Raw genomic sequence first — 115,343 nt, 5'->3', positions numbered from 1 at the left:
CGAAGGATATCTGGATGAGAAACTTTATATTAAAGCGCAAGATTCTACTTTCAGTAAGGGTAAAATAGGTTTATGGACCAGAAAAAATTCCATTGTCCAATTTGACGATCTGACGGTTAGCCTTTTAGGAGCCAAAACCTAGCCGACGGAGAATGGTAGGAGGAAGATAGAGATTCCCTACCATGACGGCGGGGAGGACCTTATTATTTGTTCTTATTGCTATATAATCCGGTTTCTTCGAGGTAGCGTTGAACTTCTGGAGGGACTAATTTTTCTATGGAAAGTCCCTGCTTCCTACGGTTTCGTACCTCTGTAGCCCGAGGATAAGAATCGGGCAACTCAAGGTAATGAATTTTAGCCAGTAGACCGGGGTCCATTTCTTTTGTCAGTAATTCTCTCAACGCTATTAAGCTGGCTTTTCCACCCCCTACAATAAAATAGCCGGTAGCAAATAAATCTTTGAGCGGCTCTTCTCGGTTTGTGTATTTCTTATAATAACGGGGGTAGTATTTACCCTCTCTGTCTAAGATTCGCTCCAGGGTATCATATCCCACGATAAAATAAATTTCGGTTCTTTCAGGATAATCAGCCTGAATAGCCTGGAGCATATCAATAAAATAAGGATGGCTGCAGACCCCGACAGAAACTTTGGAATGGGATGAGAAGACCTGGAGCAGCATCTTTAAACGGTCTTCCAGAGAAGCTTCATAGTTTGTCTTATCGGCGTTTCTAGGGCTGGCTAAAAGTAAGACTTCATTCAGGTTAAAGATTTGCCGGGCTTTTCTAATCAATTCTACATGGGTGATGGTAGGAGGATTAAAAGAAGCTGAGAAAACGCCTAATTTCTGACCCGGCGATAGAACCCCAAAACTTGCCTTCAGAATGAAATATAGGTTGGGATACGTCTGGTTAGAAATAGTCTGTATAATTTTTTTGAACTCCTGATGGGGTAAATTTTTTTGCTCCATACATCTCTCCTAAAATTTCCAGTTGACAGGTCCTTGTTCTACTTACAATATATGTTATAATTCCCAATGGTTCTCAGGGGGAGTTCAAAAATTTTTCCCATCAACTCCTGAACCCTTTAAGGAGGTGGATAATGTCAAAACAAGCTATCACGCAATGGGTGATTTTAAACGTATTTTTATCCCTGTGGATTTTATTTGTTAATCCACAGAATGTTGAAGCTGTAGAAGCCCAAGGGGTGAGTCGGCAGGTTTTATTGGAAGCCGTTGTGGACGGCTTAACCGAGGGAAAGTATAAAATGCGTGCGGTAGAAATGACCGTTGAACCGGGTGGTTCCATGAGTGAACATACCCATGGAGGTCCGGGAGCCCGTTATATAATCTCCGGAACCCTTACCTCCAAAGAAGATGGACAGACTAAAACCTATACAGCTGGTCAATCCTTTGCCGAAACCCCTCAAGTTCATCACAGTTATAAAAATGAAGGCAAAGATCCTGTAAAAATTTTAGTTTTTGAGATACTCCCTATGGGAGAGACTAAAGCCCAGGCCGCTCAAGAAAAAAAAGGAATTACCTCCAAGACCACGCTAGAACAGGAGGTCGATGGGCTGACTGCCGGAAAGTATAAAATGATACTGGTCAGCTTAAAAATAGCACCTGGGGGATTTATCGGAGAACATACCCATCAAGGCCCCGGTATAAGATGGGTTGCCTCCGGAAGCCTGACAATCACCACAGATAAAGCCGACACTTATAAGGAAGGCCAATATTACTTCGAACCGGCCGGAACCCACATGGCCAGAGTCGAAGGTGATAAGAACAAAGAAACCCAACTGATCCTCTTCGAGGTTCGACCGGCAGACAAGTAAATTAAGAACCGCTGAAGGGGTGAATGGGAGAATAGACATTCAATCAATTCCCCCCCCCATGCGGGGGGATAGAGGAAAGGGGGCTTCCTTGGTAGAGGCAATCCTTCATTCTCCCATTTCCCCTCTTTTGAGACTTTTTACTCAAAAATTTTCTTCCCCCCCGGAGTCGATTTTTTATCGATGGGATCTGCTATTTCCATCTTTTTCCGAATCTCCTGGATATCTTCTCCGGTAAGATGGGCCAGGATTTGCGCCTGCTGCCCGTAACGTTCCGATAAAGATTTCTGATAACTTAATCCTTTTGCACACTTCATCTCTCCTGTGAAGGGATGGCAGAAGATATATCGGCCCTGAAAAGTTTGTTGATTCGGAGTCTCTTGAAATACAAGATCTTCTGGAAATTTATCCCGGGTGTATCGAACACGCAGCCGACTGATATAAACGTTGGAGTCTTTGGATTCATCAGCCAAAATACCCCGGCCTTTTTTAATTCTTCAGGTGTTAACGGATTGGTAGCGCTATAAAGACCAAATTTTCCGTTTAGAGTTTCCTGACCAATAGAAAATAAACCGCTCCCCAGGTTACCCAGGCTGAATCGTTAAAATTTCGCAACTGTAACTTGACGGAATACCTCCTCCCTGGTAAATTGACCCTCATGATGAAAGCTTCTCAACGGACCCGATTCGTTGCTCTACAATATCGTGATTTCCGTCTTCTGTGGTTGGGTCAGCTTATCTCGTGGATCGGGTCTCAGATGCAAGCGGCGGCTATCTTGTGGCATATTTCTGAACTCACCGAATCCCCGCTGGCCCTTGGAGGGGTTGGTGCCTCCCGATTAATCCCCGTTTTACTTTTCTCTTTGATGGGTGGTGTTGTTGCAGATGTTGTAGATCGACGGCGATTGATGCTCCTGACCCAGAGCATTATGGCCTTATTGGCCGGTATTTTGGCCATATTGACCTTCTCAGGCTGGGATAGGGTTTGGCTTATTTATTTGATCTCCGCTTTATTGGCTTCAGCAGTTGCTTTTGATAACCCGGCACGTCAGGCGCTGATACCTGCTCTGGTTCCCAGAGAACATCTATCCAATGCCATCAGTTTAAATTCTATCGTGCTTCAGATAGCCTCTATTGTAGGGCCTTCCCTGACCGGAGTCGTATTGTCGGTTAGCCATGTTGCCGTTATTTATTTGATCAACGCAATCTCGTTTTTCACGGTTATTATTGCCCTGGTACGCATGAATTTACCGGCATATACCACCCACAGTCTGCGCGGGGAGATTAGCTTCCAGGCCATGCTGGAGGGGCTACGATTTGTTCGTCGCTCTCCGATGATCCTATCTACCATGCTGTTGGACTTCTTTGCAACCTTCTTTGCATCGGCAGAAGCCCTGCTTCCTTTATTTGCCAAGGAAATTCTCCATATAGGCCCGAAGGGTTACGGTTTGCTATATACCGCTCCGGCTATTGGGGCTGTTACTATGGGAGCCATTCTTTCTTTATTCGGTCGGATTAGGAAGCAAGGGCCTCTCATTTTAGGAAGTGTGGCCATCTATGGATTAGCAACGGTGGCTTTTGGCCTTTCCAGGACATTTGTCTTATCCTTCATCTTCCTGTTTCTGACCGGAGCCGCCGATACTGTCAGCATGGTCATCCGGGGGACTATTCGCCAACTCCATACCCCTGACCACCTGCGGGGGCGAATGATCTCCGTAAATATGATCTTTTTTATGGGTGGACCTCAATTGGGGGAGTTAGAAGCGGGAGTTGTAGCCCAGTGGTTTGGGGTAGTATTTTCCATTGTAAGTGGGGGCATCGGCGCTATCCTGGCCGTCATAGGTATTATGATCTTCTTTCCGGCCTTGCGACACTATGATTATGAACCAGAACCTGTGATACCCACTTCTTTAGACTCTCAACAGAAAGATAAGGAACCCAAGGTAGATAAAAATTAAAGGGAGATCCGTGAAAAAATAACTTACTTCAAAGACCAGGCCGTTGAAGGGGGTCGGTTTATAGAGCGGAAGATTCGAAAGAGGGTATCATCCCCCCATACGGGGAGTAAGAAAGGGGATGGGCTTTTTGCACAGGCCTGATGATAGAAAGAGATAGGGATAAAATGGCAAACGGAATCTAAAAACCTCCAAGCTCCGTCACCTGTTGGAACTTTTTTACTCACCCTTAAGTCTATTACATGGAGGTTGAGTCCTGGAAACGAGAAAAATTTGCTTGCCAGTTAAAACTTTTTTTGGTACGGTTTATTTACCGAATTTTTTCCCCGTTTGATCTTTTCTATAAAAACCCAGGAGTTAATTATTTAATGGAGGGTTAAGGAGCCTTTTATGAAAAAGACCCACATTATTGTTAAAGCAAAAGATCTTGAAAAGTTTCTCACTCAGCTAGATTCTTCTCCTCAAGACCAAAAAGAGTGGGAGAAGCTCCGGGATAAGTTTGATCTGAAAATCTTGGAAAAAGAGGTGAAGAATCTGAGCGAGGAGAATTTAAGGGATCTGTTTGCGAAGCTTCATGTTTTACCCGATGATGAATTGCAAGAAGCCTTAAGAAGTTGTCCTGAGATTCGAGAACTTTGGTATGATCATTTTGCCAGATGGGCTTTTGGTGGAGAGCCAGATCCCTTTTAATCCCAAGTGGAATAGTTATGGCGATCTTCAACTATAAAACCAAAGAGGTTATAGGTAAAATTGTTTATTACGGGCCCGGATTGGGAGGAAAAACGACTTCTTTGCAATATATTCATGAACATGTCATTCCGGAGCGGAGGGGTGAGCTATTTTTTCTGGCTACAGAGGATGATCAAACGATTTACTTTGAACTTCTTCCCCTTCAAGTGGGAAAGGTTCAGGATTTTAACCTTCGATTTCAGGTTTATACAGTTCCCGGTCAGGTGAAGTATAATAACACACGAAAAGCGGTCCTTCAAGGAGTGGATGCCATTGTTTTTGTGGCCGATTCACAAAGAGCCCGTCGAAAGACGAATATTCTGGGTCTTGAGAATTTGAAGTTTAACTTAGCCGGATATAACCGACGGTTAGAGGATATTCCCTTAGTGTTTCAATACAACAAAAGAGACCTGGACGGCATTCTTACCCTGGAAGAGCTGAACCGGGATTTGAATCCGGGTAACTTACCTTACTTCGAATCTGTAGCCCGAGAAGGTAAAGGGGTTTTAGAAGCCTTCGAGGTTATATCGTCCTTAGCCGTCCAAAATATCGAGACACGGCTCCGGCAGACTCAAGGGAAATCCCCCCTATCTACCTCCACCACTTCCCAGGGGACCCTTGCACCTTCCCAACAAGAATTTTCAGATTATATTTTAGGAGATGACAAAGAAGGCCTGTGGGGAAGTACGAAAGGTATCGATCTTCTTCTTTCCTCAGATAGTGATCCACTTCCTTGTGCCTATTATCAGGACGGCGATATTATCTTTGAAAAGGGAGACCCTGGAGATAAGATGTATTATATTGAATCAGGGAAGGTGGAGATTGTTCAATGGGGTGAGTTGGAGAAGGAAGTTCTCGCTGTTTATCAAAAGGGGGATTTTTTTGGAGAGATGGCCCTGTTCGCTGATAAACCCAGATCGATAACCGCAATAGCCAGAGGCTTTACCCAGGTCCAGGTAATGACCAAGGAAACTTTGTCCGATTATATTCATAAAAAACCTGAAATAGCCCTTGCGCTCATCAAAACCTTATCCAATCGGATTCAGGGAAGTAATCAAACTATTGGTAAATTAACAGATAAAAATAAAGAACTCTCTCAGCGATTGAATCAGGCTTATAAAATTATTAAGCAGCTTACCCAGGAAAACAAAATACTCAAAGGCCTCTTGTAAAGCTTGCAGGATATAGTGCGAAGGTTTATTTCGTAAGGTAAATCACGAAATAGTACCTGGCACTATTCCTTAAATATTCCTTAGAACAGGGAGGAGATGGATTGAAATGGAGGATCGAGATAGAGCCATGGAACTCTTCGAAATAGCCTATGAGTACCAGATGAGAGGAGAGCTAGAAATGGCTATCGATTACTACAAGCAGTCCATCGAAGTTTATCCGACTGCGGAAGCTTATACCTTTCTGGGATGGACCTACAGCTTTATGAGGCGGTACGAAGAGGCTATTGAGGAGTGCGAAAAGGCTATTGAAACAGACCCAGATTTTGGAAATCCTTACAATGATATTGGTGCTTACTTAATTGAATTAGGGCGTTATGACGAGGCCATCCCCTATCTAAAAAAAGCCATGGTGGCAAAGCGATACGAAGCCTACCACTATCCCCACTACAATTTAGGACGAGTCTGGGAGAAAAAGGGTAAATGGTATGAAGCCATCGAAGAATATACCAAAGCCCTCGAGATACGACCGGATTATAGTTTAGCCCATCGAGCTAAAGTCCGATTACAGGCATTAATGAACTAAAAAAGATGGAAGACCGGGGGAGGGCCGAAGATCTTTCTTCTCCCGGTCTTCCATTCTCCTATTTAAGGGGGGTTCGAAGTTTATAAACTATCGTACCTTCCTCTGTTACCTCCATATCCAAAACTCCTTGAACATAGAGATGGCCTACCTTCTCTTCTACCTCTTGTAAGGTGAATGGGCTATTGGCGGCAAACTCCCCGGTGGCCAATCCCTGGGGGTTAGACTTTGCCATCTGAAGGATTCTGTTTTCAAGTTCTGCATTGCGTTTTGCTTTCTCAGTCTGTTTGGTCCGGATAATCTGATAAACCCCATATCCCATTCCCAACAGACCGATTCCCAGAGGAGCCAATCCGAAAGCAAGGAACCCGATCAAGTCAACGGCAAAAGGTCCCTGGGATCTATCAAACTGGAAGAAAAGACCGATCGTATAAAAGGCTCCGATGATGGCCAGGAGGGCTCCCACGCCTATACAAATTACCGGGAAAGCTCGACCCATGTTTAGGACTCCTTTTTATCTATTAAAATTAATCTGAGGAGCAGTTTGAGCCCCTTCAACTGCCTTAAAATAAGGCTTCTCCTTATCAAATCCAAAAATTTTGACCGTGTAAATCACGGGGATTTTTCGGGCATAACTGTTATAGGCCTCTACCGCCTGATTGTATCGCATTCGCTCCACAGCAATACGATTCTCCGTTCCTGCAACTTCATCCATAAGTCTGGCAAAGGTGGCATCCGCTTTAAGTTGAGGATAGTTTTCCACGACGGCAAAGAGTTGCCGGAGGCTTGTTTCCATTTGATTGGAGGCATCTATTTTCTCCGGAATACTTTTTGCGTTCATCATGGCAGCTCGGGCGTTGGCAATATTTTGAAAAATCTCCTTTTCATGACCGGCATAACCTTTAACAATATTAACCAGATTCGGAATCAGATCGGACCGACGCTGCAATTGATTTTCTACCTGGGCCCAGGCAGAATTAACCCGCTGATCTAATTCCACCAGGGTATTGTAACCACATCCCGAGGTTGATAAAATGAGCAAGAGCATCAAGAGAGTTTTTTTATAGAAAGTGTAAGGCCGTCGAAGCATAACCTCCTCCTGTCGTTATTAAAAACTCGACCCGGCACCCCCGCCCCCACTGGAGCCTCCTCCAAAACCTCCAAAAGAACCGCCAGAACTTCGGCCAGATCCTCCAAATCCGCCAAAAGAGCCTCCACCGTATGGTCCGTAGTAAGAGGTGCGAGTCAGCCTGGGTGTCGTTTCCATTTTTACCTCATGATATCCACATACCGGGCACGTATAAACAACCTCACGAAGTCCCATACTTGAATAAGATGCAGGTCGGAGCGTATTCTTCTGGACCAACATCCGATTCCCACATCGAGGGCATCGATTTCTCAAATTCTGAACGGATGCCCATGCACCTGGAATAAAAGGAATAATGAAAGGAAAAAAAGCAAAAAACAAATAGAAAAGCCCGGGCAGGGTAAGCAAGGCTAAAAGACCCAAGGGCAAAGCTCGATTTCGTAAATTCTGAATCCCCAGGTAGAAGATCCAAAAGATAAAGTAAATCCAACCGCTCAGGTAAAGAAATCCGCCCGTTGGTAACCGGCGTTCGACTTTTTTTGAGGAAGTAGGGGAAGTTTGGGTGTCTTCCAGAATAACCCGGGCGATCTGTTGGGTTCCGGCTATCAATCCCTCTCCCCATCGATTATTCTTAAAATAAGGAACCATGTACGTGCGGATAATCTCCCCTACCTTTCCATCTGGAAGGATTCCTTCCACCCCATACCCGGTCTCAATCTCAATTCGTCGGTCTTTTACGGCCAATAAAATCAGAACGCCGTTATCCTTCCCTTTCTTGCCAACTTTCCATCGGTTCAAAAGCTCCGTTGCATACTGTTTGGGAGTTAAAGGAGCAGTACTCTCCACCGTAACCACCGCAATCTCAGCCGTGGTTTGCTTTTCCACATCTGTAATAAGGTTGTTGAGTTCTTCTCGAATTTGGGGGGTTAAAACGTTGGCAAAATCACTGACCCAGCCTTGAGGTTCAGGATATTGAATCTGAGCCTGGATCGGTAAAATAAGAACCCAGCCGAGTAAGCAGAGGAAGCTTAAAACAGTTTTTTCCACCAGTTAAGTTCTCGTGCTTTTTGAGTCCCTTCAATAATCTGACCCAAAATATTCACTGCCTGGTAGAGCCCTTCACCGTAATTCCCCTTCTGTAAAAAAGGAACCACATGCCTTTGCAAGATCTGAAAAGATTCTTCATCGGTGATTACAGGCTCCAGGGAATAACCTACTTCGCTCTCAATCCGACGCTCTTCCAAAGCGAGAAGGATCATGATCCCCCGATTCTCTGTCCCTCCCATATCCCATCGATTGGCAAGCCAGAAAACATATTCCGAAGGCTTAACGGGTTTTGTCCTGGGAACTGTAACCACTATCAACTCGGCTTGGGTCTTTAAGAATATCTCATGGCAACGCTGCTCAATTCGAAGGACCTCTTCCTTGGAAAGAACCTTTGCAAAGTCATTAACATAACCAGATCGAACCGGCGGAGGAGGAAGTCGAGAATCCAGAAGGACCAAAGTAAAATGGCAATCAGGACAAGCCTCTACACGATCTGAAATTTCTGTACCGCAACTGGGGCATTTCATAACTTTATGGCCTTTGCTTTAGTAAATGGCCGATATTATCGCTTATCTGGTCTCATCCAGGACACTTATAAGAAAGATACCTGCCCTGGATTTTTCTGTCAAGAACAACGGATTTCATTGCGTTTCGGCTTGGGCTAAATTGAAATAAATCCTCATAGGCAACTTGACTCTCTTTGAACGCACCTTCAGGTAAACCCTTGCAGTGCGCATTCAGATGAATCAGGATACTCTGAACGATAATTCAATGGGGTTTCATGTTTAATTCTCCCTATTTTATAGATCTCTTATAGATCGATTGAGAAAATCTTCCTGTTTGCCGGGTGACCCGGATGCTATACAAGGTAAAGTCGTTATGCAAGATCTTTTTGAAGATTTAAGGTTGTTGTCCCCTTAAAGGGGCAACTATATTTGAATTAGACAAGAATAAAATCTCTACCCCCATGAACAGGTTCCCCTTCTTAAAGACAGGGTTGTGATTTAAGTTCAAATTTAATCTGAAATATATAGACGGCCCTCCAGATCTGGAGGCTTCTATAAGATAAACCTGATAAACCAGTTAAGCCGGGGTATTTGGAAGACGGTTGATCGGTTGGGGTGTAAATTTAACGGATCGGGAGGTTTAATTATGAATCAACTTAAATTTCTGCTTCTGTTTCCCGTTTTAGTAGCTCAAATTTATGGGTTAGGAAACCAGTCGATTATTGTCAATAAACCGGGCGGTGGAGCGATATGGTCTAAAGGCTTACCCTGTCAGGCTGCTACTACTATCGAATGGTCCTTAGATCCCAGGATTATACGACGCTTGCGTAATCCTGCCTTTTTTAAATACGATATAGAGCTTTATAAACCGGATGGGAGCTTAGTTTCCCAGGTTGCTACCCATGTATCGGGGTTTAATTACTGCTGGCATATTCCCGAAAATCTACCCGAAGGGAACTATCGAATAAAAATTTTAACTCCCGACAGAGTTTTGAGCGGGGAGAGCCAGGTCTTCCAGATTACGGAAAAGTAAGAAAAAGTATATAGTTCGCCCTGGGTTTGTTGAGGTTTATGGTGGGTTTATTAAGCTGAGGAACTCTTCGGGATTAGCTAGAGATGATAGTAAAGGACTTGCCTTTCGACAAACCCAGGGCGAACAGGGTGTGGCTTTTCTTTCAAGCCACAATTCTTACACGTTGGGTGTTTTAATAAAGACCCCTTTTAACCTTTTTTAACCTTTCAGGGAGTATACCTCACCTTCTTTGAAATGTTTAAAAACAGGTCCCAGGTAACTTCTTATTCAGGAAAGTTACCCAGGCGCTATTAAATCTAGGAGGTTCTTTTTTTAGTCTTACAAACTTGATGCCAGAGGCGGATTATTAAGGTCTTGAGCGCGAAATCAAAATCTTCTGATCCCTTTAAGGCGATAACCCCCCTAAGCCTGGGCGAATCTGTCGTAGAAAAATGACGTTTGGAAGAAAGAGCATGGTTTTAAAACCTGTTTATATAGCGGTTTCGAAGCCTTTTAGAGTCTTTAAGGTATTGTGTCATAAAATTATGACATGTTGTCCCAAAAATTGAGTAATCTTTGAATATACTTTCCTTAGATGTCTTTGTCCGGAGTTGACAGGCAGCTCGTGCGACTGAAACACGTCCGGTACCGGCCATTGAAAAATGTATCCTTCAGGCTACAAGAACGAAAAAGACTTTTGACGCATTTCGCTAAATAGAAAAGATGGCTCATTAGACCAATTCCTCTACGAGAATTCCTAATCCTTTCCTAGGCATTGCGACGTGGAAATTTCCTTTCATATGCCTATTTTCTTCTTGACATTGACCTTTAGCCGGGTTAATTTCTAACAGCGTGAAAAGAAGATAGCCTGGGGTTAGAAGGAAGTTTTTAACCAGATAGCCGGACAAAAAGCTCCTTTGAACAACTCTTCTACGTGAGCCTAAAGCCTATGAAGATTCTCATGGTTGCACCAGAGCCCTTTTTTCAACCGAGAGGGACCCCTTTTAGTGTGTACCACCGTTTAGAAGCCCTTTCTAAACTGGGTCATCAGATAGACCTGGTTACTTACCCCTTGGGTAAGGATGTTTTCATAGATCAAGTTGAGATTTATCGCTCCTGGAAGCCCCCCTTTGTAAAACGGGTAAAAATCGGCCCCTCCTTCCTAAAGCCGATTTTAGATATTTTCTTGTTTATCAAAGCAACGGTTCTGCTGATGAAGAAGAAGTACGACTGTATTCATACCCACGAGGAAGGAACTTTTTTGGGAGCCGCTTTAAACAGGATTTTTAGATATCCCCACGTCTATGATATGCATTCCAGCTTACCGGAGCAATTTTTTAATTTTGGGATCATCCGTTCGCATCGGATTATTCGGTATCTGGAATTATTCGAGCGCTGGGCTCTAAAATACTCCAGTATTGTCATTGCCATCTGCCCCTATTTACAGGAAAAAATAAGACGGATCATGCCGGATAAGAAGACGGTCCTCATTGAAAACATTCCTAACTTAACGGAAGATGCTTTCTTGGGAAAGGATGAGGAAGTTAAAAGATTAAAGAAAGAGTTAAATCTGGAACATCAACTGGTTATCCTTTATACAGGAACTCTGGAGACCTATCAAGGAATTGAGCTTCTCTTAGAAAGTGCCCGATATGTTACCCGACATGTTAAAGATGTTAAGTTTCTTTTGGTAGGAGGGACCGAAGATCAAATGAAAACGTTACTGGAGTTGGCCGACTCTCTCGGTGTGCGAGAATCGGTCCTGTTCATAGGACAGAGACCTGTTGAAGAAATGCCCAGTTTTATCCAGTTAGCAGATATTTTGGTGTCACCTCGAAAAACGGGAACAAATACGCCCCTTAAAATTTATACCTATCTCAGTTCTGGTAAACCCATTGTTGCCACAAATCTTCTAACCCATACTCAGGCTCTTAATCCAGATGTAGCCGTATTGACGGAACCCAATCCGGAGGATTTTGCCCGGGGAATTCTTAAACTCATTCAGGATCCTTCCCTCAGAGCTAGATTAGGTCAAAATGCCCTCAAATTAAGTAAGACAAAATATAGCTACGAAGTCTACCTCTCCCGAACGGCCGAAGTATATGACTATATCCTGATGAATTCAAAGCGATGAATGAGCTGTAAATGGACCCCTCATTCACCGCTTCATTACCCTACTAAATTGTGCGGAATTGCAGGCATAGTAAGTTTAAATCCTCGATATAAGATTGAGAACAGAGATCTTCAGAGGATGTGTGAGGTCATTCGCCACCGTGGCCCAGATGATGAGGGCTTTTACCTGGAATACCCCATAGGACTCGGAATGCGCCGTTTGAGTATTATTGACCTCGAAGGTGGACATCAGCCCATGTCCGATGAAGATAAATCCCTATGGATAGTGTTCAACGGGGAAATCTACAATTTTCAAGAAATCCGAAGAGAATTAGAAAAAAAAGGCTATCGCTTTCGTACTCGAAGCGATACCGAAGTTATCCTGTACAGCTACAAGGCATATGGAGAGGAATGTGTAAGACTCTTTCGGGGGATGTTCGGCTTTGCCCTCTGGGATAAAAAGGAAAAAAAACTGATCCTCGCACGAGACCCCTTGGGAATTAAGCCTCTTCATTACTATCTGGATGCCGAAAAGCTGATTTTTAGCTCTGAAATAAAATCCATTTTAACCTGTAAAGGAGTTTCTCGTGAGCTTAATTTTAAAGCCTTAGATCGCTATCTAACTTTTGAATACATTTTTGCTCCTGAGACCATTTTTCAGAAAATCTACAAACTTCCTCCGGCGCATATATTGGTCTGGTCGGATAAGGGGTTGAAGATTAAGCCGTATTGGGATATAGAGTGGGAGAGTGAGGATATGGAAGCCGGGAATGGGATCACCCAGGGGGAGGGTCTTGAGGGTGTTTCTCCATCTTATCCCCTTGCCTCTGCACTTTCCAGAAAAGAGGAGGAGTATGCCGAACAACTTTATGCGGTATTAAAAGAGTCGGTGAAACTGGAACTGATCAGTGACGTTCCTCTGGGAGCTTTCCTCAGTGGAGGGATTGACTCGAGCTCTGTGGTAGCTCTGATGAGCCAGATGTCAGATCGCCCGGTAAAAACTTTCTCCATTGGATTTGAAGATCAATCCTATAACGAGCTTGATTACGCCAGAAAAGTAGCCAGGCATTTTGGGACGGATCATCACGAATTTATTTTAAAACCGAATATTGAGGATCTGGCCATGACGCTGATGGATTATCTGGATGAACCTTTGGGCGATTTCTCCATTTTTCCCACCTATTTGGTTTCTAAAATGGCCCGGGAGCAGGTAACCGTTGCCCTCTCTGGAGATGGGGGGGATGAGCTTTTTGCCGGTTACGATACGTATATTGCAAACCGTATAGGAGAATATTACGAAAAAATTCCGGGTTTTCTCCGTAACCACCTTATAGCCAGGTGGCTTCACCTTATTCCCCCATCCCAAAAAAAGAAAGGGATCCTTAACCTGGTCAAACGTTTTGTAGAAGGAGCTGAACTTCCTCGCTCTTTAATGCATGCCCGCTGGATGACCTTTCTAAAGCAAGAAGAAAAATCCCGGCTTTATACCGACTTCTTTAAAAAAGAACTGGCAGACGAGACTCCCGATAAGTCCCTTCAATATTATTTTGATCAAACTCGACCCCGGAATCCCCAGACTCCGGGATTTCCGGATCCTTTAGCCCGTCAGCAATACGTAGATTTAAAAACCTATCTACCCGATGATATCCTCACCAAAGTAGATCGGATGAGCATGGCTACGTCTCTAGAAGCCAGAGTACCTTTGTTGGATCATAAGGTGGTAGAATTTGCATTTAAAATTCCCAGCGAGCTAAAATTAAGGGGTTTTACAACCAAATATATCCTTAAGAAAACCATGGCAAAATTCCTTCCCAGGGAAGTTATTTACAAGAAGAAGCAGGGTTTTAGTATTCCCATCAAAAACTGGTTACGGGCTGAACTAAAACCCCTTCTTTTGGACCTCCTGTCCGAGACACGGATCCAAAAAAGGGGCTATTTTAACTGGAAACATGTAGACCGGTGGATTCAAGAACATCTCCACGGGAAAGAAAATCATAGTCATCGGTTGTGGGCTTTGATGGTTTTTGAAATGTGGCATCAGCGATATCTGTAGGTTGCCCGTTCCCCGTTGTCTGTTGTTCTTTGCCACAGAAATACAGAGAGGGTACAGGGTAAAATAAAACGAAGGTTTGTCTCCGGATTCTCTGCATTTGTGTGGCTACCCTGGACAACAAACAAGGGACCCATTTATGACTAAATTCACTCGCTATGTTACCTTAGGTCGTATGGCCTGGAACTACTGGATTCGGAAGGTGAAACCGGATTATCTTCCTATGCGTCTTTGGGTAGAACCCACCAGCGTCTGTAATCTGCGTTGTGTAATGTGTCCTCAAAGTTTTGGGAGGCGCTTTGCCAAAGGGTATATGGAGTTTTCCCTGTTTAAGAAAATCATCGATGAAGCGAAAACCTTCGTTTATGATGTGAATCTTCACCATACCGGCGAACCTACCCTTCACCCCCGGCTCCCCGAGATGATTCGGTATGCCAAGGAAAGCGGTATTTATACCCGCCTCCATACCAATGCCACCTTGCTCAATGAAGAGCGTGCCCGAGCTTTACTGACCTCAGGGTTAGATCTTATTTCTTTTTCTTTTGACGGTTATGAAAAAGAAGAATACGAGAAAATTAGGGTACGATCGGATTTTGATGAGACCTTAGGGAATATTCTCAATTTTTTGCATTTGAAAAAAAAGTTAGGTCAGACTACGCCGTATACGATCTTTGAGGTCATTGATTTTTCCGGTGAAGCCAGGGACGCAGAAAGACAGAAGAAATTCCGGGCGCAGTTTGCAGGTCTTCCCTTAGATCAACTCATTATTAAAGAACCCCACAACTGGGCTGGAAGCTACGAGATAAAAGACCATGTTCCAAGTTATTATACAGATTATTATTCCCCGTGCACTTTTCCCTGGTACGCTTTGGTTATTTTTTGGAACGGGAAAGTAGCTCCCTGTCCCCAGGATTTTTACGGTGACTTAGATATGGGAGATGTCAACAAATCTTCGATCAAGGAAATCTGGAATTCGGCTCCCATGATGGAACTTAGAAGACTCATGAAAGAAGGTCGGGGCCATGACCTTTCTCCCTGCTCTGGTTGTGATATGATTAAAAGAAAAACCTTTTTAGGCGTTCCGACTTTAAACCTGAAAACCTTTCTCAAAGAAAGCGTGTTAGGATACAAGGGATAAGAAGAGTCTGGCGCATTCTCCTGACCCTCTGGTTCATCCAATGGAAATGGAAAAAGTCTGGCAATTGGAAGTTGCAAAAAAATCTCTAAAGAAGCAAAGTAAACTTAGAGCGATGGATACGTTTCTTGAATCGACTTCAGGAAAAAAATGCCTGGAGATTGGATGTGATACCGGGGTAACCAGTTTTTTTCTTAGAAAGCGGGGAGGTGACTGGATAAGTGTAGATGGAGATAAGGAAAAAATAGAAATTGCTCGAAAGCTGGTTGGAGATACGGTCTTTTTAACAGATGGAAGAAGCTTAAATTTTGCGGACGCAACCTTTGATTGTGTGGCGGTCATAGACTTTCTGGAGCACATCGAAACAGATCAGGAATTTATTAGGGAAATTTATCGGGTTCTTAAGCCTTCTGGAAGCCTGTATGTAACCGTACCCCACACCCGAGGGGGAAAAGACCTGATCCTGAATCGGCTCCGATGGTGGCTCGGCTTCAAACCTTCGGACTATGGGCATGTACGAAAGGGATATTCCCTGGAAGATTTATGCACAAAGCTGGAAAAAGGAGGCTTTAAAGTAACGGGGTATACCACCTTCTCAAGGTTTTTTTCGGAATTGATCGAACTGGTGGTCAACTACAGTTATATGTTTATTCTCAACAAGGGCCAGCATAAGGGAAGCCTGAAAGGAGGTATAGCGCCCTCCTCTCCAGAAGATCTGAAGCAACATCAGAAGTCCTTCAAGCTCTACTCTTTAGTTTATCCGGTCTTGTGGGTTATTTCACGGCTAGATGAATTCATTTCCTTTACACCCGGCTATATTTTAATGGTTTCGGCAAAGAAAGCTTAAGATACCAGGAGTCAGGATTCAGAATTCAGAATTTCTTACTCCAGTTCCCGGTTTCTGACTTCTGAATTCTTGCCATATGAAAATTCTGGTTACAGGTGCATCAGGTTTTCTAGGTAAACATCTCGTGCGGAGTTTACTGGCCGATAGGCATGAAGTTATTTCCTTTGTTCGACCGACCAGTAACATGGAAGAACTTCGAAAAATGGACACCGAAGTGGTTTACGGTGATATTCGGGATAAAGGATCTATTGAGAGGGCTTTAAAGATCGGACGTAATGTAGAAGTGGTTTTTCATCTTGCCAGTATACTGACGCCGGTGAACGTTTCAAACTCCCTGTATTGGGATATTAATTATCAGGGGACTCAGAACTTACTGGAAGCCTGTCGTTATGCCGGTTTAAGGGCCCTTGTCCATTGCAGTAGCGTAGGAGTTATGGGAACTCTCTCTGAAATTCCATCCCGTGAGACTTCTCCCTGTGCAGCGGATAACGTCTACGGGAAAAGCAAATACCAGGCGGAACTCCTCGCCTTAGAGTATGCAGAGAAATATGAATTACCGGTCTCAGTTATAAGACCTGCCTGGATCTACGGACCTGGAGACCGACGCACCTATAAGCTTTTTCATGCCATTGCAAAACATGTCTTTCTCATGATCGGAACCGGAGAAACCCTCGTTCATCCCGTGTTTGTAGAGGACGTGGTTCAGGGGCTTAAACTCTGTGCCCAGCATCCGGCTGCAGTAGGGGAGGTTTTTATCATAGCCGGGGCTCAATCCGTCACACTCCGTCAACTCGTGGATACCATCGCCGAAGAGTTAAATGTGAAAATCCCCAGACTCAAAATTCCCGTCTGGTCGGCTCGATTTGTAGCGTCGGTTTGTGAAAAAGTATTTAAATGGATCCATTTACAACCTCCTCTCCATCACCGACGACTTGACTTCTTTTTAAAGAACCAATCCTTCGATATCTCAAAAGCCAGAGAATTTCTAGGGTTTGAGCCCAAGGTAGACTTAAGAACCGGGATCCGAATTACCCTGAATTGGTATAAGGCTCAGGGATGGCTTTGAGGTAAAAAAAGCCTGGGAGAATAGGAGAATGGAAGAGATACGCTCCCATTACCTCAGACTCCTACCCTCCTACTTTTGTGTTAATACTCAAATGTATCGTCAGCTTCCTGCTTCTTTCCTTCCTGTTATATAAAACAGATTTAACTCTCATTGGATCCGCCCTTAAGGCGGCGAATCCATTTTGGGTCATAGCCGCCTTTTTACTGCATATCATCGGTTTCCTGCTCAGTGCCTACCGCTGGCAAATTCTCCTTGAAGCTCAAGGCGCTAAAGTTCCCTTGGGATTTCTAATAAAATCTTACCTGGTTGGCATCTTTTTTAATAATTTCTTGCCCTCCACCATAGGTGGGGACGTAGTTCGGGCTTATGATACCATTCCCTACACCTACTCCGGAACCAAATCCTTAACCATCGTCATGGTCGAACGTCTGACAGGAATGTTTGCCCTGGGACTTTTTGCCCTGGTTGCTCTGTTCTTCGGCTTTTCGGTCTTTACGCAAATCCCCATGGTCTGGCTGGCTCTCAGTGCTTTACTTGTTTTATTTGTAATATTTATTGCAGCCCTTCATCCCCGTGTCCATAAGTTTATCAATGCCTTTCTAGAACCTGAGAATGGAGGGGCTTTACAACCTTTTTTTACCCGGTACCCTTTTTTAAATAAAATCACAGAGAAATTAAAAAAACTGTTAGGAACCCTCTCCATTTATCAACAGAACAAACGAGTTTTGATCATAGCATTCTTTTTGGCCATTCTTCTCCAGGTTAATGTTATTTTCCACTTTTACTTCCTTTCGTTTGCTTTGAACCTCCCGGTTCCCCTGCTATATTACTTCCTTATTATCCCGGTTATTACGGTAGTTCTTTTACTACCTATTTTTATTAATGGAATAGGCGCCCGGGAGGCTGTCTATATATTTTTCCTGGGACAGTTTCAGGTAACCCCAGCTCAGGCTATTGCATTTACCTGGATTACCTTTGGTATGGTACTTTTTCAGGGAGTTATAGGTGGGATTATCTATGCCTTGAGACGATAAAAAACTCTTCCTATTCTAAAAAACTTATGAAACCCTGAAACGCAGAAGAAGTGGAATAAGTCGGAAGAAATTTTTATTGACAGAACTCCTCCTACCTGCATAAGCTGGATATTGGCTGGTATCTTACCAGTCGGACATTTAATTCTTCAGTTTAGTCTATCGACCACTAACCCTTTTAGATAAATCTGAAGGAGGTTTTCCTATGAATCGAAAAAAATTTCTCGCAAGCTTAATCGGTCTCATGATGGTTTTAAGTTTTTCCCTGATCAATTCATCCTCTTTTGCTGCAGAGATGTCTGCAGGTGAAGCCATTGCGGCGGCTATTGCCAACGGTGAAATTGTAGATTTGACCGTTCTTATCGCAGAGAATTACCCTGCACACTGGCCGACCCATAACCAGTTCCAAAGATGGACCTTCAACTGGTTCCAACCTATCAAGGGGAAGTATGAAAACAACTTAGCCCAAAGCGTGTTTCCTTACTACGGCCAAAGAATGATCATCGATGAGCATACGGGAACTCAAATTGACTTCCCGGCACACTTCATTCCACCCAAGGGAAGCGGTCTCCCCTTTGAGGGAGAAGCAGGTTCCCTGACTGGTTCAAACTATCCTCTGGAGCGCCAGATGGGGCCTGTGGATGTTATCGATGTTCGAAGCATTCTGGATAAAGCTGAAAATGGAAAAAGCCCTGCCATCACTGTGGATATGATTAAAGACTGGGAGAAGAAGAATGGAGAGATTAAACCGGGTGAAGTGGTCGCCTTTTACAGCAGTTATAGCGATAAGTATTATAAACCTTTCCCTGAAGGAAACCGATTGGCCTTTGATCCTTTAATCACCAAAACTGCTCCGGGTTGGCCTGCACCAACTCCAGAAGTTATGGAATATCTCCATAGCAAAGGAGTATGGCATGTGGCAACAGATGGACCCAGCATGGGACCGGTAGAAGCCGGCCAACCTACCCATGTTGCCGGTTTGAAATATGGAATGAGCTGGACCGAACTCTGCACCAACCTGGGAAAACTTCCGGCCCGGGGCGCTTACTTTATCAGCCTCCATGCTAAAATTGTGGATGGAAGCGGAGGAATTGCACGGGCCATCGCCATTAAAAGCAAAGGGGTTAAAGGGGTAGGTGAACAGTAGAAACCCACTAAATTTATCCTGCTTCGCTTGCCCTTGCAAGGAGTTACAAGAAAAAGTTTTCTGCTTTTCTACCTGTCCCCTTTGACGAAGCCAGATAGTTTAGATTAGAGTCCTTACAGAGGTAAAGCCCGACTATCGGGGAAAATCCCCTTCTGTAAAGGGGATTGTGAATTCAAGCACGGGGATAGTCCAGAAAAGTAACCCTGGACTCATCTCCGTGCTTGAGTATATTATTAAAATAAAGAGTTTTATTTGTTCTCTATTTTATTAATAAGAGAGTTTTTATCTCTCATTCGATACACATGAGAGCTTATTCTGGCCTTCCTGTGTTTAGGTCATCATGATTGCTTCCAGCTCCTCTATACAAAGAAGTCATACTTTTCTGAAAGTACTTTTATCCCTTATCATACCCCTCCTCGGCATCCGACTCCTCGGTTTTATAAATATTCTTCCAACCCAGGGTTGGACCAGAGAGATACTTCTAAGGGCCCAGGATGGAGTAACCATCTTTCTGGGGATTATGATCGAAGCCGTTCCTTTTCTTCTTCTCGGTGTTGTGGTCTCAGCTCTGATGGGGGTTTATGTAAAAGAAGAGGTGCTTCTTAAGTATTTACCCAAAAATCGATTTCTCTTGCTTATCCTGCTGAGTTTCATGGGAGCTGTTTTTCCGGTTTGTGAATGCGGCAATATCCCGGTAGCCCGAAGGCTTATTCTTAAAGGTCTCCCGGTCGCCGGAGCAATTACATTCCTCCTGGCAGCACCGGTTATCAATCCGGTGGTACTTCTATCCACCTGGGCAGCCTTTAGTTTTGATACCCGGATTGTATTCTATCGCTTTGGTTTTACCCTGCTGATTGCCGTAACGATCGGATTTTTATTTAGCTTCAATCGTAAACAGGAAGAGTTTCTTCAGGAAGAAACCCTCTTGCTTTGTGAGCACTCTGGAAATTTTACTTCCTCTAAGGGTTTTAAGGAGAAAATGAGTCGGGTGCTCCACATTATTTACACAGAATTTTTTGAGATGGGTCAGATTCTTGTTTTGGGAGCTGCCATCGCAGCGCTTACCCAGACCCTGGTTCCCAGAGAAGTTCTTCTTAAACTCGGTCAGGGCCCGATACTCTCCATTATTTCCTTGATGATCTTAGCCTTTGTTATTTCGATTTGCTCTACCGTAGATGCCTTTTTTGCACTTTCCTATGCAAATACGTTTACCAATGGCTCTCTACTTGCCTTCTTAGTTTTCGGACCGATGATGGATATCAAAAGTACTCTGATGATGTTGACAACCTTTAAGGTAAAAACCGTGGTATGGATCATAATTTTAAGCGCCCAACTGACCCTTCTCTTGACTTTGTTTTTAAATCTCAGGATCGGGTAATTCCTCTCTGGTGTCCGTTGTTTTTTATGATCCGTTAGATAATGGACACCAGGTAATGGATGATCATGAAACCGTTTTTTACCAAACGCCGAATTGATTTCTTGATTTTGGGAGGATATGGTGTTTATTTAATCTATGGGTATTTCACGCAAATCCTACAGTTTTACATTCATCCTTCATACTTTACTTTAACCCTTTGGGCAGGGATCTTTCTGGTAGGGGTAGCAATCCTGGGGTTCACCTGGAATCATCCCGGTGCGGCAGATGAACTCGATCCTCATCACCGGGAATCAGAAGATTCTTTACATGCTAGCGTGGCTTATCTGTTGATTTTACTTCCGTTGGCGGTAGGTTTTCTCCTGCCCCCGCAGCCTCTCAGTCTGGCTACGGCTAATCAGCGGGGCGTTGATTTTAACAATCTGACCATTTCCCGTGATGAAGGCAAAACGGTTCAATTCTATCGAAATACTGAAGAATTTACCATTAAAGACTGGATTAAGTTATTTAATACGGACCCGGAACCCCAGCACCACGTTGGAAAAAAGGTTAAAGTCATCGGATTTGTCTTCCGTCGAGATGATAACCTCCCCAAAGATTCGTTTTTACTTTCTCGATTCGTTGTAACCTGTTGTGCCGTAGATGCCAGACCCATCGGCCTTCTGGTACGCTATAACGCCCATCAAGAACTGGAAGAAGGGAGTTGGGTGGAGGTTCAGGGTACCTGGGATGTAGGAGAAATTGCCGGTAAACGGACGAATTTTATTCGCCCTGTTCAAGTCGTTAAAACCCAACGTCCGGCCCAACCATATCTTTATTAATTCCCATATGGGTCCCTGTCTGGGTCCCTCCTTTTTTCCTCCCCAACGGACCCCGGACTCCGGACCCTAGATCCTATCTTGAATTTTGATCGGTTCATTTTAGCCACCATGGGACTCTTAGCACTTCTCATCCTTCTTCTGATCGCTTCAGGCGATCAGACCAACCTGGAGATTCTGGAAGTAAGCCCTCCCAATGGAAGCCAGGAAGTTCCCATTGGTAGTCAGATTACAATCCTCTTTAATCGTCCGGTTGATGCCAAAAGTATTGAGCGTAGTTTTAACCTGAATCCACCGGTAGACGGCTATTATAGTGCAGTCGGGCGAAGATTTGCCTTCACACCTAAATATAGTCTTACTTCTGAGACGACTTATACCCTGACCCTCCAAAAAACTGCTAAAGATTTGGGAGGAAGGGAAATGGAGAAAGATTTTACACTCCAGTTTCGTACCAAAAAACAATACCTGGCTTATTTAAGCAGGGAGGGAGGAGAGACCGGGCGGATTTACCGTATTCATCCGGATAGTGGGGAAAAATGGCCTTTGACCGAGCCAGATGAGCCTGTCAAGGCCTTTGATATATCATCCGATGGAAAAATCCTGGCCTATATCGTAAAAGCCCAGGATCCCTCTCAATCGGATAAACTTTATTTAAAAAATCTGGAAAGTGGGAAAAAGCAGGAAATTTCGGTTATCTTAAATAGCTCTGATTCCATTAAATCCTCCGATGGTACTCAACATCCAGGTTCAAAAATCCTTGAAATTTCCACCCCACAATTTTCACCCGATGCCCGATATTCCCATAACCTTGAACGTTCCAATGGTACTGAAAGTTCCTGGGGGAGAGGTTTCCTTGGATTTACCGGGATGATCACTCAAGACGGGTCCACATATTCAAATTGGGAGGTTTATCTGGCTAACTTAGGAGAATCCCCTCCGCAAGCTGTCAAATTTGACGTGGGTCGAGAAATAAACCAGGCTGCGGCCTCCGGTTTGATCATAGAGGCTTTGATAAAATCCATTGTTACCGTCCATTTGAAACAAGACACCTTTCGATTCTCCCCGGATGGGAATGCCCTGGTTTTACGGGATAAGGTCGGTGATTTCAGTCTGGTGACGCTTACCAAAGACAATATAACCATTTTAGGGCCCTATCTGGAAGTGGGTAACTTTAATGCGAGGGGAGATCAAATCGCTTTTGTAGATGTAAAACCGGAGGATCCAGAATTAAAAGGGAAAATCCTCATTCATCCCTCTACAGGGGAGGTTAAAGAAATTTCAGATTCTTCCTTCGATAACATGGATCCCCGCTTTGCCAACCGATACCCTACCAAAATTGTTTATGCAGCGGGAATTAAAGTTTCCAATGGAGTTAAAATATATCATCTGGAATTGTTGGATTTAGAGAATAAAAACCGGCAGAACCTATCAGCTCTTCTACCTTCTGGAGAACCCTTCTCCTTTAGTGACGAACACCCTGCCTGGTCACCTGACGATCAATGGATTGCCTTTGAGCGTTTTTCCAGAGAAGAACTTGAAAAAACCTCCAATCCTTTCCTCATCAAGAAGGTCCATAAGGGAGGTGAGATATGGATGATAAAGACCGATGGAAGCCAATTTCAAACCCTGGGAGTCCGAGGAACCAATCTGGTCTGGTTTCCCTGATTTGCCGCCTTCATTAGATTTCAACCGGAAGGATCGAGATGAGATCGATGACCTTAACTACATCTTCAATTTTTTCAACTAATTTGATGGCTATTTCTTTTTCCTTTTCAGATCTGACCTTACCCACCACCACTACAACACCGTTACACGTATCCACGTTAATAACCGATAAAGTTCTCAAGCTTTCAATCTTATCAACTGTCAGGATAGTTCTGACCTTAGCCGTGATCAGAGCATCTTTCAAATGATCTGAATAGCGAAGATGAGAACAATCCTCTCCCAACTCTTTATAAGTAAGTAAGATATCTCGAACGCCTGTTACCCCTTTAATGGAAATCACTGTGCTTAAAATAAGATCTTTTTCCTCTTGAGATTTAACGGCTCCACTGAGGGTGACAACTCCTTCTTCGGTATGGATACCGATATACCTGGACATAATCCTTTTGTCATTCCATAAAGCTGCTTTTACTTTAGCCGTGATCCAGGCATCGCTTACCTTTTCCTTGATCATTTCTTTTTTATCTCCGGCAAAACCTGGAATTTGCAAGATTAGTAAAAAAATCAGAAGCACAAGCACAAGTATCCATCTCACCTTCAAGAACCTTCTCAGTTCATATCTGACCATAGAAACTGTAAGGTACCTAAAATTTTCCACGCAGGGTTACTAAAAGTATGGGAGTATGGGAGTATAGGGGGGCGGGAGTATGGGAGTGTGGGAGATAAAACCCCCATACTTCCATACTCCCATACTCCCACACTTCTATACTTCTACACCCTCATACTCCCATACTTTTAGTGATCCTTCGTAAGTAGTGTTTTCTTTGTGTCTTTATACCTCCAGGGGTTAATCTTTCTCCTCGAGCACGGTCACCAGGGTTGGTTTTCCTCCCTCGATTCTGGCTACGTAAAACCGATGGACCCCGTTATTTTTCTCGTCGAAGGTATAATCGGCCATAACTCCTGGGAAGCCTTTCAGTTGTTTTAATCCGGTTTTGATTCCTTCTCTACTAGCCCCACCTTTTTTTGCAGCTTCAGCCAAAAGAAGGACTGCGTCGAAATATTGAGCTGCAATGACATTGGGTTCAGTCCCATAACGTTTTTGATAGTCCACCGTCCAGGCCTGACGTTGCGGTTCTTGAAGTGCCGGAATGTACTCGGTCACAATTAAAACGCCATTGGCAGCTTCTCCGGCTTCTTCGAGAACTCTTTTTACACCAAAGTCTCTGTGGGCAACAATGGGAACTTGAATGCCTAAAGCTTTTACCTGCTTGAGGAAGGGCCCTCCTTCGGCAGTCTCACCCAGTGCGATAATGGCCTGTACAGGATTGGATTTGACTTTTTCCAGTTGAGGCTTGAAATCTTTATCACCCGGCTTCCAGGATTCGCGAACCAGGGGGGTAATTCCATACTTTTCCTGGAGAATCTTGACGACCATCTCGGCCCTTGTATTATGAATACCCGTACTATCATGAAGGACCGCCAGGTTCTTTAACTTTAAATCCTCTACCACATATTGAGCTATAAGGTTGGTAAGCAGGTTATCGCTGGCTCCTACCCGGAAGATCCAATTTGCATTCTCTGTGGTTCTGGGACTGGTCCCTCCTGTAAGATAGGGAATTCCCTGCTGTTCCACAACATCTTTACTGGCCATAACGAAACGGCTGAAGAGTTCTCCGATTACTGCGACCACTTGAGGGTCCTGGACAAGCTTCTTTATAGCTTCAACGGCTCCCTGTTCTGTATCCTGGTCATCTTCGTAAACAACCTCTAAAGAAGCCCCATTAATTCCACCCTCTTTATTCAAATCCTCAACGGCCATCTCAACACTGTTTTTGATAATCCGTCCAATGGGAGCCCGCTCCCCACTCAAAGGAGCCAGAACCCCTATCTTTATAGATTTTTGCTCCGCCCAAAGCCAGGTTCCAAAGACCATGAGAAAACAAGTTAAAAGAGAAAAGATTACCAATCGATTCGGTTTCATCATTTAATCTCCCTGTTGTCAAATTGTCCTGAAGTTGTAAAAATCATAACCGTCAATTCTAGGTTTTACAGTTGATCTGTCTGCTTGTCAATACCTTTTCCGTGAGATCTAAAGTACAAATTTAATCTTTGGATGAAAGTTGAAGATTTTTTCCTTTTGAACTCCCAGGAGGTCTACCAGGTTTTGACGTAATATGGCTTTAAGATGGTAAAATACGAAGACTAACGGATCATCCCAAAGCTTGAAACCCCTGCCGGTGATCTTTTCCCCGTTGTCCGGACTCATCCAACATCCGGGTTTACCGGTTAAGGAGTGAAAGGCTTCGATTAAAGATTCCCTGGGAATCCCCAATATCTGTAGAATTTCGGGGGCAACCGGACAGTAGAACCTATCGGCATGGACAGTATCCCTTGCCAGTGGAATGTCATCAAGCATAATTAGATAAGTTCCAGGCGGCATATCTGTATCATTCTGCGCATTTGTACATTGGGTACTTGAGCCCCCATTATATCCCCCTGCATGTGGGAGGAATTAACAAGGCTTTTTTCGATTTTTTCTTTATCCACATAGGGGGAAACCGATAGATAGCTACTTATAGACAGGGCATCTACCCAGCACCAATAAGTAAGGATATGGGCAGGATTTCATCTGTTGGCACGTCCGAATAAATCGGCAGCAATTTGGAACTCGTTCTGCCAGTACCACTTAAAGTAAGCCTCGGCAACCTTCTCAGGGTTTTCAAGTGTTAAATCCTGTTTCAAGGTGGGGAAGTTGAACGGATCGTAAAAAGGCAGCACTCTCCTCTGGGAAAGTCGTATTAATATACATGCCGGAGCCAAGCTCAAACCCTGCGGCTTTGGTTAATCTGGGTACAATACTGATATACCAGTGGTAATACTCAACGGCTTTTTCTTTATATGGAACGGACCGAATGACATAATTAAAATCGGGATTTTCTAATCCATGGTACAGCTTTGCTAATACAAGTTTTAGCACCCTCGATAAATCTGGAATTTCCTCATCTTGGAGCTCTCCGAAGCTGGCCTGATGATTTTTCGGAAATATCCAGGTATGGAAAGGTGAGAGGGCTGCGTAGGGAATAAAGGCTAAAAAATGAGGGTTCTCTGCGATAACTCTCACCTGATCCTGACGTTCATCCTGGAGAGTTCTGCAAAAGACGCATTCACCGGTATCATCAAAATATCGAGCCGCTTCCTCCAGTCGGTTACGGACTTGATAGGGTGTAAGTGGGGTCCCAACAAGCTGGGAATGAGAATGTTCCAGGGAAGTTCCTGCACTTTCCCCATGATTCTTGAAGAGAATCACCTGCTCAACCCGGGGGTCTTCACATACTTCCCGGTAACGGCGCTTATAAGCCTGTAAAATTTTCTCCACGTGTGTTTCTGGAAGTAAAGCTGTGGTAAGATTATGGGAGGGGGTTTCAATGATAACGTCGTGAATTCCAACACCGGATACAGAGCGTTTAATCCCGTTTACCTTTCTTTCACAGATTCCCTCCCGGGAAAGAGCAGCAAATTTATTAGGAATGACCCGAATCAACCAGGATTCTTTTTCCTCTAATCTAAATACCTCTGGTGGTGTCTGGTCTTCATTTCCTGGACAAAACGGACAGGAGGGGCTAAACTCGGGAAGTACTTTCTTAGTCGGTTCTTTTTTGGCAAAATCCTCAGGTCTTTTAGCCCTTTCCGTTGCTATAATAACCCATTCCCGGGTGACGATGTTTTGTCGAATTTCCGGCATAATCCAGTTCTTCGTCCATTGCTCGCGGTTAGGATCATTATCCCTTACGACAGATACCATCACGGGCAATGAACGAAGAGCCAGGGTAGGTCTTTAGGATTCCAGGGGCAGAGTAATTCGCTGTCCCGTTTCACCGGCTCGAGCCACAGCCTCAACAAATTCCATGTATCGAAGTCCTTCATAAAAATCCGGAGATACCGGCTTTCCCTCTCGAACCGCATCTATGAAGTCTTGCTCAACGGTCCAGGATTTTTCCAATTCTTTGGGAATATCCATAGTTTTGAGCTCTTTATCCCCCTTTCGGGCTCCCAGGATCGTATCCCCTTGAATATGATAAACCAGAGTCCCTTCGCTTCCATAAAGCTCGATGGTATCCGACGGAGCGAATCGGGCCACTCCACTGAGATGATAGACCCCCTGGGCACCGTTTTCCAATTCGGCCAGGATGGTTACAGAATCGGGGATCCGGACGGTATAAGGTTTGCCTGTTTCCGGGTGGGTCCGGGTAGGAATAAAAACTTTGTTGTTCGCCTGAACACTTCGGGTGTATCCGACCCAGCGATTCAAAACCTCGTTGTAAATCCCGAGAGCCAGCACATTATAGCCGGATACCTCGATTTCCTGTCGCCAGTGGACCGGTTGATCGGGATCTGCAAATTGAGCGGACAGGCTTGTCAACCGAACATGATAAAGCTTTCCCAGGAATCCCTCAGAAATTAGCTTCCGGATAAAGCGATCTCCTTTCATTCCGTGGGGTGGTGGACACAGCATGGTTACCCGATCGGTTTGCCTGGATTTTTGGTACATGTTTTTGGCCTGCTGATAGTTCATGGCCATCCTCGCCTGGCAAAATACATGCTTCCCGGCTTCCAAAGCCGCCAAAGTGATCGGCTCGTGCATATAGGGGGTGGTACCAATCCAGATAATATCCAACTCGGGCATTTTGATAACTTCTTGCCAGTTATCCATCACCCTTGGAATATTAAAATCTCGAGCAACTTTCTCGGCAGTTTCCCGTCGTCGATTGGAGACAACCACAACCTCAACTCCCTCTATTTTCTTTAAATTGGGAAGATGACGTTGCCGAACAATATTACCTGCTCCAATTATTCCGATCTTGAGCGTTTTTGAAGGCATAAGAATCAGAAATCAGAAGTCAGAAGTTAGAAGTCACAAGATTGAGTCTTTCACCCCCCCTTCGGGTTATCGACTTCCAAGTCCGGACTTCTGTTCTTTGTGAAGATTTTCTCTCTATATTCTGCATGAAATGGAAAGTCGGAAGGTTATTTTAGGGACCCTCCTGGGGTAGAAAAAAGTGACCCCGGTTAAAAATCCTTTTCCCTTGAATCGGTGGCACTTTTGATGAATGGATACTCCGTGAGGTTAAGCCGTACAATACGATCCAGTCTAAAAGTCCTTATTTCCCGGCGAAGATGACAATAAGCCCGAAGGTAAACATATGGACCTCTCTGTGCAAGGAAGTAAGGATCGATCTTTCGGATACCGGGTCTTTTCTGACCTTCTGGAACATACTCTATAAAGAGAGATCTTCGTTCTTGTAAAGCAATTTCCAGGGCCTCCAGGAGTTCTGGAGGGTAGGAGATTAAATCCGAATTTATCTGAGCCGGAAAGAGATAAGGGGGGCCGTGATATCTCAGAAGATATTCAAAATCTTCCCCATGCCGTCTTTTTATTTCATCTAAAAAAATCCAGAGTACATCCCGCGTAGTCAGAGAATCTCCAAGTCCCCGATGAGCTCCCGGGTAGAAGATTTGAAATCGTTGGCGTAATTCATCCAGGCTATGGCGTGAGTATTGTGGGTAGAGTTTTCTGGAAAGAATAAGGGTATCAATCAGAAGATTGGGAAGAGGGGCCAACCCCTGTTCATACACAGCCGCGGCTAAAAAACTCAAGTCAAACGGAACGTTATGGGCAACCAATATGGCCCCCTCAATAAACTTTAAGAAAGCAGGAAGAACTTCCCGGATCAAAGGGGCATGGGCTACCATTTCATCGGTGATTCCATTTACTGCGGTAGCCCCTGGAGAGATCGGATGTTGGGGATTAATCAGGGTGCTAACCTGGCCTAACGTCGTATTCCCTTTAACCTTAACGGCCCCTATTTCGCAGATATGGTCCCCGTAAATCGGACTCATTCCCGTGGTTTCAAAATCAAAAATCACAAAGGTGATTTCATCGAATTTCATGGAAGCCAGCGTAGCGTTGTTTGATTTAAAAGTCAATAAAAATTACAGTGTATCTTATTTATCTGTTAATGCAGCAACCCCCGGTAAGACTTTTCCTTCTAAAAATTCCAGAGAGGCTCCCCCACCCGTGGAAATATGGGACATTTTATGGGTTAAACCGGCCTTTGCTACAGCCGCTGCAGAATCTCCTCCCCCTACAATGGAGATAGCCCCCTTCTCCGTTGCTTCAGCCATGGCCCTGGCAATGGCCTCCGTTCCTCTGGCAAATTTATCAATCTCGAATACTCCCATGGGTCCATTCCATAGCAGGGTTTTTCCTTGATGGATAATCTCGGTAAATTTAGCAATCGTTTGAGGCCCGATATCCACACCAATCATATCTTGAGGAATTTCATGGATGGGAACGACCCGGGTAACTGCAGTCTCGGATAATTCGTCGGCTACCACACAATCAATGGGAAGTAGCCACTGGGCTCCTCCCTTTTTATCCTGATTCAAGAGTTCTCTGGCCAGTGGAATCTTATCACTCTCCAGTAAAGATTTTCCGATTTCAAATCCTTGGGCTTTAAGGAAGGTAAACATCATCCCACCGCCTATAAGGAGATAATCCACTTTGGGCAAAAGGTTTCGAATGACGTCGATCTTCCCGGAGATTTTTGCACCACCCAGGATGGTTACAAAAGGTTTTTCCGGATTTTCTAAAGCTTTCCCGAGAAATTTAAGTTCTTTCTGCATCAGATAACCGGCTGCACATTTTTTAAAGAATTTTGTAACCCCTTCTGTGGAGGCATGGGCCCGGTGGGCAGTTCCAAAGGCATCGTTTACATAAACATCTCCGAGTCTGGCAAGCTGCCGGGCAAAGGTTGGATCGTTGGCCTCTTCTTCTGGATGAAACCGCAAATTCTCTAACATGAGAACCTCTCCAGGCTTCAGGGAATTCACCATCCTTTCGACCTCCTCTCCAACACAATCCGGAGCCATATAAACCGGAATTCCCAAAAGCTCAGAAAGCCTCTCGGCTACAGGTTTCAAACTCAGGGAAGGATCTCGCTGGCCCTTGGGTCTTCCTAAATGGGACATAAGAATCAATTTTCCCTTATCCCGAAGAATTTTTTGAAGGGTCGGTAAAGTCTCTCTAATCCGGGTATCATCGGTAATCTCTCCCGCTTCATTGAGAGGAACGTTAAAGTCGACTCGAATCAGCACTCGGAGTCCCTTAAGATTAAGGTCATCTACGGTTAATTTAGACATAATTGAGATTTGACCAAAAAGACCCAAGGCATCAAGGTTCACCCAAAGAGGAGGAAGTATCTTTTCATAAATCTTAATGGCCTGGTGTCTTTATGGCCGATTAATAAATGAAAAATCCACCAGTTGAATTCCTTGTTTCTTAATTTCTTCCTGAACCTCCGGGTCACAGAAAGACCTCAACTCAACCTCCCGCTGTTGATTATAAAACATACCAGGAATCGGCTCCGGGACGTACCCGGGATGGCACATTATCTCGGTTACTCCAGGTTGAACCTGGATGAGAGTGGTCAGGAGTTGCTCTTTAGTCCAGTAAGGTCCTTCCGGTAAAGCACCCCCCATGAAGAAATCGGTAGTAACCAATCCATTTTCTTGAAGTACAGTCCTCATCCCAGAGTTGATGGCACGAACCGGTATTCGATACTTTTTTGCTACTCTTATAAGGGGATTTAATACCGTCGGATATTTATGGGCATGTTTATGGACATCTATATGGGTGGGAGGCTTCTGAAGTAGCCTTAAAAATCGCTCAACTTGTGCTTCCAACTCCTTTTGGATTTCCTCAGATTTCCTGGGATAGACCGACTCGCCTTCCGGACCTAGAAAGGAGGGATCAGAGTGAAAAAATCCTTTTTCATCGATCAGGCTGGGAACTTCCTCCGGAGAAGAGACGGGAGAACCCCAGGTAAGGTTAAAATGTAGTCCAATTCCAACCCTTGTTTTAAGGAGTTCCGGAAGTTCTCCCACATGAGGGGAATTAATCAGAACGGTAGTACTGGTCACAATGCCCTCCCGAACAGTTTGAAGAATCCCTCGACTGACTTCCGGTGTCAATCCAAAATCATCTGCGTTGATAATGAGATATTTCATGGGTAATCTGAGGAAAGTCAGCTAAAAGTCATCTTATCTGATAAGGGTATAGTTTTAACTTGAAAAGTCAAGGTATTCTTTGTGAAGGACAGGTGAAAGAAAAGTTAATCTCTCGCCTGCAGGAAGAAGGGTCTCAAGATGGGTTAACTTCTGAGGAGAGGTTTTTTTCATCCAGATAAACGGTAAAAAGCGCTTTTATATCCTCTAAATAATCATCCTTGATAGAAAGAGAGGTTATGGAAGCGAAGCAGCTCAGGCTTGCAAGGGCATTAAGACTGGCATCCTTAGGACAAATACTCGCCAGCCGGCGAGAAAAATCTTGATTTACTTTTATAATCTCCTCATAGATATGGACCAGATTCTTGATTTCCCAATCGGGTTTCTTCCCTTCTCTGTATAAAAAATATTGGGCCAACAGGTACATGGAAATAGCCCGATACTTGGTCTCTTCCAGGGAAGAAAAAGGAAGATGCGTATAGGCCATGGGTCTTAGTTTATTCAGGATGGGACAGCCACTGGTAACCATGATAAGACCGATTAAAGAACTGAGACCCTCTTGAAGGGGAGTCCGGGTATAATACTCCCGGACTTCGGTATATATTCTTACCTCAGCTTCTTCAAAAGATAAAAAGTCCTTGAAAAATTCAATGACTTCCGACAGATTTACCGCTACAGGGCAATAAGGATGTTGTTCTGGATGGAGTGGACAGTTGGAACACTGATGGTGGGTTAATACCGTCCATTCGGGATAGGATGGCTTTGGTTCAGATTCCAGGGCCAGAGTAGGACCTGATAAGTTAAGGGAAAATTGTTTTTGAACTCCGTTTTTTAGGTTAAATTCGTAGTGTATGTGAAGGATTTTTTCTGTCATGGTTGGAAGGTCTCTCCATCTTATCCCAAATCCCCTTTAAAATAGGTTATAAACTTTACGTCCTCCCTTTGTTCGCTCTGGATGTGTCGAAGGACCAATACCTTTCATACCTCGGCAGGCCTATCCCGGGGGTTTATCCAGGGATTCAGCCTAAACGTGACCCGGCTTATGGTTCCTTTCAAACTTGAATGGATATGAAAGTAGCCCTTTTATCTTTATCCCCCCGCACGCAGGGGGAATCGAATAGAAAATCTATACTTTCACAGTTCTTGATCCCTAGCCCCCGAAGGACCATGAAAAATGGAAAAATATGGAATGTAGGAGAATTTGCTCTCCTATATCAAGGTAACTATAACAATGTAGTAGGTGTCACTTTTTCTGTCTGAACACCCCCCATCCTCCTGGAGGGGGAATAGGGGGTGTTTCTTTTTCCATCTACTAAATTGATATGGATACTATATCAATCGAGACGATTAACCTACTTCCCCCCTTCTCCTGCTTTTATACCCTCTTCGTGGATAAACGAAATCACTAAGTTACTAAAGAATGCAATGGTAGGTCAAACGTCCCAGTTGATGATAGGTTAACCGTCCCGGTTGATGATATAGGATCTAAAAAATAGATAAAAAAATTATAATGGTTCTTGGAATTGTTGTAAAGAAATATTTACCTACGGACTATCTTGTGAAATTTTTATTAAAAAGGGGGACGGCTATGGGAGATGAGAATCTCCTTTACTTGCAGATAATCTGCTGTGGGATATTTCTCTACGATGCGGGCCATGAGAGCTCCGATATGGGCTGATGCGAAGCTATGTCCCTTAAAATTTCGTTCTTGGGGAATTCCAGGAATCGGTCGGGGTTGTGGATGAGCTCGGAAGGGGATAGGGTGATCCTTTACATAAAAATAACCATCCCAGCCACAACGCTCATCTCCGGCTACACCGATCACATTGGGAAAAACAGCCGGATAACCGGCTTTCTGTTCTGGAAATCCCGAAGCGACTATCAGAACCTTTCGACTTGCCGCCTCATCGCAGAGGGCTCTTAAGGGGGTTTCGTGGTCCGGGTTAGAGGTTCCCAGACTGAGATTAATGATTTTCATGTCTGCCTGAAGGGCCCATTCTATAGCCTTCTTTAAAACCTCGATCTGGGTTTTTAGGATTCGATGAAATATTTTAACGGCATAAAGGTCCACGTCGGGTGCTTTCTTACGAAAAATACCGGCAAGAGCCGTGCCATGACCAATCTGATCCTGATAATTGGTTCCCCAGGAAATTTTACCCGTCCCGTCCAGGATCAGACTGATCCCTCCACTTACCCGTTTCACATGGGAATGAACCGGGTTAATACCACTGTCGATAAGGGCAACCTTCACGCCCTTACCGGTATAGTCGGAGAAATTAAAACTTTCAGGCATAGGCTTTCAGAGTTTTTAATCCAGGGTTTCAGGGCGCGGATCTCCTGTAGAACGATTCCGGGTTTGGACCTCTGCTTCATAAAGTTGCCGATATAATCCTTCTACTTTCAGGAGATCTTCATGAATACCCTGCTGAATGATTTGACCCTCATGAAGAACAAGAATTTGATGGGCATTCTGGACGGAAGAGAGACGGTGAGTAACGATAATGGTCGTTCGCCCCCTCATAAGCCCGGCCAGCATAGTCCGCACATATTGTTCAGACATCCAGTCTAGAGACGACGTTGCTTCATCCAGGATCAGAATCCGGGGGGATTTCAAAATGGCCCGAGCTATGGCAACACGCTGTCTCTCCCCGCCGGAGAGGCGAACGCCCCGTTCTCCTACGATGGTTTCATACTTCTGGGGTAAAGACTCGATGAAATCATGGATATAGGCTGCCTGGGCAGCCCGAATGACCTCTTCCCGGGAAGCACTGTTCTTACCGTATCGGATATTTTCCTCGATGGTGGCATGAAACAAGAAAGTCTCCTGGCCAACAACCCCTATATGATCGCGTAGAAATCGGATTTTCAAATCCCGAAGATCTATTCCATCGATCTTAATGGAGCCTTTTTGAGGATCATAAAAGCGGAGGAGGAGATCGATAAGGGTGGTTTTTCCCATCCCGCTAGGGCCTACAATGGCAACGGTTGTTCCTGCCGGAACACGAAAACTCACGTTTTGAAGGACCGGCTTACCCGGCTCATATTCAAAGGAAACCTCTTCAAATTCCACTTCTCCTTTGATACTTTCCGGTGAGATTGCCCCTTCCTTTTCTTTAACTTCGGGTTCCAAAGTCATCAACTCAAAGACCCTCTGGAGAGAAATCCGGGCTCTTTGCAGTTGAACATAGAGGCCCAAAAGACCTTGTAAAGGACCAAAAGCCCGGATGAGATAGGCTGAAAAAGCAATCAAATCACCCAGGGTCATACTTCCTGTAATGACCAAATGTCCACCATAGAGAAATACCAGGAGAGAAGTTGTAGGAAGGAGCAACCCGGAAATACCTCCGGAAAAGATGGAAAGCTTTTGGAGATCGAGAACTGCCTGAATGTAAGCTTCATGCTTCCTGGCAAACCTCTCTACTTCCAGTTCTTCAGCTCCAAAAGCTTTGATGAGCTTAATCCCCTGAAAGGTTTCTATCAAAAAACTCCCCAGATCGGCATTTCGATCTCGAATTTCTCGAGCCTTATCCGCTATTCTGGGACGAAAATATCGTAATCCCAGTGCAACCCATGGAAGAAGGAGGCTACTGACCAGGAAGAGCCTGTAGTTAAGCCAGAGGAGAAATCCAAGGGTGCCCATAAGGGTCAAGAGATTAGTGAAGGAACTGAGGAGGACATCGGTCGTAATTCGCTGAATTTCGGCCAGGTCGGTATTGATTCGGGCTAATATTTCCCCGATCTTGGTTCGGGTATAAAATCGCAAAGAAAGCCCTTGGAGATGCCGGTATAGGGCCATTCGCATATCGAAGAGAATTCGGGCCGAAATCCAGGTATATAAATACCGGTTTACACCGGCCAGCAGGAAACCGAGCAAGGCTATAACAAACATCCCGACGGTCAGAGTAACCAGGAGTTGCGTGTTTCCTTTGAGTAAGACTTCATCGATGAAAAATTTGGTAAAGAGGGGATAACCAAGCCCGAAGAGAGTGGCCAAGATGCTGAGGAAAAAAACCCCCAGCATTTTCACGTAATAAGGCCTGAGGAAATGGAGAAGGTGAGAGATTTTATCTAAGTGTTTGCTATCCGTTATGCGTTATCCGCCGTCCATTGTCTGTTGTCCATCCTATATCCCTTTGCATCTCATGGGGTCGTTATCACTCTTCTGTAAAGCAGGTTGGAAACCTGTCCTTCAGCTATGAAACACAGAGGAGGATTAGTCCATGGGCAACAGACCCTAGACTTTAGAACCTGTAATAACATGCCCATCTACTTGCACACAATTCTGGAGTCCCTTTTAATTTCTGGGCCTTTTCCCTTACTTTGTCTTCAGGCATTCCTGCTGCGACTTTATCTACGATGGATTTTACTAACTTAAGGCTGGCGAGTTTTTTAAAGGGAGAAGCTTCCCGTCCTACGATTTTGAGGGAGTGTACCCCGATCCTATAAAAATCCGGAATTGCGCAAATTCCACAGGGTCCTAAGGGAAATCCATTTTGAGAAAAGGTAATTCCCATTCCGTTGATAGTCCAGACCCAATTACGATAATCCTTGAGGTTTTCCTCCAGAAGCCGATTTTCATCCGGGCTGATCTTCCCATTTTCAGCGTAGAATGTAGAATCCCAATCTCGCATGCTGGTACAGAACGCCCCTACGGCATGGTGATGAGTCGTCTGACAATGTCCTTCTTCAAAGGCGCAACCATCATTCATCATGAAGGTTTCTAATTCCATGGTTCCTTGAAGGTTGGTGGCTATATCCTGAATTTCTTGAAGAGTTACAGCGCGGGGAAGAATCAAGCGGGTTGCTCCCAGTTCTTTATAGAAAGACACGGCTTCCGTGTTCAGGGCAGAGGCCACTGAGCTGATATGAATGGCCACTTTGAGATCCAGGTTTTTTAAGGCCAGCAAAAGGCCTAGATCGGTCACAATAAGGGCATCGACCCCGGCTTCCTCAACAACACTTTTAGCAAGGTCCAATACATGGGGTAATTGCTCCCGGGTATAGTGGGGCGAATTGAAAGTAAGAAACACCGGGACTTCACAACGATGGGCTTCTTGAACTAATCGGGCCAGATCCGATAAAGTTTCCAGGTTTGCACCCTTGGGACTTCGACGATTGAGCCAGATGGCTCCGGTAAATTTAGACAGCCACTCCCGAGGTACAAAACCACAATAAAGTTCTCCGGCCCCGTTGGCTACTAACATCTCCAACTCATCCGGGGATGTAATGGGTGCTGTAATTTTCATAAAGTTAGGTCCATTGCCTGTAGTCTAATACGGAAGTGGAAGAATGAAGAAGGGTACGGGGAGTTCATCCCCCTTCACCACGACCTTATAGACAACGGGCAACGTCACATTAATCCGGGTTGATAAATAATCCGGTGTATTCTCCCCCGGAGGGCTTCTTCAAAGGTGGAGGCCAACATTTCACTGCTATGGGTATAAAAAACCGTTGTCCCCTTTTGAAAATACTTCTGATCAACTTTGTTGACCGGCGAAGTATAATGTAACTCGGTGGTATATTCCTGGCATTCAAAGGAACACCTGATATCCACATCAAACTTTTTAGGTTTTGGGAGATGCAGGGAACCAATCATACAGACACGCCCGGTAGCTACAAAACCATAGGGAACGTAGACCGAGACGGTAAGACCGCTATCTGCCAGGCTGGAAAAGTTCATCCCCTGTAAAAGGACATCAAACTCTAAGGTCCTGACTCCCAATCCTGTCAAGAATTGTTGATAAAGGGTTGCAGCCATCGCAGGTTCATTGAGGGTTTTTATCACAGTCTCCGGAGCGGTCTGCTTATATAAGCCTGTTACCCTGGGATCCCGTAGCATTTTGTTCATCAGTCTGCCTAGGACCGGTTGTAATTCAGGATAGTTCCGTTTGAGCATTCTCAAAACGCCCCAGTCGTTTACAATAACCTCTGTGTGAGGGGCGGAGTCCGCAAGGAAATCCAACAGCGGCCTAAGTCGCTTGATCCCTTTATCGGTGACATAAGGGGTCACAAAAGAAAAATTAACTCCTCTTTCCTTGCAGTCTTCATAAACCCGTTTGAGCTTACCCAAACTTGGGATCAAATGCTGGCAGAACTCATTCCCGAAATAAACCCTTGTGAAGACCAAGGAGTTAAAGTATTTGGAAACCTGTTGGTAGAAAAGCCTCCGGTAAGGATTCAGCGGATCTTCGTCCTCCAGCTCTGTCTGGGAGATCCTTTGAAAGGTACCGAATTCTTCTAAACGGTTCAGATCTCCGGGTTCTTTGAGGAGAATGGCCCATTCCATAATGGAAATATGGAAGTATGGGAGTGTGGGAGTATGGGAGTGTGGGAGTATGGGAGGCTAAGTACTTATACGCCTATACCCCCACACCCCCATACTTCCACAACTTCCACACGCCCATACTCATATACCCCCACACTCCTAGACCCTAAGGGACTTTAATCATCTTAAGTGAAGCAACGGATTGATCTCCTTTAAGGAGAATTTTCTTTAACTGCTTCAGGGTGGAAGTATCGTAGACGGCGATGTCCCGTTGGGTTCCTCCCAGGTAGAGTTTCTTACCATCACTGCTGATGTTTCCGGCGTAGTAGGTATGATCCAGCTTAACTCGGTCGGTAATCCGTTTTTGATCCAGGTCCACTTTGCTGAGCGTGGTATAAATCAGGTAAGCTTTTTTCTCGGTTGGGGAAATCACCGAGGAAAAGATAATGTTACTGAATACTTCCAGCTCCATCCATTCGGTATTGCCGTTGTTCAAATCCAGGTTCATAATACCTACCACAAAATTTCCTTTAATGGTATCTGGAGCCGACCAAACATTGGAAACGATATTGGTTTGTTCATAATGGGGCCAGAAATTAAGAACATCCACCTCTCCCAAACCGGTAATACCTATATTTTTGAGGGGAATGGTATCGATAACCTTACCTTGATCGGGATCAAGGACGTAAATATCTGGACCCTGGGCATACAGCTTTTTTCCATCTGTGGAGAAATACAGAAGGGAGACCTGTCTGGGGACCTCGAAGCTCCGGATAAATTTCTTTGTAGCCAGATCGATCACTCGAATTCGGGTTGGGAGTACTTTATACCGGTCCGATGCCAGTTCTACCGGAGCTTCATAAACATACAGCTTGTCACCAGCCCGATTAACGGCAATTTCTATAGCCTTAACCCGCTCGTTGGGTGTTGAAAGCTCAATTTGATCTATCTGTTTCCCCTGTTCAATATCAACAATGGCAATAGTTTCCCAGCGATTGGTAATGACGTAGACCTTTTTTCCTGCGGGGTCTGTAGCAATCTTAAAAGGAAATCCACGTCCCTGCAATTCGATAGTTTTAATGATTTCATCGGTTGTTCCATCGATGACATAAACATAATTACTACGGCTTGCGGCAATCAGCAAATCTTTTCCTGGAGCATGCTCAGAGTTCAAAACGAAGATCCCCACTAAAATCACAAAACAGAACCATCCCATCCAAACAGACCTGGTTTTGTTAGTCATAAACTTCTTAGTGTGGGAGTATGGGAGTGTGAAAGAAAGTAGGGGGGGTGTGGGAGTATGGGGGTATCACTCCCACACCCCCACACTCCCACACTTCTTTTAACACTCCCATACTTCCACACCCCCCCTACTATTCCTTACGCTTCCGGTTCCTCTTCCGGGAATACCGTTTCCAGCGTTCGCCAATCCTGGACGGCTGCATTACAACTGGCAGACCAGTTGGGATAGGTATTCAGGTTATCCGGGACTTGCGCAGGCCACCAGCAAGGGTCTGTACAACCATATAGGTCGGATTCCATGGGTTGACAAAGTTGAGCTACCCCGCCAAAAGGATCTACTTCCCATCCGGGATCCAGCGTAGAGGCACAGGCCAGAGGCATTTGCATACCTACCACGTCTGCCTTTTCTTCTTTTAGATCCGTTCTCTCTTCCTTGGGGTCAACGGTTTCTTCTCCCTGGGAAAGATAAGTAGCTTGAGCCTTTTTATTCACAGGTTTAAAGTGTTTCATAATTTGCCCTCCTTGGTTCTAAATATTTTGTAATAAACCCGGGGTTTTTCTCCATAATTTCTAAATAGACTCGAAGCCCGATCTCTTGCCAGCTTCTTAAAATATCGCAATAATGCAAATTGGGATGCAGCGCATCTCCATATCGTGTAAAGGCTTCATGATAGCAGCCTCCTGCACAAAGGTGCCGAATCCAGCATTTGCTGCAATCTGCTTTATTATCAATATGGGCCTCCCCCAAAAACATTCGAAGACCCGTAAAATCTACACCTTTCTGGACGTTTCCATAAGAGTGGACTTCAGAACCCGGCGTGCTTGGGAATCGATGGCAGAGATAAACATCTCCTTTGGGGTCTATATCCAGTAACCCGATTCCAGCTCCACAGGGAAGGAATTTGTTGGTTCCATGATAAAAGTCCATGACGATTTGACTGAGATTAGAGAAGCCCAGGTACTCGTCCTTCAAAGCCTTTTCTAGAAAAATTTGAGCCAGTTCCCTGAAGCCTGCATAAATTTCCGCCAAATCGACCACCGTTAAGGCAAAACTTTGGTTACTTCCCGAGGTAACCGGCGAAAATCCGACTTCATAGAACCCCAACTCCATGAGGTGATCAAAAATCCTCTGCACTTGGGTAACCCCTCGCGTCAATGTTACCCTGGCTCCAATAGGTCGAGACCGATAGGTACTCAACAACTCCTTGACCTTCGGAACAATTACGTCGTAGGTTCCCTGTCCTCCCTTAAAGACCCTTTGCTGATCATGAATCTCCCTAGGGCCATCGATACTGACCGTAACCCCGAATCGATGTTCCTTTAGAAAATGAATCATCTCCTTATTAAGGACGGTCGCATTGGTCGTTACGGTAAAGTCCACCCATTTACCCATCTTCTTTGCCAGGTCTTTGGCATAGGGTACAACCTGCTTGATGAGTTTAAAGTTAAGTAAAGCCTCGCCTCCAAAGAAGACTATCGTCAATTTTTTATTGGATCCGCTGTTCTCAAACAGAAAATCCACACTCTGTTTGGCCACTTCCCATTCCATTTGTTTGCCAGTTTTAAGATCTTCGAATCCCTCCCCATAACAGTAGTGGCACCCCATATTACACTTGTTGCTGACGTTTAGTACAATGGTTGTGAGCGGAGTGCTTTTGATCTCTACTTTCTTTTTAACAGGTATTTCTTTTCCAGGATCTTGGGTAATAATCTGAAGTTCTGTCAGTCCTTCTAAAATCTCCTGGATCTGCTCCCGGGAATATTTAGCTTCCATGACCCGAAATAGGCTTTCTGAGGTTACCGTCCTTTCGGATTTCAAGTGATCTAATAAAACCGAGGATGCTTCATCCAGCTCAAAGATGGAAGTATCCCTCACTGCCATTACATACCTTTTTCCGTTGACCTCCACATCATGGAAGTTTTCCGGATTAAGTTGAAGGGTAGGCATTCGAGTACTGAGTACTGAATACTGAGTACTGAGTGCTGAGTAATAAATCAGTATTACCCAGTACCCAGCACTTAATACTCAGTGCTTTTTTCATCTTAAAGGGGGTTTATTCCATCTGGGAAGGGTTACAATTAAAAACGCTCGAGCCATAAGGGGTTTAGCTCCCTCCGGTTGATAGGTTGCTACCACCCAGGCATCTCCGGCATTATTGGTTTCAAAAGGTCTCTCCGGGTTAGGGCCTTCTTCCCCTGGGGTATACAACCCATTCTGATCGATAGATCCCATATACTTGACATCCTCTTCATCAAAGGTTCGGAAGAATTCCTTAACTTCCCACTTAGCTTTCACAAGTCCCAAATCCATATCATCTTCGGTCCCTCTGGTTCCATCAGGACCGTTGGAAAAGGCAATAGCTTCAAACTGCTGAAGTTGTTTGGGTGCGGTAGTCCCCCCAAGACGAGCAATTGCCGAATCCGGAACAATTTTGATATAATCGACCTTGTCATAAACCCTTAGGAGTTCCAGACCGGTTATCTGACCTACGGTTACATTCCGTTTTCCGATGGGTGCCTTCCCATCTATGGTAACCTCAAGGGTTAAAGTCTGGTCGTCTGCCTGGTTAATCTTGGTTACTGAAAGTCCTTCTCCCAATGAGATATCTTTAGCTTGAAGATTTTTTGGAAGATCCACACCGAAAATCTTAAGGGTAGTGGTTCCCTGGGATGTTTTGAGAGCTTTTGGACTTACCGCTAGTACTTTGGATCCACTTCCTATCTTATAGGCGATATCCTCTCCGCCTATTTCACTGTGATCCGGTAAAAACCATCGACCGGATAAGGTATTGCCATCTTCAGAGAGAAAGTGAACTTCCCTGGCCCTGCCTCCATTGTCCAGTTTCACACTGCCCCGCCATTGAAATCCCGTATAGAGGGTTCCAACGCCGGTTCCCGAAAGTTTGGTTCCGTTTTCATATTCCACCGTAAAGGTTTCTTTGTAATGATCTCCTCCGGCTCGAGTTATTTCTACAATACCCTGGTAACTTCCCACGCCGGGTTGATAACCGATCACACGCCATTTCCCCTGAGGGTCTGGCTTGTCGGGTTTATTTTTCCATTTTGTCCAGGCATCGGATTCAAAGGGGAATTCCTTGGCCAGAATCTCTGCCACTTTTTTAGCGTCTCCATACCAATCAATATTTCTTCCCCCGGCTTGATACTCTATGGTTGGAAAGGCGGCTACATGAAAATCTATATGCAAAAGCCAGTCTTCCAATGTCCGTCTTTGAAGAGCGGCTCGGGCAAAACTATGGCACCGGGTACAGACAGTCTTGACCAGAGATAAAGACTCCGGAAGCTTTTCTACAATCCAATCCTTCCTTTCTAGAAGGTATTGATAATCTTTAACTTCTTCCGGAGCCAGTCCATATTCATCACTCAAATATTTAATGACGGCTTTTTTTTCTTCCGGAGTAATTTGTAAGCCGTTAACTATCTGCATCCGTGTGACCGTCATTTCCCACCCTTCAGGCGTTTTCCTTTGGAACGAGATACGGCTTCGCATCCCATCCGTTTGAAAATGACACACCGCGCACTTGGTCTCAACGACCGTACGTCCGCTTATCTCTTCCGAGAAGCCGATCTCCCCCACAAAACCGATGAAAAAGACCAAAACAAACAGAATCTTAAACAGGGAATCTCTTCTGAAACTTCCTCTCTTCATACCTTTACTCCCCCTCAGGTTAATTCAGGTTAATAATTTTATATCGGTTTGACCGTTCAGATATTTAAAATTGGAATAGCCCTGAAAAGCACAAGGTAGAAAGGGTAAAAATCTGTTATTTTGGTGTCTTACTCCGAAAAAGGGATCTTTGTCAAGAAAAAAGTACTTTCCAGAAAAATCTTGACAAAAATGGCGCGATTCTGTTTAAATATACATAGATACAAAACCTGTTTCGACAAGAGTTGAATCCCCTGGAACTTCCTGGAGACAGAGAAGGGGGTAATCTCGGGGGATTTTAGATAAGCGAGGTCATCGGAGATGAAAAGGCGTTGGAACTTATTAACAGGGATCATGAGTCTGATCTTCCTTCTGGCCGGTCTATCTCCTGTACCGGCCCGAGAACCCAGGGGCAAGGCTTTAGACCCGTCTGCTTTAACGATAGAGCAGCGCATTCAGACTATTCGGGCCAGGAATCATATAACCATTCCCCTCCCGGACGTCATAGAACCGGAGTTTAGTCAAACTCCCCGGGTCAAGATCCTTAATGATACCCCAAATAATTTAACCGTTTACTTCCGGGGTCCCAGCATCCGTCAGGTCACTTTAAGGCCTTGGAGTACCGAAACAATCCTCCTGCTTGCCGGGAACTATGAAGTTGCAGCCGAGGTTGATAATCCGGGTGTTCTTCCCTTTTTTGGTTCTCATCCCTATGATCGAGAAGACTATCAATTAATATTTTCAGTCCGTCCGTACCCCCGTTAAATTATAATAAAATAGGTTGTATTATCTCTTATTTATTTTTATTAGGGACAAAGAACCACTTTACATTCTGTTCCGGCACTCACCTTATCGAAGGCTTGTTGCCACTCCTCCAATGGCAACTGACAAGTCACAAGGGGACGGGTCTTGACCTTGCCCTGTTCAAGAAGGGCGATGGTCCGAAGCCATGCTTTAGGTACATGGGCGAAAACTCCGGTCATATAGACGTTTTTCATCACCAGGGTATTTAGATCCAGATTAACAGGCCTGGAAAAGAGTCCCATCTGTGTATATTGCCCACCTCGACGAACCAGATTCAGGCATTGCTGGGCCGACTTCTCTGCCCCGGCACATTCGATGACCACATCGGCTCCATATCCCTTTGTCAAATCCAGGACGATCTCATCCAGCTTTTCTTTCTGTATATCTACAGTTACATCAGCCCCCAACTCCTTAGCCAGTTTCAGGCGTGCGGCATCCTGACTCATCCCACAGATGATGGCGGTTGCTCCGGCAGTTTTAGCCAATTGCATACAAAGGAGACCGATACAACCCGGACCTGAGATCAGTACCACATCCTCAGGAAGGATTCGCGTATTTTCCAGAACCCCATTGACGCAACAGGTCAGTGGTTCACAGAGGGCCCCTCCGATATAATCCACGGTATCCGGGAGTTTATGTACGTTTCCCTCGGGAACGATCAGGTACTTTGCAAAGCCCCCATGGACATGGGTTCCAATAGACCGGCGCTCCGGGCAGAGATTGGGATTTCCGGAACGGCAGAAACGGCACGTTCCACAGGTTGAAAAATAGGTTTCCGTGGTTACCCGGTCTCCTGGACGAACTCTGGTGACCTTCTCCCCGACCTCGGCTATCTGCCCACAAACCTCGTGACCCAACGTAACCGGTGGAACACTTCGATATTCATCCCGAAGAATATGAATATCGGTCCCACAAATCCCGGCAGCCTTTACCTCGATCTTCACCTGATACGGTCCCGGGACAGGCTCCGGAATTTCCATGAGTTCTACGTTACCAAACCCCACCGATTTTTTAACGACGGCTTTCAAGTTAAAAACCTCCTTGTTGAATGGGAATTTAACGCGCCGTATTTACCTTGGGCGTTTGTAAAAACACATAAATCATGGCAAAAAGGGCTGCAAGCAGTAAAAGCCCTTGAATTAACAGGGATTGCAGGGTAGGATAAATACCAAAGATACCGATGGTAGGTATGTACTTAACCGGTGTTGCTTCCAATACCCCGGCCGTTTGGAGCTCGACAATTCCCTTGCCTGCAAAAACAAAAGCCAGATAGTAAAGAAGAATACTGGTAACGGTAAAGAAGGTTTTGATGGGAATTTTGAGGCTTCCGTATTTGAAAAGAAGGAAAAGGACTACCAATAGACCACATCCTACCAGGAAACCCAAAATAATGTTGAGTTCTCCCCCCATTTCAGCGCTGGATAAGAGCGCTTGATAAAATAAAACCGTCTCAGCGCCTTCCCTGAAAACAGCTAAAAAGGCTGTGAACCAGAGAGCCATCAGGCTTCCTTTGGAAAGGGACTCCTGGACTTTCTTTTGAATAAATTGCTGCCATTTACTGGCCTGAGCCTTACTGATCAACCAGTAACTGACATAAAAAAGAACAACAGAAGCCAGGATCATCGTGGCCCCTTCCAGAAACTCCCGACTGGAAGTAAAGGTCCTGAAAAGGGTTTGAAATAGGAAAGCTATCAGGAAACTGGCCAACATTGCCACGATAGAACCCTGATAAATAAATTTAACTTTATCTGAATGTCCAATTCGGGCCAGATAGGCCGCCAAAGCACTGACAATCAGAATCGCTTCGAAACCTTCCCGGGTGATAATAATGAGGGAATTAAAAAAAAGGGAAGTTTTACCTTCCTTTTCCTGAGTAAGAAGCTGAACAGCCTGATCTAGTTTTGCCTCCAGGGATTTGATCATCTTCTCGACCTCCTCGTTGGAGGCATCCGATCCCATTAAACTGATGACCTTACCAAAGAGGGATTCCAGTTCGGTTTTTAAGGCATCGGATTTAACCGCAATGGCTGCTTCCATTCCTTCAAATTGCTCAAAGTAGGCTTCAGAAACCATGTTTTTCGCTTTTTTATGATCTCCACTGCGGTAAGTCTCTAAGGCTTTAGCCAGGGTACCTTTTAAAGCGATCACCTGATCCTGGAAAGAAGTTTTATTTTGTTTGGAAGGTGGGGAAGGAGACCCCTCTGCAGGTTTATCCCCCGAGGGTGCAGGAGAAGAAGGTTCCACCTTTATCTTAGGGACCGCTTTGGCCTGATCCAGGGCCGGAATTGTTTTTTTAAGCTCTGTGACAAGCTCATTGATAAGATTTTCTGTCGATGCCGCCGGGGCCTGAGAAATCAGGCTTTGTCGAATTTTACCAAATCGGGATTCCAGGTCTAAAGCGTTCTGCGAGGAAATATGTTCTTTGATGGCATCTTCCATATCGCTGGCCTCAAAGGTACCGAAATAGGCTTCGGTAATCAACTCCTTGGCTTTTTCCATATCTCCTGCTTGCTGGGCTTTTAAAGCTTCTTTCAAGGTGTTATCGATCTTGGCTACTACCGCATTCCAGGGTGATTTTTCCCCGGTCGCCTGGACCATAGACCCGTTATTCCAGATGAAGATAATCCCTATTAAAAATAAAAAAATGAGGATTTTGGTTCTCATGCTAAACACTCCTTGTTAAATAGGTCCTTTTGAATTTTCGGTTGTTGTGAGTTTTTGATAGTTGAAATTGATAATCTATATCAAAAATAGGGGGGACTTCCAGAATCTGTCAACCAAAATGTGAAGCAAAATTATTAAAAGTCAGGAGTCTAGAATCCAGATCCGAATTCATATTAAGCCGTATGAAACCCTCTTTAAAAAGAATCGGATTTCTGACTCTGGCCATGACAGGGATGGGGATTTTTCTTTGGGTTTTCTTCTCCTTTATAGCTTTTATACCCCACTCCCTTTAGGAGGGGAGAAATCTTTTACCCCTCAAAATTATCTTGGTATCTTCGGTAACCCTATAATTTTAGATACCGTTTTACGGACCACAGGTATTGCGCCCCCACGATGCTTCTTGGTGGGCTTGTAGTTTATCCGGCGGCTTATTTTCTGGCCCGAAAAATCTCTCAGAAAAGAGGGCTTATGGGGATGGTTCTCCTGGTTATCCCTTTTTGGACGAGTTCTTTGATTCGTACGATTTTCTGGCTTCCCCTACGGGGGCGAAATGGGGTGATAAATCTGGTTCTTATGAGAGTAAGGCTCGTGGACTATCCGCTGGATATTTTCTTATTTTCGGAATTTGCCCTGCAGAGCGCACTGATCCAATATTACGTTGTTTTCCTGATAGGACCTATTTATAGTTTCCTTATTGAAGGACATGCTTTTCTTTAAATTTAAACAAAAAACTTCTTGTCAAGGATCTCTTTCCTTGTTCATAATACAATCATGTTGGGTAAGTAAACAAATAAATCTGTCAAGGAGGTGAGGGGAAGCATGAATATTGCCATCATAGGATACGGGAAAATGGGAAAAGAAATACAGTCTACGGCTATTGAGCAAGGCCTGGTGGTGCGAGCTATTATAGATCCTTTGGTCAAGGAAGCGGATTTTCCCGACATTACCGAGGAGAGCGTAAAAGATATTGATGTGGGTATTGAATTTACGGCTCCTTCTGTAACGGTGGATAACATTAAGAAGATGGCCAGACTCGGTAAGAATATGGTTGTAGGAACCACGGGATGGTATGATCGGCTGGATGAAATTAAAAAGGTTGTGGAAGAGGGAGGAATCGGATTTGTCTATTCGCCGAATTTCTCCTTGGGGATGAATCTGTTCTACAAATTGATAGAGGAGGCAGCCAGGCTCTTCAATCGCTATGAGATGTACGATGTATTCTGTTATGAGCTTCATAACAATCAAAAGGTAGATAGTCCCAGTGGAACGGCCAAGGTTATTGGAAAAATTTTACTGGATCATATTGACAGGAAAAAAAAATTGGTGTTTGATAGATTAGACCGAAGGATCGAGAAAGAGGAGTTACATGTTGCCAGTGTTCGGGCCGGATTTATCCCGGGAACCCACATAGTCGGATTTGATTCCGAGGCGGATACCATTGAAATCAAACACGTGGCACGAAGTCGGAAAGGCTTTGCCATGGGAGCTGTTTTGGCAGCTAAATGGATCCAAGGCAAGAAGGGTTTTTATACCATGGCCGATGTGTTAAGGTAAAAAATTTGTCTGTTGTTCGTCGTCCGTTGTTCGTCGTCCGTTGTATAGCTTTTCATTTACAATGGGCAACAGACAACAGGCAACGGACAGAAAAGAGAAAACTATGAGTACTATTACCGACACGTCCATCTTTCGAGGTTCTATCGTTGCGTTGGTTACTCCTTTCAAGAAAACCGGGGAGGTGGACGAGGAAAAACTTCGGGAGCTAGTTAACTGGCATATCGAAGAGGGTACAGATGCCATTGTACCCTGTGGAACCACCGGTGAAAGCGTAACCATGACGCATCAAGAACAAGAGCGTGTCATCCGAATTGTAATAGAAGAAGCCCGCGGGCGCATTCCGGTTATCGCAGGTGCTGGAACCAATAACACGGCTGCCAGCATTGAAATGTCCAAACGAGCTAAAGCCCTGGGGGCACAAGGGGTTTTAATCGTATGCCCCTATTATAATAAACCCACCCAGGAGGGTATCGCCCGGCATTACAAAGCCATTGCCCAAGAAGTCCAAATTCCCGTCGTCGTTTATAACGTTCCCAGCAGAACCGGAACGAATATCACCGCAGAAACACTCCTCCGCCTGGCCCAGGAACCTTATATTGTAGCCGTTAAAGAAGCTTCCGGAAACATCGTCCAGATGATGCAGATTCTAAAGGACCGTCCCTCTCATTTTAGGGTCCTTGCCGGAGATGACGTCTTTGCTTATCCCCTGATCGCTCTAGGTGGAGATGGTTGTATCTCGGTGGTAGCCAACGAAACACCCAGATTATTCAGTCAGATGATTCATCTCTGCCTGGATAAAAAATTTGATGAAGCCCTTAAAATCCATAATCAATTGTTCTCTCTCATGAATCTCAACTTCATCGAGACCAATCCCATTCCGGTTAAGACCGCCCTTGAAATGATGGGTAAAATGAAGGCCTACTTCCGATTACCCCTGTGCGAAATGGGAGAGGCCAACAAGGAAAAACTAAGGATCGGATTGAAGGAATTAAACCTGATTTAAAAATCAAGGACCAGAAATCAGAACTTAGAAATTATTCCGGTTCTGATTTCTGGCCCCTACCTTCTTTCCCCTAAAGGTTTTTATCTCCCCAACCTTGGAAAGTCCCATATCTGATGCCACTCACTTGTAATCCAACGTGGATCCTGTCATCCAGATGTATCCTGTCATCCAGAGTGAAGTGAAAATAATCTGTCTTTATACCGCTATTTTAATGAAGGGGCGAAAACCTAAACAGAGGGGGATTGTAGGGGCGACCGGCCGGTCGCCCATACTATTAAGGGTAGAAAATGTTTCTATGAATAACCGCTTTTAGGTTGACTTTTTTTTCAGATAGCCTAAATTAGGCATTAAATTCCCTGTAACGCAACAAGACGACTTATCCAGTTAAAAAGGAAGATGACCGGTTATGAGTACCAAAGAAGAACATTATGAGCAAGGATTTAACTTTTTTGCTAAAGGCCTGGTGGATGAGGCCATCGCCGAGTATCAAAAAGCTATCGCCTTAGATCCCCAATTTACAATGGCTTATCTGGCCCTATCTATGGCCTACGAAAAAAAAGAGGCTCTGGATGAAGCCATTGTAACAATTAAAAAGGCCATTGAACTGGATCCCCAGGACCCCCTGCTCCATACCAGTTTATCCAGATTCTATCAAAAGAAGGGCATGATTCCAGAAGCCGAGCAGGAAAAGGCCATTGCCGGTAGCTTACAAAGAAAATTTTAATAAGAAAGAAACTCCCATTTTCTCGGAAAGAAATAAAAAATCGGTTGAATCTGAAAAAACAGAAAAAAGAACCAGGAGACCTTACTTGTAATGATTTAAAAGGAGTTTTATGATGGATATAGATCTATCGGTAGTCATTCCGGTTTATAACGAAGAGACCAATATCAAGATATTAATCCCCCAGGTGAAGAGTGTTTTAGATAAAATCAAAAAAACTTACGAAATCATTCTTGTAGATGATGGAAGTTCGGATGGAACATTCAAAACCCTCAAAAAACTGGCCGAGCAGGATCCGAATCTCAAGCTGGTTCGATTTAGAAGGAATTTCGGTCAAACTGCTGCTTTATCTGCCGGGTTTGATCTGGCCAGGGGTAAAGTAGTTATCCCTATGGATGGAGATCTCCAAAATGATCCAGAAGATATTCCCCGCCTCTTAGAAAAGATGGAAGAGGGGTATGACGTTGTAAGTGGATGGCGAGAGAACAGAAAGGACCGGTTTTTGACCCGAAAATTGCCGTCTTATCTGGCCAACAAGCTTATTTCCATAACTACCCGGGTCCACCTCCATGATTACGGGTGTACGCTCAAAGCCTATAAGAAGGAGATTCTGGACGGCATTCAGCTTTATGGTGAAATGCATCGATTTATCCCGGCTTTAGCCAGTTGGATGGGAGTGCGCGTTGCCGAAATTAAAGTTAATCATCGTCCCCGGGAATATGGAAACAGTAAATACGGCTTATCTCGAACTATTAAGGTCCTTCTAGACCTGATTAATGTTAAATTTTTACTGAGTTATTCAACAAAGCCTCTCCATTTGTTCGGCTCAATAGGGCTTTTCTTTATGGTTTGCTCGTTGTTTTTGCTCATTGTTTCCTTATCTTTTAAGTTCACCTATCATACGCTCCTCAGTAATAACTCTACTTTTCTACTCTCCATCATCTTTTTCCTGGTCGGAATTATTTTAATCTGCATGGGACTTTTGGGGGAAATTATGGTACGTATGTACTATGAATCTCAGCACAAACCGATTTATGTTATTGCAGAGAAGGTGAACTTTGAATAAATCCAAAGATTCCTATTTAGAAAGGTTTTGCTCAGCCTGTTCTAACCCCTGGGAGGCTTCGGTATTTTTAGGGTCGAGTTTAAGGACTTTCTTAAATTCTTCGGTGGCCTTCGGGTAATCACCCTGTTGAAGATAGATCTTGGCCAGGCTCAGCCGGGCTTCCAGGAAGTTAGGATTAATTTCTAGGGCCTGTTGAAGTTTAACCAGAGCCTCGGAGGCTTTATCCTGGGATAGGAGAAGGGTAGCCAATCCATAGAGAGCTTCCACATTTTTATCATCCAGTCGCAAAGCCTCCTGATAAGCGGCTATCGCTTTCGGAATCAGACCCTGTTTCGTATAAACTTTCCCCAGGCCAACTTGAGCTTCGGGGAGAGCTTCATTCAACTTGAGGGCCGTTTTCAATTCAGAAAGGGCTTCATCATATTTTCCCATCTCTACATAGGCGATACCTAAATTCGCATGGGCTTCTGCATACTCCAGATCAAGCTCTAAAGCCTTTTTGTATTCGGCTATGGCCTCCGAAAATTTTTTCTGAGCGGCATAAACCTGTCCAAGGTGGTTATGGGCCGGAGCAAAATTAGGATTGATCTGGAGTATTTCCCGGTACTTTGCTTCTGCTTCTGAATAATGGCCTTGTTTCGCATGGACAAGCCCAATACCTAAATGAGACCAGGCATCTTCAGGATGTTCTTGCAAAACTTGAATAAACTCAGAAATGGCTTCCGGGTATTTACCTAAACGGTAGTAAATCAAGCCGAGATTCGTTCGTACTCCCGGAAACTTGGGATCTATTTGAAGAACTTTCTGATATTGTTCGATGGCTTCGGCATTAGCTTGCCGCCGAGCATAAGCAAGTCCCAGGCCGTAAAGCGCTTCTGGATATTCGGGTCGTATCTGAAGAGCCTGTTTATAAGCTTCTATAGCCTCATAGGTCTTGTTTTGTCTAAAATAAACATCTCCCAAAGCCTGATAGGCCTCTGCATAGTTGGGATTAATCTGGATGGCTTCCTTTAGTTCTTTAATGGCTTCGGGGTATTGATTTAAATGGGAGTAGGCAAGGCTGAGCTGGAGATGGGATTTTTCATCTTCTGGATTAAGCCGAAGGGCCTGTTGGTATTCAAAAATGGCCTCGGAATATTTACCCTGCTCGGTATAAAGTTGTCCGATACTTCGATGGGCCAGGGTCTTTAAAGAGGGTTGAAGATCCGATTTTAAAACCTCGTTATATTCTCGGACTGCAGCGTTAAAATCCCCAGAGGCCTGGTAAACTTTCGCCAGCCCGTAATGAGCCAGGGTTTCCACTTCCTTCTGCGTGGGATCATATTTTCCGGGTTCTGACACCTTTTCTCCTAGAGACAACAGACTTTGATAGACATTTTTGGCCTCCCCGTATTTGCCTGTTAAAAGGTAAAGTTCTCCTAATTTTAAATGGAGAAGGGGGAATAAAAACTTATCTGAAAATTCAGAGCTACCTGTCGAGGAATTCAGATTTTGATCCCGGATCGCCGTTTTAATTTCAATGGCTTTATTAAGATTCCATATGGCCCGGGGATAATCCTTCTGGACCCTGTAAAGGGTTGAAAGCTGGTAATAAGCTTCCGGAAAGTCGGGTTTCAGTTTAATAGCTTCTCGATAAGCTTCAGCCGCTTTGTTCAAATGCTCGGTTTTAGATTTGGATTCTGAAATCTCCTGATCTACAGCGATCTCATGGGCCAATCCCAGATTAAAGTGGGTCTTAGGATTTGCATAGTGGAAAGCCAGAGCCTTTTGAAAGTTATCCAGGGCCAATTCCCAATCTTTTCCATGGGTTTTGGGATTTGAAAGAAATTTTTGGTAGGCTTCTAAGCCCTCTGAAAAGTAAAAATAACTTCTCCATCCCTCATCGGTAGAAGAGGGGAGTATAGTACTTACGTGGGCAGAGGCCAATTTATAGGCTAAAATTCGGATAAGCTTCTGAATCTTCTCATCAGGACGTTCGGTTTCAGGCGCAGGGGGATAGACTTCCAGATCTGTTTCGGATACATTAAAAAATTTTTTCTTGCCTAAGGACGCCACAATGGAGTAGGAGGATCCAAATTTCTGGATACTTCCTGAGAGGAATTTATCTTCCTGATTCAACAGCTTTTTAGCCTCTAAAAGGGCAGGATAAAGGGGTATTTTGAAGGAACCCAGTCGAATAGACTCGGCCTTTTTAAAGGTAACCCGAAGGGGTTCTGTAGCAGGAGGTAGAAGAATTGGCTTCTCTTCTAAGAGAGTCCGTATCAGGGGGTGTTCTTCTTCCTTAGAGAACTTTTGAAGATCTTGAATTCGCACCAATTCACCGACCAGTTGATTGGCCAGGCTTTCACCCATGGCTTCCGAGGTCTCAAATCCCATACCGCTCTCAAAAGGTAAAACCGTTATACTTGGCTCCCCATTAACCAGATAGTAAACGAAAAAGCCAAACAAAGTTAAAATCAGAACGGCTAGAATAATTTTGGTGGTCAGAACCAGAAAGGTTTTGATTCGATCCAGGGTTCGGGTGAATTTATCCCAAAAGGAAAGTTCCCATTCATCTTCTGATCTATCGACCCTAAAATCGAACTCCGAAGGCCTTTTCAACTCGGGTCCTCTGGGAGAGGCCGAAATGGGTCCAGATCCCGGGGGCGGATTTGATGGAGGCCTGGGTTCTACCAGTCGTCGGGGGGGATGTTTGGGTTCTGGTGGTCCGGAAAGTCGGGAGTCCGTGAATTTTATGGGTCGATGGGGAGGTACCTGGGATTCCGATGCCTGTCCCCCAGCCGGTTCCTTGGGTTGTGTCAGCCTGGTAGGAATACGAGGAAATCCGCGACCTATGGGTTGAGGGGAGGGAGAGGGTTTGGGTTCGGAAGGTTCAGGAGGTTTCAATAATTCGTCCCGGGTTTTTAAAAGGGCATACTCCACCGCTGCACTGATATCATCTTCCGTCAGTTTGGGGTATTTGGCAATAATGTCATTGAAAGAAGAACCTGTTGATAGGAGATCTAAAATGGTATGAATGGGGACACCCGCTCCTTTAATAAAAGGCTTTCCGTTAAAAAGGTTTGGGTCTGTGATAATGCGTGGGTTCATTTATTAAATAAAACTAAGGCCATCTTATGGGTATACTCGGTCAGTTTTAGGTTATGATAACCTTTAAAATTAGGTTACTTCAACTGGAGGAAATCTGTCAAGGATAAAAACGGTAGGAAATCTATGAACTTACGCCATATCGAGGTTTTAAGACTTCTTTTCAAATTCTAGAGTTTTACATTTTTTGGCCGATCAAATTACTTTAACCTTTAAATTGAAGTTCATCATCCTACAGTAGGGGCGGAAGGCCTTCCGCCCGTATTTACTACCTTTCCCCTCCCCCCCAGCCCCTCTCCCGAAACTTCGGGAGAGGGGGCACTTGGGGAGTTGATGTGGAGATTTGCTGGCTCCCCTTGCCTACGCTGCAGGAGAGAGGTCGGCGGCATACGCGCCAGGATAAGAAGGTTAACCCCCGGCGGGGCGACCTGTTTCACAGGCCGCTCCTCAGTGTAATTGGGAATTAGGGAATTTTAAATCCCCGACTCCTAATCCCCAATTCCTTATCGGGTATAACGTTGGTACGATTATCTCAGGTATTCGGTAGCATAATCTTTTGTCTCAGACCCCCATCTTCTGCTTTTAACCAGATAAATCAAAGGAATGCTGATGACCGTAATGGTCATTTTTACGATATATTGCCCTTGAATGAGGGCAAGCAGGGGAAGTCCGGTTCCCGCAAAGGCTAACGTGATGAACGTGATACTATCCACAAGGGTAGATACCCCATTACTCAGTAAAACCCGAGCCCATTTCCATTTCCCGATCCGTTCTCGCCACCAGGCAAAAACTTCTGTGTCAATCAGAGAACTGACCAGGTAAGCTATCAGGCTGGCAATGACAATTCGGGGAGTGGAGCCCAGGGTACTTTCAAAAGCTTCCTGATTTTTGTAGAACACGGCCGGTGGAAGCGCAATGGTTAACTGGACGTAAAGTGCAAGAAGAACATTGGCAAGGAAGGCCGTATAGACAACCCGTTGAGCCCCTTTCTTTCCTAATTCCTCATTGATGAGATCAACCAGGGTAAAGGTAAGCGCATAGATGAAAACTGCAGCCGGCACGACTATACCATGTAGGGTTACCGGCTTACTTGCCGTAACATTTGCGATCAATTCACAGGCTACGTAAATACCGATCAGAAATATTGCCATAACAGACAAGGGATAGCGGTACGAGCGAATGACCATTCGCCCGTACCAGGGGCAACGAGGGGTTACTCCTTACTATCAAACGAGACGTTTGACCTACAAGACGTTTGACCTACTATGGTTTCAATTGCCTACTTTTTCCACCTCGACCAGATTTGTGTAAAACACGGCACCTCCTCCCAGAGGTTCTAATTCGTGGGAAGTAATCCGATTCAGGTTTCCGTTGAAACCGGTTTTTTTGTTCCACCAGCTCTTGAAAGAAATGGCCGAGCCTTTTGGAACCGTCTCTCCCACCCTGGCATAAAGGAAACATTCTCCTCGATCATTGTAAACCCGAACCCGGTCTCCCTCTGAGATTCCCCTTGCCTTGGCATCTTCATAGTGTAATTCGATTACCGGCCTTTTCTCTTTGGCCAGCATGGACTTAAGATTTCCAAAGGAGGAATTGACGAAGTATTTTGCACCGGCATTGATAAGGGAAATGGAATATCTTCCATGGAGTTCCGGAGACCCTTCTGCACTTTCAGTTTCAGGAATATAGGCGGGAAGAGGGTCAAATCCTGCCTGTTTCATCCGTTCAGAGTAGAACTCGATTTTACCTGAGGGGGTTGGGAATTTCCCATCTGCAAAGGCGATGAAGGGATAGGTAGGTGTATTCAGGCGAACCCGCTTTTCTTGTCGTAACCGCTCCAGGGTAATTCCTTTCAGGAAGGGATGTGGGCTATCCAAGGCTTGTCGAATCAGATCTTCTTCGGTATCCCGGAAGCAGGGATCTTCAAATCCCATGGCCTGAGCCAGAAGTCGAAAAACTTCTACGTTGGATTTGCTTTCTCCAACCGGAGGAATTACCGGTTCTCCAAGCTGGAGATAGAGATGCCAGTAGGATCGATAAAGATCCAGATGTTCAAAGCTGGTTGTCGCAGGAAGGACAATATCGGCGTAATCGACGGTATCTGTAAAAACCTGTTCATGGACCACCGTGAAGAGATCTTCACGCAGGAGTCCCTGGATAACCTTATTCTGATTAGGTGCCACAGCAGCCGGGTTACAGTTGTACACATATAGGGCTTTAATAGGTGGATTGTCCAATTCTGTAAGAATCTTTGCCAGCTCCACCATGTTGAGAGTCCGAGGGGTTCTGGTCATAAGATCCGGTCGTTCCAAAGCTTGTGTATTTAAAGGGAATAAGCCTCCATTACTATATAAAAATCCACCCCCCAGTTGCCCCCAGGCTCCTACCAGACCTGGAAGACAGGAAACGGTTCGCATGGTCATACCACCGTTGGAATGGCGCTGAAATCCCCAGCCCACCCGAAGGAAAGAAGGTTTTATCCTGGCATACAGACGGGCAACGTTTTGTATCTCCTGCACGGAAATACCTGTAATTTCCGAAACCCTTTCCGGAGGATAGGCCTCCAGTCGCTCCTTCAATTTGTCAAACCCATAGGTAAATCGGGCTACATAATCGGCATCGTAAAGACCTTCCTTTACAATGACATGCATCATACCCAGGGCCAGCGCCGCATCGGTCCCTGGCCGAATCTGGAGGAAATAATCGGCTTTTTCGGCCACATCACTCCGATGGGGATTGATATGAATGTAGATAGCTCCTTTAGCCCGTGCTTCTTTAATAAGGGGTAAAATATGAATGTTCTGCGAGGAGCTATTGGTTCCCCAACCGATAATCAAGCGAGCGTAGGGAATATTCTCCGGATCTGAACCATAGGTAGCCCCGGTGGTATAAGCATATCCCATTTTTCCCGCGGCAGAACAAATGGTCCGGGCCAGTAAACAGGCTCCCAACTTGTGAAAAAACCGCCTATCCATGCTGGCATTATTCAGAACCCCTTCGGTTCCTGCATAACTATAAGGCAAAATAGCTTCTCCTCCATAGACTGCTATGATCTCCTTAAATCGATCCGCGATATGTCGAAGGGCTTCATTCCAGGTAATAGGCTCAAACTTTCCTTCTCCTTTTTTACCCACCCGGCGTAACGGCGTCAAAATACGATCTGGACCGTAGACCCGCTCGGGATAGTACCGAACCTTTGCACAAATAAATCCCCGGGTTGTTACGTGATGAGGATCTCCGGTTACTTTGACGAGTTTTCCATCTTGTACATGGACCTCCAAAGCACAAGTATCGGGACAATCGTGGGGACATGCCGTCGTTTTAATCTCATGGGTAGTAACTGGTTCCATTACAGGCTCCTTAAGGATCGGCAAGTATAGGGGAAAGCTTAATCCGTCTATACTTTATTAGGGGTTTTGGTTAATTATAAAAACAAATCTTTTATCCTGCTCCAATGAAAATTTTGTTATTTTATAAATTAGTCACCTGGATCTAATCTATCAAGATAACAAACCTTAAAGATAATTGTGAAAAGATCTCAATCCCCCTAGAATATCCCCCATGGCTGGGCTCTGGCATTGATGGTCAGGCTTTAGAATCACGGTTGCCAATGGTTTGTTCTTACCTCTTCCAGATTTAAAAGCTCTATTCCAACTACTTGGGAAAGTACCTGGAGATCTTCCTGCCTCTGCTTCAGAGGGAAGGTAAGTTTAGTGGTAGGACCTCCGGAAGACCCAGGGCTTATACTAAGCAAAGAAGTTCTTTTGCCAGGCTGCGGATCGAAGGTTCCTGCCTGGGCTTTCGCTCACCTGAGAGATTTTATTTGACAGGATCGGCTTTTGTCATTATAAAGGGTAAGAGATTTTTAGGTCTAAAAAACGGGAGGTATAATTATTTCAACTGAAACCTTTTCCTATTGTTTGCGGGTGGCCTATGCCGATACCGATGCGCAGGGTCGCGTTTATTATGGAAGGTTCTTCCCTTATTTAGATCGAGCAAGGGACGAATTCTGGCAGAGTTTGGGATTTTCTGAAGAAGAGACCATACGTATTGAGGATACAGTAGTCACTGTAGAGATGCACATTCGATATTTTAGACCGGCTCGATTTTTCGATCTTTTAAGGATTTTTGTCGAGGTCATCAAGCTTGGGAATTCAAGCCTTCATTTGCGCTTCCGAATTATTAATGATAAAACTAAAGAGGAGATTTTGGAGGCTACCCAAGTGCATGTTCAGATTGACCCTAAGACCCAGAAATCTACCCCCTGGTCGGAGAGATTTCGAGGGATTGTATCCAAACAGATTAAAAATGAAACTTAAAGGAAATAGCCGGATAGAGATTCTTTTAATCCTATTTTTTCTAGGGGGTATAGGAACACTTCCGGCCTTTGCGGAGGAATGGAAGACCCGGTCTACCCGGCATTTTTACCTCCATTATCTTGGAGAGAACCAGAAGTTGGTGGAGTTCTTGAGTCTTAAGGTAGATAAAATTTACGAGGAGGTAACCGAGGATCTGGGGTATAGACCCAAGGCAAAAATCTCGGTTTATCTCTGCCCTACTGAGACCTGTTTTAAGGAGAAACAACCCTATTCTCAGGATGTTCCACATTGGGCCGTGGGGGTAGCTTATCCATCCTTAAATCGGATTGTCATGCGATCTTCTCTGGTTATTAACGGTCAGGTTCTGGATCCCCTTCAACTTTTTAAACATGAGTTTGCCCATATTGCCCTCGAACAGGCTTTAGAATCTATAGGTGGAGCACCCCGATGGCTTTCAGAAGGATTTGCCATGTATGAAGCCAAAGAATGGGGAGTTCCGGAGGAGATGACCCTTCAGGAAGTGGCACTTTTAGAGAATTTTATCCCTCTCTCTGAGCTCACCCTTTCTTTCCCGTCCGATGCAGCACAAGCTCGAATTGCCTACGCCCAGAGCCTGAGTCTGGTGACCTATATTCTGAATACCTACGGGAAAGATGCACTTCATCGGCTTATCAAGAACCTGGGAGAGGGAGTAAGTCCGGAAACGGCTCTGCGGAGAGCGACAGGTGTAGATTTGAACACATTGGAACAAGACTGGCAGCGAAACCTCAGGGAGAAGCATTCCTGGATTCCCGTTGTAACCAGTATAACCGTGCTCTGGGGTCTTATTACACTCATTTTCTTCGGGGCTTATCTTTTTAAGAAACGAAAGATGAGAGAAATAGAAAAGACCTGGGAAGAAGAGGATAGGAAAGTAGAAGAGTATGGAGGTAGAGATGAAATTCCTGTAACCCCGCACCCATACCCCTCCCTACCTCCCCGTTCCCATATGTCATGAGTTCCGTTCTGCTGATCAGTTCAAACCCGGTGAATCAACGGATGACCGGGCCTGGAATACGATACTGGGAAATGGCCACTTACCTTGCCGAAAAACACGCCGTGGTTCTGTTGGTTCCAGGTGAGACGGATCTCATCTCTGCTAAATTTCAAATTTTTAAGACGACCCGGAAGAACTTGAAGCGGTGGTTAGGCTGGGCGGATGTCATTGTGACAACAGGGTACAAATTCCCTCTAGATTTGATTTTTCTTTCTCAAAAGCCTCTAGTCGTAGATCTCTATGCTCCTTTGCCTATAGAACTCCTGGAGCATCACAGGAGTTCTTCCCTATCGGAAGCCCGGTTATCCCTGGCCTATTATTTAGCTCGGGTTCAATTGCTCTTAAATCGAGGGGATTTTTTTATTTGTAGTCATGAGCGACAACGGGATTTTTGGATCGGGATGCTGGCCGCCTGGGGAAGAATCACCCATGAACTTTATCGAGAAGATCCGGAGTTGAAAAAATTGATTCAACCGGTTCCCTTTGGATTACCGGCTGAAAAACCGGTCCATACCCAGCAGGTTCTCAAGGGGGTAAGGAAAGGAATCTCAGCCTCAGATAAGGTGATTTTATGGGGTGGGGGGCTCTGGAGTTGGTTTGATCCTTGCATAGTTATAAGGGCAGTTCATGAGATTCATCGGATACGTTCAGATATTAAACTGGTTTTTTTAGGTAAGATAGAGGATCCCGTTCCCCAGTCCCATAAAGAGATTCTTAAACTCAGCCAGGAGTTAGGATTATATGATCGGTATGTGTTCTTCACCGAGCAGTGGATTCCTTATCAAGAGCGGCAGAACTATCTTCTAGAAGCCGATATAGGGATCAGTACCCATTTTGCAAGCTTCGAGTCTCGTCTGGCAGGGAGGACTCGCATTTTAGATTACCTGTGGTGTGGGCTACCTGTTATCGCTACCAGAGGAGATTTCTGGGGTGATTTGATCGAAAAAGAGGGTTTAGGCATCACGGTCGACCCGGAATCTGTAGATCAAATGAAGGCGGCTATATTGGAATTGGCAGACCATCCCGAAAAGGTTGAGCAATGTCGAGCCAATGTACGTCGAATTGCCGATAAGTTCTCCTGGCCTTCGGTCCTTCAACCCTTAGAAATATTCTGTTTAAACCCGAAACAGACTCATTCATCGGCTTTCTTTCCTAAAACAGGTAGATTGATAAGCTTTTACCTCCGGGTCCTGTATAACGTTCTCAGATATAATGGATATAAAAAGGTGGGATCGGCTATCTTCAGCCGTTGTCCGGAGCTTATTATCTAATATAAAAACCATCGAATAGGGACTAATTAATGAAGCTCTCTATTATTATCGTCAATTATAAAACAAAGGATTTGCTGGAGCTTTGTTTAAACTCGATTCTGGCCGATCGTCCTGAGGATCCGGACGAGGAAGTTGCGGTTACTTCACAAACCATGAACTATGGACCGGGAACAACGGCCAACCGACAGATTATCGTTATCGATAACCATTCTGAGGATGGATCGGTAGAAATGGTTCGTGGAAAATTTCCGGAGGTACAGCTACTGATCAACGAAACCAACGTAGGTTATGCCCGTGCGATCAACCAGGGTATCCGGATAGCCGAGGGGGAATATCTCCTGCTGATGAATCCTGATGTTCAGGTAAAACCTGGCGCCATTGAGCGGATGGTTCAGTTTATGGATGAAAACCAGCAGGTAGGTATCGTAGGAGGAAAGCTTCTCAATCCGGATGGTACGTTACAGTACTCCTGTCGAACTTTTTATACTTTCAGGACGCTCCTTTTGAGAAGAACTCCTCTTCGCAGACTGTTTCCCGATAGTAAGATCGTACGAAATCATTTGATGATGGATTGGGATCATGCCTCTGTTCGGGAAGTGGATTGGGTTTTAGGGGCCTGCATGTTGGTACGACGGAAGGCGCTGGAAGATGTGGGGAGTATGGATGAGCGATTCTTTCTTTACTTTGAGGATGTAGACTGGTGTTACCGGATGAAAAAAGGGGGTTGGAAGGTTTGCTATTTTCCCCATGCTGAGATGATCCATCAGCACCGGCGGGAGAGTGCCCGAGGACCGACCCATCGAACCTTTTTCTCTCATCTTCGAAGTATGCTTCATTTTTTCGATAAATGGAGCGATCTCATGTATTTTCTTCGCAAATATAACAGCCTCCTGACCCATACGGTATTTGTCATCTCGGATATACTTGTGGTTAATCTTTCTTTTTATGGGGCTTATCAACTGAGAAAAAGTCTCGCCCTGGGTCTATCCGACGGAATAGGACTTTTTTTAGAAAAACCGGATCTTCCCTTCTGGATTTATAGAGACTTTTTGATTTTTATTAATGTCACGACTCTAACGGTTTTTCATTTTCTTCACTTATATAAATTTCCGAGGGGACTTCTTTGGGTTGATGAACTCTTCCGGGTCCTTAAAGCCATGGGAATCAGTTGCCTTATGATTATGGCAGGTACTTATTTGACCCAGGGTTATGAGTTTTCCCGGTCCATCACCCTTATTTTTGGAATCCTTGGAAGCGGTTTTGCCTTTTTGTTTCGCTGGACCCTGGTGGGTGTTTTCAGATTTTTACGGAAGCAAGGTTTCGATTTAAAACGAGTTCTTATTTTAGGAACCGGTTTAGAAGCTTCCAGTTTGAAAAAAGAACTGGATAAACATCGGGAATTGGGGTATGACGTGGTAGGATTTGTGGCCATGCCCGGAAAGCCTGAAGGCAAAGAAACTAAGAATGGAGGTAAGGAGGAAAAATACCAGATCTCCCCCGGGTCCAGATTCTCAGCGACTCCTCTGTCAACCCTTCCCATATTGGGTACCCTCAAAGATCTTCCTCATCTGGTTACAGATCAGAAAATCAACGAGGTGATCGTAACAGAGTTAGATCCTTTGCAAGACGAGATTTTTAACCTGATAGCTAAGAATGGTACAGAAACCCTCCATGTTCGCGTTGTAACAGATGTGAGTGAAATTTTAACCCCCCGGGCTACTATCGAGGAACTGGCTGGTATTCCCACCATTACCTTTGAAGCAGATCCCCTTCATGGGATTAATCTTTTTCTTAAACGGGCTTTAGATTTGATCCTCTCCTTAACCGGGCTTGTTCTTTTGTCCCCACTACTTCTCGCTATAGGAATCTTGATCAAGTGGGAGTCTCCGGGGCCTGTTTTGTTTCGGCAAGAAAGGGTTGGTCAAAACCGGCGGCGATTTTTGATGTACAAATTTCGGTCCATGTATAAAGAAGCAGAAGAACAAAGGGAATTTCTTGAGCATCTCAACGAGGCAGATGGGCCTTTATTCAAGATCCGGGAGGATCCCAGATTAACGAAGGTCGGAAAAATTCTCAGGCGGTTTAGTCTGGACGAGTTACCTCAGTTGATTAACGTAATTAAAGGCGAGATGAGTCTGGTCGGACCTCGACCACCTTTACCCGATGAAGTAGCCCGGTACCAGGAGTGGCAATACCGGCGGTTATGGGTTAAACCGGGTATCACAGGGCTTTGGCAAGTAAGTGGACGGAGTGGATTAAGTTTTAACGAGATGGTCAAACTAGATTTATACTATATACGAAACTGGTCCCTTTCCAATGACCTAAAGATCATTTTGAGGACAATCCCTGTGGCTTTACGGGGAAAAGGTGCGTATTAGCTCGCAAGGTGAAAGGAGCAAGGCACAGGGTGATTTTACCTTTTTGCCTTCTACCTTTCACTTTTTAAGAATGAACGTTTCAGTTATTGGCACGGGTTATGTAGGTTTAGTTACCGGAGCCGTATTTGCCGATTTAGGGAATGAAGTAATTTGTGTAGATAAAGATGAAGAAAAGATAGAAAAGCTTAAAAAAGGCATTATGCCCATCTACGAGCCGGGCCTGAAGGAAATGGTTGCCCGAAATACCGATGATACCAAGGAGCGACGGTTATTTTTTACTTGTGACCTGGATATGGCCGTAAGAAAATCCGAGGTTATTTTTATTGCCGTTGGAACCCCTCCCAAGGAAAACGGGGAGACGGACCTCAGTCAGGTGGAAGAAGTGGCCAGGGGAATTGCACGGGCTATTGATAGATATAAAGTTATTGTGAATAAAAGCACTGTTCCACCGGGTACCGGAGACCTGGTCCGGCAGATTATAGAGACGAACAAGCGGCGTAATGTAGACTTTGACGTGGTCTCAAACCCGGAATTTCTGCGGGAAGGATCGGCCATCAACGATACACTTTATCCGGAGCGTATTGTTATCGGAGCCCCAAATCAGAATGTAGCCATGATCCTGCTGGAATTGTATGCCCCTCTGGAAAGCCCCATGCTGATTACCGATGTTCACAGTGCGGAGATGATTAAATATGCTTCCAATGCCTTTCTGGCAACCAAAATTTCCTTTATCAACGCTATTGCCAATATCTGTGAGAAAGTGGGAGCAGATGTAACCCAGGTCACGAAAGGAATGGGATTTGATTCCAGAATTGGTCGCGCTTTTCTAAATGCGGGATTGGGATATGGAGGATCTTGTTTTCCCAAAGATGTACAATCGCTTATCCATACCTCGGCCCGATACGGATATGACTTTAAGCTCCTGAAAGCCGTCAATGAAATCAACATGGAACGGACCACCCATTTTATTAACATGATGAAGCGGGTATTGGGGAGCCTTCAAGGTAAAGTCATAGGGGTCCTGGGATTGGCCTTCAAACCCAATACAGATGATATGCGAGAAGCCAAATCGGTGGAGATTATTTCAAAGTTATTAGCAGAAGGGGCTAAAGTCAAAGCCTATGATCCGGTTGCCATGGAAAATGCACGAAAGATCTTTCCCCATATTACCTACTGTGAAAATGCTTACGAAGTAGCCAAAGGGGCCGATGCCTTGACGCTGGTCACAGAGTGGAACGAGTTTAGGTATCTTAATACCGATGAGAAAATCAGAAACTCCATGCAAAGACCCATTATCTTCGACGGACGTAATATCTATGACCCCAAGATTACGCGAAAAATGGGCTTTGAGTACTATGGAATTGGAAGGTAACCCTTCCTTAACAATGAGCAATCCTGAACAATTAGCGGGGATTCCGTGTTGATTGTTTAGTGTTCATTGTTTGCTGTTCGATGCCACGAGTACTTATAACAGGGGGGGCCGGATTTTTAGGCTCCCATCTCTGCGATTTTCTTCTAGAAAAGGGATTCGAAGTGGTTTGCATGGATAATCTCCTGACGGGGGATATTTCTAATATTGCCCATATTCGGAGTGAGAAATTTCTATTTATCAAACACGATGTCACCAATTATATCTATCTGGAAGGACCTCTGGATTATATTCTACATTTTGCAAGTCCGGCCAGTCCCGTGGATTATATGGAGTTACCCATTCAAACCCTCAAAGTAGGATCCCTGGGAACCCACAAAGCTTTGGGATTGGCCAAGGAAAAAAAGGCCACCTTCCTCCTGGCATCTACCTCGGAAGTGTATGGAGATCCTTTGATCCATCCTCAAAGTGAAGACTATTGGGGAAATGTAAATCCCATCGGTCCTCGAGGTGTTTATGATGAGGCTAAACGGTTTGCAGAGGCCATTACCATGGCCTACCATCGCTATCATGGAGTAGAAACCCGCATTGCCCGTATCTTTAATTGTTTTGGTCCTCGAATGCGCATTTACGATGGAAGGGTCGTACCGACCTTTATGCGTCAGGCTCTGTTGGGTGAAGATCTCACGGTTTTCGGAGATGGCTCTCAGACTCGATCCTTTTGTTATGTCAGCGACTTAATAGAAGGGATTTACCGCCTGATGCTATCTCGAGAAGTTGAACCTGTAAATATAGGAAATCCTCAAGAGATGTCCATCCTCCAGTTTGCCGAGAAAATCCTCTCCCTTACAAAAAGTAAAAGTCGAATAGTTTTTAAACCTCTTCCCAAGGATGACCCCAGAGTCCGTCAGCCAGATATCAGTAAAGCTCGACGCATCCTCGGCTGGGAACCCAAGGTTAGCCTGGAACAGGGATTGATAAATACCCTGGAGTGGATGAAGCAGAAACTGGAGACTGCCAGACGTTAACAGCAAGAGGTTTGATATCCGGGTGAATATCCCTTGCCCTTTGCTGATTATTTCAATATGTTGAAAAACATTTAAACAGAGGTCAGAAGTCAGGAATCAGAAAACCGTTCAGCTTTTGGCCTCTGACTTGTGACTTCTGTCATTATGAAAATCCTGGTCACCGGCGGAGCCGGGTTTATCGGCTCCCATGTTGTAGATACCTTTTTGTCGGCAGGACATGAAGTGGTAGTCGTGGACAACCTGGTTACCGGAAAACGCCAAAACCTTAATCCCCAGGCAAAATTTTATCAAATAGATATCCGGAGTGATGAGCTCTATAAAATCTTCCAGGATGAGCAACCGGCCGTAGTGGATCATCATGCCGCTCAGATGGATGTGCGAAAATCGGTCAGTAATCCGATCTATGATGCGGAGGTTAATATTTTGGGAACCCTTAATGTCCTGCAGGCAGCCGTCAAATCGGGGGTTCAAAAAATAATCTTTGCCTCCACGGGAGGGGCCATTTACGGAGAACAGGAAAAGTTTCCGGCCCCTGAAGATCACCCAACAAACCCTCTCTCCCCCTATGGAATTGGAAAGCTGGGTGGAGAAAAATACCTTTATTTTTATTACACCACCTACGGACTCAAATATGTATCCCTGCGATATGCCAATGTTTACGGTCCCCGCCAGGATCCCCATGGGGAAGCAGGGGTCGTTGCAATCTTTACCCAGAAAATGTTAAGGAATGAACAACCCATTATCAATGGGGACGGTGAACAAACCAGGGATTTTGTTTTTGTAAAAGATGTAGCCCAAGCCAATTTGCTGGCCCTCTCCAAAGATATCATTGGATGCTACAATATCGGAACCGGTCGGGAAGTTTCTGTTAACCAGTTATTTGATCGTCTGGTTGAGCTGACCCAGGCGAAGGTAAAAAAAATTCACGGCCCAGCCAAGGAAGGAGAGCAGAAACGAAGTGTTCTGGATGCCAGGAAAGCTAAAGAGGTTCTGGGATGGGCCCCCCGGGTGAACTTAGATGAGGGGCTGGCCCAGACCGTTGCCTTTTTTAAAACCTGAAAAGTAGATTACGCGCCTTCCCTTACCCCTAACCCCTCCCCCACGCCGGAGGAGTAGGGGCATACGGCCGTATGCCCCTACTTGTAAGGAACCGTACTTCGCTCGTCTTGAACCCTTGGGGTTATGTAGGGGCATACGGCTGTATGCCCCTACATAATTCTAAGGATCATCTTTTCTCCCCCGGCAAAGGATCGCATTGGATAAACTCAGAACAAAGGGTGAGGAACCTCCGCTCAATATATCACAAAAAACTTACCCCTGTAAAGGAGAGAACAGGATATTAAAGTCTTCTCTTCTTATCCTTCCCTCGAAACCCCGGCAGAGGGAAAGGGATAAGGGCTTGAGAGATTTATCTGTTTCGTAGATACTCTTCATAGATTGTTTTGGATTGGAGTCGTAAAAAAGCTTTAAAATCCTCTACGGTCTCACTTATTTCGGTTTTACTTGTCGGCAGATTCGGATTCACAGAGGCGAAAGACAATACGATGATGAAGCTTAACAAATAGCAGATCAGAAAAATATTTATAACCCTGGTTCGTTGTTCACCCTGGGCCATGGGTGGGTGTTGATAAACACGTCTCAGTAGCCAGCCGATTGTTCCAAGAATAAAAGTAACCATCAGAAATACCGGGGCAAGGCGCAACAATACATACCCCCGTAATTTCGGTAAAAAGAGGATCTGGATAAGGGACGGAATAAAATTCTTTAAGGCCCAGAGTTGTCCTTGAAGTAAAACCGGAAGGGGGATGTAATGATTTAAATCCTGTCTTTGTAACAAAGTTTGGATCAAAAGGAGGAAATTCCAGAGACCGAGCAGGATCAGCAAGCAGTAAGTAGTCGCCAAAAGATAGCCCATGGGTCGTTGTCTGGAACTCTCTGTCTGCAACTCCTTATCTGCAAGGATTGGCCTGTTACTTTTTCCCTCAAGTTGGTGAATAACTCCCGCCAGAGATAAGACAAAAAGAAAAGTATAATCCACGAAAAAACGAGAACCAAAAGCATATCCACCCCACCAGTACAAAGCCCAGCTATTCAAAAAGGTTTGAAGTAAGAGGAAAGCCCCCGAAGCCGTACCCAGTAAAAAATCCCTCTTAGTTAAAAGGTAAAAACCGGGTAGAGTGCTCAAAAGGAGGGGAGAATAAAAAAAGAGACCGTGGAAAGAGGAAAAGAGAAGTTCCCATAAATGCCAGTCTTGAAAACTTACATTCATTGTACCATGGATAGGAGAAAACAGGGTTCCGTAGAGTATCTTCCAGGCAAGCATCTGGGGAACCAGGGCAAATAACAGAGAACTCAGGAAAACGGTAACCTGGAGACATAAAGATGGAAGAGCTGGGGAATATACTGCCAACTCAAGAACCGGTAAGAGGATAAAAAGAAGGTTTTGAGTTCGAACGAGACCCATGAGTCCGGCTAGCAATCCTAAAAGCATCCACTGCCCTAAAGTTCTTTGATTTCGGGTGAAAAACCAAATGTAGAGGAAAAGGGAAAGGGTAAAAAAAGAGTTAATATGGGCTAACGTTGGCTGAATAACCAGGTAATAAAAAAAGGGGGTTCCAAAAGTAATGAGTAAAATAGCCGATAGCACCGCTTTGGGAGAGAACAGATGTTTTCCTATTTCATACACTAAGAAAAGACCTAAAATGCCGTAAAAGCTCGTCCCTACGGCGATAAAAATAAAATAAAAAACCGAATAACCATCTGCGTTTGGAGAGGAAGGATAAAGATAAGGACTGAGTCGGGTATATAAATGACCTATTAAAAAAAAGGGAGCCCACAGGATCGAAGAGCCAATGGGATACTGGTTGCCAACTAAACCGGTTGAGGTTCGATATACGAAGGGAGGGAGTATATCCAGCGCTTTAAACTCGTTTAAAAAATTTAAGTCTCTATCTAAGAACAAAGACCGGACATAGGCATAATAGCCGATTCCATCGGGATTAACCAGACTGGGATGGATCTGGAAAAAGAGTAAATAAGAATACAGAAGCAGAAGAATTAGAAGGCTTTTACTTTTCATGGTTAAGGGTATAAATCACCATCTCGTCTTTTATATCTATCTTCTTAAACTTTAGAACCTTCATCAGATAATTCTGGATCGGTTCAAAGGCCTGGGTGGAGCGATGAAGAAGAATATATTTGATGTGAAGGGAATCCATAACCTTCTGGGCTTTCTCACGATCCTGGAGAAGATCGGCTTCCTCGAGGTCCTGGACTTTACCCGTTTGAAGTTTAAAGAGGGTCGACAGGACCGGCAAGCTCTCATAAAAATCCAGGAAGCCAGAAGAAACCCAGGTTGCATGCCCGTTCAGAATCTTTTTCTCATGGATTGTCTGAAAGTATTGAAAATCCTTTTTCGAAGAACCCCAACGGGTCCGCTCATCACTCCAGCTAAAAGGAATTTCCATAACTGTAAAATCTTCGGGGTCCTTACGTAACTCCTCATACACGGGAGGAACCCGGCTGCTGGTAAGGGGAAAGGGAATAGACGCATACTCCAAAAGGATCAAGAGTACCAGGACGAAGGTTTGGACCAGAATGGCCTTCCGGGTGGGGAGTCTAGAAAAAATGTGGACACAGGTATAGGCCGCCAGAACTGCCATGGCTAACATGACCATAACGGCAAATCGGGCAGGATATCTGGTTTCTCCCAGGATAGGAATCTGGTGAATTAAGTTATAAGGAAGGTACAAAAGGGGATAGCCATAAACCTTTCGGAACAGATATCCATGGATTTGTAAGAAAGGTCCTAGGGCGAGGCTAAAATTAATAAGTGCTACGAGTGTCCAAAATTTAACCCCGGGATTAATTTTATACTGGCTGAAAATAGCATAGCCGGCGAGAATTAAAACGGTATAGCCGATAAACACATCTGCTTCCAGATCACTTCCTCGAAACATTTCGGTAATGAGATAAACATATCTTTCAGATTCTCGCCATAACCAATGATGGGGACTGGGATAGAAAAAGCTCATAAGGTCGGCAGATTTATTAAAGATATCTCCCCATCCCTTTGTTAAAACCACCTGACCCGTCCAAACCGCTTTAAAGATTATATATAACTTGGGAGAAAGTCCTATCCCTAAGATGAGAAGGATGATTCCCAAACTTTTCCAGGGTAGAGGGGAAGCTCTGGTCCAGGAAGTGGATAAGGCATTTTGATTCGGGTTTGTGAAGAGTTTCTTTTTATTTTGAAAAAGTAAAAAGACAAGGTAAGTCAAAGTAAAAATTCCAAGATAAACTGCGTAATAACCGGATTGGAGGGCCGTCAGTAGAAAAAAAAGTCCGGCCAAAAAAGCAGAGCGTTCTCCGGATACGTCTGAGCCGGGTTTTGAACTTGTAGGGCTGGATTTCTCGGAAGTTGCATCAACCGTTTTGAAGAGATAAAGTACATAGAAGGGGATTCCTTCTGTAAACATCAAGTCAAAATGTCCTCTAAGATGAGCAAGCCGATAAGGGCAAAAAGCAAATATCATTCCGCCTACCAAGGCTGCGTAGGAATTAGAAGTAAGATAATGGATCAAAAGATAGGTTCCATAGGCAGAAAGGATAAAGGAGAGGGTAAGGAGGAGATTATAGGTTATAACCAGGCCAAAAACAAGCTGAAGGGGGATTGAAAGTAGAGAGGACACCAAGGGAGAAGTATCGAATACCCGGGGAGCTCCCAGGGGATAGAAGATATAATTGGAAAAAAACGGATGGGTCTGAAGCTCCAGTAAAGCTTTCTTTATCCACCATAAATTCCAGACATGTTTATAGAGATCGGGTTGGTCGCCGGGGAAAGCCGTTGAAAAATACCTTATCAAGGGATAGGTCAAAAGGAGGGTCAATCCCAAATAAAAACCTAAAATAAAGGGGGTGGTAAGAGTTTGTGATTCTTGGGATTCTTGGTTTATTATCAACTGTTTATGACCCATTATACGTTGTCTGACATTTATTGTTCATTACCGGTTGAAGGTTGCGGATTACTACGAACAATCCATGACAGACTACGGACAGAATAACCAGGGAAGTCCACAAGCTTACAAATAATCCGATCTTAAAAGAACTGGGTTGATATTTAAACTCGATGTGCCGGATACCGGGAGGTAATTCAAGTCCCATAAACAGATCATCCACTGCCTGGATCATCATTTCCCTGCCATCTCCATAAGCCTTCCATCCTGGATAATACTGGTTGGCCAGCACCAACCATGAACCTCCTTCTTCCGAGAGTTCAATCTTTATATCATGGGGCGTTGTCTGTTCAATTTTTACCGGGACTACCTGATCAGCGGGGATTTCTGGAGCCTTGAACAAATCTTTATCCGGTATCCTATAAGCTCGCGGAAGAAAGGTTTTATTCTGAAAAATCTTAACAGGACCTTCCTGGACCAGGTCAAATTCCTGCGGACCTAAGGGAATAACCGAAACAACATATTTAACATTGAGTCTATCCAGAAGGGCTTCATAAGTTGCTTCCTTCGAAGGAGAGGTATCCTTTTGGTACCCGGATCTCCAAAGGGATTCCAATTTGTTATGATAGCGTTCATAAGAAGCTAACTCCACAGAACCTTTAGTCAGAGCATTGGGAATCTGAAAAATCAAACCGATGTTGGGAATTAATAAATCGGTAGCGGTCAGGATCGTCTGTTCATCATACCTATGGGATGCAAGCAAAAATTGTGCTCCTTGTTGGGTAAGAGGAGTTGAATAAACCCGGAAGGGGGAAACACATCCAGAAAGTTCATCACTACATCCTTCTGAATTTAATTCTGCTTTTAAAAAGCTAACCGTTCGGGTTGGAAATTCAAAGGCATGGCTGCTGACTACAGGCATAAGCTTGAAGTTATGAACAAAAAGATCCGATACCACCAGAATCAGAACCAGCCCTTTAAAAAAGGCCGGGGGTAATTTCTGGTAGAGAACCAGCAAAAGAATTCCACAACTTGTGAGAAGAATCGTCAGAGATCGAAAGGATGGGAGAAGGGAGTTTGAGAAAAAAGTTTGAGCCCACTCCGGCCTGAAGGAGTTGTTCCAGGCATAGAGTTTGGGAATCCAGGTCAGACCCAGCTTTATCCAGACAAGTACACCCAGGGTTCCGGTTACCATGAGAATAGTTAAGAATAAAGTCATCCGACGACGCTCCTTTTCAGAGTGATTCGGGTTTCTTCGGTTATTTACAAGGGTCTGAATTTCCTCGAGGCCATATCCTGATAAAATAGGCAAGGTAAAGGTAACCAGGATAAAGAACTTGGAAGGAAATCGAACAATCCTTAACCCTAAGGGAAAAAGAAAGCGATAAAGGAAAAAGTGATCTCCCAGAGAAAAAAGGATGGCCATCCCACTTAAAAGGATCAGCAGGGTTTTTTCACGGTTTAAACGAAAAGTAGCTAAAATTGCCAGGATAAGGGGCATTAATCCGAAGTAGATACCTTTAAGCCAGCCTTCCGGGATCGGCGTGGGCCTGATCTCCATAGGGTTTCCGTAAAAGTCAGGAATAAAAAGTTTAATCAAATGACCCGGATGGAGGGCTCCCTGGACCGCTGCATCGTATGTAAGCCCTTTACTCCGGGTGGATAATCCTATGAATTCCAAAAATGGAAGAAGCTGACCCATGACCAGGCTTAGAGCAAGGATAATAGATAAAAAACAAACGACGCCCGCCAATCCCCTCTCCCCTTTTTTCCCTTTCTTCAGAAGGAGGATCATCATTCCCATGGAAAGTAAAGTTAGAATAAAAACTTCAGGAAATCCGGCCAGGAATTGGAGGGCAAGGGTAAAACCTGTAAGAAGCATCCACTTCAGTTCAAGAGATTTTAACAGGCGGTGGCTCAAGAAAAGGACCAGGGGTAACCAGATCGTGGCACAAAGGGCCGAAGTGGTATCGATGATAGAGATCAGGCTTCCACTTAAGCTGAAACCAATAGCCGAAAAGAGAGCCGGGAACCGAGATAAACCCAGTTCGCGGGAAAAAAGATAGGTAAACACCCCCCCAAAGAAAAAATGCAGGACAATAAAGAACTTTAGGGCCGTTTGAGTCGGAAAGAGATAAAATAGAAAATTCGGTGGGTAGAATATCTCCGATTGCAGGTTAGCATAAAAGGGAGTTCCTACCCCACTATAGGGGTCCCATAAAGGAATGAGTCCCTTTTGGATGGAGTAGGATGCGAAAACTTTCATGGGATAAGCAAACATATACATATCCCGGAAACTGGGGAGTTGATCTAAAAAGATCAGGGAATGGAAGAATCCGAGGACGATCCCTCCAAGGATTAACAAGACGAGGATATCTTTGGAAGTCAGAAGCCGAAAGCCAGAAATTAGAGACCCCAGGGTCTCTAGCCTCTGAATTCCCGATTTCTGACACCTGGGCTTTTCATTGAAGTTTCTCCGCAATAGCGATGAGAGATTGTCCCAAGGGTGGAGGAAAAATTCTTTCAATTTTTTTGATGACCGGAATGATTTTATTATAAGAAAGGAGTTGTTTTTCCGGAATTATCTGTCGTTTCAAGATTTTCCCGTTGATATACCAGCCTAAGATCCCAGGGGCGTTCATATAAAAGATTTTTTGAATCCGAAAACCGGCTTGCTGAAGTTTATGACAAAGTTCTTTCTTTCCATATCGCCTAAAGTGATGATCGGCTGCATCCATGCTTCCGTATAGGGCTTGAAACGCTGGAACTAATAGAACAAGCTTTCCCCCTGGAATTAAGACCTCAAACATATTTCGGAGGGCTTTCTGATCTGCTTCTATATGCTCGAGCACATTCAAACAAACCACCGTATCAAAATGGCGAGGGCGTAAGTTTAACATTTCTTCGCTGGCCCCATCACAGCAGATTACTTCAAAGTTCTTGCGATCTCCGAACTTTCTTTGAACATAATCACAATACTTTTCTGAAATATCCAGGCTGGTGACCCACTCCCGATCTAAAAAAAATTGGGTTAAATTACCGATTGCACAGCCTACTTCCAGGATTCTGTTCCCCAAGAAAGGGGCGATGTTTTCATAAATCCAGGTGTTATAATTTTCTGCTTTAGCTAGACGGTTTTGAATTTCCAGACTGGCTTCCATATTGGGGATCGTTATAATACATCCCCTGGGGAAAGTCAAGGGATTAAAAAAATTTCTTAAAGAAGACCCTTTAGCAAATCCTTCCTGGTGTAATCCTTTTATTTATTATTTCCCTGTCCCTGGGGATTCTCCCGATTCGAATCTGGCTCTACTTTGCTTTAGGATAGCTATGACCTCTTCATCGGAGACTTGTGAGAAGTCCTGGAAAAATTCCCCGATGGCATAAAAAAAGGTTGGAGCTTGCAAACAAACAACCTCGTCGGCCTCTACTTCGATTCGTTGCAGCGTTTCAGGAGGAGCTACTGCGGTGGCAACAATGAGTTTGGCAGGATTTTTAGCCCGTAGAGCACGTAATGCAGCGATTACGGTAGATCCGGTGGCAATGCCATCATCTACCACGATCACAATACGATGAGCCGGATCAATGGGTGGATGTACAGGCGTATACAGACTACGGCGCTTACGTAGAGTTTCCAGTTGTTTTTGTTTTTCTGCCTCCAGATATTCCTCAGGAATCCTGAGAACGCGAGCATATTCTCCCAGATAGACATGGCCTGTCTCATCTATGGAACCGATGGCCAACTCGGGCTGGTTTGGGGCCCTTAGCTTTCGCACCAATACCACATCGAGTTCACCATCCAGGGCGTCCGCAATAATCTTACCCATTGGCACAGCACCTCTCGGAATGGCCAGTACTAGAGGGTTTTGCCCTTTGTACTTAATCAGTTTCTCTGCCAGCAAGCGGGCAGCCTGTTCTCGATTTTGGAATAACATGGTCTCACCCCTTTGAAACTAAAAGTCATGGGCTTGTCGTCTTATACCCATTCGCCAAGCTAAAATAGAAGCATAAAAAGCAGATTGCATCACTTCTACTGCTTGGTTCTGGATCCCGGCTCGTATTGCTACTCGCAGGGATACTCTCCTTCCCAACTTCGATCCAGATTAGAGATAGTTTTTTAACTGAAGCGCCTTCCTAAAGGGCTAGAGTTCCCTTCAGGGAAGGAATTGGCCTCCACATAGTACCGGTGCGAATAGATCCTGAACCCTTTGCAAGCGCCGAGGGATACTTTTCAAGGTGAAATCTGAGGGGGCTAACCGGCCCTCTTCTACCTCTTTCCAGGTTAAGGGTGTGGAAACAGGTGCACCCGGATGGGCCCTCAAGGTATAAGGCGCAGCCGTATTACGGCCTATACTATTCTGGGCATAATCAATAGTAACCTGTCGACCCTGATGAGTAGCTCCATGGGCTATGGTGATAAGATCCGGATACGCAGTAGCAAGCTGCCTGGCGAGTTTTTTTACCCAGCTACGTACGGCTTCAAAGGAATACCCAGAGGCTAAAGGGAGGTAGACATGGAGACCTCTTCCTCCACTGGTTTTGGGATAGCTCTTTAATCCCATTCGGTCTAAAGTATCTCGGAGCCGCAGGGCTGCCTGCAAAACGTCTGCAAAACTGGCCTCTTCTCCGGGATCCAAATCCAAAATCACCATATCCGGTTGTGCAAGGTCAGGCCCTCGGGATCCCCATAAGTGGAACTCAATACTACCCAAATTGGCCAACCAAATCAATCCTGCTGTATTATCTACCAGGGGTAGTTGGATGACGTGCTTAGCTGTTTTAGGGCGATACTTTATGCTACGAAACCACTCTGGAGCCTTTTCAGGCAAGTCTCGTTGGTAATAAGAGAACCCGTGGATACCATCGGGAAAGACCCGCAACGTAACGGGTCTATTCTTGAAATAAGGAAGCATTACAGGGGCTACGTCCAGATAATACTGCAACATATCCCCTTTAGTTAGACCCTCTTCGGGCCAGAAAGGTTTGTCCAAATGGGATACAGGTACCGCCTGTCCTTCTATTTGCCATGTAGAAGAGATTTCACTCATCTATGGATATTCCTTCCTAATTATGTAGAATTTTCCTTATGTAGGAGCTATTCCTCCTAAAGAGGTAGTAGCGACTTGTTTATTAAACAATCTGGCTAGCAGTAAGATAACAATATTTTCACTGTAAATTCAATAAAATTAATTACGGTATCTATTCAGGCAATTTTTCAGGATGAATGGAAAAATACTACCCTCTTTTGGATCCTTCGAAGTTTTGGATGCTTCTTTATAGAAAGGTAGGATAATTTCACAATTAATGGGTAAAGGATCTCAAACATTCATTTAATGATCTCTTTATTGCCAACTAAGACTTTTGTACTATATACTATTGGTAGATTCTTCTAGAGATACTATTGGTAGATTCTTCTAGAGGTCGGGTAGTAATTCTTTAAATTGGAGGGAAGGATGGAAAAAGCAGATTACTTTATTACTATCCTGGCTCAGCGTGACAGATAAATCCTATCAATGGGATAGGAGAAGCCTGAGAAGGAATAAAGAGCATAAACTGGAACCGCAGGGCCTCTCCTTCTTTGGTACACAGGAGGCAACACGATGAGAAGATCCAATTTAATTTTGTTAATTATGGGTGTTTTACTCTGGGTGGTGGGTTGTGCTGGATACCGTACCCAAACTGGAGCCGCCATAGGTGCTGGAGCTGGAGCCTTAGCCGGTCAAGCCATTGGACATACTACTGAGAGCACCTTAATCGGTACGGCGTTAGGTGGATTAACCGGGGCTGTAATAGGAAATGCCATGGATACCTATGATGCTCAAAGATACGGCTATCGTTACAGTCCCCCGCCGGCCGGTCCTGATCTGGGTTATTCTGCTTATACTCCAGGCTACGGTCGTTGGGTAACCATTCCCGGGCAGTGGGTCAATGGGCAATGGGTTCCAGAGCATCAAGTATGGGTACCCGCAGGGAATCCCGGACGGTAAAGCTAAAACTCCCTTCCTCTCGGAAGGGAGTTTTAGCTTTTTTTAAAGATTATGGAAAAAGAAAACAGAGGTGGATTAAAACTTTTTAAAATAGCCGGAATTCAGATCACTCTGGATTATTCCTGGCTTATTATTTTTGTATTGGTTTTGTGGAGTCTTTCCTCGGGCTACTTCCCCCATCATTATCCGGGTCAGGATATACTAACCTATTGGATTGCCGGATTTATTGCTGCGATTCTCTTCTTTTTTTCGATTCTGGCCCATGAACTTTCCCATTCCCTGGTAGCCATCCGTTCTGGGATTAAGATTCCGGAAATTACCCTCTTTATTTTTGGGGGTGTTTCTCGACTTTCTGAAGAAGCAGAGGATCCTAAAACTGAATTAAAAGTTGCCCTGGCCGGACCTTTGAGTAGTTTTGCTCTGGCCTTACTTTTCCTGGGGATTAAGCTAACCTTGGAGGAAAAGCAGCCCTCCCTGTTCGTGGCTATTTTCGATTACTTGTCCTGGATTAACATAGCCCTTGGTATCTTTAACCTCATTCCCGGGTTTCCACTGGATGGAGGTCGTGTTTTACGGGCTCTGTGGTGGTGGAAGACCGGCTCCCTGAGACAGGCTACCAAAGTGGCTTCAGATATGGGAAAGGGGTTTGCTTTAGCCCTTATGGTTTTGGGGGGGCTTCAAATTTTTACCGGATCTTTGATCGGAGGTTTATGGTTCATTTTTATCGGCATGTTCCTCCGGGGAGTTGCCGAAAGCGGTTATCAGGAAATGATTATGAAACAGTCTCTGGAAGGGGTCCAGGTCCGGGAAGTGATGATTCCAGAAGTCGTCAGTGTGCAACCTAATCTCCCCTTAGATCGCCTGATTAAGGACTATTTCTTCCGATATGGATACCGAGGATTTCCCGTAATTCAGGAAGGAGCTGTACTGGGAGTGGTCTCCCTTTCTAATGTGAAGGATATTCCTGAAACAGAGCAGCAAACCCGAACCGTGGCAGAAGTCATGACACCCCTCAGCGATAAAATTACGATTCCCCCAGAAACTCCTTTGACAGAAGCCTTACAGAAGATGATCCGCGAAGGCATTGGCCGCCTTTTAGTCATACAGTCAAATCAAAAGATGGTCGGCATGATCACGAAAAATGGCCTCCTCCGTTTTCTGGAGATTAAGCGCATTCTGGAAGGATAAAGACTCTTTTTACTTATTAGCTGGCGGTTTACCTTCTGAAGTCCTGACTCGGATTTTACTCCAAACGTATTCCGTGTATCCCCCGGTAGTCCGAAACCGGGGGAGAATTCCAGCCCTTCAACAATTCCGGATCTACCCGATATACTTCTACTTCCACAGGCCGACAAACGGTGAGGGGATCTGCAGCATGGGGCCCCCAAATAGGAACGGACATGTCCCCATGGGGGCAGGTTGAAACGGCACAAAGTAAATCAATTTCGGCAAAAAGCTCAAAGTAATCTCCCTTTTTAGCCGGACAAGGCTTAACAAAATATTGATGACCGTCCCGGGTCAGCCCGGTAACCTGAAAGATGTTAAGTACATCGTGTATATCCCCTTCATGGAGACGATAAGGGATCACGGCCCGCACAAGATTTGAATGACAACAAACATCCAACTCTTCGCCGGTTAACATCTTATGCACATAAGGATCGCAACGTGTTCCCAGCAAATCATGACACCCTGCCCCATCTTCATCAATACCATAATTAATGCTATCGCCGATAACCGTCGCCATAGGGCGCAAATAAGGCAGACACGACCAGAATCGATCAAATACTTTCATGTGGGCACTATGCAGTTGCTTGGTACGCGCTGCCCAGAAACGCTCGCGGGGATTGTGTAAGTTCCAGGCGTTAAAATCCACAACTTGAGGCCCTTCGATGGCCACAATTCGACAGATTTGACCTGCTTCCATGGGCCACGCTTTACCGGAACGGATCGGTACCGTAAATTTATTAACCAGGGTACGCCGTTCAACTTCACTCCCCAGACGACCATAAAAGGTTTGATCCACCTGAAGGGGTGAACCGGATTTAGGTTCATAAAGTGGACCGGGCATAGGACTCTTTAGAAGTGTAAAAAAAGTAACTCATAAATTCCTTAAAATCTGGGAGACTTATCATACAAAAAAAAATAATAAGGTCAAGCAAAAATCTACTACCTCGTTAATTTTTATAGCTTTTACCCCCTCCCGTTCACGATAGGTTCTGATAAGGTTTTTCCTCTTTTTAGCCTGATGCCTATAGGATAACCGATACTCCCGATCCAGGCCACTCTTCCCCCCTCTGGGCTAAACAAAAACTGACAGTATGAATTTTGGGCAGTTTTCTTGATATATTTTAGTATAAAATATCATTGAATATCTTTTATTTTCTATTTAAATTCTAAAATAAGTAAAAATAGAAAAATATATCTAAAAAGCAAACTCACCAAAAAGATGAAAAAGGAGAGTACAAAAATTCAGGAGTTAAAAGCGAAGGTCGGCCTAGCTGACCGGGATAGAGAGATAGAGCAAACAGGCAAACGGAAAGATCTCAAGGAGAAATGGGAAGAAGCAGAATGGAGCTATCAACAAATAAAGGAACCTGGAGCAGGTGCCGTTTGGGAAGATTTTAAGGATATACTGTATTTCGGCATTTGGTTTATCATAGCGGGCTTAGTTGGTGGAATCTGGAAGATAGCGGGAAAGATTAAGGATTCTAACTACTGAAACTCTGGAGTTAACCCAGTATCTCTGGGAAGTATCTTTTTGACTTTTAATACTTCCTTCAAAGCGGCAAGGTCTATAGGTTTTGTAAAATGATAATCAAATCCCGCTTCCTGAGATCGGCGCCGGGTTTCTTCTCCATATCCGGTTAAGGCCACAAGTAAAATTTCCTGTCCCCGGTCTCCTTGCCTGATCTGCTTTGCTACTTCATAACCCTCCATATCCGGAAGACCGATATCCAATATGACCACCTCGGGTTGGTGGTGGATAACCGTTTCCAGTGCCGAAGAGCCAGTTTGAGCAACCTTTACCTCGTGACCCCATTGTTTCAAGAGTTCGCTGAGGGTTTCCAAGGCAGCACTATCATCCTCCACCACGAGGATTTTTCTTCTTTTACCTTGAGTTAGCGGAATTAGACTTTCCAGGGCAGACCCTTCCACTTTAGATGCAAAGCCCAAGTGGGCCGGGAGACGTACTACAAATTCACTTCCCCGACCAACACCTTCGCTATAGGCAGCAACACTCCCTCCATGCAGTTGTACCAGATACTGAACGAGTGTGAGTCCAATTCCCAGGCCTCCCTCGGAACGATCCAGAGAGCGATCAACCTGAACATAAAGATCAAAAATACGCGGTAAGAGTTCGGCCGGGATACCAACTCCTGTATCCCGTACCCGAAGTACGATCTCCTTACCTTCAAGATAGGCTGTTAACCAGATACGTCCCCCGGGATCTGTATATTTTGCCGCGTTGTTTAACAGATTAACAAGGATCTGTTCCATTCGAACAGGATCTGCAATGAGCCATAAAGGTTCTTCGGGCAAGGATACCAGCAAGTGGTGTTTGCGGGACTCGATGGAGAACCGGGCGGTTTCAACAGCTCTGGATATTACTATAGAGAGCTCCAGGAGTTCTTTCCGGAGCGTAATCTTACCCCGGGTGATCCGGGAGATATCTAACAGGTCATCGACCAGCCGGGTTAAAGACCGGGTTTGTCGCACTAAAATATCCAGAGCCCGAGAAAGATACCCAGGATCCTCGCTATGTTGATGAATCAGTTCCAGAGTATTAGAAATAGAAGCCAGGGGATTTCGTAATTCATGGGCCAGCATAGTTAAGAATTCATCCTTACGTCGATCAGCCTCTATTAAGGCTTTAGCTTGTTCCCGAAGCTCATTTTCTAATCGTTTTCGCTCGGTGATATCGTAGAAAGTCATCACACCGGCTATGATTTGTCCATCACGGTCACGGATTGGAGCAGAACTAATCCGCAGAGTACCTAAGGTATTGTCACTCCGAAGAAAGTCAATTTCTTCTCCCATCACCTCTTCACCTCTCTGGATGGACCTTGCTATCGGCCATTCTTCAGGTGTATAGGGTCGGCCATCAGCATGAAAACCTTTGTTCTCGCAGTATTCTCTGATGTTAGAAAATGGGAGAAAAGGATGGCTTAAAATATGCTTCATTTGGTTATTACTAAGGATAAACTTCCCGGAAGGAGCTTCGGCGATGATGATACCGGCCGGGATTTGATTCAGTACTTCCCCCAAGAACCTTTGCTGGGCCGTAAGTTCTTTTCTCAAGGTATTAATTCGATCCGCCAGTGCCAGGGAGAACAATACAACTTCCAAGGCTGAGCCGATTTGAAGACCCCAATCGGTAAGAAAATTATGAGGTAAAATCCCAAAGTTTCCCATTGCGAATACTGAAACTCCAAAAAGTAAAGCAGACCAGGCCATAACATAATAATAAGCCTGGCGACATCCCCGCATCAGGCAGATAAAGCCGGTTATCCATACAAATACCGAAGAGGCAGCCAATAGATTAGCCAGTCGAACGGCAAACTGTATAAAAGGGGAAGATAAGATTCCTACCCCGGCCAGGATCAATAAAACACGTAGAATTTTATCGAAACCGGGTGTTAAGTCCGGTGTATTCAGAAAAGACCGACTAAACTGTAACCCCCATACATAGGTCAGACAAAAGAAAAATGGAAGGCTTATATTGGCCCATGAGGGTTTATGGGGCCAGAGATACTGGAATGCTAAACCATTAAGTATAAATAAAGCTAACAGCCAGCTCGTATTAAACAGTACGTAATACAGATAGCTTTTGTCCCTCACAGAGGTAAAAATAAGGAGATTATAGACCAACATAACCAGTATGGCTCCATAGTATATTCCCAATAAGATCTGTTCCTGAGCCATCTTCTCGGCTAAAGGTATAGAGGACCACATCTTGAGGGGGAGATTCATGACCCCTTCGGTTTCAAACCGAATATAGTAAGTATGGGGACCCCCAGGACTCTCTTGAAGTCTGAAAACGAAGTTTCTATAATTAACCTCTCTGGTATCGAAAGGGAGATGATCGCCGGTTCTTTTCAGGCGGTACTGACCATCGGGTTGGGGAATATATAAGTCGATATCATCCAAGAGAGGATAAGCAACCTCAAGAAACCAGGGTACTTCTTTATCCAGTGGATTGATGACCGTGAAGCGGATCCAGTAAACCGATGAAGTAAATCCAAAGGCCGGGAATTCTTCTTGAGAAGGTGAGAATAAAGCGGAGATTTTATCTGAATGGATATCTTCCAAGGTCCATACCTTTGTTTTATCTTCTAAGATGTCGCTGTGGGTTCCCAGGGAATATCCGTTCAATTGTCCTTCGAGTATAATAGGCTCTGCAGCCATCAGGTCGGATATCCCTGTCAAAACCAACAGGAATCCTATGAAAATTTTTATAAGCGGTAAAGATTTTTTTAACACGAAAATACCCTAACAGGATATACAACCATGGTCTATGGGAAAACAAATAATCTAAGAAAAGCTGCCCTGGCAAATGGGTCTGTGAATAATTCTTCACTAGTCTTGTCGATTACTATATTTAAAATCTTATAGGATGTCAAAAAAAATTGACCTGAAATTGAGAATTGTTTCTGAAATGTATGACAGGTTTGGAGCTAATCGGTAACTTGCAAGAACCTGAGCTGTTCCCTGGCTTTTTCAGCCCACCCACTTCCAGGTTCAGATTCAATGGATCGCCTGAAACACTGTATAGCTTTGTCTTTCTCTTGTTGGGAGAGGTAAATCATACCCAGGTGGAAATACTGCTGGCTCCGTAAAGTAGATTGCTCAGGGGAGGTGGATTGAATTGCTTCTGTAATCAGTGCCAGAGCTTTATTCGAGTTCCCGTTATAATAGTGGATCATTCCCAGGGTATCCAGACAGTAAGACCGGTACTCAGAAGTCATATCGGTACAATTCTCAACGAGAGTTAAGGCAGTTTCCAAGTTTTTCTTCTGTTCCACATATATCCAGGCCAGATTATTTCTTGCGATCCAGGAAGATCGATCGATACGTAATGCTTGTCGGTAAGCTTTTTCTGCCTTAGGATAATCTTTCATTCTGCTATAAACGTTTCCAAGGTTAATCCAGGCGGTAAGATAATTTTTTTGAATCTCAAGGGCCTTTTTATAGGCTTTGATGGCAAGTTCATACTGTGCCTGGTTTTCGTAAGTAACTCCCAGATCGTTATATTCTCCCGGCGTGAGAAGGGGTTTCTGAGGTCTGTACTTTAGGACCCCACACCCTTGAGAAACAAAAAAAATACAGCTCCAGATGAGGACCCAAGGATATTTTCGCATAATTTCTATTTCTGGGGGATTATGAAAATGGTTAATCTATCCATGTTATTCCACAGTGAAAAAAACCTCTTGTAGGGAATGGTTACATTGGCTGACTTTCCATCATGGACAATTATTTGCCGTTTACGATTATTGTAACCAGTTACAACTATATAATGACCCAGGGCATCTCTCTGATATCCTCCCACCACCACAAGGGGGTATCCGGAGAGTATTTTATCTTTTAAATCTTGAAAACTTCCCGAATAGAGCTCCACATGGAATCCCCGGGTTTTTGCATAATGGGCAAGATCAAAGGAAAGCGTACCTCCTATGGACGGTAAGTAGGTAGCTTCCGCAATCTGACGTTGATCCACCTTATCTTTCCAGTAATTTAACACGCTGGTCAACGCGGCAGGTCCACAATAACCCTCCTTTTCTTGAGGAACAAAGGGTACGTCGAGATGATAAGCTTCAACAGAATTATAAAAGGAAAAAAGCGTATCCGGGAGTTTGGAATTACAAGAGTTCAACAACCCCACAACGAGAAAAGGGAAAAGATATCTTCTCACCATGAGCTTCCCTTATCAACTGGGTTAAGCCGCCTTAAAATCAGAACTATCGTAGTATTATTTAGCCAGGGCAAGGATAAGAATAATGAAGACGGCTGCGATTAAAAGATAAAGGAGAGCTTTATCACTTATGGTAATGGCAGAATTCTTTGTAAAGTCTTGTTTGCCTCCCGCAACAAGTTTGTCAATCTGTATAGCCAGGGTGTGGATCTGCTCTTTATTTAATTTACCCAGTTTCTCTTTAGCTTGAGCTTCATCAAGCCCTAAGGCCTTTAATTTCTCAAGTACCATCTTATTTTCCAGAAACTGGCGAATGGTTTCCAGGTCATTTTTATCCGGAGATACAGGAGTTGTACTTGACAGGTTTGAGGGGATGGGCGCAGCGGAAGATGGAAGAGAAAGGATAAGAATGAAGCCGATAAGCATTGAAATCATTCCGAGTTTTTGAATCATCGCATACCGGATAACCTCAAATTTCATAATTCCACTCCTCTCATAAGGATAAAGCAGACCAGGCATTCCCATGGAATGTCTAAATCTACAGCGATATTTTCCCAGAATACCCTACCTCCCTTTAGTTTAGAAGGCAAGGGAGAATTACCTTCGCTTTTAATTTATAAACTTCATTTAAAATGTCAATTATAAGCTCTAAAATCTTGTTTATTTTCAAGGGTTGCAATTTTCCTTACTGACTTCTGTGAGGGAAATATAATTTACAAACCGAAAATTTATCTTGCCCCGGCTCATCCAGGCCTTTATAGGTCAAAGTGTGGGACTTGGTGGGATGTATTATAATTTAAGTGGTTTTATTTCGGCCAGGATGGCCTGGGGATTCTCGCGCCAGATCTCAGGCTGTACATCGATATAAAGTTCAATCTCGTTCCCATCCGGGTCTTCGATATAAAGGCTATGGGTGACCGTGTGATCGCTTGCACCGATAATAGAGACACCGGCTGCTTTGAGTTCTTTTAAAGCACTTCTCAAATCCTCATCGTTATTGCCAATTTTTAAACCAAAATGATACATACCTAAACGGCGTCCTGAAGGAATGGGAGTTGCATTTGCTCCTACCTCAATAAGGAGAAGCTCATGATGGGTCCGTCCAGATGAAAATACGGCCATATTTCCCCGGGAAGCGATTTCTCTGAAGCCAAGGATATCTCGATAAAAATGCCGGGATCGCTCCAGGTTACTTACGTAAAGAACCACATGTCCAAGCTCTTGAATTTTCATAATTTCTAAAACCTCCTTTTAAATTAAGCTTTATTCTACTTCACACCCTCATGGGTTAATTTTAAGGTTAAAAACGGTTCTTTTCCATCCTTTATTTTTCTTCCACCTCGGGTTTTATTGAAACTTTATCCTACCAGATCGTTTCTGTTAATTGGTTTACTTAGTTTTGCTTAACTTTTAAGCGACCCTCACCCCCATCCCCCCCCTAGCCCCCCAGTTCCCCCTCTCCGTAGGGGCGGGAGGCCTCCCGCCCCTACACAGGAGAGGGGGACAGGGGGTGAGGGCTACTTAAAAGTCAAGTAAAACTAAATAAACAAGGTACTACCTTTGTTATACTTTTAGTAATTTTGTAGGAACCGGAAATTTCTTTGGCAGGGGACTCACCCTTTAGGGTAGATTTTATAACTGATATTCCATTATAAAACCCAAGAGAAAGACAAGGAGGAACCTTATGCATCAACCAGTTTCAGATAGCTCCGGGCAACACCCGGGAATGGAAAACCAAACCAACGAAGCAACAACCCTGAGAGGTAAAATGGCTTTTTTATTCGACCTAGATGGGACTTTGGTAGATAGTGTTTATCAGCATGTTTTGGCATGGCGGGAAGCCTTGGAGGAAGCCGGTATCGAACTATCTGTGTGGCGTATCCATCGTCGGATTGGAATGAGCGGAGGGTTGTTGTTGAATGCGCTTCTACGGGAAACCGGTCGTCAGGTGACTGCGGAAGAAGCGGCACGACTCCAGCAGTTACACGCAAAAGCCTATGCTCAAAAAATAAAACAGGTTCGTCCGCTTCCCGGTGCCAGAAAGCTCTTAAGCTATCTCTCACAAATTGGAGTACCGTGGGCTATTGCGACCAGTGGGCGGTGGGAGAGCGCAGGCCCTACACTGGAAATTCTTGGAATAGGTCCTGAAGTACCCGTCATCACCCGGGACCTGGTTCAGCATGCCAAGCCGGATCCGGACTTATTTTTGGCTGCTGCCGAACGTCTGGGAGTATCCCTAAGTGACTCGATTGTAGTAGGGGATAGTGTCTGGGACCTCCTGGCCGCTCGCCGTGCCAGGGCTTTGGGGGTTGGCTTACTTTCAGGAGGTTACGGTCAGGAGGAACTGGAACGTGCAGGGGCTTATCGGGTTTATCAAGATCCTGCGGACCTGTTGCGCCACCTGGATGAGGTTGGAATCCGGTCATCCTGGTTTTAGAAGGTGAGGACAGTCTCAGGAAGCTGTCCTTATAATTTAGGTATTAATGGGAAAAATACTACGAGCATTTGATTCTTAAAATTTGGTTCTCACCTATAACGTACATCTACGGCTTGAGCCAGATCGAGCAGGGCCTGGGATATTTTCACGGGGTAAGGAGGTTCTTCCTGGAGTTTTTGCAAATGTTCAGGCAGGCGGGCCAACTCTTCTGCAACCCGCTTACGTAAATCTGAAAGTGGTTCCGGAGGGGCCAGACGTCGACCGGCTTTCATGAAGGGTTGAACGAGGGCTTTTCCATTCTCCTGGGTGTCCTCTTCAAGTGTTACGACGTCATAGGCCATGCGACCGTCCGGTCCGTAATAACGATAAACCTGCTTACGCCCCGGCCAAGTAGCCTTACCTTCAGAGCGCTTACGTCGTGCACGTCCGGCGTATTCCTGGAGTTTATAGGCGCAATCCAGATAAGGAACATCAGAGGAAGTATCTAAACGACTACCAATGCCAAAGCCATCAATAGGAGCGTTGGTAGCTATCAAATCCCGCAATACATATTCATCCAAACTGCCACTGGCAAAGATTCGAACCTCCTTGAGCCCCCCTTCATCCAGAATACGACGTACCTTTCGAGCGTGGTCGGCCAGATCTCCACTATCCAGGCGGACCGATTTGATGGTAATACCTTCTTTCTTTAAGCGTGGGGCCAGAGCTACCACTTTTCTGGCGGCTGCTTCAGTATCGTAAGTATCGATTAAGAGAACCACATTATCCGGTTGTGCATGGGCAAAGTTCTCAAAGGCGGCTACTTCATCCTCATGGGCCTGAACAAAGGAATGGGCCATAGTACCGTATATCGGCACCCCAAAAAGAGGAGCGGCTAACACCGTAGCCGAACCGGAAAATCCGGCCAGATAACTGGCCCGCGCTGCCAGTAAACCGGCTTCGGCACCGTGAGCACGGCGCAAACCAAAATCCACCAATAGCTTTCCCGGTGCAACCAGAACCATTCGTGCAGCCTTAGAAGCAATAAGGATCTGGAAGTGAAGCAGGTTAATCAATCGAGACTCTACCAACTGGGCCTGGGGCAAGGGTGCCGTGATCCGTAAGATGGGTTCATCTGAAAAGAAGATAGTCCCCTCCGGCATGGCATGAACATCCCCTGTAAATCTCAATCGTCCCAGATAATCCACAAAATCCTTACTAAAACGGCCACTACCTGCTAGCCACTCCAGTTCTTCGGAAGTAAAATGGAGGTTTTCTAGATAGTTCAGAACTTGCTCCAGACCCGCTGCTATCAGAAAACCTCGTGTAGGGGGCAACTTACGGACAAAGAACTCGAAGACGGCTATCTCTTCCATCCCCCGGTCAAAATACCCCTGAAGCATGGTAAGCTCATAGAGGTCGGTTAAGAGTGCACTCGTTTGTAAATCCATTTACCGGTTAAGTAAGCGGGACCCTACCAAAAAACCGTATCTTGAATTTGGAAATTTCGAACACAGTGGGATTTTCAGTTAGATCTACACAGTTTTTTAGTATGGCCCCAGGAAAGAGGTCTAAGATAAAATGTGTATCTGTTTTGTGAATTCAGGAGCCCAAATAAAGTCCGATAATCTTCACGGCAAGAGTTTCTCAATAACCCTCCATGCGGCTGCATCCACAGCATCTGGATTTTTAGGAATCGGAATGCCTAGAAGTCGACTGAGGGCCTCAGCTTCCACATCTACAAAATCCGGGCGTTGGCGAGTATCTATGATGCTTTCATCCAAGGTTCTGATAAGTCTGACTAGAAATTGAGAAATAGATTTCATTTTAATAAGGTTGAGACGCTCGAAAGTATCTGTTGGACGGTGATAATGGGCCCACCAACCACAAGTAAGAAACAAGAATGGTTTACCTCTGAGACGAAAGGCGTGATAATCGGATTGATCCCCAATACGCACATTGCGGCTCATGTAAATAGATAGACCATCTCCCATATCCGAGCTACGAACAGCCTGAACTAAGCCGGTTGCATATTCGGCTCCCAGTACGAACAAAGCATTTTCGTGGCCCGAAATAGGTACATCATGACCGCAAAGATCCAGAATAACTGCGCACTTAAGTTGGTTAAGAGGAAATGGACATCTTTCTACGAACTGGACACTTCCCATAAAAGGGGTTAAAAAGTAGGGAGGTTCTTCGAGATCAAAAAATACAAAGACCAAATTGGAATAGCCCTTCCATCCGTCTAAAAATTTGGAGGTTTCTAATAGAATTGAAAGGGCCGCCGCGTTATCATCGGCCCCCGGGATACCATACAGGTGGTCGTAGTGAGCACCCACCAGAATCCAGCTTTCTCCACTCCCAAACTTTACCCCAACAATATTTTGGCCGATTTCCCAATGATCCTGAAAAACGGGTTGCACCCAAGAACCTTGAACGGCAGGGGAAAAGCTGAGATTTTTTAGAGCTTCTATCAAATAGACCTTAGCCGTCTCATGACCTTCAGTACCAGGAGATCGACCTTGAAGATGTGGATCACTCAAGAATTTTGCAGTTTCTTCAAGAGGAGGAAATCTTGCCATACACTATATATTGTTAGCACCTGATAGGTTAGAGAAGCAACTTTTTTCTTGCCAAAATAACCGGAAACCTGTATATGCCAATAAAAAGAATGCCTGTTTCTGACTTCTCAATGGTGATTTTATGTTAACGGCAGATTTACTTCGTACATGGAAGAAAGGACCCTATATCGGTCCCAAATATATCCGGTTGGATCAGGAGGAGTACCTCAAGCTGGCTACAGACCTTATCAACCTGATTAACGCCCACAAAGGAAAAACCCGAGGGGAGATTCAAGAAGCCCTTCGACTTCATCTGGCAGATAGTCCTGATTATCTGATTCATCGCGGATTTTCCAAACTTCTCATGGATATGTGCGAGTTTCATGTCGTCGTAGCCGGTGGAGTGGGACCGGCTGCCTTAAGGAAGAAACTTTTTCAACTGGCAGAGGAAAATCGTCCCATCGTCTTAAATCCGGATATTCTCCATCCCGTTACCCGGGAGGATATTATCCGGGGGGTTGCCTCGGAGCTCCAGATCCCACCGGAAGCAGTCCTTTCAGATATGTATGCCGATTTACCTCAGAATCACCTCCTGGCCACCTTCGAACCCCCAACTCCAGAGTGGTTGATCCATCGTTATAACCTGGCTCTGGCTCAGGGAATTCTCTACAATTGCGTACGCATGCGTTTAATTGCCTATCGTAATATTCCGGCTCGATACAAACAACTCTTTAAATTTATCAAATTCTACCAGCTTCTGCATAGTGTTACGGGGGACCTGGACAGTGGCTATGAAATCCTTCTCGATGGGCCCATGAGCTTGTTCCGTCTCTCTAAAAAATATGGAATTCGTATGGCTACTTTTCTGCCGGCTCTTTTACTCTGTACCAAATGGAAGATGGAGGCGGAGATTGTTTCCTCGGATCAAGATAAGCGTTACTTTGTTCTGGATAGTGAAACCCATAAGCTTGAATCCCACTATAAGGATGCAACCCCCTATGACTCCCTCCTGGAAGAGAAATTTGCAGAACGATTTGAAAAACTAAACGGTGATTGGATTCTAGAGCGAGAGACCGAGATCGTAAACCTCAAAGATACCGTTTTCATTCCGGATTTCGCTTTTCGTCATAGGCGAGATGGACGCGTCGGACTCTTGGAAATTGTGGGATTTTGGCGGACAGACTATATTGAACGGAAACTGACCAAACTCCGTAGGGCCGGACTTCAAAATTTAATCATTGCCGTATCCCAGGACCTCAAGGTAAGTGAATCCGCTTTCAAAGAAGTTCCGGGTTCTGTCTTCTTCTTCAAGACAGCCATCGATCCAAAGGAAGTTCTCATCCGATTGGAGCAGGTGGCCTGTAAACCTCAAACTGGCTTCTTTTAACCAAACAAATCCATCTGTGCCCCTCCAGGAGCTTTGGGTGACCGGTTCCCTTCAACCCGAATTTTATTTACCAGGTTATGAGCCTGACGGGTAGGTTCTGGAATGCGATAACCCTGGCAGGACTTTAATACCAGTTCGATGGAAGTGGCCAGATCGATTTTGTGTCCGGCAGAGACAAATACCGGACTGACATTATCCCGGGTTCGAAGAACTGCGCCGATAATCTTACCCCGGTAGGTCAAAGGCGTATAAGAACCGGCCTTGGGGCCCAGATCGGCTTCCCGGTAGTCTCCGAACAACTTGCTTTTGGCACATCCGATACAAGGTTTATCCAGCCACAAGCCCATTTGGGAGGCAATTCCAATCCCACGAGGATGGGCAATACCCTGACCATCAAACATAATGACATCGGGTTCTTGATGGATTTTTTCAAAGGCTTTGAGCAGGATGGGGGCTTCTCGAAAAACCAGTAACCCTGGAATATAAGGAAAGGTAGATCGACCCACTGCCGAGGCTTCTTCTATTATCTGAAGATTCGGTAATTCTAAAACGACCACGGCGGCATACAAAATATCTGAGCCCTTATCATAGGAGACATCGGCTCCGGCAATCCGCCGGTAAATTTCCTGGGTCTTTTGCAGAATAAGCTGATCTCTCAACTGCTTCTGGATTTGGATCGCTTGATTGGGATCGACATCCCAAGGATGTAAGTTTTTATAGTTCATGTCAGAATTCTGAGTTTCGTGAGAAAATATCGGGTTGGCGTGGTTAACTCCAATTGCTGAATTTGCTCGGGCGTATACCAACTGATAAAATCACCTTCATCCTCATCTGTTCGGGGTTCTCCTTCACAAATACAGCGATAAAGATGCCAATGATGGATATCAGAACCTCTACGACAGGTATCTCCCAACACATCCTCCTGATACAGGAGTTTTGCCGTTATAACCCGCAATCCGGTTTCCTCATAAACTTCTCGAATGAGGGCATCTTGGGGATCTGCTTCCTGCCAGTTCCAATGTCCAGCTGGAAGAGTATATTGAAAAGGATATTTTCGGCGATTAAACAGGAGATAACGACCGTTCCGTTCAATAACTCCTCCTACGGAAAAGTGCCGCCATAGCCCTTCGGGGGTAAAGTCATAGCGTAAATCGGGGGTTACCAAAATCTGCCGCCCCCCTTTATAACCGCATAAATTGCAGGTATAAAGTTCTTTCCCGGCCTCTACCACTACCCGAACCTGACAGCTATGGCATTGAAAACATAACTGGTAAGAAGACTCCGGATCTAACCTGGCAAGAAGCTCTTTCAGACTCTCTTTCATAAAAAGGTCATCATAACGTTAATCGTTAACTCCCCCTAGGCTTCAAAGTAAAAACGACCGGTACCTTGCTAAGGCAGCAGGAGCCAAAGTCCAGAGCGAAGTAACCTCCAGACCCCAGAGGACTGCTTTAGGGAGTCTATCCTGAAGTACCCTGGAACTCACAAGGATAACCTTCATAGATCAAAATTAATTTTACAAAATATACGGGTTGTCATTGTTTTACGCTTAATCTGGATAAGTTCCCATATAAAATAATAGGATCCATGGCCTGCATTTCATCGGCATAATTCATGTTAGGGATAGGATAAAGCAGATAAATAGATTTACCCAAAACATGGGCAAAGCCCATCTCTAAAAAAGAATTTCCTCCGATATACCCCTGGATCCCATGAGCGTCATAATTTAAAACCAAGATGGCATCACTTTCTAAAATCTTCCGGTAATAATCCCGGATCAAATCATATTCCCGTTTTCGATTGGCATCTTCATTTTTAGGTAGTCGTTGTTTGGCATGCTCTTCCGTAAACTTGGGAATAACCACCTGATGCCCTTGAGCTTCCAGGATCCTTTGAGCTTCCAGCATTTCTCTGGCGAAAGACATACTTCCACAAATCACGATCTTCATAACCCCTAAACCCTTATCTTATTCCTCTGCTCAACCCGGTCAAACCAGGCCTGAACCTTTTTATATTCAGCCGGTATTTCCATTTTCATAGAGTTTTTAAATCGATGGATTTGAACATAGACCGAAATGTCCGCGATGCTGTATTCATCGGCTACCAGAAACTTTTTCCCGGTCAGGAATTTATCGAGTACGGAGAAGTGAATCTGCAACATTCGTAGAGCTTCCTCTAGAACTTTCTGGTTAATTTCCCCGGCCGGTTTGAGGGATTCGAAGAAAGCCTGACGTCGTGTGGCACAAAATACCTCGTCGGCCCAATCTTCAATCATAAGAGCCAGACCCAGGTCTTCTTCCTTTTGGGGGTAAATCCGGGGTTCCGGATAGGTTGCTTCTAAATACTCGGAGATAAAGGTCGAATCTACAATAACTTTCCCATCATCCACGAGGACGGGCACAGCTTCCTGGCCGGATACCTGTATGAGTTCCCGTTTATCCGTTCTTGGAACTTCTATAGTTTCATAGGTCAGGTTTTTTTCGGCCATTACGATTTTTACTTTATGACAGAACGGGGAGTTTTCAAATTGATATAATTTCCTTGCCATATACCATTAAACCGTAATACGTAACCCGTAAGGTAGGATCTTCGTGTGGGTTTTACGCTTTACATTTTACGGTTTAATACCTCTTGTTACGGTTTAATAACTCTCGTAAAGCATCTCGGGTACTTTGAAAAGCCAGTTCTTCCCAGGGAATTTCATCTGGAGAGAAGAATCGGACTTCCTGAGCTTCCAGACCTGGACTAAGTTCACCTCCAAGGATTTCAGCCAGATAAACTATAACGATCACGTCCACACCCGGGTAAGAGTAAACATTTAGAAGCGAGGTTACTTTGACATCCAGACCGATTTCCTCTTTGGTTTCACGGATGGCGGCTTCCGATGCAACTTCACCACGATCCATATAACCGCCTGGAAAGGTCCACTTACCCCGTGCAGGTTCGATGTTTCTCTTCAATAAAACAATCTTTCCCTCCTTCTGAGGAATGGTTCCGGTTGCAACCTTGGGATCCAGATATACGATCAGTTCACACCGACTACATATAAGTCTGGGTTTGTTTTCCTCTGTCAGGAACTTTTCAATGAGAGAACCTCCACAACGATAACAAAACTTAATTTTCTCCTTCTCAGAATGGGAAGGGTGAGGTCGATGGTGTGGATCATGGGAATGCGGCTGCATATACACATGCTAGTTTAACTTTTTGAATCTGTCAATAGATTTCCAAAAAGCCTTGACAAAGCTTCTAAACTAAAGTAAAAGATTGTCCGTTGTTTGTTGCCCATTATGATTGGCAATGGACAACGGACAACGGACAAGACCATGCCTTATAATATCAAATTACCCATTTACGAAGGTCCCCTGGATCTGCTCTTACATCTCATCAAAAAGAACAAAATCGATATCTCCGATATTCCCATCGCCCTTATAACCCATCAATATCTGGAGTATTTAGAGGCCATGAAAGAGTTAAACCTGGAAATAGCCGGAGAGTTCCTGGTTATGGCGGCTACACTCCTCCATATTAAGTCACGGATGCTGTTACCCCAGGTTCAAGCAGAAAATCCGGAAGAGGAAGATCCCAGAACGGAATTGGTTCAGAAGCTCGTAGAGTATCAGAAATTTCGAGAACTGGCTCTGAAACTGGAGGAATTAGATACCTATCAAAGTCAACTCTATGTCAGAGAACCTCTTCCAGAAGAGCGACCCGATGTAGAAATCGAGTATGAGTTTGAAGTCAGTTTATTTGACTTGATTTCGGCCTTTCATAAGGCTTTGAAGTCTCTAGAAGCTCAGACCCCTTATCGGGTGGAAGTAGAACGAATTGATATTCAACAAAAAATGATTGAGTTGTTGGAGATCCTTGAAACCACTCCTTCCCTTTCTTTTACCACCCTGCTTAAAAACACGCTTCATAAGGTCGAACTCATCGTGCTATTTCTCGGAATCTTAGAACTGGCAAAATTGGGTCAGATCTTTCTCAGCCAATCGGAATTTTGTGGAGAGATCTGGATCCATCGCAGGCAGGAAGGGGAATAAATAGAAGTATGGGGGTGTGGGAGTGTGGGGGTATAGGAGTGTAGGGGTATGGAGGGCATACGAAAATAAGTACTTATACTTCCCCATCCCCATACTCCCACACCCCCATACTTCCACACTTCCTTACTCTCGCGTTTCCGTCATTTTCAAAACTTCCCTCTCGGTCTCCTGGTTCATTTCTTCCTCTGCATATTCCTGAGAGAGGAAAAGGATATATTCCTCGAGTTCTTCTATCCTGATTTCAAGGGGTTTTACCAGAGAGATTGGTACAGGCAGGTCTTTGACTGCCTGTTCCAGGACTGCGATGGAGTCAAAAACAAGATGGGCCAGGCGGCCTTTATAAAGTTGCTCGGTTGGATACCTGGCAATCTCATAAATGGAGGGAAGGGACAGGTGAGAATTCTTAGAAAGGTTGGGTGGGGATACCGAGGATTTCTTTAAGTTAAAGACCTTTTCCACTTTTTCAGCGTTTCGCTGGACCAACTCCAAAACCCTTTCAACCGATTGGGCTACAGGCATTCGCAGGCCTATATATTCACTTAGAATAGATTCCGTTTCCTTTAAAAGATCCAACGTATTTCTGAGAATGACAGGAGGAAATTGAGCCAGTTGATGGATCGATAAACCATCCAGATTCCGACAAATAGCCTGGATCATTCCTCCCCGCAATTTAAGGGACTGTACTATCTTTTCTTCGGCCTTCTCAATAACTTCTAAATCTACAGCCTCATCCATGTGGTAAGGATGTTTCTTAAAAAATCCATAAGTCTGCCTGAGTAGCCCTCTGCAGTTTATCAAAGTTCTGGCTAAATTTTTAGCGATACTTTTCTCATCAATAAGCATGATATGGTCGCAGAGTCTCAAAACCCGGATCGCCTGAACCAGGTAAGCTTTACGTACTTTAAGAGGGATTAAGATTCTTACTAACAGAGTTTGACATTGTTCTTTAAAAACTTCCAGGTGAGAATTTTTAATCTGAAGGGTCTCTAAATCTTCAAGAGTCGTTTTGAGAAATGTTTTATAATCCTCCAGCTTTTTCGTCGGATATTGCTGGATGTCATGGATGAGAATTTGCTCGGGAACCCCCTCGAGGAAAGTATGTAATTGTTTGATCGGTTTTATCTTTTTTAGAAACAGGATGAGCCCTTGATGGAGATTCGCTAAAACCACCTGATAAATCTTATAGAGATCCGAGGTTTTATCCACCGTAGAGAGGATGCGCTTTAATAGGAACTTATAATCCTGTAATTGGGTTTCCGAGTATTTAAAGGCTATTAATTCGGGAGACCCATTAAAAAAATCCAGTTGAAACTTAATATTAAGGGCTTCAAGGAGATTCGCGGTGGCCTGGGTCAAACGCTTTTGAGTTTCCGGATCAGATTCCCAGGAGATCTGGATATCTTCCAAGAGATTCCAATACTGGAGTAATTTATCTAGAGGTTGGTTTAGGGTGAAAATCTCAGGAGGTACTTGAAGGAGATTCTCTATTAGCGCCTGACCTGTTTCATTTCTTTCCTGGATGGCCTTTTTAACCCGTTGAAGGGTTTTTTTCAAGAAGGGCGCCAGTTCTGGATCGGCCGATAGGAGAGCCTTCTTAAGTAGGACCTGATCCCTTCGGAGCGTTTTTAAAGGGTAGGTTTTTACACATTCTGACAGGTTAAGAGAATCTGCCAGTTGATATCGGTTAAGTACCACCTGGATATCATTTTTCTGAGGGGCCATTTTTAGACCACCAGCTTGGAGAAATCTGCAAATCCTCTAAAGAGATCTGCAATAGTATCCAGCAGGGCCAGACGATTAGCGCGAATTTCCGGATCTTCAACCATCACCATTACGCCGGTAAAAAACCTATCGACCGGAGATCGAAGGGTTGAAATCTCGGTCAAAGCTTTTCTGTATTCCTTCTGCGCAAAGGCTGAAGCAACCAGATCTTTTATTTTAAGTACGGCCTGGTACAGATCCTTTTCTTCGTCACGCTCGAAAAGATTCGGATTTACCTTACCCGAGAAGCCCTTGGGGATAATATTGATGACCCGCTTAAAGGCAATCAGAAGCGATTCAAAGCCCGGATCATTTCTAAATTCGGCAAGGGCTAAGATGCGCTTATAACTATCAACCAGATCATCAAACTCCACAGAAAGTACGGCTTCTATGGTATCCTGGCGGATTCCCTGACCGGTCAGGAGATTTATAAATCGAACTTTAAAGAATTCCAGAACTTCTTTTTTCACCTCTTCAGGAGGTCGAAGAAGTTTTCCTTGAAGTAATTGTAAGGATTGGGAAATCAGAGCATTCAGCGACAGGGAATATTCTTTCCCCAGGATGATATGGATAATTCCCAGGGCCTGTCGTCGAAGTGCATAGGGATCCTCAGAACCGGTGGGAATCAGGTTAATCCCAAAACAACCCACAATGGTGTCTAATTTATCTGCCAGACTGACCAGCGCTCCGGAGGTTGACTCTGGGATCGCATCTCCTGCGAACCGGGGGCGATAGTGTTCCAGGATTCCCTTCACGACCTCTTCGGGTTCTCCGGATAACCGGGCATATTCGCTTCCCATGATTCCCTGTAAGTTGGGAAATTCTTTGACCATCTCCGTAACCAGATCTGCTTTACAGAGCTGTGCTGTCCGAGCTACCAGGGGTTTTGAGGATTCATCTACCATCGAGGCTAGATATAAAGCTAATTGAGTAAATCTTTGAACCTTTTCATAGGAAGTTCCTAATTTTTCCTGGAAAATAACCTGCTTTAAATCCTCTAATCGAGTTTCTAAAGGACGTTTCTGATCTTCATGGAAGAAAAATTCGGCGTCGGCTAAACGGGCTTTCAGAACCCGCTCATTTCCCTGCCGAATAATACTCATATCCCTGGCCACCATGTTGCTGACAACGAGAAAGTAAGGAAGCAGTTGACCCCTGGAATCCACTACAGAAAAGTACTTTTGATGTTCACGCAGGGTTGTAATCAGAAGTTCCCGGGGTAATTTTAAATAGCCCGGATCAAATTGACCCCAAATAACCCTGGGATATTCGACCAGGAAGGTAACAGTATCCAGAAGTGCTTCATCTTCCAGAGGTTTACCCCCTTGCTGAGAGGCGACTTCTACAAGTTGTTTCTGGATAGATTCCCGTCGTTCATCGGGATCTACAATCACATAAGCTTCCCTAAGGGCTTGAAGATAAGTGGAAAAATCCTGGATTGGGATGGCTTGCGGTTTGAGAAATCGATGACCATAGGTCAAGGAACCACTTCGGAGTTCTTCAAGTTGAAAATCTACCACTTCCCCTCCAAAAAGGGCAAGAATCCAGTGAATCGGTCTGGCAAATCTTAAACGGCTTTCTCCCCATCGCATGGATTTAGGAAACGATAAAGAAGTTATGAGTTCCGGTAGAATTTTACGAAGTAGCGTATCTGTCTCGCCGCCTTTCTCCCGCTTAATAACACAGACATACTCTCCTCGGTCGGTCACCTTAATCTGGAGTTCTTCAACCGTTACTCCCTGCCCCCGGGCAAACCCCCATGCAGCCTTTGTAGGATTCCCCTTTTCATCATAAGCCACACGTTTTGCAGGACCCAGAACTTCTGTAACAAAATCCTGTTGTCTCTCCTCAACCTGACCCATGTACAGAGTTAAACGACGAGGGGTTCCCAGGGCTTTTATCTCAGAAAAACCAATCCGATAAGTCTCAAATAGTTTTCTCGCGTTTTGTTCTATGTCCTTGAGAGCCATCAGGACAAAGCTACTCGGTATTTCTTCAGTTCCAATTTCTAGTAGCAATTCTTTGGGCATTTTATCTCCTTCTTTTCAACGTTATCGAGGGGAATTTCTTCTTTAACTTCAACTGGTTTCATTTTTAAAATAGGATAAAACCGCTCTGAATGGTAAGCAAGAAAAAAATGGTTGGAGGGTTCAGGAAATTCACTGAGAGGTTTCCGAAGTCACGAAGGTACAATACCAGGAGGTTCATGACCTTCCAGATTACTTCAAAGTGTGAAAATCATAACGTAATTTTCGTACTATTCGCCAGGAAGATAACACCTGATTTACGTAGGGGCAATCCCTTATGGCCGCCCCTACCTATAAGACGTCTCCACGGAGAAATGGTTAGATCTCCTCAGCCTTCTTTTTTCTCCTCTTTATCTTCATCGGCGGCAGAAGCCGGTGACAATTTACCCGGGATTTTAAGAACCTGACCCGGTTTAATCATGTTGGGTTTTTTCAAAGAGTTTGCAGACATAAGGGCTTTAACAGAGGTTTTATAAAGTTTAGCAATAGCCGAGAGACTTTGTCCCTGCTTAACTTTGTGGGTTTTATCGAAGTTCAGGCTGGCAAATTTCTGGGAAGAGGGAATCATGGCATATTTAGTTTCAAAATCTGCTTTACTTCCCACCGGTATTTTTAAAACATAATTCTTGGGAATCATATATCGGGAAGAGAAAACCCCTTCCCGCAAAGCCGGATTCAACTCACGAAGATCTTCCTCTAAAAGAGAGCAATACTTAATAATATCCGACATTTTTACATAGTCCTTGATGACCACCTCATCATACTGAAGAGGCGGATCCATCGCCACATCTCCAAAATAAGTTTTGATATCGGACATGACCTCAAGAGCCGCCAGGAATTCGGGGTAGAAATTACGAGAAGCAAATCCGAAATTCTCTCCGTTATACTTTTGGATAATATCGACAATATCCCTGGATTTAAGCTGTGCTATCGCTTTCTGTATCCCTCCAGCCCCGTGGTTGTAAGCTGTGATAGCCAGAGGCCAGGAGTTGAGCAACTTATAATTAGCTGCCAGTAGCTTTGCAGCCGCTATAGTGGATTTGATTGGATCACGTCGCTCATCCACTACATTGTCGATTCGCATGTACATCTTTCCCGTATACTTCATAAACTGCCATAATCCGGCGGCACCTACAAAGGAATAAGCATAAGTGTTAAAAGCGGATTCTACGAAGGGGAGACGGGTCAGCTCCACCGGTAAATTGGCCTCTTTAAAAATTCGCTCCATCTCCGCTATATAACGACCTGAGGTCGCAATGCCTTTTATCATCCTGTCTCTTTGTCCAATCTGTCCCCGGATTCGGTCTTTCGCTTCCTTATCCACCCCGTTTTCACTGACCTTTTTAAACATGGCATAAATTTTCTTTTCTTCCTCGGTCATGGCATCGACATTATCTCCCTTTTTTTCTAATTCCGTCAGAATCCCCTTATACTTCTCAATAGCCTTATCTATGGCCTTTCGCTTATCAGCCTCAGATCGGAGATCATCCCCATCCAGATCCACCACCGTGTAAATGATATCTAGATACCAATTATCATGAATGACGGCCTGCTTAGTGGTGTATGTAGAGAAAATCTTCTTCCAAAATTCTACTTGAGGACGAAGCTCATCTGGATAAGGAAACGGTCCGATTTCGGTTTTCCGAGTCAGAGTCCCTTCCATCAAGGAAATATAGGGCCCCAACGTGTATTTCACATCATTGATTTCAGAGCTGGAAAGTAAAATGGCTAAAATAGGGGGGATGAAGGTAAGACCGTATTTACTCCATTTTATTTTAATTCGGTCATCGGTAATAGGAAGAGAGTTGATAGATTTGCAGAAGGGAATGAGTCTGGATCTTAAAAAGGGATCTATATGGGAAACCCATAGAACCCATAAGGGTCTTAATCGAGTTAGAGACCTTGCTACTATCCTTTGATGAATTAGAGACCTTACTACTATCCTTTGAAGGGTGAAGAAAGTTCTTAATCTGGTTAAAAACTCCGATAGTACCTTACGAAAGTCTGGTTTCATATACCTCCCCTAACCTCATTTTAGAACACCTTTATCCGAAAACGTAAGAAAGAGGTATCATCTCTCAAAATGAATTGCAAGCAATTTTTTATGGAAAATGAAAAAAAAATTTAAACGAATCGGGATATAGTTTTAAACATTTTATCCATTCGGAAGTCCTTGTTGAAAGGAGCCTGTGAAAATAGGAAATATTTCACTCATCCTTCGTTCTATACCTTTGCATAATCGGACCTTTACTCCCAGGTTGCCTCCCTTGCTATTGACCTAACCATTACCCACATTTTTTCATTTCAGGGGATTAATAACTGGTTTAGCTATCTTACTGGTTGAGTAGCGAAGTGCATTGAATCTCCTTCGTGAGGGCAAGCTCCCTCTTTTTGCAAGGTGGGTCAACCGGGACGGTTGACCTACTAACCGTTTTGAACCCATCCTCCCAAATCGAAAAATGTGGGTAAAGATAAGTGCTATTGACCCGGGTAGCTTATCCTTTCTAACACCCCCTTCGACCCTTCTCCAGGGGAACCGATGAAGGGGGTATGCTTCCTATTTTCCCCTGGAGGAGGGACTCAGGAGGCATTCCTTTAAGCCGCTCCTGGATCAAATCTTTTTTCTTATTGACATGAAGCCCCTATTTATTTAATTTGGCAGTGTAAGGGTACAGATTTTGTACCTCAGATTTAAGGCTTTGACTTTACCTAAATCCAGGTAATAAACCCATCCCATCAGGAGGAGATGTTGACTACAAAGGAGAAAATTGAAATTGCTTTGAGAGAAAAGCTCAGAGCTTTTTTTGTAAAGGTAGAAGATGAAAGCTATCTTCATGCGGGCCATCCCGGGATGATGGCCTCGGGTGGGGGTCATTTTAATATAATGGTGGTTTCCCCGATTTTTGAAGGTAAAGGACTTTTGGAACAACACCGTTTAGTTTATGAAGCCCTTGGTCCGGACCTGGAAAAGGAGATTCACGCCCTGTCTTTGAAAACTTTTTCCCCAAACCAATGGAAGATATCTTAACCTCTATTTACTAATATTTACTAAATAACCCAACACAAGGAGTATGAACTATGCTGACACAAGAACAAAAGGCATTTTATAAAGAAAATGGTTATCTGGTAGTAGAAGGGGTTCTTTCCCAGGCAGAATTAAAACTCTTACATGAAACAATCGATGAATTGGTCGAAAAAGCCCAAAGTTTGGGGGTTCCCAATAATTTGTGTGATTTTGAACCTGTTAGCGAAGGGAGCCGGAAGATTGTTCGAAGGATCTTTAATCCCTTTGAGCAGGCCAGATGTTTTGAAGAATTAGCCAGCCATAAGGTGATCTTGGATGCTGTGGAAGACCTTATAGGACCCAATATTCAGATTCATCACAGCAAGCTAAATATGAAACCGGCTCGTGCCGGAAGTCCTGTCAAGTGGCATCAAGACCTCCCCTTTTTCCCACATACCAACACAGATTTGGTTGCCTGTTTGATCCATTTAAACGATTCAACTCTGGAAAACGGCTGTTTAAGAGTGATACCCGGAAGCCATAAACTGGGTCCCCTGGACCATAGATCTAAAGATGGTACCTTTATAGGGATGGTTACCGATGATTTGAAAAAAGTCGATATGGACAAAGCAGTCAACTTACCTCTCGAGGCTGGTGGAATGGTCCTGCTTCACTGCCTGACGCTCCACAGCTCAGCCCCTAATACCTCTGAGGCCGGTCGTCGTGTGCTTATTTATGAATATCGGGCATCTGATTCCATGCAATTATATGGTACCCCCAATAATTACATGGGACGTATTCTTCGGGGTGTAAAACCTACAACGGTTCGTTTAGAAGAAATTACCTATATTATTCCCAATTATCCAATTGGAACGAATATTTACGATCTACAGGCTAACTATAATGGTTAGCTTTTAGTAAAATTGATGAAGCTGATTCTATCCGTGGCTCCTCTAAAGCCGGGGTTGTTATATGACCCCGGCTTTCTTTGTTATCGGTATAAAAACTTTCATAAATAGTACCAACTCCCCTTGAACAGGTCGTATAACCCCTTGTAAAGGCGTCCGGTTGGTCGCTCCTACGAATTTTGAAACACACGACCTGGAGGGTTATAAACAAGATCTTATCTTTCAGATTGCAAATATTTTGTTGAGTAACAAACCTTGAAGTTGTTACTTCAAAAAGAGGTATAAGCCATGTCCCAATTCTTACCATTTATAGTTTTAATAGTTTTATCTTTCCTTATTCATCCCATTCCTTATACTTACCCTTTCGAAGAAAAGGAGGCTGACTTATGGAATAGAACAAAGGAGTTAACCCAAGATACCGTAAAGAAAGCCAAAGAACTAACCCAGGAGACTCTGGAGGAGGCCAGGAGTTTATTAGGTAGAGAGGAAAAGGGTAAGTCGGAGGAATTGTGGGAAAAGCTCCTACCTAAGTTAGAATCCGTTTTAAACTTAGAGGATAGGCACGAAACCCTCCCCGATTCTGCCTTACTGTCCGCAGATAAAGTCTCGAACCAACAGAATATTAATGAATTATTAGACGAAGCCGTTAACATTCTCGTCATTTCCCCTACCCAGGCTTATCGTAAACAGATTCAAGATCTGGAAGGAGATATCCGGGAGGCAAATAGAAAAATAATAGAGTATGAAGAAAAGCGGGTATCTGCGCCGAGAAAAAAGCCCCTATGGAAACCCTGGGAAACAACAGATGAAGAGTATAGTCAAAAAATTGAAGAACTCAAAGAAAGGATTGCCCGAAATCAAGATGAAATAAAGAAAACAAAGGAATCTCTCCAAAACGAGCTTCAAAACATGGGATTAATGCTTACCCCTGAACAGCTCGATTTTCTCCTCTCCACCCTTGTGGGAGATAACATTATTCAAATAAACGTCACCTTCAACAACATCAAAACCGTTACCCAACAGCTCGAACAGATCATGGTTAAAAGTGGAGAAAATGTTAACATTGCCCGGCGATATTATGGCATGTATGTCGTTTTATTGGAAATCCTGGATCATATGTACCAGCAGCTTATTCAGGATATTGATCAAAAATATCTTCCTCAAATCCAGGGAGGAAAAGGAAAGGATGGAAAAGAGATTAAGGGCATCATTCCCAGGACAGAGGTTTTATTAAAACAAACCGAAGACCTTTTAAAGAAAGAGTCTTCCGACCGAAATAAAGAGATTTTAACCGCTAACCTCGAGGCCCAGAAATTAACTCTGGAAGCGGCGAAATTATACAAGGGTTACCTGGAAATGCAGCGCACCAATATGAAGGTGGCCAGGCAAAAATTGAATCCGGATATCTCTGTAGCAAAAAACACTTATGAGACCGTTAAAGTATCCAGCGAGCTTATAGCCATGATGAAGTCCAGTCAGAATTTATTTGACACCCTTAAAAATTTGCAAATACCCGAGCTTCGGGTTTTTGAAAATCTAGAGATGAAAAAAGAGTTTGAAAAATTAACGATTCAGCTTAAAGTAGGAGGTGAGGGTTAAATCTACGGAGATAGAATGTTGGAATTGTAAAATCAAAAATTGGTTGAAAGATTCTCTAAAAGTGATTTACTCCAGGGAGAATCATCTTTAGGACTCAATCCACAGGCTGAGAAAAGGATTGATTGGAAGACAATTCCAAGGAAGATTAAGTTGAAGTAAATCAAGAGCCGGCATTCAGGAGCCTGGAATTAGAATTCCCGTTTCCAGTGTTCTTTCAAGTTCATGTTGGATTACTGAACGAGGGAAGCAAAGCAATCCCTTGAAATCCAAAGATTGCTTTGTCATAGGGGTTTATCCTGAGTCCAGTTGAAGCATTCTTTGTAACGACCCTTTGAGTAAGTTAAAGCTGATTTTACAAGGGACTAGTTTTTAGCTTCTGAATTCTGGCTCCATTAAATCATGGATAAAACCCGCGCTTTTCTAAAACAGCTAGGGCTTCCCTCGGGAGATCTCTATGATTTACCCGATTCCAAAAAGCGATTTCCAGATGGAGCTCAATATCGTATTGAAATACCCAGCGTTGAGGGACCTAAAACCATGAAGGCTGTACTCGAAACTGCCCAAACCCTTAAGGTGCCTGTTCATCGGATCAGTCAAGGAAGTGGTATTATGTTACTCACCGACGACGAAATTAAGGAGATGGTTCAACTTGGAAAAGAATATCAGGTTGAAGTCAGCCTTTTTGTAGGTCCTCGGGCTGGATTTGATATCGGAGCTCTTCCCTTTACCCCGGCAGGCAAAGCAATTGCCCAACGGCTTCGAGGGATGGATCAGATTGTTTATGCCATTGAAGACATTAAACGGGCCTGTGCTCTGGGAATCCGAGGTATTTTAGTAGCCGATGAAGGACTTTTATGGATTGTGAATGAATTGAAAAAACGGGGAGAACTTCCGGCCAATCTGGTTGTAAAAGTTTCTGTTCAAATGGGGCAATCCAATCCTATTTCCATTCGGATGATGGAACAGGCCGGTGCAGATACTTACAATATTCCTACCGATTTGACTTTGCCTATGATCGCCGCTATTCGCCAAGCCATTAATATTCCGGTGGATGTATATGTGGAAGTTCCGGATAATTTTGGAGGATTTATCCGGTATTATGAAATCGCCGAATTGATCCGAATTGCAGCTCCGATTTATGTTAAATTTGGTCTGAGGAATTCTCCGGATATTTATCCAAGTGGAACGCACCTGGAAGCTACGTCGATTAATTTAGGCAAAGAACGGGTCCGAAGGGCGAAGATTGGATTTGATATGATCCAGCGGTATTATCCCCAGGCCACTATGTCAAAGCCAGGAGCTGAGGGAATTGGGTTACCAGAGTAGAGGTAACTGATGGATTGTTTTTACCCGGGGAACTAAGAACCATCTCAAAACTGAAACTTAAGTAGGGGCAGGTTTAAAACCTACCCCTACAGGAGTGGCCTGAGAGAGGAAAGATAACTTCTATAAACAAGTCGCCCCGTTGGGGCTAAAAGACCCCCGAAGCGGTATCTCCTGACTTATATCGAAATTTGGATGTTCTTACTTTGGCTGTTGACACTCTGTTCAACAGAGACTATAGTGGGGAATAGGGTAGAATACGATAAAAACTTTTTTAACTTTATACATGGGGAGGAAACTAAAATGGCTCTAATTCATTATCCTGATATTAAGTATCCCAAAATGCTGAAGATTTTTCAAAAATTTGAGGTTCCGAAGGTGGAGGATGTTCCGGGTCGAGTTGCAGAGGAAATAGCCCGAATTAACGTAAGGTCAAGGATAAAACCCGGTGCCAGTGTGGCCGTTGCAGCCGGAAGTCGAGGAATTAGGGATATTGCCAAAGTGGTACGTGCAACTGTTTCTGAACTCAAACAGATGGGGGCTAAACCTTTTATTATTCCGGCTATGGGAAGCCATGGGGGAGCAACCCCGGAGGGCCAAAAAGAGGTTCTCGCACGATACGGAATCACCGAAGAGACTATGGGAGTACCTATTCGTGCCACCATGGAAGTGGTTCAGGTGAGTGAAATGACCGAACTGGGACCCAGGATTCCGGTCTACATGGATAAATACGCCTATGAAGCCGATCATGTGGTAGTTATTAATCGGATAAAACCCCACACAGATTTTACTGGAGATTTGGGAAGTGGATTACAGAAAATGATGAATATTGGCCTGGGAAAGCACGTCGGCGCTCTCCTTTATCATAAAGCCTTTGTCAGCTTTGGTTATGCCAACGTAATTAAAAAAGTGGCCCAAAAGGTCCTGGAGACAGGCAAAATTCTCTTTGGAGTCGGCATTGTAGAGAACAGCTATGATGAAACCGCCAATATCGTTGCAGTCCTTCCGGAGAATCTCGTAGAAACCGAATTGGAACTTGAGCGGCAGGCCAGCAAATACCTGGCCCACCTTCCTTTTGATGTGGTCGATATACTCATTGTGGACGAAATGGGAAAGGATATTAGCGGGGCGGGTATGGATCCCAATGTCCATGGACGCATTATGAATCTGACCGAAAAACCCCACGAAAAACCTAAAATCAAACGCATCTTCGTCCGGGACCTTACCGAAGATACCCACGGCAATGCAACTGGAATAGGCTTTGCCGATTTTACCACGCGCCGTTTGATCAATAAAATAGATCCCAGAGCAACCTATATTAACTGCATTACTGGAATAGCTCCTGAAGTGGCCCGCTTCCCCATGACCTTTGATACAGATCGAGAAGCCATTGATGTGGCTCTCAATACCATCGGTTTGATAGAACCTGAAAACGCCAAGATAATCTGGATCAAAAATACCCTGGTCCTGGGAGAAGTTATTGTCTCTGAGGCTTATCGGAAAGAACTCGAATCTCGAAGTGACTTGATGCTTGTCAAAGAGTTGGGAGAACTCGCCTTTGATTCAGAAGGAAATTTGATACCCGGTTTTTAGTCTAACTGGTCCTGGTAGTCAAGGGTCCGTTATCCGTTGTTTTGGGTATAGGTATTTTTACAACGGACAACGGATAAAAGAAATGGAGAGTTTTCAAAACTTTCAAGCTTCAGCACTTTACTGTCCCAAGTGTCGGAGAGCGATGCCGGTAAGGGAGAAACTCCTTCTTGTTTTGCCCGATGGTGAACTCTTTGAATATTTGTGCGCCCAGTGCGCAAGCTCTCTGGGCACAAAAAGGAATAAACCCGGTCAAAATAACGTTCCGTTAATTATTAAGGGTCTATAGAGCTATCAAAATAAATTCGTTCTTGGATAGAACCCCATGGAAATCTTGCTTCGAGGGAGTTGAAGGAAAGTTTCCAGGAAGACAGGGGCTCCCAGTTGAACTTTCTCATCCACTCCAGAGAAAGGTTCCAGGGGGGGTTCTTTAGATCAATTCTATAAGGGTTCTATCTGAGAACGAAGGAAAATGAAAGAAAAAAAAATCTGGCTTTCCTCCCAATCCCTGATCCTCTATGGAGCGTTATTCCTTCACCTTTCGTTCTTGCTCTCTCTGAAATGGGGCTTCTGGAATCCCTTCTTCCATGATCCCAACCATACCTATGGACCTGGAGCAGACTTTTTTGCCCTCTATCAGGCCGGACACAATGCCCGGAACGGAACCAGCCTTTACGATAAAATGGAAGTCGAAATCAAACAGGGAGATCTGGTCGTTCCGTACTTTTATCCATTCCGATATCTCCCCCTTACAGCCTACACTCTGGGCATGGTATTGACGTTATTGAAGCCCTTCCCTGCCTATTATCTGTGGATTGTTTTCTACGAGATGTTATTGGGTTTAAATATTCTCCTGACCTGGAAAATAAGCCCCGATCGAAACACGGCCATCCTCGCCACAACTCTTTGGTTGGCCTTTTCTCCCTACTACCTTGAACTTTATATGGGTCAGTTCTCTTTTCTGATGGGTACTTTTATTTTCCTCATGGGATATGCCTATTGGATAGGCATATCCTCTCTTTTCGATATGGCCTGGATGGCCAGTGCCTTGCTAAAACTTAATACCCTACTGCTCGGACCTCTCCTGCTGAGAATGAAGAAAATTCTCCCCATCGTCGGGGTTTTTCTCATCGCCGTTCTCTCCTCGGCAGTTTACTTCCTCAAATTTCCATCGGATCTTCCCATATTTCTGGATAATTTTAAGTTCTCAGGAACCTTTGGAGAGAATTTTCACTCAGGAAATCACGGATTCCAATCCCTTCTCTATAACACCCTCTTCCGCTATAGAAATCTATCCGGATCCGATTCTGTTCAAATCCTCTATCCCGTTACCCTGCCTCTGATTTTTTTAATCCTGGGCACCTCTCTGATCCTGACCTTCCTTCCAAAGAAGTGGAACGTCATCGAAAATCTGGCTCTATGGATGAGTACCTATTTTCTGATTTATAAGCATGTCTGGGAGCACCATTACGTGATGCTGCTACCCGTCCTGGTCTTATTGTACCTTCAAACCAAAGAAATTAAAGATCAACCTCCTCGTTCGCTATTTGTTTTAGCCGTTTATCTTTTACTGGCCTTACCGACACCGTTTTATTTTTTCAATAGACCTGGCACGGAAAGTGTCTATGATCCCAGTATGTACTGGACCCGGCTGGAAGACTTTCTATACCACCTGGCTAAACCTTTACCTGTTATATTTCTATATGGATATCTGGTTTACAGGCATACCCAAGAAATCTTTAAAAAAGAGGTTGTCTAAATACCCCCTTAGAATATCTTTAGAGTAGTTTGTTTATCATGGCCTATATTTTGAAAAGTAACGCTTTAGTCTCTTTTCGGATAATGCCGAACCAGACCGACTAAAGACGTTCTAATATCTTCATCAAGTAAAAACTCGACTATGAGCACAAATACATATCTTTTAAAGCAAAAAGCCATTATTCTGAAACCTGAAGCTGACGATGTGGCAGTTCTGATGGAAGCTTTACCTGCCGGAACGATTCTGGAATACGAAGGGAAAGCCATCCGATTAAGACAGGATATCCCCCGTGGACATAAAGTAGCTTTAAGGGCTATAAAAAAAGACGATGCCGTGAGAAAATACGGACAGATCATTGGTTATGCTACGACCCATATCGAAATGGGAGATCATGTTCATGTACATAATCTGGGTGTGAAGTATCTTGCAAAACAGTATGAATATGCCACAGAGGTAAAACCCGTAGAGTACTATCCCGAGAGTGAAATGCGTTATTTTATGGGATATAAACGGGCCGACGGACGAGTAGGAACACGAAATTATATTGCTCTGGTCTCCAGCGTAAATTGTTCGGCTTTTACAACGAAAGCCATTGCTCATAGATTTCAGGATATTTCCCGGGATTATCCCAATGTGGACGGTGTGATTGCCTTAACCCATCAGGGTGGTTGTGGTTCTACCCTCAACGGGGAGGGATATCACATCTTTCAAAGGACCCTGGCCAATGCGGCCCGGCATCCCAATGTAGGAGCCTATATCCTTATCGGGTTGGGCTGTGAAGTTAATCAACCCCTGGCTCTTATTGAAAATCAGGGACTCATTCAGATTGGACTTAACGGAGAAAGTACTCTACCCAAGGTTTTGAGTATTCAAGAGGAAGGTGGAATTCAGAAAACCATTGAGGCGGGTGTGAAGGCAGTAGCCGAACTGTTACCGAGGGTCAATGAATATAAACGAACGAAGCAACCGGTATCCCACATTGTACTCGGAACGAAATGCGGGGGCAGCGACGCCAACTCTGGAATTACGGCCAATCCGGCACTGGGAGTTGCACTGGATGAGATTGTCCGTTATGGAGGAACCGGTATCTTGGCAGAAACACCGGAAATGTATGGAGCAGAACACCTGCTGATGAAACGGGCCCGCAGTGTTGAAGTAGCGAAAAAATTGGAAGAGCGAATTCATTGGTGGGAAGAATATACAAGGAAATGGGGTGCAGAAATTGATAATAATCCTGCGCCCGGTAACAAGCGAGGAGGACTTACCACCATTTTCGAAAAATCCCTGGGAGCCATCGCTAAAGGAGGTTCCACTCCGGTCAATGCCGTTTACCTTTACGGGGAGAGAATCACCGAAAAGGGATTCGTGCTCATGGATACACCAGGTTATGATCCCGTAACGGTTACCGGTATGGTCGCCGGAGGAGCCAATGTCGTTGTGTTTACCACAGGCCGCGGATCTGTATTTGGATTCAAACTCGCACCCTCCATTAAAGTAGCCACCAATTCCCCACTCTACCACCACATGAAGGACGATATGGATATCAATGCCGGCTTGGTTTACGAAGGGCTTTCGGTCCGAGAAGTAGGCCTTATGATCCTGGAAGAGATCATCGCGGTTGCCTCCGGTAAGCAAACAAAAAGTGAAATGCAAGGGGTTGGAGAAGATGAGTTCTGCCCCTGGATTTACGGAGCGATGTTATAAGATAGGGTCCTCCCCTGTTACTTCTATTCTGGCTGGGAAAATTTAAATTGAACTTTATTACCTGGAAGCGGAGGCGTACTCGCCTGCCGACTTCTCTTATAAAAATTTTGTCTATTCCTCAAGACAATCAAGCTTACCGGTTCCCGGTATCTGTAAAAGGTGTTATTTTTCGGGGTCCTCAGGTCATTCTCTTAAAGAATGACCGTGACGAATGGGAACTGCCAGGAGGGAAGTTAGAATCCGGTGAAACCCCTCAGGATTGCGTTAAGAGGGAAATTGAAGAAGAACTGGGACTTGTGGTAGACCCAGGACCTATCCTGGATAGCTGGGTCTATCATATCTACGAAGGGGTTGATGTGCTCATTGTCACTTATGGATGTTATCCCAGACCCTTCTCTAAAATCGTCCTGAGTCCAGAACATACAGAAGTCGGATGTTTTACTCTAGAGGAGGTCAAAAACCTGAAGATGCCGGAAGGGTATAAAAAATCTATCCAGACCTGGGCCGGGTTTTTGACCAGGACTTAAATACCGGGTTCTCTGATAGAGTCCTGTAAACCAGCCGATCCGGTTACCCGGATTCAAAGTAATTCCAGCAAAGAATCTTGAAATTAACCCCATATTGGCCAATACGGTAAAAATCTTTAAATACACCTTCGAACCTCTTCAAAAATAGCATGGAACATTTCCTGGGTTAAACGACCGGTTTGAGTATTCTGACGGCTGGGATGATAAGAAGCAATCAGAGTAAAGGAGTGGGCCAAAGTATAAACGTAACCATGCCCAAACACAGGCCTGGGACGAGGGAGGACAATTCCTCTTTTTTGGAAAGCCTTCAGGCAAGCATCAAAGGCAATTCTCCCCAGTGCGACTACGACTTGAACGTTCTTAAGCAGTTCAAGTTCTTGAAGAAAGTAAGGATGACAGTTTGTCAGCTCTTCCCTGAAGGGTTTATTATTTGGAGGAGCACAACGAACTACCGCCGTAATATAGAGGTCAGAAAGGGTTAAGCCGTCTTCCCCATGGGTTGAGGTGGGTTGATTGGAGAAACCAAACCGATAAAGGGTTTGATAGAGAAAATCACCACTCCTATCCCCGGTAAACATCCGTCCGGTTCGATTTCCTCCATGAGCGGCTGGGGCCAGACCCACAACCAAAACCCGGGCATCAGGATCTCCAAAACTCGGTATGGGCTTTCCCCAGTACTTCCAATCCCGGTACTGAGGCTTTTTTTCCCTGGCAATACGCTCCCGGTGCAGGACCAACCGTGGACATTTCTGGCAGGTAATAATCTCCTCTTGAAGTTTTTCTAAAGTTGTAAGCATCTCTGTCCAAAGTCTAACGTCTAAAAGTCAGAATCTCTGACTGAGCGTTAGATAACGAAAAGGAAGGTAGGATCCAAATCCACCTACGTGGGAAGTCATCCCTTTAACCCTTTTACCTTCGTTAGTAAATCTGTTTTTCTCTACGTTGGTCCGCCTCCATTTACATAGATAACCTGGCCGGTGATGTAGCTTGCGGCCTCAGAAACCAAAAAGCGTATAACCGAGGCTATCTCCTCGGGGCGACCTTTCCGTCGCAGTGGAACTGCATTAATAAGTGCGGCCGCTCGCTCAGGTCCCAGGATTCTGAAAGATTCCTGTAACATCTCCGTATCGATGGGCCCAGGAGCAATGGAATTTACACGAATTCCGTTGGGCCCTTCCTCTTTAGATAGGATTCGGGTAAGAGCATCCAAACCAACTTTAGAAACGGTATAAGGACCATAGCCTGCAGGAAATCGCTGGGTTACATTGGAAGAAAGATTGATGATATTCCCTTTCTTTCGTTCTCGCATGTGAGGTAGAACTGCCTTGATGAGATAAAAGGGAGCACTTAAATTCACTCGAAGCATTTCTTCCCAACCATCCTCTGAAAATTCCCCCAGAGGAATCCCGGTAGCTGTGATTCCGGCATTGTTGATCAAAACATCAACCTGTCCGAAGGTCTCCAGGGTAAATTGAACAAGTCTTCTGGCTTCGTCAGAAGAACCCATAGGAGCCTTAAAAAGTTTTATTTCTCCCCCCCGGGAGGAGATTTTCTTAACCAACTCGTTGGCTTCTTGATCTCGACTCCGATAGTTCGCTACGATTTTAAAGCCGGCTTCAGAAAGTGCTATGGCAGTTGCTCGACCAATACCTCGGGATGCTCCTGTGATGATAGCTACCTCGTTTCTGATATCCATGTTATAAGAAAACCACCGAGATGTCGGGAACGCCACATTTTAAGATACATACCCCTCTATCTTTGTATCTTGTTCTTAACGCCCTGGACATCCCAGATGAAGTATTAAAATGCCTGACAGATAAGTTACACCGTAAGTCTGATAAACTTCCTAATGTTATTCCCTCTTAATCCCTTCAGGGAAGAGAATAGGGTTTATTTATATCCCTGCCTTTCCCCTGCAGGCAGATTGAATATATCTGATTCCAGAAACTACACTTTTATGAGAAAAGGTCAAGGGGAATATAGCATGGGTTTTAGAGCTTTGTTTGCTTCCAATTTAAATTTAATTTGACAACCAGGGATCTCAGGGCCTAAGCTAGATCGTAAAAAGGTACCTAAAGCTTGTCGGAGAAATTGTTATGAGAAACAGATTAAAAAGACTCCAGGGAACAGATGGAATTCGAAAAGAAGTTATCTTTTCAAGAGATCCCCGTGTAAAAGGTCTCTCTCCTTTGGAAGCTTTCCTTGAAAAAAATCTTCTCACCGAAGAGTTCATGGAACTTTATACCTACGTCCACGTTCGAAGGCTTATCCAGACCGCTGCCATGAAGCCAGGAGATGAAATCGTGATTGGCTGGGACCCTCGGGATCCCGAGGGACTTTTCACGGAGGCAGCGATTCGGGGTATACGTAAAGCCCGGGGTAAAGCCGTGGTGATGGGAATTGTACCAACTCCGGCTGTTCCCGTTTATATGCTTTACCGTCAGGCCCACGGAGGGATTGTGGTGACGGCTTCCCATAATCCCAGGGATCAAAATGGAATCAAAATCTTTCTTGCCGGCCAGGGACTTAAACTTTTTCCTGCCGATGATCTCAGGCTAACGGAAGCTGTCTACCAGGCAAGTCAAGAAGATCTGTCTAAATTAGAGGAAGTCGGTGAACGTGAGGATGCCCATAAAGAGGCGGTGGAAGTTTTTCTGGATTTTATATGCGATCCCCTCAACACGTGGATAGAAAATGAACCTTCTCTTTTCAACGGATTAACCCTCATCGTCGATCCTGCTCATGGTTCCTATGTGGGGATTGCAGCAACTGCCTTTAAAAGAGTAGGAATTCCTGAAGTCATTGAAACCAACCATCAATTGAACGGGAATGTTAACGTAAACAGTGGAGTTGTTGATTTAGAGGGGATATCTCGGATTACCCCGGACATGGTTGAGGGTCCGTTTGCGAGATTTGCTTGTTACGAAGCCATTGAAAAGATTTTTGAAACAGGTCGCCGGAAACGACAAGATATTCTAAACCGAAAGGCTCAGGTTTCGGGGGCTGTATTCGATGGAGACGGAGATCGGTTTTACTATCTGGAATATAACCCTATCGAAGATTCTGTTCTCGTTTTATCGGGAGATGAAATAGCCTTTCATCAGGCTAAATATTTGATAACCCGGCATCCTGAAGCTTATCGGGATTCCCTGTTTGTAAATACCATAGAAAGTGATCTGAATGCAGCCCTTTTCGCTGGCAAATTGGGCTTCCATCCCCATCTAACAGGAGTTGGAGATAAATGGATTCTGCTTCAGGCCGTACTCACCTGGCTTCAAGCTTACCTGGATTTACTTTCTAAAAGATTCCCCCAACGGGAAGTAGCTCCCTTTCAGGCTCAATTGGATCAATTACTGAAGCCCGGAGAGGTCGATGGAGAAGCTATAAGCCGGCTGGCCACGGCCATTCAGCAGATCGGTCAGGGAAGTGAAGGGGTTAAAGACCTCCACAAGGAAATTATGGCCAGGTTGCTAACACCCGGTCGGCTCAAATTTGCCATTGGAAGCGAGGAAAGTGGTCATCAGGTAACGCCGGGTTACTTACGCATAAAAACCGGAGAGCAGATCCCTGTATTTGCCGGTAATGGTCTCAAAAGTGCGATGAATACCCTGGTAGCCCTTCGATCTCTCTATCCATCCAATTTCTATTCTATACAGGCTTATTTGGAAGCCCTGTCCCATCCCTTCAGTCCTGGATTTAAGAAAACCTTCTATGTGTATTATACCGATAAGTCCCAATTAACCCGGGGAACAAAGGTATGGAAGGAACTTACAGAGGTTATCCGACGAGGTTATCAGGCCCAATACGGAGAAGAAATAACAATTCAACCGAAAACCCTTCCCGAAGAACCAGATACGCTTTACCTGGCTGCTTACCGGAAGGGTGTTCAAATCGCCGGGGTTTTTTGTCGAAATTCTGGAACTGAGGATAAAACGGGGGTTAGCGTTCGAGGCCCCCTTGAAGATGCCAAAAAGCTCTCCCAGATCGGTGAAATGGCTTTGCAATATCTTTTCCAGACCATGAAGGATCCTAACCACGCCTACGCCAAAGCCGAACGTGTTCTTCTCGGTCTGCTCAATCGGGTAAAAATAGGATCTGAAGCCGAGTTTCAAAAGGAACTTACTGAAACTTGTTCAGATTTGAAGATCTCTTTGGACCGTCTTTTGAAGGAAATGGGTGAAAAACAGAAACTCATACAAGTGGTTCAGACACCTGAAACTTCAAAACGGAGATACGAATTAACCGAAAGAGGAAGATGGTACGTATCTACCCTTCTTTGAGAAAGAAAAGATATAAAAATATCGGTTAGCCCTTAACATACTCAGGTACAAGGATTTCAGACCCTCTCTAAAGATAGGGGATCTTTGTGCCTTTGGAATAAAAGGATGGATCTCTATGCAAATTGCTGTAATCGGTGCAGGAAACATGGGATGTCTTTACGGAAGTAACTTTGCACGGGTTGGAGAGCAGGTTACCATGGTGGATATTTGGGAGGAGCACGTCAAACAGATGCAGGCCAAGGGTTTGGAGATGGACGGTCTGCATGGAAAGTTTATAGCCCCTGTTCAGGCCACTACTGATCCTGCCTCTGTACCCAAAGCGGATATTGCCTTTATTTGCGTGAATGGATATTCTACAAGGGATGCCGCCGACGCGGCCAGGATTTTACTGAAAGATTCCGGATATGCGGTGACTTTACAAAATGGACTGGGAAATGTTGAAATTTTAACCGAAGTACTGGGTAAGGAGCGCGTTATGGCTGGACTTACTTTTCACAGTGCAGAACTCCTGGAACCCGGTAAAGTCCTGCACACCAATCATGGACCTACTTACCTCGGTGAGTTAGACAGGTCCCGCTCCCCCCGCCTCATGGTCCTCAATGAGCTTATGAGCCGGGCATGTATGGAGCCGGTATTGGTCGAGGATATTATAGCTACCATGTGGAGTAAGTTTGTCCATAACTGTGGGATCAATGCTGTTTGTGCGATTACCGGACTTCGACCTGGTCATATCCGGGAAGTTCCTGAAGTGGACGAGTTTCAAACCCAGATTATCCAGGAAGCCCTGGCCCTTGTGAAGGCTAAAGGGATTACCCTTCCAGAAAAAGATCCTCTGGGAACCATTAAAGAGTATTGTGCTAAAAAGTTTCATAAAGTCTCCATGGTTCAACACCTGGAACGAGGCCGCTTAACTGAAATCGACTCCCTCAACGGCTATATTGTTCGAGAAAGTGAAAAATTAGGCTTATCAGCTCCTTATAACGATGCCCTTACCAAATTAATCAAAGGATTACAGTATATCCCGGCAGACGGTACTAAGACCCGATAGGACGTTTCTTCGGTTCTACTCTTGTTTAGCCCGGAAAAGTCCGGAATTCGCTCACTTACCCTTTCCGGGCTAAACAAGAAGGATTATTCAACAATAAAGGTTTTCGTTGCCAGTACTTCTCCGGCTTCGTTTGTTACGGTTACCGTCCATTCACCGACACTCCCTCCTGAGGCAATATCCTTTGAACTCCAGGTCCGGGTACTGGCATATTGTATGGGTAAACTGATCTCTCTATCTTTGTGGCCATTGTGATAATAAATATGCTTTAGGGTGGTGGGAGGATTGGCCACAGAGACTTTCATCCAGGCGTAGACCTTCCCCTGCTCTTTGGAGAATTTGTCTCCGCAAGTTACCGGCTCACGATTTTGAACCCCCCCACAAATCAGAAAATTTTGTAAGACTATATCGGAACTTTGCGTAGTAACCTCAGGAGTCGATAAATAGCTGGCTTCTGCGGTTGAGATTAAGTTCTTAGTTTCAGGAGGTGAGACTAAATCTTTGCTTTCAGAGTTATCAGAATTAACAGAAGAATTTTCCTCAACGCACTCGGAAGAGGAAGTACAACCTGACTGGGGAATAGTCTGGGTACTTGCGACAAGGGGTGTCTTCCTGGAAGGAGTTTTGAAGGTTTTGGAGTCTTTTTTTGTATCGACTTGACTCATAAATTCTACCCAAATAGGTAAAGCGGCCTGGGAACCGGTTAGTCCGATAGACTCTCCCTGATCATATCCTACCCATACCAGGGTCAAATACTCGGGAGTGTACCCCATAAACCACCCATCCTTGAAATCACTGGTCGTCCCCGTCTTCCCAGCTACCAACCCCTTATAACCCAGCTTCCTGGCCTCATAGCCTGTC

General features: G+C 44.6%; 99 protein-coding genes (1 of these 99 running past the window's edge). 46 read left to right on the top strand and 53 right to left on the bottom strand.

What is annotated here, in order from left to right; genetic code table 11:
• On the top strand, positions 1-142 hold the 3' end of the coding sequence (locus tag VNM22_19030) for a family 16 glycoside hydrolase (GenBank protein ID HWP49258.1). It extends 851 nt beyond the left edge of the window; the window shows 142 of its 993 coding nt (coding positions 852-993); the start codon falls outside the window, past its left edge; it ends in the stop codon at positions 140-142.
• Positions 143-203: 61 nt separating this feature from the next.
• Here the strand turns inward: VNM22_19030 and VNM22_19025 are convergent, their stop codons facing one another.
• Positions 204-968: a nicotinate-nicotinamide nucleotide adenylyltransferase gene (locus VNM22_19025; GenBank protein ID HWP49257.1), complete on the bottom strand. Its 765-nt coding sequence runs from the start codon at positions 966-968 to the stop codon at positions 204-206.
• Between the two features lie 131 nt (positions 969-1,099).
• Between VNM22_19025 and VNM22_19020 the strand changes: the two genes are divergently transcribed.
• The gene (locus tag VNM22_19020; protein HWP49256.1) at positions 1,100-1,834 is read left to right on the top strand and encodes a cupin domain-containing protein; all 735 of its coding nucleotides are present in this window, start codon (positions 1,100-1,102) and stop codon (positions 1,832-1,834) included.
• Between the two features lie 137 nt (positions 1,835-1,971).
• Here the strand turns inward: VNM22_19020 and VNM22_19015 are convergent, their stop codons facing one another.
• Positions 1,972-2,304, bottom strand: a complete 333-nt coding sequence (locus VNM22_19015) for a hypothetical protein (protein HWP49255.1) — start codon at positions 2,302-2,304, stop codon at positions 1,972-1,974.
• Positions 2,305-2,489: 185 nt separating this feature from the next.
• Here VNM22_19015 and VNM22_19010 point away from each other — a divergent pair, with 185 nt between their 5' ends.
• From VNM22_19010 to VNM22_18995, 4 genes are all read left to right on the top strand, one after another.
• The gene (locus VNM22_19010) at positions 2,490-3,788 is read left to right on the top strand and encodes an MFS transporter (protein HWP49254.1); all 1,299 of its coding nucleotides are present in this window, start codon (positions 2,490-2,492) and stop codon (positions 3,786-3,788) included.
• A gap of 387 nt (positions 3,789-4,175) precedes the next feature.
• The gene (locus tag VNM22_19005) at positions 4,176-4,475 is read left to right on the top strand and encodes a hypothetical protein (protein ID HWP49253.1); all 300 of its coding nucleotides are present in this window, start codon (positions 4,176-4,178) and stop codon (positions 4,473-4,475) included.
• Positions 4,476-4,492: 17 nt separating this feature from the next.
• Positions 4,493-5,686, top strand: a complete 1,194-nt coding sequence (locus VNM22_19000; GenBank protein HWP49252.1) for a cyclic nucleotide-binding domain-containing protein — start codon at positions 4,493-4,495, stop codon at positions 5,684-5,686.
• A 106-nt stretch (positions 5,687-5,792) separates the two neighbouring features.
• Positions 5,793-6,269, top strand: a complete 477-nt coding sequence (locus tag VNM22_18995; GenBank protein HWP49251.1) for a tetratricopeptide repeat protein — start codon at positions 5,793-5,795, stop codon at positions 6,267-6,269.
• Positions 6,270-6,327: 58 nt separating this feature from the next.
• On the opposite strand, the gene VNM22_18990 is transcribed toward VNM22_18995, so the two are convergent.
• From VNM22_18990 to VNM22_18975, 4 genes are read right to left on the bottom strand one after another with little or no spacing between them, the layout of a single operon-like run.
• Positions 6,328-6,765, bottom strand: coding sequence for a hypothetical protein (locus tag VNM22_18990; protein ID HWP49250.1), 438 nt, complete (start codon positions 6,763-6,765; stop codon positions 6,328-6,330).
• A gap of 15 nt (positions 6,766-6,780) precedes the next feature.
• Entirely contained in the window at positions 6,781-7,356 is a 576-nt protein-coding gene (locus VNM22_18985) for a LemA family protein (GenBank protein ID HWP49249.1), read from the bottom strand.
• Between the two features lie 18 nt (positions 7,357-7,374).
• Entirely contained in the window at positions 7,375-8,400 is a 1,026-nt protein-coding gene (locus tag VNM22_18980; protein ID HWP49248.1) for a TPM domain-containing protein, read from the bottom strand.
• Positions 8,382-8,927 (bottom strand): TPM domain-containing protein, encoded by a 546-nt coding sequence (locus VNM22_18975; GenBank protein HWP49247.1) that lies wholly within the window; start codon positions 8,925-8,927, stop codon positions 8,382-8,384. Before VNM22_18975 ends, VNM22_18980 begins: the two co-directional genes overlap by 19 nt.
• A 625-nt stretch (positions 8,928-9,552) precedes the next feature.
• Here VNM22_18975 and VNM22_18970 point away from each other — a divergent pair.
• The 11 genes from VNM22_18970 to VNM22_18920 all read left to right on the top strand — a co-directional run bounded on the left by VNM22_18970 (position 9,553) and on the right by VNM22_18920 (position 23,164).
• Positions 9,553-9,939: a hypothetical protein gene (locus tag VNM22_18970; GenBank protein HWP49246.1), complete on the top strand. Its 387-nt coding sequence runs from the start codon at positions 9,553-9,555 to the stop codon at positions 9,937-9,939.
• A 928-nt stretch (positions 9,940-10,867) separates the two neighbouring features.
• Positions 10,868-12,052 carry a glycosyltransferase family 4 protein gene (locus VNM22_18965; protein HWP49245.1) on the top strand — a complete coding sequence of 395 codons (1,185 nt, stop codon included), beginning with the start codon at positions 10,868-10,870 and terminating at the stop codon, positions 12,050-12,052.
• Entirely contained in the window at positions 12,053-14,083 is a 2,031-nt protein-coding gene (gene asnB, locus VNM22_18960; GenBank protein ID HWP49244.1) for an asparagine synthase (glutamine-hydrolyzing), read from the top strand.
• A gap of 136 nt (positions 14,084-14,219) precedes the next feature.
• Positions 14,220-15,218 carry a radical SAM protein gene (locus VNM22_18955; GenBank protein HWP49243.1) on the top strand — a complete coding sequence of 333 codons (999 nt, stop codon included), beginning with the start codon at positions 14,220-14,222 and terminating at the stop codon, positions 15,216-15,218.
• 40 nt (positions 15,219-15,258) lie between these two features.
• Positions 15,259-16,062 carry a class I SAM-dependent methyltransferase gene (locus VNM22_18950; GenBank protein ID HWP49242.1) on the top strand — a complete coding sequence of 268 codons (804 nt, stop codon included), beginning with the start codon at positions 15,259-15,261 and terminating at the stop codon, positions 16,060-16,062.
• Between the two features lie 76 nt (positions 16,063-16,138).
• On the top strand, positions 16,139-17,128 hold the full coding sequence (locus tag VNM22_18945; GenBank protein ID HWP49241.1) for an NAD-dependent epimerase/dehydratase family protein: 990 nt from the start codon (positions 16,139-16,141) through the stop codon (positions 17,126-17,128).
• Positions 17,129-17,205: 77 nt separating this feature from the next.
• Complete coding sequence (locus VNM22_18940; protein ID HWP49240.1) at positions 17,206-18,162, top strand: lysylphosphatidylglycerol synthase transmembrane domain-containing protein; 957 nt, start codon at positions 17,206-17,208, stop codon at positions 18,160-18,162.
• Positions 18,163-18,364: 202 nt separating this feature from the next.
• Complete coding sequence (locus VNM22_18935) at positions 18,365-19,306, top strand: cyclase family protein (protein HWP49239.1); 942 nt, start codon at positions 18,365-18,367, stop codon at positions 19,304-19,306.
• A gap of 340 nt (positions 19,307-19,646) precedes the next feature.
• Positions 19,647-20,684, top strand: a complete 1,038-nt coding sequence (locus VNM22_18930) for a permease (protein HWP49238.1) — start codon at positions 19,647-19,649, stop codon at positions 20,682-20,684.
• Positions 20,685-20,749: 65 nt separating this feature from the next.
• The gene (locus VNM22_18925; GenBank protein ID HWP49237.1) at positions 20,750-21,502 is read left to right on the top strand and encodes a TIGR03943 family protein; all 753 of its coding nucleotides are present in this window, start codon (positions 20,750-20,752) and stop codon (positions 21,500-21,502) included.
• Positions 21,503-21,580: 78 nt separating this feature from the next.
• Complete coding sequence (locus VNM22_18920) at positions 21,581-23,164, top strand: Ig-like domain-containing protein (GenBank protein HWP49236.1); 1,584 nt, start codon at positions 21,581-21,583, stop codon at positions 23,162-23,164.
• Positions 23,165-23,177: 13 nt separating this feature from the next.
• Here the strand turns inward: VNM22_18920 and VNM22_18915 are convergent, their stop codons facing one another.
• The 17 genes from VNM22_18915 to peaA form a co-directional block, all read right to left on the bottom strand.
• Positions 23,178-23,756 (bottom strand): BON domain-containing protein, encoded by a 579-nt coding sequence (locus tag VNM22_18915; GenBank protein HWP49235.1) that lies wholly within the window; start codon positions 23,754-23,756, stop codon positions 23,178-23,180.
• A 252-nt stretch (positions 23,757-24,008) separates the two neighbouring features.
• On the bottom strand, positions 24,009-25,148 hold the full coding sequence (locus VNM22_18910) for an ABC transporter substrate-binding protein (protein HWP49234.1): 1,140 nt from the start codon (positions 25,146-25,148) through the stop codon (positions 24,009-24,011).
• 105 nt (positions 25,149-25,253) lie between these two features.
• Entirely contained in the window at positions 25,254-25,580 is a 327-nt protein-coding gene (locus VNM22_18905) for a hypothetical protein (protein HWP49233.1), read from the bottom strand.
• A 303-nt stretch (positions 25,581-25,883) separates the two neighbouring features.
• Positions 25,884-26,906 carry a galactose-1-phosphate uridylyltransferase gene (gene galT, locus VNM22_18900; GenBank protein ID HWP49232.1) on the bottom strand — a complete coding sequence of 341 codons (1,023 nt, stop codon included), beginning with the start codon at positions 26,904-26,906 and terminating at the stop codon, positions 25,884-25,886.
• Between the two features lie 93 nt (positions 26,907-26,999).
• Positions 27,000-28,043 (bottom strand): Gfo/Idh/MocA family oxidoreductase, encoded by a 1,044-nt coding sequence (locus tag VNM22_18895; GenBank protein HWP49231.1) that lies wholly within the window; start codon positions 28,041-28,043, stop codon positions 27,000-27,002.
• A gap of 188 nt (positions 28,044-28,231) precedes the next feature.
• Positions 28,232-29,149, bottom strand: coding sequence for an exonuclease domain-containing protein (locus VNM22_18890; GenBank protein ID HWP49230.1), 918 nt, complete (start codon positions 29,147-29,149; stop codon positions 28,232-28,234).
• Positions 29,150-29,167: 18 nt separating this feature from the next.
• Positions 29,168-30,364: a phosphoglycerate kinase gene (locus tag VNM22_18885; GenBank protein ID HWP49229.1), complete on the bottom strand. Its 1,197-nt coding sequence runs from the start codon at positions 30,362-30,364 to the stop codon at positions 29,168-29,170.
• Between the two features lie 90 nt (positions 30,365-30,454).
• Positions 30,455-31,231 (bottom strand): ChbG/HpnK family deacetylase, encoded by a 777-nt coding sequence (locus VNM22_18880; GenBank protein ID HWP49228.1) that lies wholly within the window; start codon positions 31,229-31,231, stop codon positions 30,455-30,457.
• Positions 31,232-31,364: 133 nt separating this feature from the next.
• A complete protein-coding gene (locus VNM22_18875) occupies positions 31,365-32,102 on the bottom strand; it encodes a hypothetical protein (protein ID HWP49227.1) in 738 nt (245 codons plus the stop codon).
• 696 nt (positions 32,103-32,798) lie between these two features.
• The gene (locus VNM22_18870) at positions 32,799-33,521 is read right to left on the bottom strand and encodes a S8 family serine peptidase (GenBank protein ID HWP49226.1); all 723 of its coding nucleotides are present in this window, start codon (positions 33,519-33,521) and stop codon (positions 32,799-32,801) included.
• A gap of 15 nt (positions 33,522-33,536) precedes the next feature.
• Positions 33,537-35,249 carry an ABC transporter ATP-binding protein gene (locus VNM22_18865; protein ID HWP49225.1) on the bottom strand — a complete coding sequence of 571 codons (1,713 nt, stop codon included), beginning with the start codon at positions 35,247-35,249 and terminating at the stop codon, positions 33,537-33,539.
• A 220-nt stretch (positions 35,250-35,469) separates the two neighbouring features.
• Entirely contained in the window at positions 35,470-36,474 is a 1,005-nt protein-coding gene (locus VNM22_18860) for a U32 family peptidase (protein HWP49224.1), read from the bottom strand.
• Between the two features lie 104 nt (positions 36,475-36,578).
• Positions 36,579-37,514, bottom strand: coding sequence for a hypothetical protein (locus VNM22_18855; protein HWP49223.1), 936 nt, complete (start codon positions 37,512-37,514; stop codon positions 36,579-36,581).
• Between the two features lie 145 nt (positions 37,515-37,659).
• Positions 37,660-38,736, bottom strand: a complete 1,077-nt coding sequence (gene peaD, locus VNM22_18850; GenBank protein ID HWP49222.1) for a quinohemoprotein amine dehydrogenase subunit beta — start codon at positions 38,734-38,736, stop codon at positions 37,660-37,662.
• Between the two features lie 137 nt (positions 38,737-38,873).
• A complete protein-coding gene (gene qhpC, locus VNM22_18845; GenBank protein HWP49221.1) occupies positions 38,874-39,245 on the bottom strand; it encodes a quinohemoprotein amine dehydrogenase subunit gamma in 372 nt (123 codons plus the stop codon).
• Positions 39,232-40,683, bottom strand: a complete 1,452-nt coding sequence (gene peaB / locus VNM22_18840; protein HWP49220.1) for a quinohemoprotein amine dehydrogenase maturation protein — start codon at positions 40,681-40,683, stop codon at positions 39,232-39,234. Before peaB ends, qhpC begins: the two co-directional genes overlap by 14 nt.
• 90 nt (positions 40,684-40,773) lie before the next feature.
• Positions 40,774-42,402, bottom strand: a complete 1,629-nt coding sequence (gene peaA, locus VNM22_18835) for a quinohemoprotein amine dehydrogenase subunit alpha (protein ID HWP49219.1) — start codon at positions 42,400-42,402, stop codon at positions 40,774-40,776.
• 318 nt (positions 42,403-42,720) lie between these two features.
• On the opposite strand from peaA, the gene VNM22_18830 reads away from it, so the two are divergent.
• The gene (locus VNM22_18830) at positions 42,721-43,164 is read left to right on the top strand and encodes a hypothetical protein (protein HWP49218.1); all 444 of its coding nucleotides are present in this window, start codon (positions 42,721-42,723) and stop codon (positions 43,162-43,164) included.
• Positions 43,165-43,205: 41 nt separating this feature from the next.
• Here VNM22_18830 and VNM22_18825 read toward each other — a convergent pair whose 3' ends face one another.
• Complete coding sequence (locus VNM22_18825; GenBank protein HWP49217.1) at positions 43,206-44,231, bottom strand: zinc-binding dehydrogenase; 1,026 nt, start codon at positions 44,229-44,231, stop codon at positions 43,206-43,208.
• 28 nt (positions 44,232-44,259) lie between these two features.
• Positions 44,260-45,867, bottom strand: coding sequence for an FTR1 family protein (locus VNM22_18820; protein HWP49216.1), 1,608 nt, complete (start codon positions 45,865-45,867; stop codon positions 44,260-44,262).
• A gap of 393 nt (positions 45,868-46,260) precedes the next feature.
• On the opposite strand from VNM22_18820, the gene VNM22_18815 reads away from it, so the two are divergent.
• The 5 genes from VNM22_18815 to VNM22_18795 all read left to right on the top strand — a co-directional run bounded on the left by VNM22_18815 (position 46,261) and on the right by VNM22_18795 (position 50,211).
• Positions 46,261-46,584 carry a hypothetical protein gene (locus tag VNM22_18815; GenBank protein ID HWP49215.1) on the top strand — a complete coding sequence of 108 codons (324 nt, stop codon included), beginning with the start codon at positions 46,261-46,263 and terminating at the stop codon, positions 46,582-46,584.
• Between the two features lie 102 nt (positions 46,585-46,686).
• Positions 46,687-47,421, top strand: coding sequence for a 4-hydroxy-tetrahydrodipicolinate reductase (dapB, locus tag VNM22_18810; GenBank protein ID HWP49214.1), 735 nt, complete (start codon positions 46,687-46,689; stop codon positions 47,419-47,421).
• Positions 47,422-47,524: 103 nt separating this feature from the next.
• Positions 47,525-48,424, top strand: coding sequence for a 4-hydroxy-tetrahydrodipicolinate synthase (gene dapA, locus VNM22_18805; protein ID HWP49213.1), 900 nt, complete (start codon positions 47,525-47,527; stop codon positions 48,422-48,424).
• Between the two features lie 406 nt (positions 48,425-48,830).
• Positions 48,831-49,148: a tetratricopeptide repeat protein gene (locus VNM22_18800; GenBank protein ID HWP49212.1), complete on the top strand. Its 318-nt coding sequence runs from the start codon at positions 48,831-48,833 to the stop codon at positions 49,146-49,148.
• A gap of 109 nt (positions 49,149-49,257) precedes the next feature.
• Complete coding sequence (locus tag VNM22_18795; protein HWP49211.1) at positions 49,258-50,211, top strand: glycosyltransferase; 954 nt, start codon at positions 49,258-49,260, stop codon at positions 50,209-50,211.
• Positions 50,212-50,223: 12 nt separating this feature from the next.
• Here the strand turns inward: VNM22_18795 and VNM22_18790 are convergent, their stop codons facing one another.
• The 3 genes from VNM22_18790 to VNM22_18780 all read right to left on the bottom strand — a co-directional run bounded on the left by VNM22_18790 (position 50,224) and on the right by VNM22_18780 (position 56,648).
• A complete protein-coding gene (locus tag VNM22_18790; GenBank protein HWP49210.1) occupies positions 50,224-53,301 on the bottom strand; it encodes a tetratricopeptide repeat protein in 3,078 nt (1,025 codons plus the stop codon).
• Positions 53,302-53,825: 524 nt separating this feature from the next.
• Positions 53,826-54,485 (bottom strand): queuosine precursor transporter, encoded by a 660-nt coding sequence (locus tag VNM22_18785; GenBank protein HWP49209.1) that lies wholly within the window; start codon positions 54,483-54,485, stop codon positions 53,826-53,828.
• Positions 54,486-54,569: 84 nt separating this feature from the next.
• Entirely contained in the window at positions 54,570-56,648 is a 2,079-nt protein-coding gene (locus VNM22_18780) for a molybdopterin-dependent oxidoreductase (protein HWP49208.1), read from the bottom strand.
• A gap of 576 nt (positions 56,649-57,224) precedes the next feature.
• Here VNM22_18780 and VNM22_18775 point away from each other — a divergent pair.
• From VNM22_18775 to VNM22_18745, 7 genes are all read left to right on the top strand, one after another.
• Positions 57,225-57,617, top strand: a complete 393-nt coding sequence (locus VNM22_18775; protein HWP49207.1) for a thioesterase family protein — start codon at positions 57,225-57,227, stop codon at positions 57,615-57,617.
• A complete protein-coding gene (locus VNM22_18770; GenBank protein ID HWP49206.1) occupies positions 57,607-58,614 on the top strand; it encodes a peptidase MA family metallohydrolase in 1,008 nt (335 codons plus the stop codon). Before VNM22_18775 ends, VNM22_18770 begins: the two co-directional genes overlap by 11 nt.
• A complete protein-coding gene (locus tag VNM22_18765; GenBank protein ID HWP49205.1) occupies positions 58,611-59,924 on the top strand; it encodes a glycosyltransferase family 4 protein in 1,314 nt (437 codons plus the stop codon). The genes VNM22_18770 and VNM22_18765 overlap by 4 nt, the downstream gene beginning before the upstream one ends.
• 29 nt (positions 59,925-59,953) lie before the next feature.
• Entirely contained in the window at positions 59,954-62,302 is a 2,349-nt protein-coding gene (locus tag VNM22_18760) for an exopolysaccharide biosynthesis polyprenyl glycosylphosphotransferase (GenBank protein ID HWP49204.1), read from the top strand.
• Between the two features lie 70 nt (positions 62,303-62,372).
• Entirely contained in the window at positions 62,373-63,674 is a 1,302-nt protein-coding gene (locus tag VNM22_18755) for a UDP-glucose/GDP-mannose dehydrogenase family protein (GenBank protein ID HWP49203.1), read from the top strand.
• A gap of 80 nt (positions 63,675-63,754) precedes the next feature.
• Entirely contained in the window at positions 63,755-64,699 is a 945-nt protein-coding gene (locus VNM22_18750; protein ID HWP49202.1) for a UDP-glucuronic acid decarboxylase family protein, read from the top strand.
• Between the two features lie 144 nt (positions 64,700-64,843).
• Positions 64,844-65,758 (top strand): SDR family oxidoreductase, encoded by a 915-nt coding sequence (locus VNM22_18745; GenBank protein ID HWP49201.1) that lies wholly within the window; start codon positions 64,844-64,846, stop codon positions 65,756-65,758.
• Between the two features lie 349 nt (positions 65,759-66,107).
• On the opposite strand, the gene VNM22_18740 is transcribed toward VNM22_18745, so the two are convergent.
• From VNM22_18740 to ligD, 6 genes are all read right to left on the bottom strand, one after another.
• On the bottom strand, positions 66,108-67,778 hold the full coding sequence (locus VNM22_18740) for a glycosyltransferase family 39 protein (protein HWP49200.1): 1,671 nt from the start codon (positions 67,776-67,778) through the stop codon (positions 66,108-66,110).
• Complete coding sequence (locus tag VNM22_18735) at positions 67,768-69,660, bottom strand: hypothetical protein (protein HWP49199.1); 1,893 nt, start codon at positions 69,658-69,660, stop codon at positions 67,768-67,770. The genes VNM22_18740 and VNM22_18735 overlap by 11 nt, the downstream gene beginning before the upstream one ends.
• Before the next feature lie 4 nt (positions 69,661-69,664).
• Positions 69,665-71,935, bottom strand: coding sequence for a YfhO family protein (locus VNM22_18730; protein HWP49198.1), 2,271 nt, complete (start codon positions 71,933-71,935; stop codon positions 69,665-69,667).
• Positions 71,936-72,116: 181 nt separating this feature from the next.
• Positions 72,117-72,815 (bottom strand): class I SAM-dependent methyltransferase, encoded by a 699-nt coding sequence (locus VNM22_18725; GenBank protein ID HWP49197.1) that lies wholly within the window; start codon positions 72,813-72,815, stop codon positions 72,117-72,119.
• A 105-nt stretch (positions 72,816-72,920) separates the two neighbouring features.
• Positions 72,921-73,589 carry a phosphoribosyltransferase family protein gene (locus tag VNM22_18720; protein ID HWP49196.1) on the bottom strand — a complete coding sequence of 223 codons (669 nt, stop codon included), beginning with the start codon at positions 73,587-73,589 and terminating at the stop codon, positions 72,921-72,923.
• 219 nt (positions 73,590-73,808) lie between these two features.
• The gene (gene ligD / locus VNM22_18715; protein HWP49195.1) at positions 73,809-74,702 is read right to left on the bottom strand and encodes a non-homologous end-joining DNA ligase; all 894 of its coding nucleotides are present in this window, start codon (positions 74,700-74,702) and stop codon (positions 73,809-73,811) included.
• Between the two features lie 552 nt (positions 74,703-75,254).
• Here ligD and VNM22_18710 point away from each other — a divergent pair.
• Both VNM22_18710 and VNM22_18705 read left to right on the top strand, forming a co-directional pair.
• Positions 75,255-75,641: a glycine zipper domain-containing protein gene (locus tag VNM22_18710; GenBank protein ID HWP49194.1), complete on the top strand. Its 387-nt coding sequence runs from the start codon at positions 75,255-75,257 to the stop codon at positions 75,639-75,641.
• Positions 75,642-75,692: 51 nt separating this feature from the next.
• Complete coding sequence (locus VNM22_18705; protein HWP49193.1) at positions 75,693-76,829, top strand: site-2 protease family protein; 1,137 nt, start codon at positions 75,693-75,695, stop codon at positions 76,827-76,829.
• A 55-nt stretch (positions 76,830-76,884) separates the two neighbouring features.
• On the opposite strand, the gene VNM22_18700 is transcribed toward VNM22_18705, so the two are convergent.
• Positions 76,885-77,709 carry a DUF1989 domain-containing protein gene (locus VNM22_18700; protein HWP49192.1) on the bottom strand — a complete coding sequence of 275 codons (825 nt, stop codon included), beginning with the start codon at positions 77,707-77,709 and terminating at the stop codon, positions 76,885-76,887.
• 378 nt (positions 77,710-78,087) lie between these two features.
• On the opposite strand from VNM22_18700, the gene VNM22_18695 reads away from it, so the two are divergent.
• Positions 78,088-78,360, top strand: coding sequence for a hypothetical protein (locus VNM22_18695; GenBank protein HWP49191.1), 273 nt, complete (start codon positions 78,088-78,090; stop codon positions 78,358-78,360).
• On the opposite strand, the gene VNM22_18690 is transcribed toward VNM22_18695, so the two are convergent.
• The 5 genes from VNM22_18690 to VNM22_18670 all read right to left on the bottom strand — a co-directional run bounded on the left by VNM22_18690 (position 78,354) and on the right by VNM22_18670 (position 83,784).
• Complete coding sequence (locus VNM22_18690; protein HWP49190.1) at positions 78,354-81,122, bottom strand: 7TM diverse intracellular signaling domain-containing protein; 2,769 nt, start codon at positions 81,120-81,122, stop codon at positions 78,354-78,356. The genes VNM22_18695 and VNM22_18690 overlap by 7 nt on opposite strands.
• 194 nt (positions 81,123-81,316) lie before the next feature.
• Entirely contained in the window at positions 81,317-82,000 is a 684-nt protein-coding gene (locus tag VNM22_18685) for a tetratricopeptide repeat protein (protein HWP49189.1), read from the bottom strand.
• A gap of 5 nt (positions 82,001-82,005) precedes the next feature.
• On the bottom strand, positions 82,006-82,554 hold the full coding sequence (locus tag VNM22_18680; protein HWP49188.1) for a C39 family peptidase: 549 nt from the start codon (positions 82,552-82,554) through the stop codon (positions 82,006-82,008).
• 54 nt (positions 82,555-82,608) lie between these two features.
• Positions 82,609-83,031: a PA2779 family protein gene (locus tag VNM22_18675; GenBank protein ID HWP49187.1), complete on the bottom strand. Its 423-nt coding sequence runs from the start codon at positions 83,029-83,031 to the stop codon at positions 82,609-82,611.
• A gap of 309 nt (positions 83,032-83,340) precedes the next feature.
• Positions 83,341-83,784, bottom strand: coding sequence for a VOC family protein (locus VNM22_18670; protein ID HWP49186.1), 444 nt, complete (start codon positions 83,782-83,784; stop codon positions 83,341-83,343).
• Between the two features lie 451 nt (positions 83,785-84,235).
• Here VNM22_18670 and VNM22_18665 point away from each other — a divergent pair, with 451 nt between their 5' ends.
• Positions 84,236-84,988, top strand: coding sequence for an HAD family hydrolase (locus VNM22_18665; protein HWP49185.1), 753 nt, complete (start codon positions 84,236-84,238; stop codon positions 84,986-84,988).
• A gap of 89 nt (positions 84,989-85,077) precedes the next feature.
• On the opposite strand, the gene VNM22_18660 is transcribed toward VNM22_18665, so the two are convergent.
• Together VNM22_18660 and VNM22_18655 are read right to left on the bottom strand one after the other, a co-directional pair.
• Positions 85,078-86,418: a nicotinate phosphoribosyltransferase gene (locus tag VNM22_18660; GenBank protein ID HWP49184.1), complete on the bottom strand. Its 1,341-nt coding sequence runs from the start codon at positions 86,416-86,418 to the stop codon at positions 85,078-85,080.
• A gap of 180 nt (positions 86,419-86,598) precedes the next feature.
• The gene (locus VNM22_18655) at positions 86,599-87,549 is read right to left on the bottom strand and encodes a M28 family peptidase (GenBank protein ID HWP49183.1); all 951 of its coding nucleotides are present in this window, start codon (positions 87,547-87,549) and stop codon (positions 86,599-86,601) included.
• A gap of 121 nt (positions 87,550-87,670) precedes the next feature.
• Here VNM22_18655 and VNM22_18650 point away from each other — a divergent pair, with 121 nt between their 5' ends.
• Positions 87,671-88,915 (top strand): DUF790 family protein, encoded by a 1,245-nt coding sequence (locus VNM22_18650; GenBank protein ID HWP49182.1) that lies wholly within the window; start codon positions 87,671-87,673, stop codon positions 88,913-88,915.
• On the opposite strand, the gene nfi is transcribed toward VNM22_18650, so the two are convergent.
• The 5 genes from nfi to VNM22_18625 form a co-directional block, all read right to left on the bottom strand.
• Positions 88,912-89,640, bottom strand: coding sequence for a deoxyribonuclease V (nfi, locus tag VNM22_18645; GenBank protein ID HWP49181.1), 729 nt, complete (start codon positions 89,638-89,640; stop codon positions 88,912-88,914). The genes VNM22_18650 and nfi overlap by 4 nt on opposite strands.
• Positions 89,637-90,239, bottom strand: coding sequence for an NUDIX hydrolase (locus VNM22_18640; GenBank protein HWP49180.1), 603 nt, complete (start codon positions 90,237-90,239; stop codon positions 89,637-89,639). The genes nfi and VNM22_18640 overlap by 4 nt, the downstream gene beginning before the upstream one ends.
• Positions 90,240-90,450: 211 nt before the next feature.
• Positions 90,451-90,864 carry a hypothetical protein gene (locus VNM22_18635; protein ID HWP49179.1) on the bottom strand — a complete coding sequence of 138 codons (414 nt, stop codon included), beginning with the start codon at positions 90,862-90,864 and terminating at the stop codon, positions 90,451-90,453.
• A 5-nt stretch (positions 90,865-90,869) separates the two neighbouring features.
• Positions 90,870-91,463 carry a glutathione S-transferase family protein gene (locus tag VNM22_18630; GenBank protein HWP49178.1) on the bottom strand — a complete coding sequence of 198 codons (594 nt, stop codon included), beginning with the start codon at positions 91,461-91,463 and terminating at the stop codon, positions 90,870-90,872.
• Positions 91,464-91,536: 73 nt separating this feature from the next.
• On the bottom strand, positions 91,537-92,097 hold the full coding sequence (locus VNM22_18625) for an NUDIX hydrolase (GenBank protein HWP49177.1): 561 nt from the start codon (positions 92,095-92,097) through the stop codon (positions 91,537-91,539).
• Positions 92,098-92,238: 141 nt separating this feature from the next.
• Between VNM22_18625 and VNM22_18620 the strand changes: the two genes are divergently transcribed.
• A complete protein-coding gene (locus tag VNM22_18620; GenBank protein ID HWP49176.1) occupies positions 92,239-92,955 on the top strand; it encodes a segregation/condensation protein A in 717 nt (238 codons plus the stop codon).
• 123 nt (positions 92,956-93,078) lie between these two features.
• Here VNM22_18620 and VNM22_18615 read toward each other — a convergent pair whose 3' ends face one another.
• The 3 genes from VNM22_18615 to VNM22_18605 all read right to left on the bottom strand — a co-directional run bounded on the left by VNM22_18615 (position 93,079) and on the right by VNM22_18605 (position 98,757).
• A complete protein-coding gene (locus VNM22_18615; GenBank protein HWP49175.1) occupies positions 93,079-94,677 on the bottom strand; it encodes a hypothetical protein in 1,599 nt (532 codons plus the stop codon).
• Between the two features lie 2 nt (positions 94,678-94,679).
• Positions 94,680-96,746 carry a glycine--tRNA ligase subunit beta gene (gene glyS, locus VNM22_18610; protein HWP49174.1) on the bottom strand — a complete coding sequence of 689 codons (2,067 nt, stop codon included), beginning with the start codon at positions 96,744-96,746 and terminating at the stop codon, positions 94,680-94,682.
• A 325-nt stretch (positions 96,747-97,071) separates the two neighbouring features.
• Complete coding sequence (locus VNM22_18605; GenBank protein ID HWP49173.1) at positions 97,072-98,757, bottom strand: transglycosylase SLT domain-containing protein; 1,686 nt, start codon at positions 98,755-98,757, stop codon at positions 97,072-97,074.
• A 732-nt stretch (positions 98,758-99,489) separates the two neighbouring features.
• Between VNM22_18605 and VNM22_18600 the strand changes: the two genes are divergently transcribed.
• The 8 genes from VNM22_18600 (at position 99,490) to VNM22_18565 (ending at position 109,157) form a co-directional block, all read left to right on the top strand.
• Complete coding sequence (locus VNM22_18600) at positions 99,490-99,771, top strand: BolA family protein (protein ID HWP49172.1); 282 nt, start codon at positions 99,490-99,492, stop codon at positions 99,769-99,771.
• A 50-nt stretch (positions 99,772-99,821) separates the two neighbouring features.
• Complete coding sequence (locus VNM22_18595) at positions 99,822-100,658, top strand: phytanoyl-CoA dioxygenase family protein (GenBank protein ID HWP49171.1); 837 nt, start codon at positions 99,822-99,824, stop codon at positions 100,656-100,658.
• 285 nt (positions 100,659-100,943) lie between these two features.
• On the top strand, positions 100,944-102,254 hold the full coding sequence (locus VNM22_18590) for a hypothetical protein (protein HWP49170.1): 1,311 nt from the start codon (positions 100,944-100,946) through the stop codon (positions 102,252-102,254).
• A gap of 399 nt (positions 102,255-102,653) precedes the next feature.
• Positions 102,654-103,580: a U32 family peptidase gene (locus tag VNM22_18585; GenBank protein ID HWP49169.1), complete on the top strand. Its 927-nt coding sequence runs from the start codon at positions 102,654-102,656 to the stop codon at positions 103,578-103,580.
• Between the two features lie 300 nt (positions 103,581-103,880).
• A complete protein-coding gene (locus VNM22_18580) occupies positions 103,881-105,170 on the top strand; it encodes a lactate racemase domain-containing protein (GenBank protein HWP49168.1) in 1,290 nt (429 codons plus the stop codon).
• A gap of 469 nt (positions 105,171-105,639) precedes the next feature.
• The gene (locus VNM22_18575; GenBank protein HWP49167.1) at positions 105,640-106,926 is read left to right on the top strand and encodes a hypothetical protein; all 1,287 of its coding nucleotides are present in this window, start codon (positions 105,640-105,642) and stop codon (positions 106,924-106,926) included.
• Between the two features lie 141 nt (positions 106,927-107,067).
• Positions 107,068-108,630, top strand: coding sequence for an altronate dehydratase family protein (locus VNM22_18570; protein HWP49166.1), 1,563 nt, complete (start codon positions 107,068-107,070; stop codon positions 108,628-108,630).
• Positions 108,631-108,677: 47 nt separating this feature from the next.
• The gene (locus VNM22_18565; GenBank protein ID HWP49165.1) at positions 108,678-109,157 is read left to right on the top strand and encodes an NUDIX domain-containing protein; all 480 of its coding nucleotides are present in this window, start codon (positions 108,678-108,680) and stop codon (positions 109,155-109,157) included.
• Between the two features lie 116 nt (positions 109,158-109,273).
• On the opposite strand, the gene VNM22_18560 is transcribed toward VNM22_18565, so the two are convergent.
• Both VNM22_18560 and VNM22_18555 read right to left on the bottom strand, forming a co-directional pair.
• Positions 109,274-109,954: a uracil-DNA glycosylase gene (locus tag VNM22_18560; GenBank protein ID HWP49164.1), complete on the bottom strand. Its 681-nt coding sequence runs from the start codon at positions 109,952-109,954 to the stop codon at positions 109,274-109,276.
• A gap of 140 nt (positions 109,955-110,094) precedes the next feature.
• The gene (locus VNM22_18555) at positions 110,095-110,853 is read right to left on the bottom strand and encodes a 3-oxoacyl-ACP reductase family protein (protein HWP49163.1); all 759 of its coding nucleotides are present in this window, start codon (positions 110,851-110,853) and stop codon (positions 110,095-110,097) included.
• A 400-nt stretch (positions 110,854-111,253) separates the two neighbouring features.
• Between VNM22_18555 and VNM22_18550 the strand changes: the two genes are divergently transcribed.
• Both VNM22_18550 and VNM22_18545 read left to right on the top strand, forming a co-directional pair.
• Complete coding sequence (locus tag VNM22_18550) at positions 111,254-113,437, top strand: hypothetical protein (GenBank protein HWP49162.1); 2,184 nt, start codon at positions 111,254-111,256, stop codon at positions 113,435-113,437.
• Positions 113,438-113,552: 115 nt separating this feature from the next.
• On the top strand, positions 113,553-114,485 hold the full coding sequence (locus tag VNM22_18545) for a 2-dehydropantoate 2-reductase (protein ID HWP49161.1): 933 nt from the start codon (positions 113,553-113,555) through the stop codon (positions 114,483-114,485).
• A gap of 83 nt (positions 114,486-114,568) precedes the next feature.
• Here the strand turns inward: VNM22_18545 and VNM22_18540 are convergent.
• The coding region (locus VNM22_18540) for a DUF2914 domain-containing protein (GenBank protein ID HWP49160.1) at positions 114,569-115,343 on the bottom strand (775 nt) is incomplete at its 5' end.

It is taken from the genome of Candidatus Limnocylindrales bacterium, from assembly GCA_035559535.1.
Taxonomy (GTDB): Bacteria; Moduliflexota; Moduliflexia; order Moduliflexales; family JAUQPW01; genus JAUQPW01.
The sequence above is the reverse complement of the archived record's forward strand: the minus strand, read 5'-3'. Positions and strand labels throughout refer to the sequence as shown.

Coding starts and splice junctions, on each gene's coding strand:
- VNM22_19025 (HWP49257.1), bottom strand. CDS start 968: ATGGAGCAAAAAAATTTACCCCATCAGGAGTTCAAAAAAATTATACAG.
- VNM22_19020 (HWP49256.1), top strand. CDS start 1,100: ATGTCAAAACAAGCTATCACGCAATGGGTGATTTTAAACGTATTTTTA.
- VNM22_19010 (HWP49254.1), top strand. CDS start 2,490: ATGATGAAAGCTTCTCAACGGACCCGATTCGTTGCTCTACAATATCGT.
- VNM22_19005 (HWP49253.1), top strand. CDS start 4,176: ATGAAAAAGACCCACATTATTGTTAAAGCAAAAGATCTTGAAAAGTTT.
- VNM22_19000 (HWP49252.1), top strand. CDS start 4,493: ATGGCGATCTTCAACTATAAAACCAAAGAGGTTATAGGTAAAATTGTT.
- VNM22_18995 (HWP49251.1), top strand. CDS start 5,793: ATGGAGGATCGAGATAGAGCCATGGAACTCTTCGAAATAGCCTATGAG.
- VNM22_18990 (HWP49250.1), bottom strand. CDS start 6,765: ATGGGTCGAGCTTTCCCGGTAATTTGTATAGGCGTGGGAGCCCTCCTG.
- VNM22_18985 (HWP49249.1), bottom strand. CDS start 7,356: ATGCTTCGACGGCCTTACACTTTCTATAAAAAAACTCTCTTGATGCTC.
- VNM22_18975 (HWP49247.1), bottom strand. CDS start 8,927: ATGAAATGCCCCAGTTGCGGTACAGAAATTTCAGATCGTGTAGAGGCT.
- VNM22_18970 (HWP49246.1), top strand. CDS start 9,553: ATGAATCAACTTAAATTTCTGCTTCTGTTTCCCGTTTTAGTAGCTCAA.
- VNM22_18965 (HWP49245.1), top strand. CDS start 10,868: ATGAAGATTCTCATGGTTGCACCAGAGCCCTTTTTTCAACCGAGAGGG.
- asnB (HWP49244.1), top strand. CDS start 12,053: ATGAGCTGTAAATGGACCCCTCATTCACCGCTTCATTACCCTACTAAA.
- VNM22_18955 (HWP49243.1), top strand. CDS start 14,220: ATGACTAAATTCACTCGCTATGTTACCTTAGGTCGTATGGCCTGGAAC.
- VNM22_18950 (HWP49242.1), top strand. CDS start 15,259: ATGGAAATGGAAAAAGTCTGGCAATTGGAAGTTGCAAAAAAATCTCTA.
- VNM22_18945 (HWP49241.1), top strand. CDS start 16,139: ATGAAAATTCTGGTTACAGGTGCATCAGGTTTTCTAGGTAAACATCTC.
- VNM22_18935 (HWP49239.1), top strand. CDS start 18,365: ATGAATCGAAAAAAATTTCTCGCAAGCTTAATCGGTCTCATGATGGTT.
- VNM22_18930 (HWP49238.1), top strand. CDS start 19,647: ATGATTGCTTCCAGCTCCTCTATACAAAGAAGTCATACTTTTCTGAAA.
- VNM22_18925 (HWP49237.1), top strand. CDS start 20,750: ATGAAACCGTTTTTTACCAAACGCCGAATTGATTTCTTGATTTTGGGA.
- VNM22_18910 (HWP49234.1), bottom strand. CDS start 25,148: ATGATGAAACCGAATCGATTGGTAATCTTTTCTCTTTTAACTTGTTTT.
- VNM22_18905 (HWP49233.1), bottom strand. CDS start 25,580: ATGCTTGATGACATTCCACTGGCAAGGGATACTGTCCATGCCGATAGG.
- galT (HWP49232.1), bottom strand. CDS start 26,906: ATGCCGGAAATTCGACAAAACATCGTCACCCGGGAATGGGTTATTATA.
- VNM22_18895 (HWP49231.1), bottom strand. CDS start 28,043: ATGCCTTCAAAAACGCTCAAGATCGGAATAATTGGAGCAGGTAATATT.
- VNM22_18885 (HWP49229.1), bottom strand. CDS start 30,364: ATGTCTAAATTAACCGTAGATGACCTTAATCTTAAGGGACTCCGAGTG.
- VNM22_18880 (HWP49228.1), bottom strand. CDS start 31,231: ATGAAATATCTCATTATCAACGCAGATGATTTTGGATTGACACCGGAA.
- VNM22_18875 (HWP49227.1), bottom strand. CDS start 32,102: ATGACAGAAAAAATCCTTCACATACACTACGAATTTAACCTAAAAAAC.
- VNM22_18870 (HWP49226.1), bottom strand. CDS start 33,521: ATGCCTGAAAGTTTTAATTTCTCCGACTATACCGGTAAGGGCGTGAAG.
- VNM22_18865 (HWP49225.1), bottom strand. CDS start 35,249: ATGCTGGGGGTTTTTTTCCTCAGCATCTTGGCCACTCTCTTCGGGCTT.
- VNM22_18860 (HWP49224.1), bottom strand. CDS start 36,474: ATGAAAATTACAGCACCCATTACATCCCCGGATGAGTTGGAGATGTTA.
- VNM22_18855 (HWP49223.1), bottom strand. CDS start 37,514: ATGGAATGGGCCATTCTCCTCAAAGAACCCGGAGATCTGAACCGTTTA.
- peaD (HWP49222.1), bottom strand. CDS start 38,736: ATGACTAACAAAACCAGGTCTGTTTGGATGGGATGGTTCTGTTTTGTG.
- qhpC (HWP49221.1), bottom strand. CDS start 39,245: ATGAAACACTTTAAACCTGTGAATAAAAAGGCTCAAGCTACTTATCTT.
- peaB (HWP49220.1), bottom strand. CDS start 40,683: ATGCCTACCCTTCAACTTAATCCGGAAAACTTCCATGATGTGGAGGTC.
- peaA (HWP49219.1), bottom strand. CDS start 42,402: ATGAAGAGAGGAAGTTTCAGAAGAGATTCCCTGTTTAAGATTCTGTTT.
- VNM22_18830 (HWP49218.1), top strand. CDS start 42,721: ATGAAAAGGCGTTGGAACTTATTAACAGGGATCATGAGTCTGATCTTC.
- VNM22_18820 (HWP49216.1), bottom strand. CDS start 45,867: ATGAGAACCAAAATCCTCATTTTTTTATTTTTAATAGGGATTATCTTC.
- VNM22_18815 (HWP49215.1), top strand. CDS start 46,261: ATGCTTCTTGGTGGGCTTGTAGTTTATCCGGCGGCTTATTTTCTGGCC.
- dapB (HWP49214.1), top strand. CDS start 46,687: ATGAATATTGCCATCATAGGATACGGGAAAATGGGAAAAGAAATACAG.
- dapA (HWP49213.1), top strand. CDS start 47,525: ATGAGTACTATTACCGACACGTCCATCTTTCGAGGTTCTATCGTTGCG.
- VNM22_18800 (HWP49212.1), top strand. CDS start 48,831: ATGAGTACCAAAGAAGAACATTATGAGCAAGGATTTAACTTTTTTGCT.
- VNM22_18795 (HWP49211.1), top strand. CDS start 49,258: ATGATGGATATAGATCTATCGGTAGTCATTCCGGTTTATAACGAAGAG.
- VNM22_18790 (HWP49210.1), bottom strand. CDS start 53,301: ATGAACCCACGCATTATCACAGACCCAAACCTTTTTAACGGAAAGCCT.
- VNM22_18785 (HWP49209.1), bottom strand. CDS start 54,485: ATGGTCATTCGCTCGTACCGCTATCCCTTGTCTGTTATGGCAATATTT.
- VNM22_18780 (HWP49208.1), bottom strand. CDS start 56,648: ATGGAACCAGTTACTACCCATGAGATTAAAACGACGGCATGTCCCCAC.
- VNM22_18770 (HWP49206.1), top strand. CDS start 57,607: ATGAAACTTAAAGGAAATAGCCGGATAGAGATTCTTTTAATCCTATTT.
- VNM22_18765 (HWP49205.1), top strand. CDS start 58,611: ATGAGTTCCGTTCTGCTGATCAGTTCAAACCCGGTGAATCAACGGATG.
- VNM22_18760 (HWP49204.1), top strand. CDS start 59,954: ATGAAGCTCTCTATTATTATCGTCAATTATAAAACAAAGGATTTGCTG.
- VNM22_18755 (HWP49203.1), top strand. CDS start 62,373: ATGAACGTTTCAGTTATTGGCACGGGTTATGTAGGTTTAGTTACCGGA.
- VNM22_18750 (HWP49202.1), top strand. CDS start 63,755: ATGCCACGAGTACTTATAACAGGGGGGGCCGGATTTTTAGGCTCCCAT.
- VNM22_18745 (HWP49201.1), top strand. CDS start 64,844: ATGAAAATCCTGGTCACCGGCGGAGCCGGGTTTATCGGCTCCCATGTT.
- VNM22_18740 (HWP49200.1), bottom strand. CDS start 67,778: ATGAAAAGTAAAAGCCTTCTAATTCTTCTGCTTCTGTATTCTTATTTA.
- VNM22_18730 (HWP49198.1), bottom strand. CDS start 71,935: ATGTTTGCTTATCCCATGAAAGTTTTCGCATCCTACTCCATCCAAAAG.
- VNM22_18725 (HWP49197.1), bottom strand. CDS start 72,815: ATGGAAGCCAGTCTGGAAATTCAAAACCGTCTAGCTAAAGCAGAAAAT.
- VNM22_18720 (HWP49196.1), bottom strand. CDS start 73,589: ATGTTATTCCAAAATCGAGAACAGGCTGCCCGCTTGCTGGCAGAGAAA.
- ligD (HWP49195.1), bottom strand. CDS start 74,702: ATGAGTGAAATCTCTTCTACATGGCAAATAGAAGGACAGGCGGTACCT.
- VNM22_18710 (HWP49194.1), top strand. CDS start 75,255: ATGAGAAGATCCAATTTAATTTTGTTAATTATGGGTGTTTTACTCTGG.
- VNM22_18705 (HWP49193.1), top strand. CDS start 75,693: ATGGAAAAAGAAAACAGAGGTGGATTAAAACTTTTTAAAATAGCCGGA.
- VNM22_18700 (HWP49192.1), bottom strand. CDS start 77,709: ATGCCCGGTCCACTTTATGAACCTAAATCCGGTTCACCCCTTCAGGTG.
- VNM22_18695 (HWP49191.1), top strand. CDS start 78,088: ATGAAAAAGGAGAGTACAAAAATTCAGGAGTTAAAAGCGAAGGTCGGC.
- VNM22_18685 (HWP49189.1), bottom strand. CDS start 82,000: ATGCGAAAATATCCTTGGGTCCTCATCTGGAGCTGTATTTTTTTTGTT.
- VNM22_18680 (HWP49188.1), bottom strand. CDS start 82,554: ATGGTGAGAAGATATCTTTTCCCTTTTCTCGTTGTGGGGTTGTTGAAC.
- VNM22_18675 (HWP49187.1), bottom strand. CDS start 83,031: ATGAAATTTGAGGTTATCCGGTATGCGATGATTCAAAAACTCGGAATG.
- VNM22_18670 (HWP49186.1), bottom strand. CDS start 83,784: ATGAAAATTCAAGAGCTTGGACATGTGGTTCTTTACGTAAGTAACCTG.
- VNM22_18665 (HWP49185.1), top strand. CDS start 84,236: ATGCATCAACCAGTTTCAGATAGCTCCGGGCAACACCCGGGAATGGAA.
- VNM22_18660 (HWP49184.1), bottom strand. CDS start 86,418: ATGGATTTACAAACGAGTGCACTCTTAACCGACCTCTATGAGCTTACC.
- VNM22_18655 (HWP49183.1), bottom strand. CDS start 87,549: ATGGCAAGATTTCCTCCTCTTGAAGAAACTGCAAAATTCTTGAGTGAT.
- VNM22_18650 (HWP49182.1), top strand. CDS start 87,671: ATGTTAACGGCAGATTTACTTCGTACATGGAAGAAAGGACCCTATATC.
- nfi (HWP49181.1), bottom strand. CDS start 89,640: ATGAACTATAAAAACTTACATCCTTGGGATGTCGATCCCAATCAAGCG.
- VNM22_18640 (HWP49180.1), bottom strand. CDS start 90,239: ATGAAAGAGAGTCTGAAAGAGCTTCTTGCCAGGTTAGATCCGGAGTCT.
- VNM22_18635 (HWP49179.1), bottom strand. CDS start 90,864: ATGAAGATCGTGATTTGTGGAAGTATGTCTTTCGCCAGAGAAATGCTG.
- VNM22_18630 (HWP49178.1), bottom strand. CDS start 91,463: ATGGCAAGGAAATTATATCAATTTGAAAACTCCCCGTTCTGTCATAAA.
- VNM22_18625 (HWP49177.1), bottom strand. CDS start 92,097: ATGCAGCCGCATTCCCATGATCCACACCATCGACCTCACCCTTCCCAT.
- VNM22_18620 (HWP49176.1), top strand. CDS start 92,239: ATGCCTTATAATATCAAATTACCCATTTACGAAGGTCCCCTGGATCTG.
- VNM22_18615 (HWP49175.1), bottom strand. CDS start 94,677: ATGGCCCCTCAGAAAAATGATATCCAGGTGGTACTTAACCGATATCAA.
- glyS (HWP49174.1), bottom strand. CDS start 96,746: ATGCCCAAAGAATTGCTACTAGAAATTGGAACTGAAGAAATACCGAGT.
- VNM22_18605 (HWP49173.1), bottom strand. CDS start 98,757: ATGAAACCAGACTTTCGTAAGGTACTATCGGAGTTTTTAACCAGATTA.
- VNM22_18600 (HWP49172.1), top strand. CDS start 99,490: ATGTTGACTACAAAGGAGAAAATTGAAATTGCTTTGAGAGAAAAGCTC.
- VNM22_18595 (HWP49171.1), top strand. CDS start 99,822: ATGCTGACACAAGAACAAAAGGCATTTTATAAAGAAAATGGTTATCTG.
- VNM22_18590 (HWP49170.1), top strand. CDS start 100,944: ATGTCCCAATTCTTACCATTTATAGTTTTAATAGTTTTATCTTTCCTT.
- VNM22_18585 (HWP49169.1), top strand. CDS start 102,654: ATGGATAAAACCCGCGCTTTTCTAAAACAGCTAGGGCTTCCCTCGGGA.
- VNM22_18580 (HWP49168.1), top strand. CDS start 103,881: ATGGCTCTAATTCATTATCCTGATATTAAGTATCCCAAAATGCTGAAG.
- VNM22_18575 (HWP49167.1), top strand. CDS start 105,640: ATGAAAGAAAAAAAAATCTGGCTTTCCTCCCAATCCCTGATCCTCTAT.
- VNM22_18570 (HWP49166.1), top strand. CDS start 107,068: ATGAGCACAAATACATATCTTTTAAAGCAAAAAGCCATTATTCTGAAA.
- VNM22_18560 (HWP49164.1), bottom strand. CDS start 109,954: ATGCTTACAACTTTAGAAAAACTTCAAGAGGAGATTATTACCTGCCAG.
- VNM22_18555 (HWP49163.1), bottom strand. CDS start 110,853: ATGGATATCAGAAACGAGGTAGCTATCATCACAGGAGCATCCCGAGGT.
- VNM22_18550 (HWP49162.1), top strand. CDS start 111,254: ATGAGAAACAGATTAAAAAGACTCCAGGGAACAGATGGAATTCGAAAA.
- VNM22_18545 (HWP49161.1), top strand. CDS start 113,553: ATGCAAATTGCTGTAATCGGTGCAGGAAACATGGGATGTCTTTACGGA.